This window comes from Duganella levis, assembly GCF_009857605.1.
Lineage (GTDB): Bacteria > Pseudomonadota > Gammaproteobacteria > Burkholderiales > Burkholderiaceae_D > Rugamonas > Rugamonas levis.
The window spans coordinates 1-115343 of sequence record NZ_WWCT01000020.1 but is presented as its reverse complement, the minus strand read 5'-3'; the positions used below and the strand labels follow the sequence as shown (position 1 = coordinate 115343).

Annotated in this window: 99 protein-coding genes, 1 tRNA gene and 1 pseudogene (1 of these 101 running past the window's edge); 70 read left to right on the top strand and 31 right to left on the bottom strand. The window is 60.8% G+C overall.

What is annotated here, in order from left to right; all coding sequences use genetic code 11:
* From GTP69_RS22090 to GTP69_RS22055, 8 genes are all read left to right on the top strand, one after another.
* A protein-coding gene (locus GTP69_RS22090) for a two-component regulator propeller domain-containing protein (protein WP_161056881.1) crosses the window boundary here: on the top strand, positions 1-3429 show its 3' portion. The gene continues 1506 nt to the left of window position 1, outside the view; 3429 of the gene's 4935 nt are visible here — the last part of the coding sequence; the start codon falls outside the window, past its left edge; its stop codon occupies positions 3427-3429.
* Positions 3430-3494: 65 nt separating this feature from the next.
* Positions 3495-4208, top strand: coding sequence for a response regulator (locus tag GTP69_RS22085; protein WP_161056880.1), 714 nt, complete (start codon positions 3495-3497; stop codon positions 4206-4208).
* An 87-nt stretch (positions 4209-4295) separates the two neighbouring features.
* Positions 4296-5918: an AMP-binding protein gene (locus GTP69_RS22080; protein ID WP_161056879.1), complete on the top strand. Its 1623-nt coding sequence runs from the start codon at positions 4296-4298 to the stop codon at positions 5916-5918.
* Complete coding sequence (locus GTP69_RS22075) at positions 5915-8209, top strand: bifunctional salicylyl-CoA 5-hydroxylase/oxidoreductase (RefSeq protein ID WP_161056878.1); 2295 nt, start codon at positions 5915-5917, stop codon at positions 8207-8209. Before GTP69_RS22080 ends, GTP69_RS22075 begins: the two co-directional genes overlap by 4 nt.
* Entirely contained in the window at positions 8199-8681 is a 483-nt protein-coding gene (locus GTP69_RS22070; protein ID WP_161056877.1) for a MarR family winged helix-turn-helix transcriptional regulator, read from the top strand. Before GTP69_RS22075 ends, GTP69_RS22070 begins: the two co-directional genes overlap by 11 nt.
* Positions 8678-9532 carry an enoyl-CoA hydratase family protein gene (locus tag GTP69_RS22065; RefSeq protein ID WP_161056876.1) on the top strand — a complete coding sequence of 285 codons (855 nt, stop codon included), beginning with the start codon at positions 8678-8680 and terminating at the stop codon, positions 9530-9532. The genes GTP69_RS22070 and GTP69_RS22065 overlap by 4 nt, the downstream gene beginning before the upstream one ends.
* Complete coding sequence (locus tag GTP69_RS22060) at positions 9532-10692, top strand: acyl-CoA dehydrogenase family protein (protein WP_161056875.1); 1161 nt, start codon at positions 9532-9534, stop codon at positions 10690-10692. Before GTP69_RS22065 ends, GTP69_RS22060 begins: the two co-directional genes overlap by 1 nt.
* Positions 10692-11084 (top strand): RidA family protein, encoded by a 393-nt coding sequence (locus GTP69_RS22055; protein WP_161056921.1) that lies wholly within the window; start codon positions 10692-10694, stop codon positions 11082-11084. Before GTP69_RS22060 ends, GTP69_RS22055 begins: the two co-directional genes overlap by 1 nt.
* Positions 11085-11113: 29 nt before the next feature.
* On the opposite strand, the gene GTP69_RS22050 is transcribed toward GTP69_RS22055, so the two are convergent.
* Complete coding sequence (locus GTP69_RS22050) at positions 11114-13027, bottom strand: acyltransferase family protein (RefSeq protein WP_161056874.1); 1914 nt, start codon at positions 13025-13027, stop codon at positions 11114-11116.
* Positions 13028-13317: 290 nt separating this feature from the next.
* The gene (locus GTP69_RS22045; RefSeq protein WP_161056873.1) at positions 13318-14241 is read right to left on the bottom strand and encodes a DUF6492 family protein; all 924 of its coding nucleotides are present in this window, start codon (positions 14239-14241) and stop codon (positions 13318-13320) included.
* Positions 14242-14467: 226 nt separating this feature from the next.
* On the opposite strand from GTP69_RS22045, the gene GTP69_RS22040 reads away from it, so the two are divergent.
* The 7 genes from GTP69_RS22040 to GTP69_RS22010 all read left to right on the top strand — a co-directional run bounded on the left by GTP69_RS22040 (position 14468) and on the right by GTP69_RS22010 (position 22383).
* On the top strand, positions 14468-15133 hold the full coding sequence (locus GTP69_RS22040; protein ID WP_161056872.1) for an acyltransferase: 666 nt from the start codon (positions 14468-14470) through the stop codon (positions 15131-15133).
* A gap of 108 nt (positions 15134-15241) precedes the next feature.
* Positions 15242-15955, top strand: coding sequence for a PEP-CTERM sorting domain-containing protein (locus GTP69_RS22035; RefSeq protein WP_161056871.1), 714 nt, complete (start codon positions 15242-15244; stop codon positions 15953-15955).
* Between the two features lie 243 nt (positions 15956-16198).
* Positions 16199-17137, top strand: coding sequence for a glycosyltransferase family 2 protein (locus tag GTP69_RS22030; RefSeq protein ID WP_161056870.1), 939 nt, complete (start codon positions 16199-16201; stop codon positions 17135-17137).
* 10 nt (positions 17138-17147) lie between these two features.
* The gene (locus tag GTP69_RS22025) at positions 17148-19061 is read left to right on the top strand and encodes an acyltransferase family protein (RefSeq protein WP_161056869.1); all 1914 of its coding nucleotides are present in this window, start codon (positions 17148-17150) and stop codon (positions 19059-19061) included.
* Between the two features lie 108 nt (positions 19062-19169).
* Entirely contained in the window at positions 19170-20114 is a 945-nt protein-coding gene (locus tag GTP69_RS22020) for a glycosyltransferase family 2 protein (RefSeq protein WP_161056868.1), read from the top strand.
* Complete coding sequence (locus GTP69_RS22015) at positions 20107-20511, top strand: GtrA family protein (RefSeq protein WP_161056867.1); 405 nt, start codon at positions 20107-20109, stop codon at positions 20509-20511. Before GTP69_RS22020 ends, GTP69_RS22015 begins: the two co-directional genes overlap by 8 nt.
* A 132-nt stretch (positions 20512-20643) precedes the next feature.
* Positions 20644-22383, top strand: a complete 1740-nt coding sequence (locus GTP69_RS22010; protein ID WP_161056866.1) for a putative glycosyltransferase family protein — start codon at positions 20644-20646, stop codon at positions 22381-22383.
* 303 nt (positions 22384-22686) lie between these two features.
* On the opposite strand, the gene GTP69_RS22005 is transcribed toward GTP69_RS22010, so the two are convergent.
* A tRNA-Arg gene (locus GTP69_RS22005) sits at positions 22687-22761 on the bottom strand.
* A gap of 145 nt (positions 22762-22906) precedes the next feature.
* Between GTP69_RS22005 and GTP69_RS22000 the strand changes: the two genes are divergently transcribed.
* From GTP69_RS22000 to GTP69_RS21955, 10 genes are all read left to right on the top strand, one after another.
* A complete protein-coding gene (locus GTP69_RS22000; protein WP_161056865.1) occupies positions 22907-24811 on the top strand; it encodes an ATP-binding cassette domain-containing protein in 1905 nt (634 codons plus the stop codon).
* A 256-nt stretch (positions 24812-25067) separates the two neighbouring features.
* The gene (epsL, locus tag GTP69_RS21995) at positions 25068-26309 is read left to right on the top strand and encodes an XrtB/PEP-CTERM-associated polysaccharide biosynthesis outer membrane protein EpsL (RefSeq protein WP_229261090.1); all 1242 of its coding nucleotides are present in this window, start codon (positions 25068-25070) and stop codon (positions 26307-26309) included.
* Positions 26310-26313: 4 nt separating this feature from the next.
* Positions 26314-27699, top strand: a complete 1386-nt coding sequence (locus GTP69_RS21990) for an undecaprenyl-phosphate glucose phosphotransferase (protein WP_161056864.1) — start codon at positions 26314-26316, stop codon at positions 27697-27699.
* A 181-nt stretch (positions 27700-27880) separates the two neighbouring features.
* The gene (locus tag GTP69_RS21985; protein WP_229261089.1) at positions 27881-28756 is read left to right on the top strand and encodes an EpsD family peptidyl-prolyl cis-trans isomerase; all 876 of its coding nucleotides are present in this window, start codon (positions 27881-27883) and stop codon (positions 28754-28756) included.
* A 46-nt stretch (positions 28757-28802) separates the two neighbouring features.
* Entirely contained in the window at positions 28803-29591 is a 789-nt protein-coding gene (gene epsE, locus GTP69_RS21980) for a polysaccharide export protein EpsE (RefSeq protein ID WP_161056862.1), read from the top strand.
* A gap of 34 nt (positions 29592-29625) precedes the next feature.
* Positions 29626-31026 carry a chain length determinant protein EpsF gene (gene epsF / locus GTP69_RS21975; RefSeq protein ID WP_161056861.1) on the top strand — a complete coding sequence of 467 codons (1401 nt, stop codon included), beginning with the start codon at positions 29626-29628 and terminating at the stop codon, positions 31024-31026.
* A gap of 13 nt (positions 31027-31039) precedes the next feature.
* Positions 31040-31924 carry a chain length determinant protein tyrosine kinase EpsG gene (gene epsG / locus GTP69_RS21970; RefSeq protein ID WP_229261088.1) on the top strand — a complete coding sequence of 295 codons (885 nt, stop codon included), beginning with the start codon at positions 31040-31042 and terminating at the stop codon, positions 31922-31924.
* Between the two features lie 46 nt (positions 31925-31970).
* The gene (xrtB, locus tag GTP69_RS31425) at positions 31971-32855 is read left to right on the top strand and encodes an exosortase B (RefSeq protein WP_371868060.1); all 885 of its coding nucleotides are present in this window, start codon (positions 31971-31973) and stop codon (positions 32853-32855) included.
* Complete coding sequence (epsI, locus tag GTP69_RS31420; RefSeq protein WP_161056858.1) at positions 32852-33550, top strand: exosortase-associated protein EpsI, B-type; 699 nt, start codon at positions 32852-32854, stop codon at positions 33548-33550. Before xrtB ends, epsI begins: the two co-directional genes overlap by 4 nt.
* A gap of 121 nt (positions 33551-33671) precedes the next feature.
* Positions 33672-34781, top strand: a complete 1110-nt coding sequence (locus tag GTP69_RS21955; RefSeq protein ID WP_161056857.1) for a glycosyltransferase family 4 protein — start codon at positions 33672-33674, stop codon at positions 34779-34781.
* A 66-nt stretch (positions 34782-34847) separates the two neighbouring features.
* Here GTP69_RS21955 and GTP69_RS21950 read toward each other — a convergent pair whose 3' ends face one another.
* Both GTP69_RS21950 and GTP69_RS21945 read right to left on the bottom strand, forming a co-directional pair.
* The gene (locus tag GTP69_RS21950) at positions 34848-36515 is read right to left on the bottom strand and encodes an ArnT family glycosyltransferase (protein WP_161056856.1); all 1668 of its coding nucleotides are present in this window, start codon (positions 36513-36515) and stop codon (positions 34848-34850) included.
* Positions 36515-37441, bottom strand: coding sequence for a glycosyltransferase family 2 protein (locus GTP69_RS21945; protein ID WP_161056855.1), 927 nt, complete (start codon positions 37439-37441; stop codon positions 36515-36517). Before GTP69_RS21945 ends, GTP69_RS21950 begins: the two co-directional genes overlap by 1 nt.
* A gap of 93 nt (positions 37442-37534) precedes the next feature.
* Between GTP69_RS21945 and GTP69_RS21940 the strand changes: the two genes are divergently transcribed.
* The 15 genes from GTP69_RS21940 to GTP69_RS21870 all read left to right on the top strand — a co-directional run bounded on the left by GTP69_RS21940 (position 37535) and on the right by GTP69_RS21870 (position 54365).
* Entirely contained in the window at positions 37535-37951 is a 417-nt protein-coding gene (locus GTP69_RS21940) for a GtrA family protein (RefSeq protein ID WP_161056854.1), read from the top strand.
* 638 nt (positions 37952-38589) lie between these two features.
* On the top strand, positions 38590-39627 hold the full coding sequence (locus GTP69_RS21935) for a glycoside hydrolase family 16 protein (RefSeq protein ID WP_161056853.1): 1038 nt from the start codon (positions 38590-38592) through the stop codon (positions 39625-39627).
* A gap of 166 nt (positions 39628-39793) precedes the next feature.
* Entirely contained in the window at positions 39794-40963 is a 1170-nt protein-coding gene (locus GTP69_RS21930) for an acyltransferase family protein (protein ID WP_161056852.1), read from the top strand.
* A 120-nt stretch (positions 40964-41083) separates the two neighbouring features.
* Entirely contained in the window at positions 41084-42136 is a 1053-nt protein-coding gene (locus GTP69_RS21925; RefSeq protein ID WP_161056851.1) for a glycosyltransferase family 2 protein, read from the top strand.
* A gap of 66 nt (positions 42137-42202) precedes the next feature.
* A complete protein-coding gene (locus GTP69_RS21920; protein WP_161056850.1) occupies positions 42203-43204 on the top strand; it encodes an NAD-dependent epimerase/dehydratase family protein in 1002 nt (333 codons plus the stop codon).
* A gap of 52 nt (positions 43205-43256) precedes the next feature.
* Positions 43257-44576, top strand: coding sequence for an O-antigen ligase family protein (locus GTP69_RS21915; RefSeq protein WP_161056849.1), 1320 nt, complete (start codon positions 43257-43259; stop codon positions 44574-44576).
* Positions 44577-44624: 48 nt separating this feature from the next.
* Positions 44625-45575 (top strand): glycosyltransferase family 2 protein, encoded by a 951-nt coding sequence (locus GTP69_RS21910; protein WP_161056848.1) that lies wholly within the window; start codon positions 44625-44627, stop codon positions 45573-45575.
* A 25-nt stretch (positions 45576-45600) separates the two neighbouring features.
* Positions 45601-46869 (top strand): lipopolysaccharide biosynthesis protein, encoded by a 1269-nt coding sequence (locus tag GTP69_RS21905; RefSeq protein ID WP_161056847.1) that lies wholly within the window; start codon positions 45601-45603, stop codon positions 46867-46869.
* A 33-nt stretch (positions 46870-46902) separates the two neighbouring features.
* Complete coding sequence (locus GTP69_RS21900) at positions 46903-48225, top strand: UDP-glucose dehydrogenase family protein (protein ID WP_161056846.1); 1323 nt, start codon at positions 46903-46905, stop codon at positions 48223-48225.
* Positions 48226-48256: 31 nt separating this feature from the next.
* Complete coding sequence (locus tag GTP69_RS21895) at positions 48257-49414, top strand: nucleotidyltransferase family protein (protein WP_161051184.1); 1158 nt, start codon at positions 48257-48259, stop codon at positions 49412-49414.
* Between the two features lie 18 nt (positions 49415-49432).
* Entirely contained in the window at positions 49433-50851 is a 1419-nt protein-coding gene (locus tag GTP69_RS21890) for a mannose-1-phosphate guanylyltransferase/mannose-6-phosphate isomerase (protein ID WP_161056845.1), read from the top strand.
* Positions 50852-50891: 40 nt separating this feature from the next.
* Complete coding sequence (locus GTP69_RS21885) at positions 50892-51536, top strand: hypothetical protein (RefSeq protein WP_161056844.1); 645 nt, start codon at positions 50892-50894, stop codon at positions 51534-51536.
* A 255-nt stretch (positions 51537-51791) separates the two neighbouring features.
* On the top strand, positions 51792-52310 hold the full coding sequence (locus GTP69_RS21880) for an FxDxF family PEP-CTERM protein (RefSeq protein WP_161056843.1): 519 nt from the start codon (positions 51792-51794) through the stop codon (positions 52308-52310).
* A 441-nt stretch (positions 52311-52751) separates the two neighbouring features.
* The gene (locus GTP69_RS21875; protein ID WP_161056842.1) at positions 52752-53258 is read left to right on the top strand and encodes an FxDxF family PEP-CTERM protein; all 507 of its coding nucleotides are present in this window, start codon (positions 52752-52754) and stop codon (positions 53256-53258) included.
* 90 nt (positions 53259-53348) lie between these two features.
* Positions 53349-54365, top strand: coding sequence for a TIGR03790 family protein (locus GTP69_RS21870; RefSeq protein WP_229261087.1), 1017 nt, complete (start codon positions 53349-53351; stop codon positions 54363-54365).
* 3 nt (positions 54366-54368) lie between these two features.
* On the opposite strand, the gene murJ is transcribed toward GTP69_RS21870, so the two are convergent.
* Complete coding sequence (gene murJ, locus GTP69_RS21865; protein WP_161056841.1) at positions 54369-55907, bottom strand: murein biosynthesis integral membrane protein MurJ; 1539 nt, start codon at positions 55905-55907, stop codon at positions 54369-54371.
* Positions 55908-56102: 195 nt separating this feature from the next.
* Here murJ and rpsT point away from each other — a divergent pair, with 195 nt between their 5' ends.
* A complete protein-coding gene (rpsT, locus tag GTP69_RS21860; RefSeq protein WP_110846758.1) occupies positions 56103-56369 on the top strand; it encodes a 30S ribosomal protein S20 in 267 nt (88 codons plus the stop codon).
* An 85-nt stretch (positions 56370-56454) separates the two neighbouring features.
* Here the strand turns inward: rpsT and GTP69_RS21855 are convergent, their stop codons facing one another.
* On the bottom strand, positions 56455-57015 hold the full coding sequence (locus tag GTP69_RS21855) for a pseudouridine synthase (RefSeq protein WP_161056840.1): 561 nt from the start codon (positions 57013-57015) through the stop codon (positions 56455-56457).
* 123 nt (positions 57016-57138) lie between these two features.
* Between GTP69_RS21855 and icd the strand changes: the two genes are divergently transcribed.
* Positions 57139-58395 carry an NADP-dependent isocitrate dehydrogenase gene (gene icd, locus GTP69_RS21850; protein WP_161056839.1) on the top strand — a complete coding sequence of 419 codons (1257 nt, stop codon included), beginning with the start codon at positions 57139-57141 and terminating at the stop codon, positions 58393-58395.
* A gap of 36 nt (positions 58396-58431) precedes the next feature.
* On the opposite strand, the gene rfbD is transcribed toward icd, so the two are convergent.
* From rfbD to cspE, 4 genes and pseudogenes are all read right to left on the bottom strand, one after another.
* Positions 58432-59289 (bottom strand): dTDP-4-dehydrorhamnose reductase, encoded by an 858-nt coding sequence (gene rfbD / locus GTP69_RS21845; protein ID WP_161056838.1) that lies wholly within the window; start codon positions 59287-59289, stop codon positions 58432-58434.
* Positions 59286-59834: a dTDP-4-dehydrorhamnose 3,5-epimerase gene (gene rfbC, locus GTP69_RS21840; protein ID WP_161056837.1), complete on the bottom strand. Its 549-nt coding sequence runs from the start codon at positions 59832-59834 to the stop codon at positions 59286-59288. Before rfbC ends, rfbD begins: the two co-directional genes overlap by 4 nt.
* Positions 59835-59847: 13 nt before the next feature.
* Positions 59848-59979: pseudogene (locus GTP69_RS21835) on the bottom strand (glucose-1-phosphate thymidylyltransferase RfbA); the annotation flags it as partial.
* A 123-nt stretch (positions 59980-60102) separates the two neighbouring features.
* Positions 60103-60306, bottom strand: a complete 204-nt coding sequence (gene cspE / locus GTP69_RS21830; protein WP_038495037.1) for a transcription antiterminator/RNA stability regulator CspE — start codon at positions 60304-60306, stop codon at positions 60103-60105.
* A gap of 325 nt (positions 60307-60631) precedes the next feature.
* On the opposite strand from cspE, the gene clpS reads away from it, so the two are divergent.
* The 7 genes from clpS (at position 60632) to GTP69_RS21795 (ending at position 73328) form a co-directional block, all read left to right on the top strand.
* Entirely contained in the window at positions 60632-60934 is a 303-nt protein-coding gene (gene clpS, locus GTP69_RS21825) for an ATP-dependent Clp protease adapter ClpS (protein WP_017876854.1), read from the top strand.
* Positions 60931-63237: an ATP-dependent Clp protease ATP-binding subunit ClpA gene (clpA, locus tag GTP69_RS21820; RefSeq protein WP_161056836.1), complete on the top strand. Its 2307-nt coding sequence runs from the start codon at positions 60931-60933 to the stop codon at positions 63235-63237. The genes clpS and clpA overlap by 4 nt, the downstream gene beginning before the upstream one ends.
* Positions 63238-63399: 162 nt before the next feature.
* Positions 63400-65124: a hypothetical protein gene (locus GTP69_RS21815; protein WP_161056835.1), complete on the top strand. Its 1725-nt coding sequence runs from the start codon at positions 63400-63402 to the stop codon at positions 65122-65124.
* 9 nt (positions 65125-65133) lie between these two features.
* A complete protein-coding gene (locus GTP69_RS21810) occupies positions 65134-66045 on the top strand; it encodes a hypothetical protein (RefSeq protein ID WP_161056834.1) in 912 nt (303 codons plus the stop codon).
* 65 nt (positions 66046-66110) lie between these two features.
* Positions 66111-69455 (top strand): S41 family peptidase, encoded by a 3345-nt coding sequence (locus GTP69_RS21805; RefSeq protein WP_229261086.1) that lies wholly within the window; start codon positions 66111-66113, stop codon positions 69453-69455.
* Positions 69456-69583: 128 nt separating this feature from the next.
* Positions 69584-72013 (top strand): FtsX-like permease family protein, encoded by a 2430-nt coding sequence (locus GTP69_RS21800; RefSeq protein ID WP_161056833.1) that lies wholly within the window; start codon positions 69584-69586, stop codon positions 72011-72013.
* A gap of 31 nt (positions 72014-72044) precedes the next feature.
* A complete protein-coding gene (locus tag GTP69_RS21795; RefSeq protein ID WP_161056832.1) occupies positions 72045-73328 on the top strand; it encodes an MFS transporter in 1284 nt (427 codons plus the stop codon).
* Here GTP69_RS21795 and GTP69_RS21790 read toward each other — a convergent pair.
* The 4 genes from GTP69_RS21790 to prpR form a co-directional block, all read right to left on the bottom strand.
* Positions 73323-74033 (bottom strand): LytR/AlgR family response regulator transcription factor, encoded by a 711-nt coding sequence (locus GTP69_RS21790; protein WP_161056831.1) that lies wholly within the window; start codon positions 74031-74033, stop codon positions 73323-73325. The two genes, GTP69_RS21795 and GTP69_RS21790, sit on opposite strands and share 6 nt — an antisense overlap.
* Positions 74033-75067, bottom strand: a complete 1035-nt coding sequence (locus tag GTP69_RS21785; protein WP_161056830.1) for a sensor histidine kinase — start codon at positions 75065-75067, stop codon at positions 74033-74035. The genes GTP69_RS21790 and GTP69_RS21785 overlap by 1 nt, the downstream gene beginning before the upstream one ends.
* A gap of 5 nt (positions 75068-75072) precedes the next feature.
* A complete protein-coding gene (locus tag GTP69_RS21780; protein ID WP_161056829.1) occupies positions 75073-75936 on the bottom strand; it encodes an alpha/beta fold hydrolase in 864 nt (287 codons plus the stop codon).
* 99 nt (positions 75937-76035) lie between these two features.
* A complete protein-coding gene (gene prpR / locus GTP69_RS21775; RefSeq protein WP_161056828.1) occupies positions 76036-77655 on the bottom strand; it encodes a propionate catabolism operon regulatory protein PrpR in 1620 nt (539 codons plus the stop codon).
* Between the two features lie 145 nt (positions 77656-77800).
* Between prpR and prpB the strand changes: the two genes are divergently transcribed.
* From prpB to GTP69_RS21735, 8 genes are all read left to right on the top strand, one after another.
* The gene (gene prpB / locus GTP69_RS21770; RefSeq protein ID WP_161056827.1) at positions 77801-78688 is read left to right on the top strand and encodes a methylisocitrate lyase; all 888 of its coding nucleotides are present in this window, start codon (positions 77801-77803) and stop codon (positions 78686-78688) included.
* Positions 78689-78702: 14 nt separating this feature from the next.
* Positions 78703-79851 carry a bifunctional 2-methylcitrate synthase/citrate synthase gene (prpC, locus tag GTP69_RS21765; protein WP_161056826.1) on the top strand — a complete coding sequence of 383 codons (1149 nt, stop codon included), beginning with the start codon at positions 78703-78705 and terminating at the stop codon, positions 79849-79851.
* Positions 79852-79853: 2 nt separating this feature from the next.
* Positions 79854-82451, top strand: coding sequence for a Fe/S-dependent 2-methylisocitrate dehydratase AcnD (acnD, locus tag GTP69_RS21760; RefSeq protein WP_161056825.1), 2598 nt, complete (start codon positions 79854-79856; stop codon positions 82449-82451).
* The gene (gene prpF, locus GTP69_RS21755) at positions 82451-83632 is read left to right on the top strand and encodes a 2-methylaconitate cis-trans isomerase PrpF (protein WP_161056917.1); all 1182 of its coding nucleotides are present in this window, start codon (positions 82451-82453) and stop codon (positions 83630-83632) included. The genes acnD and prpF overlap by 1 nt, the downstream gene beginning before the upstream one ends.
* A gap of 22 nt (positions 83633-83654) precedes the next feature.
* The gene (locus GTP69_RS21750; RefSeq protein ID WP_161056824.1) at positions 83655-85526 is read left to right on the top strand and encodes a propionate--CoA ligase; all 1872 of its coding nucleotides are present in this window, start codon (positions 83655-83657) and stop codon (positions 85524-85526) included.
* 72 nt (positions 85527-85598) lie between these two features.
* The gene (locus GTP69_RS21745) at positions 85599-85907 is read left to right on the top strand and encodes a DUF485 domain-containing protein (RefSeq protein ID WP_161047685.1); all 309 of its coding nucleotides are present in this window, start codon (positions 85599-85601) and stop codon (positions 85905-85907) included.
* Positions 85904-87565: a cation acetate symporter gene (locus GTP69_RS21740; RefSeq protein WP_161056823.1), complete on the top strand. Its 1662-nt coding sequence runs from the start codon at positions 85904-85906 to the stop codon at positions 87563-87565. Before GTP69_RS21745 ends, GTP69_RS21740 begins: the two co-directional genes overlap by 4 nt.
* A gap of 120 nt (positions 87566-87685) precedes the next feature.
* Positions 87686-90265, top strand: coding sequence for a bifunctional diguanylate cyclase/phosphodiesterase (locus tag GTP69_RS21735; protein ID WP_161056822.1), 2580 nt, complete (start codon positions 87686-87688; stop codon positions 90263-90265).
* A gap of 6 nt (positions 90266-90271) precedes the next feature.
* Here GTP69_RS21735 and xth read toward each other — a convergent pair whose 3' ends face one another.
* The gene (xth, locus tag GTP69_RS21730) at positions 90272-91036 is read right to left on the bottom strand and encodes an exodeoxyribonuclease III (RefSeq protein ID WP_161056821.1); all 765 of its coding nucleotides are present in this window, start codon (positions 91034-91036) and stop codon (positions 90272-90274) included.
* Positions 91037-91435: 399 nt separating this feature from the next.
* Between xth and GTP69_RS21725 the strand changes: the two genes are divergently transcribed.
* Entirely contained in the window at positions 91436-91846 is a 411-nt protein-coding gene (locus GTP69_RS21725) for a phiTE_015 family protein (protein ID WP_161056820.1), read from the top strand.
* A gap of 115 nt (positions 91847-91961) precedes the next feature.
* Entirely contained in the window at positions 91962-92402 is a 441-nt protein-coding gene (locus tag GTP69_RS21720; RefSeq protein WP_202424522.1) for a hypothetical protein, read from the top strand.
* Between the two features lies 1 nt (position 92403).
* Here GTP69_RS21720 and GTP69_RS21715 read toward each other — a convergent pair whose 3' ends face one another.
* Positions 92404-93897 carry a leucyl aminopeptidase gene (locus GTP69_RS21715; protein WP_161056819.1) on the bottom strand — a complete coding sequence of 498 codons (1494 nt, stop codon included), beginning with the start codon at positions 93895-93897 and terminating at the stop codon, positions 92404-92406.
* A gap of 85 nt (positions 93898-93982) precedes the next feature.
* Here GTP69_RS21715 and lptF point away from each other — a divergent pair, with 85 nt between their 5' ends.
* Genes lptF through GTP69_RS21700 form a run of 3 tightly spaced genes read left to right on the top strand, consistent with a single transcriptional unit; the run spans position 93983 to position 96650 of the window.
* Complete coding sequence (gene lptF, locus GTP69_RS21710) at positions 93983-95104, top strand: LPS export ABC transporter permease LptF (protein ID WP_161056818.1); 1122 nt, start codon at positions 93983-93985, stop codon at positions 95102-95104.
* A gap of 5 nt (positions 95105-95109) precedes the next feature.
* Entirely contained in the window at positions 95110-96279 is a 1170-nt protein-coding gene (gene lptG / locus GTP69_RS21705; RefSeq protein ID WP_161056817.1) for an LPS export ABC transporter permease LptG, read from the top strand.
* Complete coding sequence (locus GTP69_RS21700; protein ID WP_161056816.1) at positions 96279-96650, top strand: sirohydrochlorin chelatase; 372 nt, start codon at positions 96279-96281, stop codon at positions 96648-96650. Before lptG ends, GTP69_RS21700 begins: the two co-directional genes overlap by 1 nt.
* Here the strand turns inward: GTP69_RS21700 and GTP69_RS21695 are convergent.
* The gene (locus GTP69_RS21695; protein WP_161056815.1) at positions 96647-97138 is read right to left on the bottom strand and encodes a lipocalin-like domain-containing protein; all 492 of its coding nucleotides are present in this window, start codon (positions 97136-97138) and stop codon (positions 96647-96649) included. The genes GTP69_RS21700 and GTP69_RS21695 overlap by 4 nt on opposite strands.
* 91 nt (positions 97139-97229) lie before the next feature.
* Here GTP69_RS21695 and GTP69_RS21690 point away from each other — a divergent pair, with 91 nt between their 5' ends.
* On the top strand, positions 97230-98078 hold the full coding sequence (locus GTP69_RS21690) for a LysR family transcriptional regulator (RefSeq protein ID WP_161056814.1): 849 nt from the start codon (positions 97230-97232) through the stop codon (positions 98076-98078).
* Between the two features lie 16 nt (positions 98079-98094).
* Here the strand turns inward: GTP69_RS21690 and GTP69_RS21685 are convergent, their stop codons facing one another.
* Together GTP69_RS21685 and clpP are read right to left on the bottom strand one after the other, a co-directional pair.
* On the bottom strand, positions 98095-98496 hold the full coding sequence (locus GTP69_RS21685) for a VOC family protein (RefSeq protein ID WP_161056813.1): 402 nt from the start codon (positions 98494-98496) through the stop codon (positions 98095-98097).
* A gap of 42 nt (positions 98497-98538) precedes the next feature.
* On the bottom strand, positions 98539-99138 hold the full coding sequence (gene clpP / locus GTP69_RS21680; protein ID WP_161056812.1) for an ATP-dependent Clp endopeptidase proteolytic subunit ClpP: 600 nt from the start codon (positions 99136-99138) through the stop codon (positions 98539-98541).
* Between the two features lie 149 nt (positions 99139-99287).
* Here clpP and GTP69_RS21675 point away from each other — a divergent pair, with 149 nt between their 5' ends.
* The 3 genes from GTP69_RS21675 to GTP69_RS21665 all read left to right on the top strand — a co-directional run bounded on the left by GTP69_RS21675 (position 99288) and on the right by GTP69_RS21665 (position 101311).
* A complete protein-coding gene (locus tag GTP69_RS21675; RefSeq protein ID WP_161056811.1) occupies positions 99288-99947 on the top strand; it encodes a sigma-70 family RNA polymerase sigma factor in 660 nt (219 codons plus the stop codon).
* A gap of 88 nt (positions 99948-100035) precedes the next feature.
* A complete protein-coding gene (locus GTP69_RS21670; RefSeq protein ID WP_161056810.1) occupies positions 100036-100755 on the top strand; it encodes a motility-associated protein in 720 nt (239 codons plus the stop codon).
* Between the two features lie 82 nt (positions 100756-100837).
* Positions 100838-101311 (top strand): hypothetical protein, encoded by a 474-nt coding sequence (locus tag GTP69_RS21665; protein WP_161056809.1) that lies wholly within the window; start codon positions 100838-100840, stop codon positions 101309-101311.
* 10 nt (positions 101312-101321) lie between these two features.
* Here GTP69_RS21665 and GTP69_RS21660 read toward each other — a convergent pair whose 3' ends face one another.
* The 8 genes from GTP69_RS21660 to GTP69_RS21625 are packed head-to-tail and all read right to left on the bottom strand — an operon-like array spanning position 101322 to position 108869.
* Positions 101322-102092: a glutaminyl-peptide cyclotransferase gene (locus GTP69_RS21660; protein WP_161056808.1), complete on the bottom strand. Its 771-nt coding sequence runs from the start codon at positions 102090-102092 to the stop codon at positions 101322-101324.
* On the bottom strand, positions 102092-102814 hold the full coding sequence (locus GTP69_RS21655; RefSeq protein ID WP_161056807.1) for a hypothetical protein: 723 nt from the start codon (positions 102812-102814) through the stop codon (positions 102092-102094). The genes GTP69_RS21660 and GTP69_RS21655 overlap by 1 nt, the downstream gene beginning before the upstream one ends.
* Before the next feature lie 49 nt (positions 102815-102863).
* Positions 102864-103619 (bottom strand): uroporphyrinogen-III C-methyltransferase, encoded by a 756-nt coding sequence (gene cobA / locus GTP69_RS21650; protein WP_161056806.1) that lies wholly within the window; start codon positions 103617-103619, stop codon positions 102864-102866.
* Positions 103620-103624: 5 nt separating this feature from the next.
* Positions 103625-104917, bottom strand: a complete 1293-nt coding sequence (locus GTP69_RS21645) for a sulfate adenylyltransferase subunit 1 (protein WP_161056805.1) — start codon at positions 104915-104917, stop codon at positions 103625-103627.
* Positions 104917-105846 (bottom strand): sulfate adenylyltransferase subunit CysD, encoded by a 930-nt coding sequence (cysD, locus tag GTP69_RS21640; RefSeq protein WP_161056804.1) that lies wholly within the window; start codon positions 105844-105846, stop codon positions 104917-104919. Before cysD ends, GTP69_RS21645 begins: the two co-directional genes overlap by 1 nt.
* 20 nt (positions 105847-105866) lie before the next feature.
* On the bottom strand, positions 105867-106583 hold the full coding sequence (locus tag GTP69_RS21635) for a phosphoadenylyl-sulfate reductase (RefSeq protein WP_161056803.1): 717 nt from the start codon (positions 106581-106583) through the stop codon (positions 105867-105869).
* Between the two features lie 11 nt (positions 106584-106594).
* Positions 106595-107188 carry a DUF934 domain-containing protein gene (locus tag GTP69_RS21630; protein WP_371868057.1) on the bottom strand — a complete coding sequence of 198 codons (594 nt, stop codon included), beginning with the start codon at positions 107186-107188 and terminating at the stop codon, positions 106595-106597.
* A complete protein-coding gene (locus GTP69_RS21625) occupies positions 107175-108869 on the bottom strand; it encodes a nitrite/sulfite reductase (RefSeq protein ID WP_161056801.1) in 1695 nt (564 codons plus the stop codon). The genes GTP69_RS21630 and GTP69_RS21625 overlap by 14 nt, the downstream gene beginning before the upstream one ends.
* 153 nt (positions 108870-109022) lie before the next feature.
* On the opposite strand from GTP69_RS21625, the gene GTP69_RS21620 reads away from it, so the two are divergent.
* The 3 genes from GTP69_RS21620 to GTP69_RS21610 all read left to right on the top strand — a co-directional run bounded on the left by GTP69_RS21620 (position 109023) and on the right by GTP69_RS21610 (position 111884).
* Entirely contained in the window at positions 109023-109964 is a 942-nt protein-coding gene (locus GTP69_RS21620; RefSeq protein ID WP_161056800.1) for a CysB family HTH-type transcriptional regulator, read from the top strand.
* 13 nt (positions 109965-109977) lie between these two features.
* Positions 109978-110631, top strand: a complete 654-nt coding sequence (locus GTP69_RS21615) for a class I SAM-dependent methyltransferase (protein ID WP_161056799.1) — start codon at positions 109978-109980, stop codon at positions 110629-110631.
* 164 nt (positions 110632-110795) lie between these two features.
* A complete protein-coding gene (locus tag GTP69_RS21610) occupies positions 110796-111884 on the top strand; it encodes a porin (RefSeq protein ID WP_503826649.1) in 1089 nt (362 codons plus the stop codon).
* Here the strand turns inward: GTP69_RS21610 and GTP69_RS21605 are convergent.
* The 3 genes from GTP69_RS21605 to GTP69_RS21595 form a co-directional block, all read right to left on the bottom strand.
* Positions 111881-112684: a sensor histidine kinase gene (locus GTP69_RS21605; protein WP_308494450.1), complete on the bottom strand. Its 804-nt coding sequence runs from the start codon at positions 112682-112684 to the stop codon at positions 111881-111883. The two genes, GTP69_RS21610 and GTP69_RS21605, sit on opposite strands and share 4 nt — an antisense overlap.
* 69 nt (positions 112685-112753) lie before the next feature.
* Positions 112754-113536, bottom strand: coding sequence for a LytR/AlgR family response regulator transcription factor (locus GTP69_RS21600; RefSeq protein WP_161056798.1), 783 nt, complete (start codon positions 113534-113536; stop codon positions 112754-112756).
* Between the two features lie 57 nt (positions 113537-113593).
* On the bottom strand, positions 113594-114937 hold the full coding sequence (locus tag GTP69_RS21595) for a sensor histidine kinase (RefSeq protein WP_161056797.1): 1344 nt from the start codon (positions 114935-114937) through the stop codon (positions 113594-113596).
* A gap of 56 nt (positions 114938-114993) precedes the next feature.
* Between GTP69_RS21595 and GTP69_RS21590 the strand changes: the two genes are divergently transcribed.
* On the top strand, positions 114994-115218 hold the full coding sequence (locus tag GTP69_RS21590; RefSeq protein ID WP_161056796.1) for a hypothetical protein: 225 nt from the start codon (positions 114994-114996) through the stop codon (positions 115216-115218).
* Positions 115219-115343: the final 125 nt, after the last annotated feature.

Genomic DNA, 115343 nt, shown 5'->3' with positions numbered 1-115343 from the left:
GACAGCAGCAGCCTGTCGGACAATGTGGTGCGGCCTATCCTGGAGGACCGCAAGGGCCAGCTGTGGGTCGGCACCTTCAACGGCCTCGATCTGCTGGACCGCAAGAACGGCGTCTTCCGCCACTTCCGCCGCGACCCCGCCGATCCGTATAGCCTCAGTCACGACGAGGTGCACTTCCTGTATGAAGACCCGCGCGGCACCATCTGGGTCGGCACGGCGGCGGGCCTGAACCGGATGGAGGTGACGGCCGATGGCGGCATTCGATTCCGCCGCTACCTGCGGCAGGACGGCATCGCCGACGACGCCATCGCCTCGATCCTGCCGGATGAAGCGGGCAACCTGTGGATGAGTACTAACAGCGGCCTGTCGCGCCTCAATATCGAAACGGGACTGGTGCGCAATTACAGCGGCGCCGATGGCACCATCGAAGGCGCGTACTTCGACGGCGCTGCGCTGCGCACGCCGGACGGCACGCTGTACTTCGGCGGCTTTAATGGCATCACTGCGTTCTCGCCGACCGACGTGCGCGAGAACAGCGTGGCGCCGACGGTGGCGATTACCGATTTCCAGATCTTTAACAAGTCGATCAAGCCGGGGCAGGGCGATCACCCGGACGTGCTGAAGACCGCGATTGAACACACCAGCGCCGTCACGCTGCCGGAATCCGATTCCGTGTTCTCGCTGGAGTTCGCCGCGTTGCACTACGCGGCGCCGCAGCGCAACCGCTTCGCCTACCAACTGCGAGGCTTTGACGAAGACTGGGTAGTCACCGACTCCACCAAGCGCTTCGCCACCTACACCAACCTGGACCCCGGCAAGTACCTGTTCCGCGTCAAGGCGGCCAACAAGGACGGCATCTGGAACGACAACGCGGCCACGCTGGAGATCACCATCCGGCCGCCGTTCTGGAAGACCTGGTGGTTCCGCACGCTGCTGGTGTGGCTGGGACTCGGCGCGGCGTATGCCGCCTACCATGCGCGCGTGCGCAGCCTGCAGCATCAGCAATTGCGGCTGGAGCAGCTGGTAGGATCGCGCACGGCGGAGGTGGAGCACAAGAACCAGCAGCTGCAGCAGCAGAAGCACGAACTGGAACGGCGCCGGCTGGAGGCGGAAGCGCAGCGCGCCGAGGCCGAGCAGCGCCGGATCGATACCGAGCTTCAGAAGGAAGAAGTAGAGCAGGCTCACCGCAATATCTCGGTGCTGAGCGAACTGGGACGCGAGATGAGCGCCTCGCTCGACATGGAAACCACCATGCAGACGCTGTACCGCCACGTCAATCACCTGATGCATGCCCCGATCTTCGGCATCGGCTTTGTGCGCGAGGGCGACGGAGTGATCGACTTCCCGTTTGCGATCGAAGGCGGCGTGCGCACTTACCCGTACCAACGTCGGCTGGACCAGCCCAACCAGCTGGCGGTATGGTGCCTGACCCAGCGCAAGCCGATCCTGATCAACGACTTCCAGAACGAGTACCGCGACTACATGGACGAATCGGGCCTGGCGACGTTGACGCCATGCGTGCGCGAAGACGGCGAACCAGCCGCGCCGGCGCATTCGATGATGTACGCGCCGCTGATCGTCGGCGATAAGGTGGTCGGTCTGCTCAGCGTGCAAAGCACGGAGCGCAACAGCTATCACCGCGTCCACATGGACATGCTGCAAACGCTGGCGTCGCACGCCGCCGCCGGCCTGGAAAACGCGCGCGCCTACCAGCAACTGGAAGAAACGCTGCAAACGCTGCGCCACACGCGCGACCAACTGATGGCGCAGGAACGCCAGGTGCGGCTGCATACCGAGGAGCTGGCGCTGGCCAACCGCGCCTTGCAGGACAACGAGGAACGCCTGCGCTACGCCAAGCAGAAGGCGGAAGACGCCACCCGCCAGAAGTCCGAATTCCTGGCCAATATGAGCCACGAGATGCGCACGCCGCTGGCCGGCGTAATCGGCATGCTGGGCTTCGCGCTGCGCGACGCCAGCCTGGCCGCCGGCACCCGCGAGCAGATCCTGCGCGGCCAGGCCAATGCGCAGTCGCTGCTGTCCATCATCAACGACCTGCTGGATTTCTCCAAGATCGAGGCGGGCAAGCTGACCATCGAGAATATCGATTTTTCGTTGTCGTCGGCGGTGGAAAATGTGGTCAGCCTGTTTGAGGAACAGGCGGCTGCGCACAGCGTCGGTTTCCGCCTGACGTTTGGCGACGACCTGCCGCAGTTCGTTGTGGGCGATCCGACGCGCTTGCGGCAGGTGCTGGTCAACCTGGTTGGCAACGCCTTTAAATTCACGCAGCAAGGCATGGTGGCCATGCACGTGGAGCGGGTGCCGGACGATGGCACGGATAACCGTATCCGCTTCAGCGTCGCCGACACCGGCATCGGCATCGAAGCCGATGCGATACCGCGCCTGTTCCAGCAGTTCGAGCAGGCCGACGCTTCGACCACGCGCCGCTACGGCGGCACCGGCCTGGGACTGGCGATCTGCCGCCAACTGGTGGAGCTGATGGGCGGCAGCATCAACGCCGTCAGCACGCCGGGGCAGGGCAGCACCTTCATGTTTGAAGTGCCGCTGCCGAATGGCGTAGCGCCGCCGGTGGTGCCGCATGTGCCGCGCGAACCGCACAGCCATCAGCTGAAAGTGCTGTGCGCGGAAGACTTCCCGACCAACCAGATCATCATCCGCATGATGCTGGAAGACCTGGGCCACAAGGTGGACATCGCCGCCAACGGCGCGCTGGCGGTCAAGGCCTGTTCGCTGACGCGCTACGACCTGATTTTGATGGACGGCCGCATGCCGGAGATGGATGGCGCCAGCGCCACGCGCCTGATCCGTTCCGGCGGCCCGGACACCGCGCCGGTGCGCGACCAGGAACTGATGATCATCGCGCTGACCGCCAACGCCAGCGAGGAAGACCGCAGCCGCTATCTGGCCTCCGGCATGGACGACTTCCTCACCAAGCCGATTGACGAAGACAAGCTGCACTTCCAGTTAAGCCGGGCGATAGAACGCCAGTTACAGCGTGGCTTCCAGCTGCCGCGCATGCAACCGCGCCGTCCCTTGCATCCGGCCGCCGGCACGCCGGAGCTGGATGCGATGTTCGGCGTGGCGCCGGCTTCGCTGGAGACCTCGCGCGTTGCACAGCACAGCGGGGGGGCTAGCGATCTGAAAGCGCGGATGCGCAGCGCCTTCAACCAGGATGCGCCGCTGCGGCTGGCGGACCTGGAAGAGGCGCTGATGCAGCGCGACAGTGAAACCGCCAGTCGTCTGCTGCACGGCATGAAGGGCAGCGCCGGCTACCTGGAAGAGCAGGAGCTGCAAGCGCTGTGCGGTGATCTGGAACAGGAGGCGGACCATGGCAACTGGGAGCAGGTGGAGTCGGCCATGCCGCATCTGCGCCATTTGCTGGCGCAAGCGCGTGCGGCTGGCGCGCCATAGAGTGTATCTTCAAGCTTATTGACGATTATTGATGTAATATCATCACAAACGACCCGAGGAGCCACATGAAAGTTCTGGTAGTTGACGATGATGTCGTCTCACGCATGGTGCTGATGCACCTGATCGATAGCTGCGGCAGTTTCGATATCGTTGAAGCGGAGGACGGCGCCGACGCATGGCAGCAGCTGGAAGACGGCCTGCGTCCAGCCATCTGCTTCTGCGACCTGCGCATGCCTCGCCTGTCGGGTATCGAGTTGCTACAGCGGGTAAAGGGGCATGCTGAATTGAACAGCATGCCGTTCGTGCTGGTCACCTCGGCCAACGACAAGGAAACCGTGCTGGAAGCTACGCGCGCTGGCGCTGCCGGCTACATCGTCAAGCCGTTCCAGGCGGAGCAGGTACGCGTGCATCTGGCGGGTTTTCTCGACCAGGCGGCCAGCGGCTACGAACACCTGGCCGAGACGCCGGCCGACACCTTGCGCCGGCTGGGCATCAATGGCGAGCGCCTGATTGTGTATCTCACCGGTTTCCAGAACCAGTTGACGGCCGCCGCCACTGACCTCGAAGTGGCGCTGGCCAAGGGCGATCAGCAAGACGCAAAGGTGCGCCTCGACCGTTTGCACGCCGGCTGCGTCACGCTAGGCCTGCACGGCGCGGCGGCGTCGCTGAAGAGTTTTACGGCGGAGCGCCTGTCCAACGAAGAGGTACAGGCGGTGTTGTCGGACGTGGTGCGCGCCGTGATCCACCAGGCCGGTTTGGTGCGTCAGGAAGCCAGCTGACAATTTAATACTTGATGTTGAGATAGTTTAAGTTTAAAGTATCTGCGTTGCAGTGGATACCTGTCGACTTCCAACTTCAAGGCGATCATGAATCAACCTCCCGCAGCCAGCGCCTACACCGACCATTTTGCCCGCGACCATTTGCCGCCGCGCGAACTGTGGCCGGAATTACGTTTCGACCTCCCCGAGTTACAGTATCCTGCCCGCCTCAATTGCGTGGCGATGCTGTTGGATGAAGGTGCGCGCGCACATCCGGAACGCATTGCCATTCGCGGCGCGCAGGAGGCGTGGAGTTACGCCCAGTTGCAACAGCAGGTTGACCGCATCGCCCACGTGCTGCGCGACCCGATGCAGCTAGAGGCGGGCAACCGCGTGCTGCTGCGCGGCGCCAATTGTCCGTTGATGGCGGCCTGCCTGTTGGCGGTTCTGAAAGCGGGCCTGATCGCCGTGCCGACCATGCCGCTGTTGCGCGCGCGCGAACTGGGCGCCATCGCCAACAAGGCGGAAGTCAATGCCGTGCTGTGTGCCGACAGCTTGCGCGTGGAGTTGGAAGCGGCCGACTTGCCGGCCGAAGCGCGCGCGAAAACGCTGTGGTTCGGCAGCGCCGACAACGCCGCGCTGGAGGCGCTGATGGCAACCCAGCCGGCGCAGTTTGATGCGGTAGATACGGCGGCCGACGATGTCTGCCTGATCAGCTTCACCTCCGGCACCACCGGCATCCCCAAAGGTACGATGCACTTCCATCGCGACGTGATGGTGATTTGCGACTGCTTCCCGCGTTCGGTGCTGCACTCGCAGCGCAGCGACATCTTCGTCGGTACGCCGCCGCTGGCCTTTACCTTCGGCCTTGGCGGCCTGCTGCTGTTTCCGTTACGGGTTGGCGCCACGGCGGTGCTGCTGGAGAAGCTGACGCCGGAAACTCTGCTGAAAGCCATAGAGACGTATCGCGCAACCGTGTGTTTTACTGCTCCCACTTTTTACCGGCAGATGGCGGCGCTGGCGCAGCAATTCGATCTCGCCAGTTTGCAGAAAAGCGTATCGGCCGGCGAAGCACTGCCGCTGGCCACGCGCGAAAGCTGGCGCCAGGCCACGGGCTTGAATATGATCGACGGCATCGGCGCGACGGAGCTGCTGCACATCTTTATCTCCGCCTCGGGCGACCAGATACGGCCAGGCGCTACCGGCAAACCGGTGCCGGGCTATCAGGCGTGCATCCTGGACTTGCAGGGCAATCCGGTGGGGCCGGGCGTGATCGGCCGGCTGGCGGTGAAAGGCCCGACCGGCTGCCGCTACCTGGCCGACGAACGGCAGCGTGACTATGTGCTGAACGGTTGGAACCTGACCGGCGACGCCTACGAGATGGACGCCGATGGTTATTTCTACTACCGCTCCCGCACCGATGACATGATCATCTCGGCCGGCTACAACATCGCCGGGCCGGAAGTGGAGGAGATATTGTTGCGTCATCCTGCCGTGGCGGAGTGCTGCGTGATCGGCAAGGCCGACCAGGAACGCGGGCAGATCGTGGAAGCGCACGTGGTGCTGCGCGCCGGCCATGCGGAATCGCCGGCGCTGGCGGCGCAGTTACAGGAATTCGTGAAGGAGCAGATCGCGCCGTATAAATATCCGCGCTCGATCCAGTTCCTCAATTCCTTGCCGCGTACGGAAACCGGCAAGCTGCAACGCTTCAAACTGCGTGGAATCTCATGAACATATTGTGCATAGGCGGCGGCCCGGCAGGCCTGTATTTCGCGCTGCTGATGAAGAAGCAGAATCCCTCCCACCGGATCACGGTGGTGGAGCGCAATCGTCCCTACGATACATTCGGCTGGGGCGTGGTCTTTTCCGACCAGACGCTGGGCAATCTGGCCGAAGCGGATGCACCGACTGCGCAGGCCATTGAAGCATCGTTTAATCATTGGGATGATATCGATGTCTTCTTCAAGGGCGAGAAGGTGACGTCGGGCGGGCATGGCTTCTGCGGCATCGGCCGCAAGCATTTGCTGAATATTCTGCAGCATCGCTGCGAAGAGTTGGGCGTGTCGCTGGTGTTTGAAACCGAGGTGACGGATGAGCAGCAATACGATGCGGACCTGATCATCGCTTCCGATGGGTTGAACAGCCGGATTCGCACGCGGCATGTGGAGAGCTTCCAGCCGCAGATCGAACAGCGTCACTGCCGCTTTGTGTGGATGGGCACGCGCAAGAAGTTCGATGCTTTCACGTTTGCTTTCAGACAGACGGAGCATGGCTGGTTTCAGGCGCATATCTATCAGTACGACGCCGATACGTCGACCTTTATCATTGAAACGCCGGAGACGGTGTGGCGCGCTTCTGGCCTGGCGGAGATGAGCCAGGAAGAGTCCATCGCTTTCTGCGAGCGTCTGTTTGCCGACCAGCTGGATGGCCACAAGCTGATGACCAATGCGGCGCATTTGCGCGGCTCGGCGATGTGGATCACGTTCCCGCGCATCGTCTGCGGGCGTTGGGTGCATTGGAACGGCGCGGTGCCGGTGGTGTTGATGGGCGACGCTGCGCACACGGCGCATTATTCGATCGGCTCCGGCACCAAGCTGGCGCTGGAAGACGCGATCGAGCTTGCGCGCTGTTTCGCCTCGCAGCCGGACATGGCGTCTGCGCTGGCGGCGTATGAAAAACTGCGCGCGGTGGAGGTGCTCAAGCTGCAAAACGCGGCACGCAATTCGATGGAGTGGTTTGAGAACGTGGACCGCTACACGGCGATGGAAGCGCCACAGTTTGCGTACTCGATGCTGACGCGCAGCCAGCGCCTGTCGCATGAAAACCTGCGCCTGCGCGACGCCGCCTACGTAGCTGACTACGAACGCTGGTTCGCGCAACGCGCTGCCGCGCAAGCCGGGCAGGCCACGGCCATCGCAACCGGCACCGCACCTCCAATGTTCACACCCTACAAAGTCCGCGACCTCATACTGAAGAACCGCATCCTGGTCTCACCTATGGCGCAATACAGCGCGGTACACGGCATGGTCGGCGACTACCATCTCGCCCACCTCGGCGCGCGCGCGCTGGGCGGAGCGGCGCTGGTGTTTGCCGAAATGACCTGCGTCTCCGCCGACGCCCGCATCACGCCATACTGTCCCGGCCTGTACACGCAAGAACACACGCAAGCCTGGAAGCGCATCGTCGACTTCGTCCACCAGCACACCGACGCCGCGATTGCCGTGCAACTCGGTCACGCCGGCGCCAAAGGCTCCACGCGCGCCATGTGGGACGGCATCGACCAGCCGCTGGACAAGGATAACTGGCCGCTGGTATCCGCCTCGCCGCAGCAATACCTGCAAGGCATATCGCAAACCGCCCACGAAATGACGACGGAAGACATGGACCGCATCCAGGCCGACTTCGTGCGCGCCACGCTGGCCGCCGACGAAGCAGGCTTCGACTGGCTGGAATTGCACTGCGCGCATGGCTACCTGCTGTCCTCCTTCATCTCGCCACTGACTAACCAGCGCAGCGACGATTACGGCGGCAGTCTGGAAAACCGCTGCCGCTATCCGCTGCGCGTATTCGCCGCGATGCGCGCCGCATGGCCGCAGCATAAGCCGATGAGCGTGCGCATCTCCGCCCACGACTGGGTGGAAGGCGGCATCACGCCCGACGACGCAGTGCAGATCGCGCGCCTGTTCAAAGCAGCCGGCGCGGACATGATCGACTGCTCCTCCGGCCAAGTGAGCAAACAAGAAAAACCGGTATATGGCCGCATGTTCCAGACCCCGTTCGCGGACCGCATCCGCAACGAGGCCGGCATCGGCGCCATCGCCGTCGGATCGATATACGAAGCCGATCACGCCAACAGCATCATCGCCGCCGGCCGCGCCGACTTGTGCGCGGTGGGCCGTCCACACCTCGCCAATCCGGCATGGACGCTGACGGAAGCGGCGCGCATCGGCTATAAAACAATCGCATGGCCTAAGCAGTACCTGGCGGGCAAACAACAATTGGAAAGAAATCATGGAAGATGAAGAACAGCTGGACCTCGCCAGTCGATTGACGAGCGACCATCACCAGTCGCTCAAACTGTGGCTGCGCATGTTGTCGTGCACCGTCAAGATCGAGAACGAAATCCGCAGCCGCCTGCGCGCGACCTTCGGCATCACGCTGCCGCGCTTCGACCTGATGGCGCAGCTGGAGCGCTACCCGCAAGGCTTGCGCATGGGCGAACTGTCCAAGCGCATGATGGTCACCGGCGGTAACGTCACCGGCATCACCGACCAGCTGGAGCAGGAAAAGCTGGTGGTGCGCGTGCCCGATCCCAAGGACGGCCGCGCCTACAGCGTCAAGCTCACGCCGGCCGGCCGCAAGGCCTTCGCCACCATGGCGGCGGTGCATGAAGACTGGATCGCCGAACTGCTGCAAGACGTTTCCGGCGCCGACAAGACAACGCTGATCGACCTGCTGTCGGACATGAAGCAGAAGCTGAGGACCGAGCCATGAAATATCGCCCAGGCGAACCGCAACAGCTGCCCGGCAACCGCGCCGCGCTGGCCGGCTACCAGGCCAGCCACTTCCAGTTTGAAGTCAGCTGCGGCGTAGCCACGTTGACGCTGAATCGTCCCGAGCGCAAAAATCCGCTGACGTTTGAATCCTACGCCGAGCTGCGCGATCTGTTTCGCGCGCTGACCTATGCGGATGACGTCAAAGCTGTAGTGCTCACCGGCGCCGGCGACAACTTCTGCTCCGGCGGCGACGTGCATGACATCATCGGCCCGCTGACCAAGCTGGATATGCCCGGCATGCTGGCCTTCACGCGCATGACCGGCGATCTGGTAAAAGCCATGCGCCACTGCCCGCAGCCGATCATCGCCGCAGTGGACGGCATCTGCGCCGGCGCCGGCGCCATTCTCGCGCTGGCGTCGGACATCCGCCTCGGCACGGCGCGCAGCAAGACCGCTTTCCTGTTCACGCGCGTGGGCCTGGCCGGCGCCGACATGGGCGCGTGCTCACTGCTGCCGCGCGTGATCGGTCAAGGCCGAGCGGCGGAGCTGCTGTACACCGGCCGTTCGATGTCCGGCGCTGAGGCGGAACGCTGGGGCTTTTTCAACAGCGTGCAGGAGCCGGAAGCCTTGCTGGATGCGGCGCGCGCCTTCGCGCAAGGCCTGGCCGATGGTCCCACATTCGCGCATGGCATGACCAAGAAAATGCTGCATCAGGAATGGAATATGGGCGTGGACGAAGCGATCGAGGCGGAAGCGCAGGCGCAGGCCATCTGCATGGCCACCAACGATTTCCATCGCGCGTACCACGCGTTCGTGGCCAAGCAAAAACCGCAATTCGAGGGCGACTGATGAGCGACAAGAACTACCTGGCGTGGCCTTTCCTGGAACCGCGCCATGCGGCGCTGGAGCAGGCGCTGGACGCATGGGCCACGCGGCACATCGTCGGCGTACATGCGGAGGACGTCGATGAAGCCTGCCGTCATCTGGTGCGCCAGCTGGGCGAGGGCGGCTGGCTGCGTCACGCCATCGGCGGCACGGCACACGGCGGCGTCAGCGACAGCATCGACACGCGCGCCGTTTGCCTGATCCGCGAAACGCTGGCGCGCCATAACGGCCTGGCGGATTTTGCGTTTGCCATGCAGGGACTGGGCTCCGGCGCCATCAGCCTGTTTGGCAGCGAGGCCAATCGCGCTGACTACCTGCCGCGCGTGGCGCGAGGCGAAGCGATAGCGGCGTTTGCGTTGTCCGAACCGCAGGCCGGTTCCGACGTCGCCGCCATGCAGTGCACAGCGACGCTGAACGGTGACCACTATGTGCTCAACGGTGAGAAGACCTGGATCTCCAACGGCGGCATCGCCGATTTCTACGTGGTGTTTGCGCGCACCGGCGAACAGCCCGGCGCGCGCGGCATCAGCGCCTTCATCGTCGATGCCGATACACCGGGGCTGACGATCGCGGAGCGCATCAACGTGATCGCCCCGCATCCGCTGGCGCGCTTGCAGTTCAGCGATTGTTGCGTCCCTGCCGGCAAGCGGCTGGGCGAGGCAGGGCAGGGCTTCAAGGTGGCGATGGCCACGCTGGATGTATTCCGCACCTCGGTGGCCGCGGCGGCGTTGGGCTTTGCGCGCCGTGCGCTGGACGAGGCGCTGCAACGCGCCACGCAGCGGCAGATGTTCGGCCAGGTGCTGGCCGACTTCCAGCTGACGCAAGCCAAGCTGGCCGAGATGGCAACCGGTATCGACACCTCGGCCTTGCTGACCTACCGCGCGGCCTGGCAGCGTGACCAAGGCCAGAAAGTCACCAAGGAAGCGGCCATGGCCAAGCTGCACGCCACCGAAACCGCGCAGCAGGTGATCGACGCCGCGCTGCAAATGTTCGGCGGCCTCGGTGTGGTCAGCGGCCAGACGGTGGAAACCCTGTACCGCGAAATCCGCGCGCTGCGCATCTACGAAGGCGCGACCGAAGTGCAGCAACTGATCATCGCGCGCGAACTGCTGAAGGAGGCATGATGGAGATACTGCAACCGCCAGGCTGGGCGCGTCCGCGCGGCTATTCGAACGGCGTGGCCGCCAGCGGCCGCCTGGTGTGCGTCAGCGGCATGATCGGCTGGGATGCCGAGGGCGTGTTCCACACCGACGATTTCGCTGGCCAGGTCCGGCAGGCGCTGCTCAACATCGTCGCCGTGCTGAAGGAGGCCGGCGCCGGGCCAGAGCATATCGTGCGCATGACGTGGTACGTGGTAGACAAGGACGAATACGTGGCGGCCTACAAGGAGGTCGGCGCCGCCTACCGCGAGATTATCGGCGCCCACTACCCGGCCATGACGGCGGTGCAGGTCGCCGCGCTGGTCGAGGACCGGGCGCGGGTGGAGATTGAGGTGACGGCGGTGATTACAAATTGAGATAAACGTTGCAGAGGTTCGTGCGTGTCTTATTGACCATGCGCGAGCTTGGCCGGCATTGAAGGAATTCGCAATTGCGGCACAACAAAATTTTTCACGACATACAAGGAGCCGGCAGCGGATAGATGACCATAGTCCACCAGCAGAAGATCGCCGGAGGGCTGGACACGCGCTTCGCAAGCGTTACCCTTGCACAATGCGTCTATCAGCGAGATATAGGTTACGACGGCTCGCGCCGGGCTTTGTTTCATCAAGCTATTGGTCCGTATGATTTGCTGGTCCAGCGCGGCGTCAACGATAGACAATGAGCTCTCGTTCCAGTGACGGTTGGCAACTACCGCTGGCAGGGACGGCTGCCATTGCGGCACTGGACCGACCAGGACAATTTGGCTTACGCCAATACTCTTGAGCTTGATTGCCAAGGCTTCCCAGTCCTTTTTTTCATGCTCTTTTTGCTGTGCGAGGACCACTACCGCAGGATGGAGTGCGGCGATACTATCGATCGCCAGCCGGTTGGCGTGTTCGCATGCTGCCCCATAAGGGCCCTTGAGCGCAGTGTCGTTCAGGATGCTGGGCCGGCAGCCCGATGCCGTTACTTGATAGAAAGGCGTTCCCGCCGGTAAAGCTTGGCGAAGGCCATATGACAAGGCCTCTGCGTGCGAGTCGCCCCACAGGAAGACACCACCATCCCCGCTTTTGGTGACACAGCGTGGGTCAAGGTTCATGTTGCCACGATGGGTGAGCGCATCGGTGACATTGCATTTATCGATCCAGTGGGTGGTACGAAGGTTGTCTTTTTTTAGCGCGTACTCGGCGACGAACTGGGCGCGGTCCGAAATGCTGACGGCCCGCACCGGCGTGATTGCACCATGACTAGCCATGATGGCCAGGCCGAGGCCGCATAGTGTCGCGGCACCGCCAAACCACGCGCGCGACCAGTTCTTTTGTGTCTTTTTGCGGACGCGCTGCTCTATGAAACTATAGGATAACTGGGCGCATACCACCGAAGTGGCTATCCCCAGTAATTGGTAGCGAAGTTCCGACAGCATTCCGGAGTAAGCGAGCATTACCACGACCGGCCAATGCCAAAGATATAGGGAATACGATATGTTCCCGAACCACTGCATGAGCTTGTTGCTGGTGATCGCCGAAGTCTGGCGGTTGGCGCAGATAAGGAGTGTCGCTCCGGCGACTGGCAGCAGGCCCAGATAGCCCGGCCATAGCGCGCTTTCGGAGATCAGGGCATAGGTGGCGATGATCATCGTCACGCCCACCGCTTCCAGCACTCGGGCGCGCGGTGGCGTCAGCGTCAGCGGGAACAGCAGTGCCAGACCGCCCGCCATCATTTCCCAGGCGCGCGTCGGCAGCAAGAAGAAGGCAGCGTCTGGCGACCGGGACGATGCATAGCAGGCCAGGACGTAACCAAGCACAGTACCGGCTAACAGTATCCAGCGCAACGGCTTGAGCCCGAAGACGCGCTTTAGCAGCAGTAGGCACAACGGATACAGTAGATAGAACTGCCACTCGACCGACAACGACCAGGTGTGCAACAGCCATTTCTCATGTGCGCCAGCGGCAAAGTAGCCTGATTCCTTCCAGTACACCATATTTGAAACAAAGCCGACGCTGGCGGCGACATGCTTGCCCAGTGCGTCGTAGTCGGATGGGAGGAATACGAACCAACCTACTACCAGAAGCAGCGCACAGGGCGCCAGCAATGCGGGAATGATGCGACGGCCGCGGGCAAGGTAGAACTGCGGGACGCTGAAATTATTGTCAGCAAGTCCACGGTAGATGATTGAAGTCATCAAATAACCAGAGATGACAAAGAATACATCCACGCCGGCAAAACCACCCGGGAGCCAGGCGGGATTAAAGTGGAAGGCTATCACCGCCAAGACAGCGATTGCCCTTAATCCATTAATGTCCTGCCTGAAGTTCATGCGACCAGCCTTATTTGCATCGGAAACAACTGATTATGCCTTCAGGAAGCAAGTTTTGGCAATCAGATAGGTATATTTCTGTTAATAGCAGTTGAAAATTGATACGGTTTTACCCGGCATTTTAAGCGCCTGAACATCGCTGTGCAGGTGCGGCAGACGCTGTGAAATATTGTTGAGATAGGGGAGAGGGCGCGCGCGTTGGCCCGGACGGCGAGCGAAATGGGACGCGTTGGCGCCCTGCGTCAGACCGCTATGCCGGCGCTGGTGGCAAGCTCGCCGGCAGCGATATATCAGGCGGCAGGTTTGGGCGGTGCGCTGTCAGCCAGCGCGCTGATGAGGCGGCGGCGCTTTTCCATCGGCATCGGGATAGTGGACTGAATGTGCAAGGCGACATGGGTTGGCTTCAGGGACTTTGCCATTTCCGGCACGTTCAGGTCTTCTTCCGAGCTGGTCCAGTAGGAGCAGGTCAGCTCAGGTTCAACCAGCACATGATAGTTCGCTGCCTTGCCGACAGTTTCGCAGAATACGCCGTACAGGATGTATTCCGATACTGCTTTTTTCTTCGACAGCGTGGTGCGCCAGTCTTCGCCGGAGATTTTTTCGATCTGCTGCTGCAACGCCAGGATGGCGTCGCGCTTCCAGACAATGAAATGGCCGATGTAGTTGTATTTGGTATCGTCGAACTGCGCGACGCCTAGCAGAGACAAGGCGTTCCGGTGCCATAGCAGATGCTCGTGCATGTCAGGCGTCAGCGGCCGGCGGGCCAGCTTGATGCTGTCGCTGGAAACCAGGTCGGTCATCTTCATTGGACGGAACAGCACGTTATCGCTGTCGATGAACATATAATAGTCGCTGTCCGCCAGTTCCGGCGCCGACAGCTTCACCAGTTGCTGCACCAGCCAGCCAGTCACGCGGCCGACGCCGGGGCGGTACCACTGTTCGCGAGTGCGGATGTCGACCAGGCCGGGAATATAAATGCGCTTTGGGAAGGGGATTTTGTAGAAGCCGTGGCGGTGCAGCAACTCTTCCTTGGAGATCAGGATGCGATTCGCCGAGCGCAGTGGCGCAAATAATGCGATGTCCGACTTTGGCACGATTAAAAAATGCTTGAAGGGCACCTGCAGGAACTGGTCCATGCTACGGCAAAGATCGACCGCCAGATCGTAGTCGTTGCGGTAGGACGGTGTGATAACGGTCAACTGCGATTCTGCCATGTGAATATCACTTCCTTACAGTTATTGAGGCGCTTGGCTGATGGCCATAACTTGCATATCTTCTCATACAATGGTTGAATCATCAATGTTGAAGGCGGGTGGGGCCGCACCGGAGGACTTTATTGACCGGACGGTGCATTTTATATATTCTTTCCCGGCTTTTTTACCCGGCCGCTGCGGCGCGCCTTGACATCTGCCGTAACTGCGGCGCCTCACATTGGGTCCTATGAAGAATACGAAATTAAGAAAAATAGCGGCGCTGGCGATCTCCTTGCTGCCAGGGTCGGCATTGCGGGTCGGCGCCTACCGCTTGGTGTTAGGGTACAGTTTTGGTCCGGGCGTGCGCTTGGGCTGGGGCGTGATGATCGCAGTCGATAGCTTTCGCGCCGGCAGTCAGGTGACCGTGCGCCGCAATACAACCTTCATGGGGCCGATCCGTGTGGAGCTGGGGGACCGGACCTTCATCGGCCGCCTGAACAAGATTGAGTGCGGCGACAGTGCCGCCGATCCCAAGCAGGCGCATATGCAGTACGCGCGGGCGTTCATTACCGGTCAGGACAGCTTGGTCAACGAGGGCCATTTATTTGATGTGCTCGGGCGAATTCAAATCGGCGACGGCACTTGGGTGGCCGGTTTCGCCTCGCAGTTCCTGACCCATGGCGCGGGCACTATGGACCGCGACATCATTATCGGTTCCCATTCCTTCCTCGGCTCAGCAGTGCGGTTCGCGCCGGGCAGCGGCGTCGGCGACCGCGTGATGGTCGGCATGGGGGCGGTGGTTACCAAGCGCATCACCGAGAATGACGTGGTGGTGGCCGGTCTGCCAGCCAAGGTCATCAAGGAGCGCACAGAGGACGACGGCTACGTGTTCAATAAAGTGTGGGAATCTTGAGCGGAATCGTGCGTCAATACAGACCCAGGTGAAGGACAGCGAATAGTCTGACTTGCATAAAATACCATGTTTTGTTATTTTGTACAGATTGTTCAAACGGAGGCACAGATGTTCATTAAAAAACTCATTCCAGCATTGGGCTTGGCGGCCATGACGGCATTCGGCACCTCTGCGCAAGCGGCGGGCTCGGCCAGCGGCACGGTGTATTTCGATTGGTCCGCCCTGACTGCGACGTTGCAACACGATACCATCGGTTTTTCTGGTTGGACCTATGCGAGCGATGGCACCGCCTTGATGGGCGGCGGGAGTGACGTGCAAAATTCTTCCGCGCCCGATCTGCTGGCCAGCATCGGCAGCGCCAAGGCGAGCACCCAGTCGGGCAAGGTGTCGGTCGAGACCGGCGCTGGCGGTGCCAGTCAGGTTCGTCAGCAAATGACCGCCACCTTCCAACTGGCCGCTAACCAGCATTTGCTGTATTCAGTCGGCTATACGATGGTGTTGCAGAAGAATGTCGCGGGGGAGCGGGTGGACGTGGGCGCCGGCTTTATTGTCGACAGCGCCGTTGGCGGCTATACCATTTCGAAAACCAGCTCGACGCTAGACTGGAAGGTCCCGGTGGGTACCGGCAGTGAATCGAACGTCCTTGAGCTCGACCTGGAGAATACGTCCGACCGGCCCCTGAGCTTTACCGTCAGAGGATGGCTGGGTGCGGCGGACAGCAGTCCTGCCATCACCAGCTCGGTGCCCGAGCCGTCGTCTTACGCCCTGCTGCTGCTGGGACTGGCCGTGACCGGCATTGCTGTGCGCCGCCGCTCGGTCTGAATGTTCGCGTGGGGCGAGTTTTCATTCATCGGCATCCCTGTGCCGGCGCATGAACCTCACCATCACTACCGGTTCGCAATGAATAGAATCATGTTTGCGACATACTGCTGAGCTGTACTTTTAGGCTGGCTTAGTCGCAGGCTTGTGTCCGCCCGGAAGAGGCGTGTTGCATTGCAACACGCCTCTGATAAGTTGTGGTATTGTGTTTTGTGGTAAAAATATCCATTGATTTGATTGGGTGGCATGATGTTGAACGGCAAGTTTGAACTGGTAATCGGAATTCCCACCTTTCGTCGTCCGGCGCAGTTGCGCGCCTTGCTCGATAGTTTGCTTTCTGAGTTGCAAGAGCATCCGGCGCTAGTGATTGTCGCCGACAATGAATGCGGGAAAGACGCGCCGCAGGTGATCGAACAGTTCAAACTCAGCTGGCCTTCGGTGCGTTGCATTCCAGTGGCCGCCCGCGGGGTCACGCAGGTACGGAATACCCTGATTGCCCAGGCGGGGCAAGAGGCGCCGGGTTGGCGCTGGCTTATTATGCTCGATGACGACGGCTTGGCGACGCCTGGCTGGCTGGGGCGATTGCTCGCCACCGGGGAGCAATACCAGGCGCATCTCGTTGGTGGCCCGGTGCAGGGTGAACTGCCGAGCGGCTCCGGCTGGCTGGCCCGCAACAGTGTATTCGCCGCGCGCGGACGGTGGGCGACCGGCCTGGTCTCCACCTTGAACACCACCCAGAACCTGGCCATCTCGCGGCGCGTGCTGGCCCTGGTGCCCACCCCACTGTTTCGTAATGAATATGGCGCATCCGGCGGGGAGGACTACGATTTGTTCCGGCGGGTGGCGCACGCCGGCGGACGCTTCGCATGGTGTGACGAGGCGATCATTATGGAGCCGGCGCCGGCTGACCGGCTCACCGTCTCGGCGCTGCTCTATCGCTACCACTCAACCGGGATGTACATGGCGGTGATCGACCGTTCCTATGATGGCGCCAAGCAGGTTGGCTGGCTGGCAGTCAAAGGCCTGCTGGGTACCTGCGCCCGTCTTGCGTTCGCGGCCGTCACCTTGCGTACCAATGCCGCCGCGCATTTAATACTCATGACCGCCCACTACCTGGGGCGTTTTGCAGGCCTACTTGGGGTGCGCTCGTCGCGTTATGTAGCGCCGACCAATCCTGAAGCTTGAGCTTTTACACATGACTAACCTTTACTCGTCGCATCAAACCTATCGGCCCGACATTGACGGCCTGCGCGCGTTGGCCGTATTGCCCGTCGTCCTGTTTCACTTCGGTTTTCCGGGGTTTTTCGGCGGTTTTATCGGCGTCGATGTCTTTTTCGTTATTTCCGGTTACCTGATTACCGGCATCCTGGCGCGGGAACTGCGCCAAGGTAATTTTTCCATCGTGCGCTTTTATCGGCGCCGCGCTATCCGTATCTTCCCCGCGCTGTTTGTCATGCTGGCGGCGACCACAGTGCTGGCGTTGTTCAGCATGCTGCCGGAGGAGCTGAAGAGCTTCGGGCATTCGCTGTTGGCTACCTCGACCTTTTTATCGAATATTCTGTTCTACAACGAAAGCGGCTATTTCTCGGCCGATGCCCATACCAAGGTGCTGCTGCACACCTGGTCGCTGGCGGTGGAAGAGCAGTTCTACCTGTTCTGGCCGCTCGTGCTGGCGCTGCTGCATGCGCGCGCCAAATCCAGCGTGGGGTGGATCGCCGGCATTATCACCGTAGCCTCGCTGTTATTTTCGATATGGTGGCTTAGTGTCGATCCATCAGGCGCGTTCTATCTGATTCCTTCGCGTGCTTGGGAGTTGATGATAGGCGCCTTGTTGGCGGTGGCGCCGGCGCTCCCCGCGCGCCATCGGCTGCTGCGCGAGTTCCTTGCTGCCGCAGGCGTGCTGGCGATACTGATTGGTGTGAAGTTTTACAACGAGCGCGTACCGTTTCCAGGCGTTGCCGCGCTGTTGCCTTGCCTGGGCGCCGCCGCCATCATCGCGGCTGGCACGGCCGGCACCACGCTGGCGGGCCGGGTGTTATCGTGGCGGCCGGTCGTGTTTATCGGTCAGATATCATTCTCGCTCTACCTGTGGCACTGGCCGGTCGTGGTGTTCACCCAGATCGGCCTGATGCGCGAAATCACCTGGCCAATTCGCATTGCGCAAGTGCTGCTGTCGTTATTGCTGGCGGTCCTTTCGTGGCGCTACGTGGAGCAGCCTGTTCGTGTTGGCACCAACGGCTACAGTGACAAGAAAGTGTTTGGCGGTGCGTTTGCGGCCATGGCGGCGACGCTGATATTGGGCGTTACCTTCACTGTTAGCGGCGGGCTGCCCGCACGCTATAACGAGCAGCAGCTGGCGGTCGCCAAGTTTGAGAGTTACCACGGCGACCAGCTCTATCGCGGGGGCACGTGCTTTATTGTCGATGGCCAGGGGCGGTTCGATCCCCAGCTTTGCCTTGGGCAAAACCAGCAGCAGCTGAAGTCGCTGCTGGTGATTGGCGATAGCCATGCCGCTCAATTGTGGCCAGGGTTACATCAAGTCGCCACGGACTATAACGTGCTGCAGGCCACAAAAACCGGCTGCCGTCCATCGCTGAGTGGGAAAGCCATCGAACAGCAGTCTTCGTGCGAGCAATTTTTCCGGTCAATATTGACGTCATGGTTGCCTGCGCATCCCGTTCAGCTGTTGATACTTGCTGGGCGTTGGGCGCCAGAAGATTTACCCGACCTCACGGCAACGATTGCCCTGGCGAAGCGCTATGCGCAAACGGTCATGGTAGTCGGGCCAATTCCACAGTACGCCAGCAGCCTGCCGCGCGTGCTGGTGCGTAATGAAGGCCATCCTGACCGTATCGCCAGCAGCGTTGTTAATGGCCCCTTCATACTCGATCCGCAAATGCGGGGTCTGGTGACGGCGGCCGGAGCACATTATTTCTCGCTGATCGACAATCTTTGCCATGGTCGGGCATGCCGTACCTTGGCGGCGGCCGGCGTGCCGATGCAATTCGACTATGGCCACCTCACCGAGCAAGGGTCGGTGGTAGTGGCGTCCATGCTGCTCAATCCCGCTCAGTCGGTAGCCAAGTCCGCTGTAGTGGGCATGCGGTAGCTACTTCAAGATTGGTTGCCGTGGCCATGGCCGCGACCGTAATTGAGGCTTATTAGGAGACTGTCCAATAGGCAGCAGTAAAAGAAATCTCTATCGAAAGGATATCCCTTGCATTTATTGTCATTGACGGTTCCGTTTTATAACGAATCGGAAGCCATAGTGCACTTTTTCGCGAATGTAATTCCCGCACTGGAAGCAATTCCCAACATGCGGTTCGAAATCGTTTGCGTCAACGATGGCAGCCGCGACGACACGCTGCAGCAGCTGGTGGCGGTTTCCGAGCGTGATCCCCGCGTGCGCGTGATTGATTTGACGCGTAACTTTGGCAAAGAGGCGGCGTTATCCGCCGCGATTGATGAGGCCCGCGGTGATGTGATCGTGCCGTTCGACGCCGATTTGCAGGACCCGCCAGAGATGATTTCCCTTCTGGTCGATAAATGGCGCGAGGGTTACGACGTGGTGCTGGCGAAACGCGCCAATCGCGATTCTGATTCCGGCTTGAAGCGCTGGACCGCTGCCATGTTCTACCGCATGCATAACGCCGTGTCTGAAGTGAAAATTCCGCAAAACGTCGGCGATTTTCGCTTGATGTCGCGTGAAGTGGTTGACGCCCTCAAGCTACTGCCGGAAACCAGACGTTTCATGAAGGGGCTATTTGCCTGGGTCGGTTACCGCACCACCGTGGTGGAGTATGCACGGGTGGAGCGGGTGGCTGGCGAGACCAAGTTCTCGGGGTGGAAGTTATGGAACTTCGCATTGGAGGGGTTTACCAGTTTCAGTACCTTGCCACTGCGGGTCTGGACTTATCTGGGGTCTGCGGTCGCTGTGTTTGCCCTGCTGCGGGCGTTCTACCTGGTGGTTCGCACCTTGGTGGAGGGGGTTGACGTGCCGGGTTATGCGTCGTTGGCCACCGCCGTGTTGCTGCTGGGTGGAGTACAGCTGATTGGCATCGGGGTATTGGGCGAGTATGTCGGCCGTATTTATTTTGAATCGAAGAAGCGGCCGGTCTATCTGATTCGACGTCGGCATGAAGCAGGTCAGGAACATGCCTGATCGCCGCAGCGTCATCCGGTTTGTCACCTATGCGATGGTGGGCGCCGTGGGGACTTTGGCCCAGTATGTCGTTCTGGCGAGTTTCGTGTCACTGCATTGGGCCAAGCCGGTGACCGCATCGGTGATTGGTGCTTTGGTTGGCGCAGTCATCAATTACCTGTTAAATGCACGCTTCACATTCGGTAGCACAGCGCATTCTTCTGCGCTGCCCAAGTTCGCCGCGACCGCAATATTCGGAGCGGCCGTGAATGGACTGTTGATGAAAGTGCTCATCGACTTCGCCAACGTTAATTACCTGGTAGCGCAAGTGATTGCGAGTGCTGCCGTGCTGGCGATCACCTATTCCCTTAATTTGGTTTGGACGTTTCGCCGCAGTAATGTCGATGCGAAAGCCTGACGCGACAGAAACACGGCGAAACCAGACGCCGCTGCGTTCCCATTACCATAGCTTAAAGCCACACCGGGAGGCTGGCTCGATGTTTCAGAAGCTAATGCAGCAACATTATTACCTTCTTTTTGAAAGTGAAAAATGCTTTTTTTTAATTTGAACCAGTTCAAATTCAGGTATTTGTTTATATTTTGTTCTGCAATAATTATCATTGCATTTTTTCCATTGCTGGCTTTCGGTGTTCGAAGTGGGCATGATCTTCCCACACACCTTTCGTGGTTTCTTTCTGTAAGAGACATATTTTCGTCCGGTTTTTCCTATCCTCGTTGGCTGAGCGATCAAATGGACGGAATGGGGGCGCCGACATTTTATTTTTATCCTCCATTTTCTACTTTTTTTTCTGTTTTAGTGGACTTGCTTTTTTTGGGGAAATTACCTCCGGATCGGGTGATTGGAATTTCTGCATTTTTCATGTCGGTTTTATCTGCGGCGGCATTTTTTGTCTGGGCCAGAAATTATACTGATAAAAAAATCGCGATTTTAGTTTCAACTTTTTATGCAGTCGCCCCATACCATTTGCTTTGTAATTTTTATACGAGAGCAGCTATAGCAGAATATGCTGCGTATATTTGGATACCATTGATTTTTTGCGGAATTCTTAAAGTATTAACTTCAGATAAGAAAAAATGGGTGCTGATCTTGGCACTGTCAGTAGCCGGGATATTTCTTACCCATTTGCTTACCGCAATGCTAGTAGGGCCCATTGCCTTTGTGTATTCTCTACTGGTGGCGTTTAGTGAAAATAAAGTTTCAAAATTAGATCCTAAAAAAATATTCCTTCTGGTGTTTTCGTCGGCGATCGGCATAGGCATGTCAGCCCTGTATTTTGTGCCTGCGCTAAGCTTGTTTGATCAGATTGATTCATCGATGTTGTTTCAGGTCGCCATTGAGCAGACTGCTTTATTTTCTGAGTTTAGCTTGGCTAATTTTGCTAAATTCGAAATGGTGCTTTCATTAATCGTCATTATATACCTGTCATTTTCAATATATTGTTTAATCGAGTGCAAGATGAGCTCGGCTAGGATAACCAAAGCATCTGGCTACTTTGCCGTGTTTTGGCTGTTAGTCGCAGCGTTAGCTACTGCTGCCATGGCGGGGAAAATGATGTTCTTATTTCAAGAGCCATCTCCGCTGAGGAAAATTCAGTTTTTATGGCGTATCTTGAGTGTTGTTGAGTTTTCAGCGATCACACTATTTTTAGTTGTAATCAGCAATTTGCAATCCAGTGCCGCCAGAAGCCGGATAGTCCTTTTGGGAGTTTTGATATTTGCATCATTTTTCCTTTTGCAAAACTTCTCTTCTTACAAGTTCATAAAAAAAGAAAAAAACGATCGGACGGAATTGTTTGGAAAGGAGATGGTCAAGTATCGGCTCAGCCCGACTGAATACTTCCCAGCAGGCACAACACTTTCATCAGAGCCGGGGGCAATCGCACATCGCTTGGGAGCACACCTCGAGACTGCCTTTATCGGACAAGTGGAGTCGGGTGATGCAAAAATCATAACGGCAACAAGATCAGGCGCAAAATTCCTGATCAAAGTCGATGCGCGAGAAAAGTCAATTGTTTCGATTCACCAGTTTTATTTTCCAGGTTGGAATGCAGTAGACGAAAAAAATACTGTTCTTCCAGTGCTTCCTGTAACTGCTGACAAGCTGGTTGGATTTGAGGTTTTACCGGGAGTGCATCAAATTTCCATTGAAAGAACTACGACAAATGCAGAAGCAAAAGGGAACTGGATTAGCATCATAAGTTTCACTTTGTTCATTTTATTGGCGGTTTATTTTACTGTTCAATTTCAGAAAAAAAGGAAGATAGCTTAGTGGGCTGGCGGCCATGTCGCACCGCCACAACGCGTGATGCAACGGATCATGAAGGCCACATAGGGGCGGCGATTGGGGGAGGGCAATAGATGTTAGTTGCGCGCCGAACTGACCTGCTCGATTTGACTCTTTGCCATTCCGAGGCGAACGCTGCTACGGATATTAGGGCTCAGGCTGAGCCCGATTGACGGTGGAGATTGCAACTTTTTCGACGCTTAGCCGCTGGTCCAGCCTCATATGTAAAGAAAGTCTTGCTTCTTGCGTGCCTTTGAAGCAGGAAATAGTGGGGCGGCTGACGGCGGATGGTCCCCCCGACTGGAATCGAACCAGTATCCCACGCTTAGGAGGCATGTGCACTATCCATTGTGCTACGGGGAGACGCGGCGCAATTATAGCCGTGCGAGCCAAGAATTGGTAATGGATGGGCGTTCTATCGGTACAATACTGGCTTCATCCATCTAATCGTTGCCGTTTCGCCCTTTCGGCGCAGCGCGCGAGCACCCTGAGTTCATTAAGCTTATTTATGGCAGTCATTTCCCTCTCTTCCGCACAACTCGCCTTCGGCCACGTCGCGCTGCTCGATCATGCAGAATTTTCTCTTGAAACTGGCGAACGCGTCGGTCTGATCGGTCGTAACGGCACCGGCAAATCGTCGCTGCTGAAAATCATTTCCGGCCGCATCAAGCTGGACGACGGCCTGCTGGTCATGCAGCAAAACCTGAACATCGTCTATGTCGAGCAGGAGCCGGTGTTCGAGGCGGAGATGTCGGTGCATGACGCGGTGGCGTCTGGCTTGGGCGAGTTCCCGGCGCTGTTGAAGGAATATGAGGCGCTGACCGGCCAGTTCGGCCAGGGCGACGACGACGCCCTGATGGAGCGCATGCACGACATCCAGGTGCTACTGGATGCCGGCGACGCCTGGAACGTGAGCAACAAGGTCGAAACCGTGCTGGATAAGCTGAATCTGTCCGGCAACCTGCTGATGAAGCAGCTGTCGGGCGGGATGCAGAAGCGCGTGGCGCTGGCGCGCGCGCTGGTGTCGGCCCCCGACGTGTTGTTGCTCGATGAACCGACCAATCACCTGGACTTCAGCTCCATCATGTGGCTGGAAGGCCTGCTGCGCGACTTCAAGGGTAGCGTGCTGTTCATTACCCACGATCGCTCCTTCCTCGACAATGTCGCTACGCGTATCATCGAACTGGACCGTGGCCGCCTGCTGTCCTTCCCCGGTAACTTCACCACCTACCAGGCCCGCAAGGCCGAGCTGCTGGAAAACGAGGAAGTGGAAAACGCCAAGTTCGACAAGGTGCTGGCGCAGGAGGAGATCTGGATCCGCAAAGGCGTCAAGGCGCGCCGCGTGCGCGACGAGGGCCGGGTGCGCCGGCTGGAAGCGCTGCGCCTGCAACGCGCCGCGCGCCGCGAGCAGCAGGGCCAGGTCAAGCTGGAAGTGTCGTCCGCCGACCGCTCCGGCAAGATCGTCGCCGAGCTGGAGAACATCAGCAAGGTGTACGGCGACCGCACCATCGTGCGCAGCTTCACCGGCACCATCCTGCGTGGCGACAAGGTTGGCCTGATCGGCGCCAACGGCGCCGGCAAGACCACACTGCTGAAAATGATTCTGGGCGAACTGACACCGGACTCCGGCGTCGCCAAACTGGGCACCAAATTACAGGTCGCATACTTCGACCAGATGCGCGCCCAGCTCAACGATGAGGCCAGCCTGATGGACACCATCGCGCCGGGCAGCGACTGGGTCGAGATCAACGGCCAGCGCAAACATGTGATGAGCTATCTGAACGACTTCCTGTTTGCGCCGGAACGCGCCCGCTCGCCGGTCAAATCGCTGTCCGGTGGTGAGCGCAACCGCCTGCTGCTGGCGCGCCTGTTCGCCAAGCCGTCCAACTGTCTGGTGCTCGATGAACCAACCAATGACCTGGACATCGAAACGCTGGAACTGCTGGAAGAGCTGCTGGAAGATTACGCCGGCACCGTGTTCCTGGTCAGTCACGACCGTACCTTCCTGGACAACGTGGTGACCCAGGTGATCGTGGCCGAAGGCGATGGCAACTGGCGCGAGTTCGTCGGCGGCTACAGCGACTGGGAGCGGGTGCGCGATACCGTGGCGACGCCGGTAAAAGCTGCCGCCAAACCGGCGGCCAAGGCCGAGCCGGCGCCTGTGGCGGCACCGGCCGCCAAGGTCAGGAAGCTCAGCTTCAAGGAACAGCGCGAGCTCGACGAGTTGCCGAAATTGATCGCCGCGCTTGAAGATGAGCAGACCGCGCTGACGTTGCAGTTGTCCGACCCTGACTTCTACAAGAAAAACGCGGCCGAGGCCAAGCGCGTCAACCAGCGGGTCGAGGAAATTGAGGTCGAATTGCTGGCCGCGCTGGAGCGCTGGGAGTTGATTGAAGGCCGTAGCCAGGGCTGAGCCGAATGCGCTTTGGCAATTGTTGCATTGAATCTACAACCCCGCCCCCGGTGCCCGCGTTCTGTTGCACACCCAAGGCAATAGTTTGTTGTTTCAGTGCTATTATTGGCAATTGCGCATAGTTGTGCTGGAGGTCATTGTTGCGTGCGGAGCCTTCTGCGTGTATCGATGGTGATAATGTGTGCCAGAAGCGCGAGTTGCTGGTAAGATTGTAAAATATGGCTTGCTTGTCAACTCTTGATAACGAAAGAATAATTTGAGTTTCTTTCCTGCGATGCTGGTGATGCCAGTAAAAAAACGCGTGCGGACGCCGCGCCGAACCCATTCTGCGCTGACGCTGGCGATCAGCGTCATGTATGCTGCGCCTGCGGCGGCCGCCATCAGCGACACCATTCAACCGTATGTTTCGGTGGCGTTGATTCATGACGATAATTTGCTGCGTCTGGATGATGGTCAGAGCATCGATGGCCAACGCTCTGACAACTACCGGCAGAGCATCGCAGGTTTGCAATTTGATGTTCCCTATGGGTTGCAGGAATTTACCGGCGATGCGCACGTGACACGGGTCGCATTCAGTCACTTTAATGAGTATGACTACACCGGTAAGGATGCGCGCGGCGAATGGGCCTGGAAGCTGGGCACGCATTTGTTCGGGCACCTTGGGGGCGTGTACTCTGAATCGTTGACGCCGTTCTCCGAGCAGAGCAGCATCGACCGCAATATGCGCCTGCAGCGCAAGGAGTATGTCGACGGTACCTGGCTGTTTCATCCGAGCTGGCAGATGCGTGGAAGTTTCGTCCGCCAGCAATTTCGGTATGGACTGGCTTCGCAGCAATACAACAACCGCGATGAGGATACGGCCACATTGGGTGTGGACTATCTGGTTGCCACGGGCAGCCGTATCGGGGTGCAGCTGGGGCATCTTAAGGGTAGTTATCCGGACGGTACGCTGCTGGGTTTCCTGATCAGCGATGGCTACAAGCAGAACGACGCCAAGATTAATATTTTCTGGCAGTACAGCGCGATCACTCAGGTCCAGATATTGGCGGGGCGGGCGAAACGCACGCACGAGGTGTTTGGCGAACGCGATCAGAGCGGCGCCAATGGCCGCGTGAACGCCTATTGGACGCCGGTTGCCAAAGTCAAGCTGACGGGCAGCGCATGGCGCGAGTTTTCCGCAGTGGAGGGCAGTACCATCAATAGTTCACTGAACAAGGGAGTTAGCGCGGAGGCGACGTGGCAGGCCACCAGCAAGCTGGGCGTTAATGGCCTGTTGCGCCGCGAGAAACGCGATTTCGGCACCGTCAGCGGTGTCGCGGTGGTGTCCGCCCCCAACGATACCTTGCGCACGGCCAATCTGTCCGTGACTTACACTCCGCTGCCGAGTACCCAGATCGTCGCCGGTATCGCCCATAGTGCGCGGAGCGGCAACTTTGCTGTGGGTTCCGGCAATTACAAATCCAATAGCGTTTCTCTGAGCGCGCAAATCGCATTCTGATTCTATGACGGCTACTGATTTGCCCTTGTTGTCATTCTTCCAGCGTGTGCTGGACCCGCTGATCATCATGGGGATGCTGTATCTGAGCTCCATGTTGTTGGGCGAACCCTTTACCGGCTATGCGCTGGTGCTGACGGTGGTGGCCTTCTTTATTTCCTCCTCGGTCTACGAGCATATTGATCCGTATGGTGCCTGGCGCGGCGGCCGCCTGATGGCGTCGGCTTGGAACGTGGTGCTGGGCTGGGCGGTGACGGCGACCATCCTGATACTGCTGGCCTCGTTGTCCGGCTTCACCACCCATTATGCCAAGCAGGTGGTGCTGGTATGGTTTGTCTCGACTCCGGTGGTGCTGGTGGTCAGCCACCTGGTGGCGCGCCGCCTGCTGGCCGATCCCGAGCGCGACATCAACGAAGTGCGCTCAGCCGTCATCATCGGCGCCAACCAGGCCAGTCAGCGCTTTGCGGAAACGGTCGAAGACCACCGCCATCTGTTCATGCGCGTGCACGGTTATTTCGATGACCGCGCACAGGACCGTTGGCCGGCCGACCTGCGTCAGCCGATGCTGGGCAAGGTGCCGGATGTGTTTGACTATGTGCGCAAGCATCACATCCGCATGGTGTTCATCAGTCAGCCGATCTCGGCCGACCCGCGCGTGGTCAATCTGATCGATCAACTGCAGGACACCACGGCCTCGGTGTATTTTCTGCCTAACATCTATGTGTTCGATCTGATGCAGGCACGCTTCGACAATATTGGCGGCATGCCGGTGATCGCCATCTGCGAATCACCGTTTACCGGCTTTAACGCCTTTGTCAAGCGCGCCAGCGACATCGTGCTGGCGGCCAGCATCTCGCTGCTGCTGTTGCCGATCATGGCGGTGATCGGTCTGATGGTGAAGCTGAGTTCGCGTGGTCCGATGATCTTCCGCCAGCGCCGCTATGGCCTGCACGGCGAGGAAATCATTGTCTACAAATTCCGCTCGATGACGGTGGCGGAAGACGGCGAGCGGGTGGTGCAAGCCAAGAAAAACGACCAGCGCGTGACGCGTATCGGTGGTTTCTTGCGGCGTAGTTCGCTGGACGAATTGCCACAATTCATCAATGTGCTGCAGGGGCGGATGAGCATCGTCGGCCCGCGCCCGCATGCGGTGGCGCATAACGAGCAGTATCGCAAACTGATCAAAGGCTATATGCTGAGACACAAGGTCAAGCCCGGCATTACCGGCCTGGCCCAGGTCAACGGTTTGCGCGGAGAGACGGAGACGCTTGACAAAATGCAGGCGCGGGTGGAATGTGATCTCGATTACTTGCGCAACTGGTCGTTGTGGCTCGATATCTGGATTATCCTGCGGACCGTGGCCGTGGTGCTGAAGCGGGAAAATGCGCATTAAGTTCAACTTAAAATACTGGCGCACTGCTGCACTCATTGGGTAATATGCAATTTGTTGTGTCATAATGCTCACGATAATGATGCACTGCATCAGACCGCAGCGGTGCTGCTCTCAAGCTAAAGGATTTATGGTGACACCTATCAAAATGTTGAACGGGCAGGGCGTAAGAATCACCGTTGGCATGCTGCTCCTGTCGTTGCTGGCTGCCTGCGGTCCCAAGCAAAAGAGTGAGCCGGGCCAAGCGATGGCCAGTGTGAATGGCGAGGAAATTACCGCTATGCAACTGGCGGAGGAAATGCAACGCGCCAACGTGCCGGCCGCTCAACAGGCCGCCGCCAAAAAGCAATTGCTGGAGTCCTTGATCGACCGCCAGGTGTTGCAGAACGCCGCCGTAGCCGACAAGGCTGACCGCGATCCGAAAGTGGTGCAAGCGATCGAGCGTGCCAAGGCGCAGATCATCGCCCAGGCCTATCTGCAGAAAAAGGTGGGAACGCCGTCGCCGCCAACCAAGGCTGAGGTGGCCGATTACTATCATAAGCATCCGGAATTTTTCGCGCAGCGCAAGCAGATCGCCATGAACCAGCTGGTCTTTGCCAGCGCCGACATGAGCGACAAAGCCAAGGCTGTCATCGATAACGCCAAGTCGTTGGACGAGGTGGCCGCTTGGTTCAAGGACAACAACGTCAAGTTCGCCCCCGCGCAAATCACCCGCGCCACCACCGACCTGCCGCCCGATCTGAGCAGCCGCCTGCTGAGTATGAAAGCGGGCCAGCTGTTCCTGATCAAGGAAGGTGAGCGCAGTCTGCTGAACACGGTGGCTGACGTCAAGGATGCGCCGGTGACGCTGGAGACCGCAGGGCCACAGATCGAGCAGTACCTGATGAACAGCAAATCCAAGGAGGCGGCTACTGCGGAAATTGCCCGCCTGCGCGCCGCCGCCAAGATCGACTACCTGAACAAGGAAGTCGCCGGCGAACCGAAACCCGCGCCGGCGGCGGCCGCGCCGGCGGCGTCCAGCGACCAGTCTGTGGCCAAGGGTGTTGCCGGCTTGAAGTAAGCCGGCTGATACCGTATTTTTATATTAACAATAGGATGCAACCTTTATGAAACGACAGGTCTTTTGGCTACTGGCCGCGCTGATGATGTGGCTGTCCGCAGGCGCTCAGGCAGCAGAAATCCCCCTCGGTTCGGGCGACGTGGTAAAGATTTCGGTATTTGGCAATCCCGATCTGGCGGTGGAAACCCGCGTCAGCGAATCTGGCTTCATCACTTTCCCGCTGATCGGTCAGGTCCAGGTGGCCGGCCAGTCCGTGGCGTCCGCTGAAAAAAACATCGCCAGCAGCCTGGAAAAGGGTGGCTTCGTCAAATCGCCGCAGGTCAACCTGATCGTGACAGTGTTGTCTAGCCAGCAGGTGTCGGTGCTGGGGCAGGTCAACCGCCCAGGGCGCTTCCCGCTGGACGCCACACGCACCGTGCTGGATTTCCTGGCACTGGCCGGCGGCGTGACTGTTGACGGCAGCGACGAAGTGATCCTGATCCGCAAGCGCGATGGCCAGACCACCAAGGAAGTGATCGATGTGCCGGGGATGATGCGCAATGGCGACATGAACCGCGACTTCAGCCTGATCGGCGGCGACGTCATCTTCGTCGAGCGCGCGCCCAAGTTCTACATCTACGGCGAAGTGCAGCGGCCGGGCGCGTTCCGCCTGGAACGTGGCATGACGGTGCAGCAGGCCCTGTCGGCAGGCGGCGGCCTGTCGTTGCGCGGTACCGAGCGCGGCCTTACCATCAAACGCCGCGCGGCAGATGGCACGACGCAAACGCTCAAGCCGAAATCGGATGACGTGGTGCAAGCCGATGACGTGATCAATGTCAAAGAGAGCCTGTTCTAATCGCCACCGAGTTGGTCAACATGAAAGTACGACTATGAATTTTGCACAATTTTTTCTGATACTGCGTGCCCGCCAGCGCATTATTTGGATCACCTTGGTGACGGTGGTGGCGGTGACGGCGGTGGTCAGTCTGCTGATCCCAAAGACGTACAAGGCGACGGCTTCCGTTCTGCTCAATTACAAGGGCGTTGATCCCGTCACCGGACTGACGCTGCCCGGGCAGCTGTTGCCGGGGTATATGGCGACCCAGATCGATATCATCAGCAGCAAGAACGTGGCGCTGCGCGTGGTCGATGCGCTCAAGCTGGCGGACAATCCGGCCGTGGTACAACAATTCAACGACGCCAATGGCGGCGGCAATGTCCGTGACTGGCTGGCGTCGCTGCTGCTGCGCAAGCTGGAGATCGTGCCGTCCAAGGAGTCGAGTGTGGTAGAGATCAGCTTTGGCGGCGCCGATCCGCAATTTGTCTCGGCGGTCGCCAATGCCTTCGCCGATGAATACCAGAAGATCAGCGTACAACTGCGCGTCGAGCCAATGCGCAAGGCCTCGGCCTATTTCGACGGCCAGACCAAGCAGCTGCGTGATGCGCTGGAAGCGGCGCAGAGCCGTCTGTCCAAGTATCAACAGGAACACGGCATTGTCAGCATCGACAACCGCCTGGACGTTGAGTCGAATCGCCTGAATGACCTGTCGACCCAACTGGTGGTGGCGCAGGGCCTGGCCACCGAGGCCAAGTCGCGCCAAGAGATGGCACTGAGCCCGAATGGCGCGGCCTCGCCGGATGTGGCCTCCAATCCGCTGATTCAGAATCTCAAGTCTAGCCTGGGCGTGGCGGAAGCCAAGTTCGCCGATGTCTCGCAGCGGCTGTCGCAGAACCACCCGCAATACATCGCCGCCAAGGCCGAGCTGGACAAGCTGCGCGAAGACTTGCGTACCCAGCAGGCACTCATCGGTAGCAGCGTTGGCAACAATGCGCAGATCATGAAGCAACGCGAAGGCGCCATCCGCGCTGCCACCGCTGAGCAAAAAGCCAAGGTGCTGGAACTGAACCGCACCCGCGATGAAATGGGTGTGCTGATGAAGGATGTCGAGAGCGCCCAGCGGGCATTCGACGCCACCTCGCTCCGTTCGGCGCAGACCAAGATCGAAGGGCAGTCGGAGCAGAGCGATATCTCGGTGCTGAATCCAGCCACGCCGCCGACCGCGCCGTCGCAGCCGAAGCCGCTGCTGAACGTGCTGCTGTCGATATTCTTCGGCTCCCTGCTGGGGGTGGGGCTGGGCTTCTGCGCCGAACTGTTCGACCGCCGCGTGCGTTCCGAGCGCGACCTGGTGGAAGCGCTGCAAATTCCGGTACTGGGCGCGATTACCTGGAACCCGCCGAAACGCCGTCGTTTCGGCAAACTGAAACCGCTTGCCCGCCTGGGCACGAACTAAGATGGAAACCACTATGAATCCAACGGCACTCAGCGGCGCGACCGTACCGGCGACGCCGGCACGTGGCGGGCGTGACTCCAGTATCGGCGGCCTGCTGCTCGAATCGGGCAAGATTACGCCGGAAAATGCCGAGCGCGTGCTGCGCACCCAGAAGGAACTGGGCATCCGCTTCGGCGAGGCGGCGATCCGTCTCGGTCTGATCACTGAAGAGGACATCCAGCAAGTGCTGGCGCGCCAGTTCGACTATGCCTATCTGCAACGCGGTGCTGGCAGTTTCTCGGATAAGCTGATCGCGGCCTACCAGCCGTTCGGTCCGCAAGTCGAAACGCTGCGCGCCATCCGTAGTCAGCTGATGCTGCGCTGGTTCGCCCGCGGCCGCAAGTCGCTGGCGATCGTCAGCATCAACCCGGAAGATGGCGCCAGTCTGTTTGCCGCCAACTTGGCGGTGGTGTTCTCGCAGTTGGGCGAACAGACCCTGCTGGTGGACGCCAACCTGCGCGCGCCGCAACAGCAGGCCATGTTTGGCCTGCAAGGCCGCAAGGGCTTGTCCGATGCCTTGGCGGGCCGGGCCGGCTTTGACGCCATTGAGAAAATCGATTCGTTCATCGACCTGTCAGTGTTGAGCGCCGGCACTCTGCCGCCGAACCCGCAGGAGATGCTGAGCCGTACGTCGTTTGGCCAGCTCAGTGAACAACTGGCCGCATCTTACGATGTGGTGTTGTATGACGTGGCTGCCGCTGTGCATGGCGCGGACGCGATCGCTGTCGCTGCCCGTATCGGTGGCGTGGTGCTGGTGGCGCGCAACAACCAGACCGCCCTTGAAGATCTGGCGGCGTTCACTGAACAGCTGATCAGCCATGGCGTGGAAGTCTTGGGCACCGTGTTGAATGATCTCTGATATGGCGGCGAATCTCTCTCTGCAATGGGCGGAGCGGTGGCGGCGCGTGAGGCAGCATGACCGCCTGACGTTGCCGCTGCTGGTGATTTTCGCCGGCATTATTGCCATGTATGGCCCCACTACCGTGGAGTTATTCCATGGCGTATGGAGCACCGACCGCAACGCCCATGGCCCGATCGTGCTGGCAGTGGGATTGTGGTTTTTGTATTTCAAAGGCCGTTCCGCCCTGCAACAGCAGATGCCGGTGCAGCCGGCACCGTTGCTTGGCTGGCTGACCCTGTCGCTCGGCTTAGCGCTGTTCGTGCTGGGCCGCTCGCAGTCGTTCTATTTACTGGAAGTCGGCTCTTTCATTCCCGTGCTCCTGGGCACGGTACTGCTGCTATGCGGCAAAAACATCGCCCGCCACCTGTGGTTCGGTTTTGTGTTTCTGATTTTTATGGTGCCGCTGCCGACGACGATCGTTGACACACTGACCCAGCCACTGAAGATCGCGGTTTCCTACAGCGCTGAAAATCTGCTGTATTTCTTCGATTACCCGGTCGCGCGTGCCGGCGTCATCCTCACCATCGGCCAGTACCAGCTGCTAGTCGCAGATGCCTGCTCCGGCCTGAATTCGCTGTTTACGCTCGAAGCGCTGGGTCTGCTGTATCTGAACGTGATGCGTCATGAATCGGCGGTGCGCAATTGCGTGCTGGCATTACTGATCGTGCCGATCTCGTTCGCCTCCAATGTGACGCGGGTGATTGTGCTGTCGCTGATCACCTATCACCTCGGCGACGCGGCCGGCCAGGGCTTCCTGCACGGTTTCTCCGGCATGGTGTTGTTCCTGACGGCGTTGATGCTCATCATCAGCCTGGACACTTTTTTGCGCTGGATCACGGCGTCGTGGCCGCGCTGGCGCGGCCGTTCTGTTGTGGAGCAAACGCCATGAAACTCAGCAAGCCGCTTGGGCTCAGTATTGTCATCAGCCTCCTGATGGCCGGCAGCAACGTCACCGCGTGGGCGGTCAAGCCGCGCCAGACCATGGAGCAGACCACGTCGCTGGAGCAGCAGGTACCGCTGGCGTTTGGCGCATGGAAGGCGCTGCCCACGGGCTACCAGCAAATGGCGCTGGCAGTGTCCGCTGACGGCCAGCGCAGCGAAGAGCAGCCCTACGACCAGGTGGTGATGCGGACCTATCGCAACGACCAGGGCGAATTCGTCATGCTGGCGCTGGCTTATGCCAATCAGCAGCAGCAGGAGATCAAGATTCACCGGCCGGAAATCTGCTATCAGGCGCAGGGTTATCGCGCCGGTGATAAGCAGGAACTGGATTTGCCGCTGGTGGATGGCAAAGGCATCCCGGGCCAGCGTTTCTTCATGTCCAGCGGCAATCGCCAGGAGGCGGTCAGTTACTGGATACGGATCGGCAATGACTATCCCCAGAGTGGCATCGGCGCGCGCGTCAGCATTCTGGAGCACGGCCTGCATGGCAAGATTCCAGACGCCATCCTGGTGCGTGTGTCGAGTATTGTCCCTGCCCAGGCCGATGCCGCCGCTGCCTATCAGCGGCAGGAGCGCTTCCTCGCCGACCTGGTGCATGCTATGCCAGCCTCGGCAGCGCGTCTGTTGGTGGCTGCACCCTAGTGCGCCGATGCCCCGGCGGGTTCTGATTTCTAATTTAAGGGCAACGTAGATGAAAGTTTTATGGATCGCGCGGGAGATCCCGTTTCCGGCCGACAGTGGCGATCGGATATATACCGGGCAAATGGTTCGTGCCTTTGGTGACGCCAACGGCGAGGTCACGTTCGTCGGCATCGCCGATCAGCAAACCGGCCCCGCGCCGGTGGACGGCCCGGTACACTGGGACAGTGTGGCCTGCCAGCGCAACGGTCTGTTGCGCTCGCTGTTGAGCACCTGGCCCCTGGTGGCGGCGGTGCACGCCACCGCCGCCTATCGCGCCCGTCTCGACCAGTTGTTTACACAGAAGTGGGACGCGATCGTGTTTGACCACTACGCCTCCGGCTGGGCGTTGCAGCGCTTCCTGGCGACGCCGCAGGGCCGGTCGCCGCAACGCCCGGTGATCGCCTACCTGGCGCACAACCATGAGGAATTGGTGTTGCGCGCCATCGCCGCCGGCTCGGACGCCTCGCTGCTGCGCCGCCTCGGCTTCTGGCAAAACTACTACAAAGTACGGGCCATGGAGCGCTACATGGTCAACCACGTGGACCTGGTCACCGCCATCACCCAGGAAGACGCCGACAGTTTTTCGGCCCAGCGGCCCGGCTTGCGTACCATCGTGCTGACACCCGGCTACAACGGCGTGGTCAGCCCGGTGCGCGCCATCACTAGCCAGATTCCGCGCCACGTCATCATGGTCGGTTCCTTCCAGTGGGCCGCGAAACAGGAAAACCTGCGCCAGTTCCTGCGCATTGCCGACCCGGTGTTTGCCCGCAATGGCATTGTGTTCGACGTGGTCGGCAGCGTGCCGGAGGCGCTGCGCAACGAGTTGACGCCGCATCTGAAGGCGACCGTCCTGCACGGCTTTGTGCAAGATCCTGGTCCCTTGTTCGATGCTGCCCGCATCGCCCTGGTGCCGGAAGCGATCGGCGGTGGCTTCAAGCTGAAGTTCCTCGATTACCTGTTCCGCCGCATGCCGGTGGCGACGCTGGCGGACGCGGCGGCGGGCCTGCCTGCCGAACTGCGCGCCGCCATGATTCAGAGCGACACGCTGGCCGAACTGGCCGACACAGTAGTGGCGCAGATCGATGCCGTCGACCAGCTCGACGGCATGCAGCAGCGCGCCTTTGAGGTCGCTGGCAGCTTGTTCCAATGGCGCGACCGTGGCGAGGGCTTGCGCACCGCCATGTTCAACTGAGTTTCATGATCATTAATGAGGCTGGGGTCCTGCGGTGAGCACGCTCGCCGCAGGACCCCGGTTCCATCAGTCTTGCATAGGCTGCAGCTTTCCGGCGTGCTTTCCTGGCGCAGCTTTGTATTCCCAAATGGTTCGCTCCGGATAGGCGGCCTTCAGGACTGCCAACGGCGTTTCGCGACAATTTGCAAAGATGACGTCTTTCGCAGCGGCCTGTCGTGGCTCACCAATATCAACGCCGTTGCGAGCGATTCCATAAGCCGCCAGCTTGGCATAAACCCCACTGGATTCATCTACTTCTTTAGCGCATACGAGCGCATTGGTCATGCCACTGTTCTTGGCAAGCTCATAAATATCGAAGCGGCTCAATGTGATGGCCCGCATCTCAAACACCAAAAAGGCCGAGATGGTGGCAGCGTAGACGACGGAAACGGCGAGGGCGCCAGTGTAAAGATTGCGCCACAGCGCCGAGAAACGCGGCAATGCTGCGCCGATGGTGACCACTGCCAGCGGCCAAAAGTCAAAATAATAGCGCGGCCCCAGGCGGTGGCCAGGGTGCAAGGGGTAGAACACAAACAACAGCACGCCAATCGGCAGAATGATATCGGACGCGGCAAGGGTCTTGGTTCGCCACATTTTCCATATTGCCGAGATCCATAGCAGCAAGATCACGGGGCTGGTAAAGAGCGCGAGTTCCGGAAGGCTCAACAGTGTATGGCGCAATCCCTCCTTGATCGACGGCAAATCGAAATACAGGTGATCGACGGTGCGTCCGGCATACCAATAGACCGGCATGGTTGGGTGTCCGGTGATGGCGTATTGGTAGGCCAGCAAGCCAGCCAGGAATGGGATCCCGCCCAGGCCTATGCAAACGACGCGGGTAATCAGTTTTCCTGCGCGAACTTGATCGATGGCGACAGCGACGACGACAGCGACCGCCGCCACATTGCGCGTCAGCCCGAGCAAGCCGATGCACATGCCGAGCGCGATCAGCAGCCCAAGCCGCTGCGACTGCCTGGCGTGATAAGAGACCAGCATCGTTACCGCGCCCATAGCCGCCGCAGAGGTATGCGAGAACAGTGAGCCGCCGTTGAACAAGGTAAACGGCGTCAAGACGAAGAACAATACCGCTATCCAGGCGGCTTCACGATTGGCACGCACCTTGACGAGTTCGAACACTGCATACGCGGCGATGGCGGTACATACGCCATTCGCCAGGCGCCCGGTGGGCAACGAGCCGCCGAAGAGCGCCAGGATCAGCGGCCAACCAGGGGGGTATTGCGCCACCCACTTGGCGTCCTTGATCCAGATGTAGGTCGTGGTTTCAGCGGCCCCTAGCGGTGGCGGGGTATTCCAGAGCCGCAACGCCTTAAGTGTGTCGGCCTGAAACAGGTAGGCGTACTCGTCGCCCGACCATGCATAGCTAGCGAACGAAAACCAGCCGATGACTGCGCATATGGCTATGCTTAGCAATAACAGTGCAGGCACGGAGAACTTTCGTTCTTGCGGCAAGCGAGGGGGACCCGCAAGCAACAGCACCACGGCCAGGCCTATGCCTGACAGGCTAAGGGTCATGAAACTTTGGAAGCGAGGCCGTGTATTGCCGAAGAAAACGCTGGCGCCGTCCCAGACATGAAAGAATATGATACTGAGGATCGCAAAGGCGGCGATCGCTATGAGCGTATTCCGGTACGACGGATGTCGATCAAGACCTGAGGCGATCCGGTTGCGCATCATCAGTCCTGATGCGGAGCGCGGTGCGACAGGTAGGCAAGGCGGCGTACTTCTCTACGGCCATGCACTACCGTATCCAGAATCAATCCCGCAAAGACGCATAAGCCCGCGAGGATGGTCAAACCGGTAACGAGCACTGCGGTTGGCAAGCGTGGTACCAAGCCAGTTTCAAAATACGTGATGCCGAGAGGAATCGCCAGCACTATGCTCAAAATGAACAACAGGATCGCGAGCATGCCGAAGAACAGCATCGGCCGTTCAACACGGTAAAGCTTGATCATTGTCATCAGGATGCGCCATCCATCCCGATAGGTCGACAGCTTGGACACGGAACCTTCCGGACGCTCGCTGTATTTGGTTTCGTATTCGCTGACCGGCATTTTCAATTCCAGCGAATGCACACTCATCTCGGTTTCTATTTCAAAACCGGACGTCAGTGCAGGGAAGCTCTTGGCGTAACGACGCGAGAAAATCCGGTATCCCGACAGAATATCCTTGAAGGTATTGCCGAACATTTGCGCCAATAGTGTGGTCAGCATTTTATTGCCGAATTGATGGCCGCTGCGGTAGGCCAGATCCGAGGTATGCTTGCGTGAGCCGACGACCATGTCCAGCTCTTCGTTGACCAGCAACGCAATCATGTCGCGTGCAGCGGCTGCATCGTAAGTCGCGTCGCCATCGGTCAGGACGTAGACATCCGCATCCACATCCGCCAGCATGCGCCGGACAACGTTCCCCTTGCCCTGTTGGTGCTCGCTGCGTACGATGGCGCCAGCCGCGCGCGCTACTTCGATGGTGCGATCTTTGCTATTGTTGTCGTACACATAAATTTTTGCCTCTGGCAGCGCTGCGGCAAAGTCCTTGACGGTTTGCGCAATAGCAACTTCTTCGTTGTAGCACGGGATAATAACAGCGATCTTCAGCGGCATTTGTTTAGTTCTCCAAGTTTAACTGTGGACAGATTGTGAAGTAGAATATTACCGGCAGTGCAAAACCACCAACACTAAGGGAGTAGTTTAATCGTGAATTTTATAAAGATATTGGGAGCTCGTTATTCCAAGGTTATTCGCTTTGCGATAATCGGCGTACTTGCATTCTTTGTTGATTGGTTGGTGATGAAATTTTTCATAGATAGGCAAACTCATTTTCTGGTCGCCCGGCTGCTGAGTTTTCTAGTGGCAGTTTCATTTACATTTGTCTTAAATAAATACTGGACTTTTCGCAATGCTGAGCCAGCACCGATTCTGGTTCAGTTTTTCCAGTTTTTTGCCGCCAATTCTGTAGGTGGTTTAGTTAATTACACCGTCTCAACCAGTTCCTACTTTTTCCTTCTTAATTCCAATCCCCGTTTTATATGGCTCTCCCTGGTCTTTGGCAGCGCCGCTGGCTTTGTCTTTAACTTCGTCATGTCGAGCCGGTATGTTTTCCGCAACCGCTAGAGCCGCTGCTGAACCTCACGACCATTTCCACTTTGCAACTATATGTAAAACTTGACTAAGTTGGCAGTTTATCATCGCCAGTGCATAAGATCAATTGAAAGCAAGCACGATAAGTGCTGCGTGCACGACGCCCCCTCCTTGTGTGCGCCAGCTTGTGTGGTCGGACGGGCTGCGTAAAAGTTTCGATGGTGTGATTGGAATTGCATAGCCGATAGCCAGTTGACGACTACTTAAATTGCTGCTTTGAAAGCTCATAGTGGCTAAATACGTGCAAATTATTACCGCCGGATAAAACATTCTAAATTGCTACCAAGCCTAATGAGCCTTCTGGTTTTTTAAATCCACGTACCATTTTTCGCATTGCTGTGGCTGGACGTGGACATTTTCCTAATCGTAATGTGCTAAAGTAAAATTGCTCCAAAAGACGAGGCGTTGCTTGTGTTGTGATTACTCAACCATCCGGTCAGAAGATTATTGCTGAATGGAATCTTGGTGGTAGAATTGTTCTAGTCGGCAATATTTGGGCCAGCGGTGCAATTTTTATCACCGTCTCTGGCCCTGATTGTGTTTTTGCCCAGCTCTTGCGGCGCGGTACCGAATAGTATCAACTCCTCCCATCTCAGTCTAAAGGAAACACTATGAATCCCTCTTTGAAATTTCGTACCCGGCTGCTGGGTGGCATGATTGCCCAGGCGGCGGTTGTGACTGCGATGTTCACCACGCCGGTGTTCGCGGCCAGTTGGACCGCCAACTACAACATGTCGCTGGATGTGCCGACGGCAAAGGCCACCAGCACCTGTACGCTGGTTCCGGCCGGTGCCCCGGTCACCCAGGTGGCGCTATATCAGACGTTTATCGATTCCTTTAACACTCTTGATCTGAGCCTGCCCAACGGCTGGTCGCCGAATCACGACGGTGGCTACGACGAAGCCAGCAAGAAATTCCTCGGCTACGACTGGCCGGTCAAGCGTACTTTATCGGGAAATGCCGAGCAGGAAGTGTATGTCGATCCAGGCTACGCTGGTACTCTCGGCAAGCCGTTAGGACTGAATCCGTTCGCCCCGGTCAAGGGCGTGCTACACATTATCGCCCAGAAGACGCCGCCGGAGTTACTGCAGTATGTGGGGAATCTGCCGTACACCTCGGGCATGCTGAGCAGTCGCAAGATGCTGGTCCAACGCTATGGCTACTTTGAAATGAACGCCAAACTCCCAGTCGGGCAAGGTACATGGCCCGCCTTCTGGCTGCTCAACGCCGATCGCAAGTGGCCGCCTGAGATCGACATCATGGAGGCGCCGTCCAATCTGACAGCCACTGGCCAGGTCAGCGCCGGCGTGCACTGGGTGGATGCCACCGGCGCGGCGCGCTCCTCGGGTTGCCGCCCAACCACTAAGGTCAGCGATGACTTCCATCTGTATGGCGCGCTGTGGACGGCCGACCGCATTGTTTATTATATCGACCGCAAACCGGTCGGTCAGATTATTACTCCGTTGGGCGTGAATGGCTTCATGTACATGTTGGTAAATCTGGCCATCGGCGGTACCTGGCCAGGCAATGCTGACGCCACGACGCCGATCCCTGCCGATATGCAGGTGGATTGGGTGGCGGCATACACCGCTGGTTATACCGCTTGCACAGTATTGGCTAATGGTGTCAAGCAGTGTCCCGCGAAGTAATGCACTGAGCGACCGCTGAGGCGGACAGGAAAAAAATGACGGCCCGATCGTAAGCGCGATTGGGCCGTGTTTTTGTGCGGTGCGCGAAGGGAATGATGCATAATGCAAGTCTTTTGACGCCTAGTTGATTACTTGCGCCGCGACAGCGGCAGTACGAGACGGAACCATGCCTATTTCTTCCCTCAGCGCTGCGCGCGACCAACTGCCCCATGCTGACGGCCGTATTCACCAGCTTGATGGCCTCCGTGGCTTATTGGCGTTCTTCGTGGCACTGTTCCACCTGCTGGCGGCTCTGCCTGAGTTGTCGTCTTTCGTGCTTGGCGCGGCGCCGATTTTTCTTCAGGGTTGGTATGCCGTTGACGTGTTTTTTGTGATGAGTGGTTTCGTCATGCTGCATGTGTATGGCAGGACCTTTCGCGATGGCGTGACGCTGCCGTCTTTTCTAAGCTTTATGTGGGCGAGGGTTGCGCGTCTGTATCCAGTCCATTTGTTTGCCATGCTGGCGACGCTGGTGCTGATGGTGCCCATGCTGCGTCATAATCAGGGGGAGTTCCTTGCCTGGACGGGGCGCTACAGTTTGGGCACTTTTATCGGCTCGCTGTTGATGGTGCAGAGCCCATGGGTCGCTTACCGCAGCTGGAATTTTCCGGCTTGGTCGATCAGCGCCGAATGGCATGCTTATTTGTTGTTCCCGCTCTTGGTGTTGTTGTTGCGCAAATGCAGCATGCGATTATCCTGGGGATTGATCGGGATAGGAGCGGTGATTCCGCTGCTGTTGTACCTGTCGCCCTACGAAGTCGACCAATATCCTACCAATGGCGCGGTGGTGCTGATGAGAGTGTTGCCGTTGTTTGTCGTCGGCATGGCCTTGCATCTGGTGTGGTCGCATCTGCGGCACCTGCCTGCGGCGTTGGCGGCGGCTGTGGTGGTGGCAACGCTGGTTCTGTTGAGTATTCCGGCTGCCGCGCCATATGCTGTGCTGCTGGTGCCGTTGCTGGTGCTATCGGCGCTCTGCACGCCTTGGCTCCAGCGCTGGCTGTCCCGTGCGTCACTATTATGGCTCGGCAAAATATCTTACAGTCTGTATATGACCCATGCGCTGGTCGCCCTGTTGCTCAGCGTAGGGTTGAGGCATTTACACCGATGGCAGGGAGCGGATTTCTTGCTGGGTGTGGCGGCCTCACTGCTGATCTGGCTAATGGGGGCGCTGCTTTCACTTGGGGTGGGATGGGCGACCTGGAAATGGGTAGAGGTGCCGGGGCGGAGCTATTTGATGCGCTACCAAGGGATGTTTGCAAAACGATTCCCAGCGACGCCTCACGAGTCATCGCGTTGAACTGGATGTAAAAAAAAATTAAATTTCGTGCAGTGCACCATGTGATTTTGCAAGTCCTGGTGTAGAATTTATGGTATCAAAAATAATAATATTTATGCAATCAAACTTGGCAGCCTACCAATGACAGTAATTACAGCAGAAACCCAGGTCCTGATTGTTGTGCCGACGCTCAATGAAGAGGTCATGATCGAGCGCGTGCTGACGACGCTGATCGATGGCAGAGCCCCTTCGCCGCAGCGCACCTTCGTGGTGGCCGACGGTGGCAGCACCGATGCCACGCGCGCCATCGTTGGCCGCCTGGCGGCCGCGCGCGGCGACATCATCCTGATGGATAATCCCCAGCGTCGCCAGAGCGCCGGCATCAATCTGGCACTGGCCAGCCACGGCGGCCAGGCGGAGGTGCTGATCCGCTGCGATGCCCACGCCGAATACCCACCTCAATTTGTCGACAAACTGCTGTCCTCGCTGGTCACTAGCCAGGCCGAGGCGGTCGTAATTCCGATGGATTCCAGCGGTGACAATTGCACCCAGCGGGCAGTGGCGTGGGTCTCCGACACGCCGCTGGGCTCGGGCGGCTCGGCCCATCGCGGCGGCCGCGCCAGCGGCTTTGTCGACCACGGCCATCATGCGGCCTTTCTGGTGTCGAGCTTCCGTCGGGCGGGCGGCTACGATGAGAGTTTTTCCCACAACGAAGACGCCGAGCTGGATTGCCGCCAGCGCGCCTACGGTAGCCGGATTTTTCTGGATGCCGATATCCGCATCGGCTACGCGCCGCGCGACAGTTTGAGTGGCCTGTGGCGCCAGTATTTTAATTATGGCAAAGGCCGCTCGCGGACCATTCGCCGCCATCCAGGGTCGGTGCGAGCGCGCCAGTTCGCCGTGCCGGCGCATCTGGCCTTCTGCATGCTGGCGTTGCTGGTGAGCCCCTGGTTCCCGTATCTGCTGGCCTGGCCGGCGCTGTATCTGAGCATCCTCGCCGCTGGTTCGGTGGTGATCGCTAGCCGCCGTGGTTCCGTGTGCGGCCTGCTGGCCGGGCCGGCTGCGTTCGTCATGCATACATCGTGGGCGCTTGGCTTGTTCTGGGGGATGCTGACGGTCAACCAGCCGCGCTGGACGCCGCACGATGTGGCCGCAGCGGGCGGTACACCACCGCAGGACAGCCGCGCCGCGTGACGCCGGACGTTTGCGCCGATCACCTGTTTCGCTCACATGAGCTTTGATATATTGGGATTGAATGTAATGAAATACAAGACTTGCGTCATCTTTGGTGGAACCGGCTTCATTGGCAGCCATCTGGCCCTGCACTTGCTCGAGACCGGCCAGGCCGAGCGTATCGTGCTGGCCGACATTGCACCGCCGCGCGCTGACTTTTCGTTCGATGCCACGGCGGTGCAATACTTGGAAATTGATGTGCGCAAACCAATCCTGGCGGCCGTCATGCCTGCCGAGGTCGACCTGATCGTCAATCTGGCCGCGGTGCACCGGGAGCCTGGGCACGCGCCGCACGAATATTACGAAACCAACCTGCTGGGCGCGGAAAACGTCTGTGCCTGGGCCGAGCAGATCGGCTGCAACAACCTCATTTTCACCAGCAGCATCGCACCGTATGGCCCAACCGAGTCGGTCAAGACCGAGCAGTCGATCCCGGTGCCGATGAGCCCATACGGCGGCTCCAAGCTGGCTGCGGAAAAAATTCATTTGCGCTGGCAACATGGCGCGCCTGGCCGCCGGCTGGTGATCGTGCGTCCCGGCGTGGTCTTCGGCCCAGGCGAGCGCGGCAACGTCACGCGTCTGGTGCAGGCCACCATGCGCCGCTATTTCCTTTACATGGGCAACCGGGCTACGCGCAAGGCCGGTGGCTATGTCAAGGAGCTGGTGATCACCATGCTGTGGGCGCTGGAACGTCTGCCTGCCGATGGCGGTCACACGCTGTACAACTTCACCATGCAAAAGCCGCCGAGCATCGAAGAATACGTGCACACGGTGTGCGATGTCGCCGCTGTCAAACGGGTGGTGCCGTCGATTCCGTATCCGCTGCTGCTGGGCATTTCCTACGTGATCGAAGCGGTGGCGCGGCCACTGGGCATCAAGCAGCCGGTCAGTCCGGTACGTATTCGCAAGCTGGTTCGTTCGAACAATATCGAACCGGCGCTGCTGCTCAGCGAGCAGTACCCATACCGCTACACGCTGCAGTCGGCCATGTCGGACTGGCGGCATGACCGGCCGGACGAATGGCGTTAATCGGTGCGCTGGGAACCGGACGTATCGGTGTCATTAATTTGAGGGAGTGGCAATGCAGGCTAAGCTGATGGGAGCCAATAGGTATGGCTGGCAATTCTACATGGTGGTTTTGCTGGTGATCTGCCTGATTCAGTTCAGTGGGGTCTGGATTTATCCTGCCATCAAATTTGGTATGGCAGCCGGCATGACGGAAGACCGGCCAATTCACGTGATATATCAGCGCATGGTGTGGGTGCTGCTGATCTATGCGTTTATCCGGGTCGCCCAGCGTGGTTTGGGGGCGTTGGCAGTCTCCTTGCGCGCTTTCATGCCGTTTTTGCTGATGGGGCTGGTCGCCGCAGTTTTCGGTTACAGTCCGATCGACTCGATGCGTATGCTGATTATGTGGTGTCTGATGGCCGCCGCTGCGGGGATTCTCGGCGACAACCTGCCGCGGGAAAAGGCCGAACGGCTGTTGCTCTGGAGTGGCTCGGTTATTTTGGTCTTATGTATTGTGCTGGCGCTGGCAGTGCCTGATGTGGGGACCATGGCCTATGGTGGCGATCCGGTGTGGCGCGGCTTATTCACCAATAAAAACGAGTTTGGCTGGTTTGCGTCGCTGATGCTGCTGATGGCCGTGATGTTGCGCCGCCCCAGCGGCAACCGTCTGTCAACGGTGCTGGCCTTGCTGGCGCTGGTGTGCCTGCTGGGGTCCGACTCTAAAGGCGGGTTGGCGGCTGCGCTAGCCGCCTTGGCCTACATCTTTTTGTTGCGCTGGCTTATTCCGAAGGTGACGCCTGGTTTCGGCATTGCCTTGGTGCTGGTCGTGATGGTGGTCGGATTAGTGGTGTTTACGTTGGGCTACGTGCCTTTAGTGGAGTTGTTGGGACGGGACGCTACCCTGACTGGTCGTACCACGATCTGGCAAACATATTTTGCTTCGATGTCGGCCCACCCATGGCTGGGCTCAGGCCCGGGTGCATATACGGTTCAATCGCCGCTGACTGCCATGCTGGCCAGCCGGCTGGAGAGCTTTGGCGTGATCTATACGCCGCACAGCAGTTACCTCGGCGTGTTTGGTGACACCGGTTTATTCGGTCTGGTCATCTTTATCGGCATGCTCATCCACTTGGCCCTGGTTGAGCCGTTCTACCGGACGAACCGCATGTACTTGCTGAGCGGCAGCCTGTGTTTCCTGATTGCCGCCAGCGGCGTGGTGGAAACGCACAATACCTACACGCCGGGGCCGGGCTGGTTCCTGTTAATCCTGGTGCGCACGCTGGCCATCCGCGAGCGCGCCAACGCTGCCGGCGGCGAGCGGCGCGAGACGGCGGTGCCGTCGGGGCGCAGCACGGGCACCTATCGTTACGCACAACCGCTGCCGCGGCCCTAAGATAAAACAGGCCGCATTCGCGCCGTCGTCAAAGAAAGTTATAAGCCCATGTCTGAACCTGTTTTCAACGGCCTGAGTGTCGGCCTGTGCACCTACAAGCGGCGCGATTCGCTGGTGCGCTGTCTCGACCATATCGCCATCGCCGCGCGCGCCTTGCCGGCGCCGCCCAGCGTGATCGTGGTCGACAACGATGGCGACGACGCCAGCGTCGGCGCCGCCGTGCAGGCGTTCTCCGAGCGCTCCGGCTTGCCGGTGCACTACCGCATCGAAAAAACGCCGGGCATCTCGGCGGCGCGCAACGCCGTGTTCGATACCGCCAGCCAGCTCGGTGTGCGCTTCGTTGCCATGATCGACGACGACGAATGGCCATCGCCGGATTGGCTGCAGGAACTGCTCAAGGCTCAGCACGACAACAACGCGGTGGTGGTGGGGGCGCCGGTGCGTCCGGTATTCCCCGACAACGCCGCCCGCCTGAAAAAATATGCGCGCTACTGGTCGGTGGACAAGCAATTCCTGAACGGTAAGCCATTCGTGTTTTGCACCTGTAACTTCCTGATCGACATGCAGGCCTTGCGCAATGAGCCGCGTCCGCTGTTTGACGAGGAGTTCGGCCTGTCCGGCGGCGGCGACACAGTGTTCTTCCGCAAGCTGTTCTTCGGCGGCCATGACATGGCCTGGTCCGACGCTGCCTGGATCAACGAGGAAGTGCCGGCATCGCGCGCCTCGTTCAAATGGATGCGTCAGCGCCGCTACCGCGTCGGCAACCATGCGGTGCGATGGGAAAGTCTGGACGGCGGGGCGCTGAAATCGGTGGCCAAGAGTCTCGGGCTGACGCTGCGGCTGGCGATCTATCCGCTGTTCCGGCGGGAGCCGGAGTCGGCGTTGGTCGGCTGGCTGCTGGAATACGACAAGGTGCGCGGCCGCTGGGCGGCGCACTTCGGCGGCGTGTTCGTCGAATATGCGCGTCCGGCGCAGCCGGGCGAAAAGGTTTGCCGATGACGATGGTGGTGCGGAAGGGCGCAGCGTGAGCGCGGTAATGCGTGTGGTGCACCAGTTAGAGGCGCGTTTTCGGGTACTGACCTTCGCCCGCACCATGGTGCCGACGATGGGAGCGCTGGCGCTGCAATTTGTGACGTTTGCGATTACCGCGCGTGGCCTGGGCGTTGAGCAGTTCGGCCGCTACACGGCGTTGCTGGCCATCGTCGGCATAGGTGTCGAATTGACCGGCTTGGGCGGGGCTGACCTGCTGGTACGCGCGGTGTCGCGCGATCGCACGGCATTCCCCCGCTATTACGGCAACATGCTGCTGCTGGGGGCGTTGACGACGCCGATAGTGGTCGCGCTCGGCGTCGCGGTCGCGGTGGGCGCCATGCAGACCACGGTGGGCTGGCTGCCGCTGATCACCGCTCTGCTGGCGGAGATCGTCATCGCGCGCATGTCCGCGTCGCTGGAGCTGGTGATGGTCGCGCATGGCCATACCGTACGTGCCGGCTGGGTGCGGATGACCACCGTGGTGGTGCGCTTGCTGCTGGCTGTGGCATATTTCATGCTTTTCGGTTGGCATGAGCTGGATAGCTGGATTGCCGTGGTGTGCGCGCAGTCGCTGGTATTGACGGCGGTGTACGTAGGGATCGGCGCGCGCCTGTACGGCCGCCCGGTGTGGCAGTTGCTGCAGCATGAAATGGGCGGCGGCTTATCGTTTTGCATCACCCAGACGGCGCGTTCGGCGCAGAGTAATCTGGACCGGATGGTATTGAGCCGTTATGCCGACGACGCCACTCTCGGCCTGTATGGCGCGGCATCGCGCTTCATGCAGTTGGGGATGTTCCCGTTGCAGGTCGTGACGCGGATTATTTATCCGAATTACTTTGTGCACGGCAAAGAGGGAATCGCCGCCAGCCGTCGCTACGCGATCCGTATGACGCCGCTGCTGTTTGGCGTGGGCGTGTTGTCCGGTGGCGCGGTGGCCCTGGCCGCCTTGCTGGCGCCCTATGCGCTGGGCAAAGGCTATGAAGGCTCGACCGCAGTGACGCTGGGGCTGGCGTGCGCGCTGCCCTTCATGGCGCTCCAATATCCGGCTGCCGATGCGCTGACCGGCGCTGGGCGGCAGTCCTTGCGGGCGCTGATCTACAGCCTGTCTGCGGTCGGTTTCGGTTTTGTATTGTTGGGCGGCGCTTATCTGGGCGGCATCCGTGGTGTGGTGCTGGCATTCTTGCTGGGACATCTGCTACTGGCATTAATCTTTTGGGCCGTGGCGCTCTTGTGCCGCGATTCCCAGCCGGCGCAGCGCTGAGCCTGTGGTTTTGAAATTTATATTGGAGCTTTCATGAAAATTACCGTTATTGGCACTGGCTATGTGGGCCTGGTGACCGGCACCTGTCTGGCGGAAGTCGGCAATGAAGTATTGTGCCTGGACCTGGATGCCAGCAAGATCGCCATTCTCAATGGCGGCGGCATTCCGATCCATGAGCCGGGTCTGCTGGAGATGGTCAAGCGCAATGTCGCGGCCGGCCGTCTGAAATTCACCACCGACATTGAACAAAGCGTGGCCTTCGGCCAGGTGCAGTTCATCGCGGTCGGCACGCCGCCGGACGAAGACGGTTCGGCCGACCTGAAATATGTGCTGGCCGCCGCCCGCAACATCGGCAAGCACATGAACGAATACAAGGTGGTGGTCGACAAGTCGACCGTGCCGGTCGGCACCGCCGACAAGGTGGCCGCCGTGTTGCAGGAAGAACTGAGCGCGCGCGGCGTCGACACCACCTTTGCCGTGGTGTCCAATCCCGAGTTCCTGAAAGAGGGCGCGGCGGTGGAAGACTTCATGCGCCCGGACCGCATCGTGATCGGCACCGAAGATCCGAAAGCCGTGACCATCATGCGCGAACTGTATGCGCAGTTCAACCGCAATCACGACCGCATCGTGGTGATGGACCTGCGCTCGGCCGAGCTGACCAAGTACGCCGCCAACGCCATGCTGGCCACCCGCATCTCGTTCATGAACGAACTGGCGCTGCTGGCCGACAAAATGGGCGCCGACATCGAGCAGGTGCGGCTGGGCATCGGCTCCGATCCGCGCATCGGCTTCCACTTCCTGTATCCGGGCTGCGGCTACGGCGGCTCGTGCTTCCCCAAAGACGTGCAGGCGCTGATCAAGACCGCCGCCGAGAACGACATCAAGCTGAAGGTGCTGACTTCGGTCGAGGACGCCAATGAGGCGCAGAAGCAGGTGCTGCTGACCAAGATCAAGGCCCGCTTCGGCAGCGAACTGCAAGGCAAGAACTTCGCCGTGTGGGGCCTGGCCTTCAAGCCCAACACCGACGACATGCGCGCCGCCTCCAGCCGCACCTTGATCGAAGGCCTGTGGGAACTGGGCGCCACCGTCACCGCCTACGATCCGGTGGCGATGGACGAGAGCCGCCGCATTTACGGCGACGACGCGCGCCTGACTTATGCAGAAAACCACATGAGTACGCTGGACGGCGCCGATGCGCTGGTCATCGTCACCGAGTGGAAGGAGTTCCGCGTGCCGCAGTTCGAAGAGATCAAGGCCCGGCTGAAGTCGCCCGTGATCTTCGACGGCCGCAATTTATATGTGCCTGCGCAGGTGCGCAGCCACGGTCTGGAATATTTCGCCATCGGTCGCCGTTAAACCACCCACATTGAAAAACGAGGAAACCACGATGAAAGCAATGATACTGGCAGCAGGCAAGGGTACCCGCGTACGTCCACTGACCTACGATTTGCCGAAACCGATGATCCCCATCCTGGGCAAGCCGGTGATGGCTTACATCATCGAGCATCTGGAAAAATACGGCGTCAAGGAGATCATGGTCAACGTCTCCTACCTGCACGAGAAAATCGAGGAGTACTTTGGCGAAGGCCACCAGTACGATGTGCAGATCGGCTATTCGTTCGAGGGCTACACCACCGACAGCGGCGAAGTGGTGCCGCAGCCGATCGGCTCGGCTGGCGGCATGAAGAAGATCCAGGAATTCGGCGGCTTCTTCGACGACACCACCATCGTGCTGTGCGGTGACGCCGTGATCAACCTCGATATCAAGTCGGCGCTGTTCGAACACCGCCGCAAGGGCGCCAAGGCGTCGATCATCTGCCGCGAAGTACCGCGCGACAAGGTCTCCAGCTATGGCGTGGTGGTCAGCGACAAGGAAGGCCGCATCACTGCCTTCCAGGAAAAACCGAAAGTGGAAGATGCGCTGTCAAACTTCGTCAGCACCGGCATCTACATCTTCGAGCCGGAAATCCTCGACCTGATCCCGAGCGGCGAAGTGTTCGACATCGGCTCCGACCTGTTCCCGCTGCTGGTGGAAAAAGGCATTCCGTTCTATGCCCAGAACCGCAGCTTCAGCTGGATCGACATCGGCAGTGTCAAGGATTACTGGGAAGTGTCGCAAAGCGTGATGATGGGCGAAGTGGCCCACATGGACGTACCCGGCATTCAGCTGGCCGACGGCATCTGGTCGGGCCTCAACACCAGCATCGACTGGGAAGGCACCACCATCGAAGGCCCGGTGTATATTGGTTCCGGCTGCAAGATCGAGGCCGGCGTCACTATCATCGGCCCGACCTGGATCGGCCATGGCAGCCACATTTGCAAGGGCTCGACCGTGGTGCGCAGCGTACTGTTCGAGTACACACGCGTGTTACCTAATGTAAGTCTAGAGGAAATGATTGTTTTCAAAGATTACAGTGTCAACCGCGGCGGCGAGATGCGCCATATTTCCGAGTACGTAGAAGGGGAATGGGGCAATGCGCGTGACCGGCGCACCAAGCGTCGCCCGGCCGTTGAACAAGAACCTGCTGTTGTAAATGCAGCATAAAAATTAAAGGTAGTAAGCATGAAAATTTATCCAGTGATTCTGTCCGGCGGGGCCGGCACGCGTTTGTGGCCGCTGTCGCGCGCCGTGCTGCCGAAGCAGCTGTTGCCGCTGGTGTCGGAAAAAACCATGTTGCAGGAAACCGCATTGCGCGTGGCGGGCTGGCCTGGCATGCAGGCGCCGCTGGTGGTGTGCGGTAATGAGCACCGCTTCCTGGTGGCAGAACAACTGCGTGAAATCGGCCAGAAGCCGCTGGGCATCATGCTGGAATCGGTGGGCCGCAACACCGCGCCGGCAGTTGCCGCCGCCGCCCACTTCCTGGCCGCACTGGACCCGGAAGCCGTGATGCTGGTGCTGCCGGCCGATCACGTGATCAATGATGTCGCGGCGTTCCAGGTTGCCGTGCTGCGCGCGGTGGCGCAAGTCGGGCAGGGTGCGCTGGCCACGTTCGGCATCGTGCCGACCGCACCGGAAACCGGTTACGGCTACATCCGTCGCGGCAGTGCAGTGGCGGGGGCTGACGGCCTGTATCAGGTGGCCAGCTTCGTCGAGAAACCGGACGCCGTCAAGGCTGCCGAGTTCGTGGCATCGGGCGACTATTTCTGGAACAGCGGCATGTTCCTGTTCAGCGCCGCCAACTACCTGAAGGAATTGCAGGAATTCCAGCCAGCCATGGCCGGCGCGGTCAGCGCTGCGTTTACCAAGGCGTATCGCGACCTTGATTTCTGCCGCCTGAACGAAGAGGAATTCGCTGCCAGCCCATCGGATTCGATTGATTATGCAGTAATGGAACATACCAAGCAGGCCGTGGTGGTGCCGTCCGACATCGGCTGGAGCGACGTCGGCTCGTGGTCGGCGCTGCACGATGTGCTGCCGTCGGACGCCAACGGCAACGTCACCCGTGGCGACGTCTACCTGGACGGCGTACAGAACTCGCTGGTGCGCGCCGAAGGCCGTATCGTGGCGCTGGTTGGCGTCAAGGATCTGGTGGTGGTGGAAACCGCCGATGCCGTGCTGGTGGCGCACAAGGACCAGGTCCAGCGCGTCAAGCAGATCGTCGACCATCTGAAGGCCAGCGACCGCACCGAGCATATGTACCATACCCGCGTCTACCGTCCATGGGGCAGCTACGAGGGCATCGACCTCGGCGAGCGCTACCAGGTCAAGCGCATCACCGTCAATCCGGGGGGCAAGCTGTCGCTGCAAATGCATCATCACCGCGCCGAGCACTGGGTGGTGGTCAGCGGCACCGCCAGCGTCACCTGCGGCGACAAGGTGACTCTGCTGACCGAGAACGAATCGGTCTACATCCCGATCGGCACTACCCACCGCCTGGAAAATCCGGGCAAGCTGCCGCTGCACCTGATTGAAGTGCAGTCCGGTAGTTACCTGGGCGAGGACGACATCGTGCGTTTCGAGGATGTCTACTCGCGCGCATAAGCCGTACCGTGTCAGCCGGCAGCGCCAGCGCGGCGCTGCCTTGCTGGTGCTGCTGACCATGCTGCTGCTGAGCGTGGCGGCGGTGTTTGTCGGGAGTTTCCGCAGCAATGCCGTGGCCCGCGACGGGCAGGCGCTGCAAGTGATGGGCGAGGCGCGGGAAGCCTTGACCGGTTATGCGGTGCTGCATGGCCGGCTGCCGCGTCCGTCCGCCATGCCCACCTCCGGACTGGAAAATCCGACGCCCTGTGCCAGCGAACAGCAATGCACCGGCTATCTGCCGTGGGCCACGCTGGGTTTGCCACCAACGTACGCGCGTGGCAAACCGCTGCGTTACAGCGTCACTCCCGCGTTCGCCGCACCGACCACGGTGATGCGTCGCGCTATTCCGACCAAGACTATCTCCACCCGTCAGGGGGGACGTTTGCTGTATGTTGAGGGCAGTGCGCCATGTACGCTCGTGGTGCCATGCAGTCCGGCGGTCATTATTGCTGCTGGTAAATATCAAGGCGCTGGCGGTACTGATCAACAGTCTAATGATGTTGCGGTTGCACATTTCATCCAGCGGCCCGGCAGTGACCGTGAATTGGAGGCTGGCGGCGCCTTCGATGATCTGCTGGTCTGGTTGTCATACGACAGGTTGGTGCGGCGCGCAAGCAACACTGGGGCACTGGAGGGGAGTCGTTAATCTACCACAGTTTGGTGTAATTTTTGCATCATAATTATTTAAATTGCACTGTTTTCTACCCTGGAATAGTATTTTTTTGGCATAAAAGTGCACTTGAGAGGTGCAAATTTCATCAGGCGGAAAAACTTGCTAAGAGGAAAATGAATATTTCATTCTGACTAACAAAAATGAAAACATCGTGATATGATTTGTCTGTCTTAAGTTTTCCACCAATCTGTTTTGTGTGTAACCGCATTCCTACGTAAAAGGATTCATATGAAGATTAAATCTATTCTGGCTGCTGCTGCTCTGACTATCGTCGCAAGCTCCGCCTTCGCCACCAATACTGTTGTTACCCTGGTGCAAGATCCAGTTAATGCAGCGAAATACACCGGCGGCTTCAACATCAGCCACACTTCGGCATTCACCGACACCTTCACGTTCTCGCCTTCGTTTCAGAGCTCGACCGTTTCCACGGTGCTGACCTCGATCGGTTTCGACAAAGTCACCAACATCGACTTCACGTCGGTCAAGCTGAACGGCGTAGCGCTGAGCATCACTAACGGTGTGGTAGACGTTGCCCAAACGCTGACCCAGCTGAATCTGACTGGCCCACTGACCCTGGTTGTCAGCGGCAAGGCTGGTGTTGCAAACACCCCTAACTTCAACGCTAGCTACTCGGGCACCATCAACGTGACCGCTGTACCTGAGCCAGAAACCTTCGCCATGCTGGGCGCTGGCTTGGCGCTGGTGGGCTTCGCAGCTCGTCGTCGCAAGGCTGCCAATCAAGCATAATATCGCTGGTGCCGCTCTGCGGTGTTGCAAAAAATCGCGCCCTGAGGGCGCGATTTTTTTTTGTATGGGCTGCACTTGTGGTCTGCCCCGGCGCTAGCGCCGGGGAGAAGGATCACCGGTGCGTGGTGGTATATTGCCTTTCATGTCAACTTCTCGCGAGTTTGTCGCCACTTAGCGACAAACTCATCAGTCTTTTAAATTTGTAAAACATGCCGTTTGGAAATGTAAAATTAACACTTCCGTGCCCCACGGCGGAATGTTATAGCTGTGTTCTCAGCGCTAGCACATAACGCGAGGAAAATTTGTTAAATCGCCATTTTTTATGGGTCCGCACCGTTACAAAATATCTAAGCTATTTTCCATGCGCTTAGTTATTATTTTTATACGGGCAATCTATATCCCGGGCGTCGTGTCTTGGTGTTGACCTAGAAGAGGCAAATCATGAAAAAAATGTTACAGGCAGTAGCGGTTTCAGCGACGATGATGCTGACGGTGGCAGGTGCATCGGCAGCCACTACCGTGACCTTGACGGGAGCTGGTAGTTCGTATACCGGTGGTTTTAACGTCACCCACAGCAGTGCTGGCAGCTTTACAGACGAGTTTATTATCTCGCCTGAATTCCCCAGCACGACGGTGTCCGCAGTACTGAGTACTATCGGCTTCGAGCCTAGTCAGTACATTACGTTCAGCTCGGTAAAGCTCAATGGTATTGCATTAACGTTGAGCAACCTTAATCCCGGCGTGCTGGCTTACACACCATCTGAATTCGCGCTGAGTGGTCCAATCACGCTCACCGTGGTTGGTTCGTCGGGTGGCAACGCTTCTTACTCTGGCACGATCAACCTGACCGTGGTGCCTGAGCCGGAAGGCTATGCCCTGATGTTGGCGGGGCTGGGCGTAGTGGGTTATATCAGCCGCCGCAAACGGCATGCCAAGCTCGCTGCCTGACATGAGTTGCAGCATATCAATTGGGGCGCCGGTTAACCGGCGCTTTTTCATTTTATAATCAGGCCAATCACTATTCACTAAAGGCCTGCTTTGCGTTCATTCTCTAGTTTGTTGGCCATGGTCGCGCTGCTGGCTGCCAACACCGTCGGCGCTGCGGCGCTGGCGCCATCCCAGCTGGGTCTGGTCGTCAACGACGACGAACCGAACAGTGTTGCCATCGCCGAGTTGTATCGCGTGGCGCATCAGATTCCCGCTGCCAACATTGCCCACGTGCGCATTCCCAATCGCCCTCGCAAGATCAGTGCCGCGATGTTTGGAGATTTGAAGAAAGAGATCGACCGCCAACTGCCGGCCGACGTGCGCGCCACGCTGATGGTGTGGACCGCGCCGTACGCGGTGGAGTGCAACTCGATCACCTCGGCCTACACCAACGGCTTTGATGCCGAGCAGTGCGTCAAGACCTGCGGCCCCGGCAAGGAAAGCCCGTTTTTTGACAAGGCGCCGGCGGCGCCATTATCGCTGCCGACTAACGCCGGCCGCATCAGCATGCTGCTGCCGACAGATTCGGTCGAGCAGGCCAGGGCGCTGATCGCGCGTGGCACGGTGCGCTACATGACGCCGCCACCATCCACTGCTTATTACCTGGTGACCAGTGAAGTGGCGCGCAATTCGCGCGTGCAGTTCTTCCCGCCCAATGGCAAGGTGAGCGCCAAAAACCTGAACGTACGTCAGCTGAAGCAGGATGCGCTGGACGGCGCGCAGGACATCATCATCTACCAGACCGGCATGGCGCGCGTGGCCAAGCTTGATACCCTGCGTTTCATGCCCGGCGCGCTGGCGGACCACCTGACCTCGACCGGCGGCGACCTGCTGGGCGATTATCAGATGAGCAGCCTGCAATGGCTGACGGCGGGCGCCACCGCCAGCTACGGTACCGTCACCGAACCGTGCAACTACTGGCAGAAATTCCCCAATCCGGTGCTATTGCTGAAGAACTACATCAGCGGCATCACCGCCATCGAAGCCTACTGGAGCAGTGTGGCCTGGCCGGCGCAGGGCGTGTTCATCGGCGATCCGCTGGCAGCGCCGTACAAGCAGGGCGACTGACGCCTAGCGCGCGATGCGCTTGAAGTCGCGCAGGCGGAATCCCATCAGCAGCAGCGCGCCGAAGTACACCGCCGCGCAGACGCAGATCAGCAGCATCAGCGCGCCGAAGCGCAGCCAGGCGTGATGCTGCAAGCCCAGCCAGTCAATCTGCTGTGAGCCCAGCCAGGCGGCGCCGGCCATCAGTACACAGGCCACGGCCAGCTTGAAGCAGAAGGCAGGCCAGCCCGGCAGTGGGCGGTAAATATTGCGCCGGCGCAGACCGGCGTACAGGAAGCCGGCATTCAGGCAAGCGCCAAGGCCGATTGACAGTGCCAGCCCGGCCACTTGCAGGTAGGGCACAAACAGCCAGTTCATCAGCTGCGTGGCGATCAGCACGCCGATGGCGATGCGCACCGGCGTACGGATGTCTTGTTGCGCGTAAAACGCCGGCGCCAGGATCTTGACCAGGATGATGCCCAGCAGACCGGCGCAGTAGGCGATCAGCGGCCGTGCCGACTGCGTGGCCGCCTCGTCGGTAAAGGCGCCGTAATGGAACAGGGTGGCGATCATCGGCTCGGCCAGTACCGCCATGCCCACCGCCGCCGGCAGCGCCAGCAGGAAGGTCAGGCGCAGGCCCCAGTCCAGCAGTTCGGTATATTCGCGCGGGTCGTTGTCGGCCTGCGCCTTGGACAGGCTGGGCAGCAGGATCGTGCCCAGCGCCACGCCCAGCAGGGCGGTCGGGAATTCCATCAGCCGGTCGGCATATGACAGCCACGAAATGCTGCCCTCCACCAGGCGCGAGGCGATGCTGGTGTTGATCATCAGGCTGATCTGCGCGGCCGAGACGGCGAACACCGCCGGTCCCATCTTCTTCAGCACGCGGCGCACGCCGGGGTCGCCCATGCCTGCGAGCGGATTCCACGACAGCGTGGGCAGCATGCCGATCTTGACCAGCGCCGGAATCTGGATCGCCGCCTGCAGCACGCCGCCGACAAACACGGCAATGGCCATCGCATAGATCGGCTTTTCCAGATGTTGTTGCAGGAACAGCGACGCCAGGATCGAGGCAATATTCAGCAACACCGGCGTGAAGGCCGGGATCTTGAACTCGCGCCACGTGTTGAGTACGCCGCCGGCCAGCGCCACAAAGGCCATGAACGCGATGTAGGGGAACATCAGGCGCGTCATCCACACGGCGGCGTCGAACTCTTCCAGCCCGCTGGCAATCAGGTAGATGAATACCGGCGCGGCGATGATGCCAAGGATGGTGACGATCAGCGTGGCCCAGACCAGGGTGTTGCCGACATGGTCGACCAGCTGTTTGCTGGCCTGTTGCCCCTGCTTGTTCTTGTATTCCGATAGAATCGGCACGAAGGCTTGCGAGAACGCGCCCTCGGCAAACAGGCGGCGCAGCAGGTTGGGAATCCGGAAGGCGACGATGTAGGCATCGGTCATGCCGCCGGCGCCAAAGGCGCGGGCAATCAGGGTTTCACGCAGGAGGCCGGTAATCCGGGACAGCATTGTCATGCTGGAAATGGCGGAGAGGGTGCGGAGTAAGTTCATGGGACGTGATTATAGTTGCTCCTGCTGGTAAACATCGCTATAATCACAGGCTGTACAAAATTCTGTTGCGCAGACATTAATGTTTGGCAAGCAGTAGTTTGACTCACACGGTTCGCTCTGATGGCAACCTTGGACGCACCTGTTTGCCAAACATTAACGTTTGCAAACGCATCATTTACCTGTTTAGGAAATTTCATGGCAAATACCGCACAAGCGCGCAAACGCGCTCGTCAAGCAGTTAAGCAAAACGCTCACAACTCGTCGCAACGTTCGACCCTGCGCACCGCTATCAAAGCAGTGCGTAAAGCGATCCAAGCTGGCGACAAAGCAGCTGCAACGACCATCTTCCAATCGTCGGTTTCGACCATCGACAGCATCGCTGACAAGAAGATCATTCACAAAAACAAGGCAGCTCGCCATAAGAGCCGTCTGGCAGCTGCCCTGAAAGCACTGTCCGCTTAATTTCGTTCGCGAAGTTTAGCAACAGCCCGCTCCGGTTCGTCCGGCGCGGGCTTTGTCGTTTGTGCCCCGTCACACGGGGCTTGGATCAGCTGCGCAGATCCTGCGGCGCCACTGCCATCCACTCGCCCGGCATCAGTGGATGCGTGGCCAGCGAAATCCCGCCGATCGCCGTGCGCACCAGTCGCAGCGTCGGCAATCCCACTGCCGCCGTCATGCGCCGCACCTGGCGGTTCTTGCCCTCCTGTAGCGTAATCGCCAGCCAGCTGGTCGGCTGATCGGCGCGCTGTCGGATCGGCGGATTGCGCGGCCACAGCCACTCCGGTTCGGCAATGCGCACCGCCTTGCACGGCTGCGTCACAAAATCGCCCAGGTCGAGCGGCGCCTGCAGCTTCGCCAGCGCCGCCGCATCGGCCATGCCTTCCACCTGCACCAGATAAGTCTTGCCCTCCTTGTGATCCGGATGCGCAATCGCGTGCTGCAGCTTGCCGTCGTCGGTCAGCAGCATCAGGCCTTCGCTGTCGTAGTCGAGCCGGCCGGCGGGGTAGATGTTGGGAATGGTCAAATGGTCGGCCAGCGTGGCCTTGCCGTCCTGCGCCGAAAACTGGCACAGCACTTGAAAAGGTTTGTTAAATAGAATCAGGGGCATTATCGAAAACTGAAATTGGTGTAGGCTTGAAAACCATGGCGCCTCACTACGTACTGGGGCATAATGTAAAACAGGCGTCTTATATCTTATAGAAGACTAGTATTTCCCCTCGGAGAACCACGCATGTCCCAACATATCCAAGTACCGGCGGACGGCCAGAAAATTACCGTCAACGCGGATTTTTCCCTGAATGTACCAGATAACCCGATCATTCCCTATATCGTTGGCGACGGCACTGGCCGCGACGTCACGCCGGTGATGCTGAAGGTGGTCGATGCGGCAGTGGCCAAGTCCTACGGCGGCCGCCGCCAGATCAAGTGGATGGAGGTGTTCGCGGGCGAAAAGTCGACCCAGGTCTACGGTCCCGACGTCTGGCTGCCGGAAGAAACCGTGGCGGCCGTCAAGGACTACGTGGTCTCGATCAAGGGCCCGCTAACCACGCCGGTGGGCGGCGGCATCCGCTCGCTCAACGTGGCGCTGCGCCAGCAGCTGGACCTGTATGTCTGCCTGCGTCCGGTGCGTTATTTTACCGGCGTGCCGTCGCCACTGAAAGAGCCGGAAAAAACCAATATGGCGATCTTCCGCGAGAACTCGGAAGACATCTACGCCGGCATCGAATTCGAGCAGGGCTCGGAAGGCGCCAAGCGCCTGATCGATTTCCTGGTCAAGGAACTGGGCGTCAACAAGATCCGCTTCCCTGAGACCTCCGGCCTGGGCATCAAGCCGGTGTCGGTGGAGGGCACCGAGCGCCTGATGCGCAAGGCGATCCAGTACGCCATCGACCACGACAAGCCATCGGTGACGATTGTGCACAAGGGCAACATCATGAAGTACACCGAAGGCGGCTTCCGCGACTGGGCTTATGCGCTGGCGCAGAAGGAGTTCGGCGCCGAGCTGATCGACGGCGGCCCGTGGTGCAAGTTCAAGAATCCGAAGACCGGCCGCGACATCCTGATCAAGGATTCGATCGCCGACGCCTTCCTGCAGCAGATCCTGCTGCGTCCGGCCGAGTACAGCGTGATCGCCACCCTGAACCTGAACGGCGACTACATGTCGGACGCGCTGGCGGCGCAAGTGGGCGGCATCGGCATTGCGCCGGGCGCCAATATGTCGGACTCGGTGGCGATGTTTGAAGCCACCCACGGCACCTCGCCGAAATACGCCGGCAAGGATTATGTGAATCCTGGCTCGCTGATCCTGTCGGCGGAAATGATGCTGCGCCACATGGGCTGGACCGAAGCGGCCGACCTGATCATCAAGGCCATGGGCAAGGCCATCACCTCCAAGCACGTCACCTACGACTTCGCGCGTTTGATGGAAAACGCGGTGCAGGTCTCGTGTTCCGGCTTTGGCGATGTCGTGATCGAGCAGATGGAATAAAAAAAGCGGCCTCGGCCGCTTTTTCTTTTTGCGCGGTTAGCGCATGCAGAGTTGCAACGCCGTCTTCCAGTCCGGCAGATGGCAGAAGCGCGCCATCAGTCGCTCGGACGACATCACCGAGTACTGTGGCCGCTTGGCCGGAGTAGGGTAGTCGGCGGTGGTGATCGGCAGCACATTGCACGACAAGCCAGCCTCTTCGATGATGGCCTGGGTGAACTCATGCCAGGTGGTCTGGCCTTGCGCGCTCAGGTGGTAGATGCCGCTGTTCTGGTCCCACCACGCAGTGCCGCCGGCGTGCGCCTGCGACAGCACCTGCGCCGTGGTATCGGCGATGGTGCGGCTCCAGGTCGGCGCGCCGTGCTGATCGGCCACCACGCGCAGTTCGTCGCGTTCCTTGGCCAGGCGCAGCATGGTCAGCAGGAAGTTCTTGCCGCGCATGCCGTACACCCAACTGGTGCGGAAGATCAGGTGCGGAATGCCGGCTGCGGCAATCGCCTGCTCGCCGGCCAGCTTGCTGGCGCCGTAGACGTTCAGCGGGGCGACCGCATCGTCTTCCCCCCGCGCGGACGGCTGCGAACCGTCGAACACGTAGTCGGTCGAATAGTGCACCAGCGCCGCGCCGAGCTTCTTGGCTTCTTCCGCCATCACGCCGGGCGCTTCGGCGTTGATGCGGTAGGCCAGCTCCGGTTCGCTCTCGGCCTTGTCCACCGCCGTGTAGGCGGCCGGATTGACGATCAGCTGCGGCTTGACGCTGCGGATCACCTCGCGCACCTGGTCCAGGTTGGACAGGTCCATGACGTTGCGGTCCACCGCCACCACGTCGCCCACGCCCTGCAGGCTGCGCGCCAGCTCGTAACCGACCTGGCCGGTGCTGCCAGTCAGCAGCACTTTCATGCGAACACCTCGGCATTGGCAAGCAGCGAAGCCGCCTGGTCCTTGCCAGACAGCAGCGGCGCCGTTTCCAGCGCCGGCCATTCGATGCCGATCGCCGGGTCGTTCCACAGGATGGCGCGCTCATGCTCAGGCGCCCAGTAGTCGGTGGTCTTGTACAGGAACTCGGCGGCGTCGGAGGTCACCACGAAGCCGTGCGCGAAACCGGGCGGTATCCACACCTGGCGCTTGTTCTCGGCCGACAGTTCAATGCCGAACCACTGGCCGAAGGTCGGCGAGCTCTTGCGGATATCGACAACGACATCAAACACCGAACCGGCGGTGGCGCGCACCAGCTTGCCCTGGGCCTGCTGGATTTGATAGTGCAGGCCGCGCAGCACGCCTTTGGACGAGCGCGAGTGGTTGTCCTGCACGAATTCACCGGTATAGCCGGTCAGCTCGCCAAAGCGCCTGGCGTTGAAACTCTCAAAGAAAAAACCACGGTCATCGCCAAATACCTTCGGCTCCAGCACCAGCAAGCCTTCCAGCGGCGTCTTAATCACATTCATCGTTGTACCACCTTAGGTCATTACCGTAGTAGATATTATTGCCCAGGATCAGTGCCGATGGCGAGTCGCCGACGAACTCCATGTCGATGATGGAGGCCAGCGCCCGGCCATCCGGCGACGGCGGCGCGGCATAGTTGATGTTGACGCGTTTGTGGTCCAAAAAATACAGATCGCGGTCCGGTACGGCACAATGAACAACGGCCCGGACGAAATAAATCGACCGGGCCGTAGGGCTGTTCTCCGGAGTGCGGAGTGCAGGAGGCTGAAATTAGCCAGCCTGGATATTGGAAGCTTGCTTGCCTTTAGGGCCTTGCGTGACTTCGAACTGAACTTTTTGACCTTCTTTCAAGGTCTTAAAACCGTTCATGTTGATTGCGGAGAAGTGAGCGAACAAATCTTCACCGCCGTCATCTGGAGTGATGAAGCCAAAGCCTTTGGAATCATTGAACCACTTAACAGTACCAGTTGCCATAAAAAGAACTTTCTAAATTAAAACTAGATCACACGAGCCATAAAAGCAAGAAGCTTCCTGCCCCTCTCCTCACGCCCACTTCTTATCAACGTGTACATTTCTGCACGAAGCCGATAACGCATTGTTAGCGGACCAATTTTGAATGTCAAGCAGATTTGTATGCATTTTGCTACTTTTCCAACGATTGGTGGAAACGCAACTCTTGATTTTGCGGAATAGGACGCCATCTGCGTCAAGTTCAGAAAGCGCGTAAGATGGAAAACAATTGGATATGTGCAGCGAAATGCACATTGCATCAACCCCGAAAGCATTAGAATATAAGCGTATGGCAACCAAGCATGACACCGAAACCCTCTTGGAGCGGCAAACGCTGAAGCCGCCACCGTTGTACCAGGTGGCGCTGCTCAATGACGACTACACACCGATGGAGTTCGTGGTGGCCGTGATTCAGGAGTATTTCAATAAAGACCGTGAAACAGCCACGCAAATAATGCTCAGTGTTCACCGCTACGGCAAAGGAGTGTGCGGCGTGTTCTCTAAAGATATAGCCTGTACCAAAGTGGAGTTTGTTTTAACGCATGCGCGCAAGGCAGGCCACCCCCTGCAGTGCGTGATGGAGGAAGTATGATTGCGCAGGAATTGGAAGTAAGTTTGCATATGGCGTTTGTCGAAGCCCGACAGGCGCGCCACGAATTCATCACGGTGGAGCACTTGCTGCTGGCCTTGCTAGACAACCCTTCGGCTGCCGAAGTGTTGCGCGCATGCGCCGTCAACATTGAAGATCTGCGCAAAACGCTGACCAATTTTATTGGTGACAACACCCCGACCGTGCCCGGCACGGGCGAGGTCGATACCCAGCCGACGCTCGGTTTCCAGCGCGTAATCCAGCGCGCCATCATGCACGTCCAGTCGGCGTCGAATGGCAAGAAGGAAGTGACCGGCGCCAACGTGCTGGTCGCCATCTTCGGTGAAAAAGACTCGCACGCGGTGTACTACCTGCACCAGCAGGGCGTGACCCGCCTCGACGTGGTCAATTTCATCTCGCACGGCGTGCGCAAGGATCAGCAGTCCGACACCGCCAAGGCGTCGGAAGGCGTGGAAGAGGGCGCCCCGGCCGGCGAAGGCCAAAGCAAGGAAAGCCCGCTCGACCAGTTCACCCAGAACCTCAATAAATCGGCTGCCGATGGCAAGATCGATCCGCTGATCGGCCGCGAAGACGAAGTGGATCGCGTGATCCAGATCCTGTGCCGTCGCCGCAAGAACAATCCGTTGCTGGTGGGCGAAGCCGGGGTCGGCAAGACCGCCATCGCCGAGGGCCTGGCCTACCGCATCACCCAGGGCGACGTGCCGGAAATTCTGACGAATGCCGTGGTGTATTCGCTGGACATGGGCGCGCTGCTGGCCGGCACCAAGTACCGCGGTGACTTTGAACAGCGCCTGAAGTCGGTCCTCAAGCAATTGAAGGACAATCCGAACGGCATCCTGTTCATCGACGAAATCCACACCATCATCGGCGCCGGCTCGGCTTCGGGCGGCACGCTGGACGCGTCCAACCTGCTGAAACCGGCATTGGCCAACGGCCAGCTGAAGTGCATCGGCGCGACCACCTACACGGAATTCCGTGGCGTGTTCGAGAAGGATCACGCGCTGAGCCGCCGCTTCCAGAAGGTGGACGTCAATGAACCGACCGTCGAGCAGACCGTGCAGATCCTGCGCGGCCTGAAGTCGCGCTTCGAAGAGCACCATGGCGTGAAATATTCGTCGTCGGCGCTGTCGACTGCGGCGGAACTGGCGGCCCGCTTCATCAACGACCGTCACCTGCCAGACAAGGCCATCGACGTCATCGACGAAGCCGGTGCAGCACAACGCATCCTGCCGAAATCGAAGCAGAAGAAAACCATCGGCAAGACCGAGATCGAGGACATCATCTCCAAGATCGCCCGTATCCCGCCGCAGACCGTCAATCAGGACGACCGCAGCAAGCTGCAAACCATCGACCGCGATCTGCGCAACGTGGTGTTCGGCCAGGATCCGGCGATCGAGGCGTTGGCGTCGGCGATCAAGATGGCGCGCGCCGGCCTGGGCAAGACCGACAAGCCGATCGGTTCTTTCCTGTTCTCCGGTCCTACCGGCGTCGGCAAGACCGAGGTGGCGAAACAGCTGGCCTTCATCCTGGGCGTCGAGCTGGTGCGCTTCGACATGTCGGAGTACATGGAGCGTCATGCCGTGTCGCGCCTGATCGGTGCGCCGCCGGGTTACGTTGGTTTCGACCAGGGCGGCCTGCTGACCGAAGCCATCACCAAGAAACCGCACACGGTGCTGTTGCTGGATGAGATTGAAAAAGCCCATCCGGACATCTTCAACATCCTGCTGCAGGTGATGGACCATGGCACGCTGACCGACAACAACGGACGCAAGGCCGACTTCCGCAACGTGATCATCATCATGACCACCAATGCGGGCGCCGAGAGTTTGCAGAAGTCGTCGATCGGTTTCACCAACACCAAGCAGGCTGGCGACGAAATGGGCGACATCAAGCGCATGTTCACGCCGGAGTTCCGCAACCGTCTGGATGCGATCATCAGCTTCCGCGCGCTGGACGAGGAAATCATCCTGCGCGTGGTCGACAAGTTCCTGATGCAGCTGGAAGAGCAGCTGCACGAGAAGAAAGTTGAAGCGATCTTCACCGAGAAGCTGCGGACTTTCCTCGCGAAGAAAGGTTTCGACCCGCTGATGGGTGCGCGTCCGATGTCGCGCCTGATCCAGGACATGATCCGCAAGGCGCTGGCCGACGAACTGCTGTTCGGTCGCCTGGTCACTGGCGGCAAGGTGACCGTGGATCTGGACGAGAAGGACAACGTCAAGCTGGAGTTCCCGGAACCGCCGGATGCAGCGCCAGCGCCGCCACCGGAAACCGTCGAAGTTGAGTAAGCAAAAAGCCCGCTACCAAGCGGGCTTTTTTTCACCCCGCGCCGCAGCGCAGTGCGGGTTGCGCAGGTGCCGCATACGTCTGATCCAGATCAAAATCGCTGCACCCGCCAGGCGCAAGATAGCCGAAGTTGGAACGCTATCAATACGTCGGCGGAGGATGCCATGATCGATTATTTCGGCCATCTGGCCGTGCTGGACGGATTGCGCGCACAGCTCAAGGCCGCCACCTACAGCGCCGCCGCCGAGCAAAAAGCCCAAGCCCGAGCGCTTGACGCCCTCCACAACGACAGCGACCTGGCCATGCTGGGCGCGCTGACCGACCACCTGCTGGCCCATGCCTCCAGCGACGACAGCGAACTCACCATGCTGCAAGACGCCGCCGACCTGTGGCGCGACGGCCTCGCCATCTACAGCGACGTCAGCACCGCCCGCGCCGGCCTGGAATCCGCGCTGACCAACCCCGCCGCACCCGACGCGGTCGACAAATTCAACCAGGCCAACGCGCTGCTTAACGGCCTGGAACACCGCACCACGGAACTGATCACTGCCGCCATGGCCTTGCCGGCGCAAATGTCGCCGCCACGCTACGTGGCCCGCCACCCGCGCCAGGCAGACAGTAAAACACCGGACTGGAACTGGGGCGACCTGTTCCTCGCGCGCCGCACCGACGCCTTCGTCCGCAACCTGACCGCCGCCGCCGGCAAGGACAGCGGCGCACTGGCCTTCGCCTTTGGCGCGCTGGCCGGCTATGGCGGCAACGTCGCCGGCAGCGCCTGGCAGTCACGCACGGTGGGCGGTCCGCGCCGCGCCCATCCGTACCGCGACCGCCTGGCCAAGTACGCCGCCGGCGCCTGGCTGCGCGACACCCATGCCGGCCTGCCATCGCTGAAGAAGCTGGCACAGCAGCTGCGCTGGGGCGCGCCGTCCCTGCCGCCGCAACTGCCGCCAGCCATAGCCCAGCTGCTGACCGACACCTTGTCCGCCACCTACGACACGCGCATCACCGCGCCGCTGCCGGAGCTGCAAACCGGCTACCAGCGCCTGCTGCGCCATCTGGAACTGCTGGCGGTGTTCGAAATGCCGCCGCTGCCCGCGCCGCTCAGCGTGCAGCTGGAAATCCGCAAGGCCAGCAATCCGACAGCGTTTGCCGCGCTGGACACCGGCGTCAAACCCACCAACATCGGCGTGCCACCGGGCGGCGGCATCTCCAAGTCCGACAGCGAAGAGACCAAGAGCAAGACCTGCTGGGCGGGCTTGCTGGCGGTGTTGATCGTCATCGGCATCGTCATTTTGTGCATCATTACGTTGGGTCAGGCCTGCGGTGCCAGCGCCCCGAAAAAAGATCCCAGCTTCCCCGATCCGCAGCCCGGCACCAACGGCCAGGCGCTGACCGCGTTCTCCGCCACCGATCAGGCGGTCCACATCTGCGACGTGCTGGAGCAACTGCAACTCTACATGTGGCAAAGCTTTTCCGATGCGGCCGACTACCTCGCCGTGTTCGGCATCATCTACCCGAACCAGCTGCAACTGCGGCAACCGGTACACGCGCAGTTCACCAGCGCGCCGGCGGCGGCGCCGTTCCCGCACCGCGCCAGCGCCCAGCCCAACGCCGGCTACGAATCCGCACCCACCACGCCGATCGAACACGCCGCCGCCGGCGCGCCACCGTTTGTGCCGCCGGCTACGCCCGCTAACTACGTCACGGCCGCGGTCCGCTTCGCCTTGCCGCTGTGGACGCAGATGGCGCGCGGCGACGACGACAGTCCGAATCTCGACATGGATGCCGACCGCGACAATCACCACCCGTGCTGGGACATCGCCGCCGGTTCCATCAACGACGACCCGGTGCCGGAAGTATTGCTGGCGTATCCGCAAACCGTCGCCTGAGGAGCCGCCATGGACCATGACGACATCGACACCTCCCATCCCTGGCTGGTGATCCCGTATTTCAACGGCGACGAAGGCCGCAGTGCGCAGCGGCCGCTGAGCAAGGTCACGCCGCCGGTGACCAGCTGGCTGTGTCCATTCATCCAGGTGCAGGGCGTCAACTACAGCACGCCGCCGGGGACTTACTTGCCGGACGAACCACTGGAAATCACCATCAAGGTCGACAATCGCGGCGTGCCCAATGTGTCGGTCAAGCTGCAGGTGTACTGGGCCGATCCCGCCACCGGCTTCGTCAATCCGCAACTGATCTTCACCACCAGGTGGCCGGCGGCGGGGCGCGATGTCACCGGGCCCACGCTTTTTCCAAAGATGATCTGGACGCCGCAGCAGGCCATCATCCCGCCGCATTTCTGCCTGCTGGCGCACGTCAGTTGCACGCCGCCGGAACTTGATCCCGGTCCGCTGGCGCCGTCGCCGATGACCGACCGTCACTGGGCGCAATACAATCTGCAATCGGCCATGGTCAACACGGCGGGCAGTCACAGCTTCGTGTTCTGGGCCGGCAATCCGGCGCCGGAGGCGGGCGCCTACGCGGTCAATGCGCGGCCGCTGGCGGAAGACGCGTTGCGCCGGCTGGCCCGCGTGATGCGCGCCGAGCCGGTGCCGGCCAGGCCGCAGCAGCTGGCGCTGCACCGCGCCACAGAAGAAGGTAACCGGCAAGCGGCCAGCCTGGTGCTGGAACTGGAACGCGGCGAACGCAAGGCGCTGGTGCTCAGCGCGCGGGAGCTCAAGCTGGCGCCGCACCAGTTCACGGCGGTGGAAGTGGTGCAGACCCGCGTCGGCCACGAGCGCGAGGACGAAGCCACTGGCAGCCTCGGTGTGGTGCTGTTCGGCTATTCCGATGAAAGACGCTGCCGATAATCTTCCACGGCGAAACAAGCTGTGCCAGAATGGCCGATCCGTATCGACCACTCTGACACCGCGCCATGAACCTGTCTCGTCCACTTGCCCAGATGTTGTTGTCCGCCGGCCTGCTGTCCGCCGCCGCTGTTGCCACCGCCGCCGACGCCTACTACCGCTATCCCGCCATCCGTGGCGAGGCCGTCATCTTCACCGCCGAAGGCGACCTGTGGAAGACCTCGGCGCACGGCGGCCAGGCCCAGCGCCTGACCACGCACCCGTCGGCCGAGACCAACGCCGCCATCTCGCGTGACGGCCAGTGGGTGGCCTTCTCGGCCTCGTACGAAGGCGCACAGGAAGCCTATGTGATGCCGCTGGCGGGCGGCCTGCCCAAGCGCCTGACCTTTGAAAACGGCGCCGTCACGGTGCTGGGCTGGACCGCGCAAGGCGAAGTGCTGGTCAGCATGGCGGGCGGCACCGGGCCGAGCCGCAATTTCGTCATCGCCGCCGTCAAGCCGAACGACCTGGAGCGCCGCATTTTCCCGCTGGCCGACGCCAACGACGCCGTGCTGGCCGACGACGGCAAGACGCTGTACTTCACCCGCAACGGCCTGGCGCTCACCAACGACAACGTCAAGCTGTATCGCGGCGGCGCCTACGCGCAGCTGTGGCGCTACGACGTCAGCGGCAGCAGCGAAGCGGTGCAACTGCTGGCCTCGGACAGCGGCAACAACAAGCGCCCGATGTGGTGGCAGGGCCGGGTCTACTTCATCAGCGACCGTGGCGGCTCGGACAATCTGTGGAGCATGGCCGCCGACGGCAGCGATCCGCGTCCGCTGACCCAGCACACCGACTGGGACGTGCGCAACGCCGCCATGGGCGACGGCCGCATCGTCTACCAGCTGGGCGCCGACCTGCACGTGCTGGACCTGACCGCCAGCAAGGATGAAAAACTGGCGATCGACCTGGTGTCGGACTTCGACCAGCAGCGCACCCGCCAGATCCGCTCGCCGCTGGAAACCCTGACCAACGTGCAAATCGCCGGCAAGTTCGAACGCATCGTGCTGACCGCGCGCGGCCGCGTCAGCGTGGCCGGCACCGGCGCCCAGCGCCGCGTCGAGATCGCGATACCGGAAGGCGCGCGCGCCCGTGACGCCGTCTTCAGCCACGACGACAAAGCCGTCTACGCCATCGTCGACACCACCGGCGAAAACGAAATCTGGAAATTCGCCGCCGACGGTTCCGGCAAGGGGGAGCAGTTGACTCGCGACGGCACCAACCACCGCTGGAAGCTGTACCCGTCGCCGGACGGCCGCTGGCTGGGCCACACCGACAAGAAGGGCCGCTTCTGGGTGCTGGACCTGGCCACCAAGACCAACACCATCATCGACGATGCCGGCAAGACCGGCGCCGGCGATTACGAGGAAATCCTGTGGTCGCCGGACAGCAAGAATCTGGCGCTGGTGCGCGCCGGCAGCACCGAGCAGCGCGACCAGATCGGCCTGTACAACCTCGATGCGAAGACGCTGAATTTCGTCACCAGCGACCGCTACACCTCGCGTTCGCCGGTGTTCTCGCCGGATGGCAAATGGTTGTACTTCCTGTCGGCGCGCAACTTCACGCTGGCCAACGGCTCGCCGTGGGGCGATCGCAACATGGGGCCGGTGTTCGACAAGCGTACCGGCATCTACGCACTGGCGCTGCAACCGGACAACCGCTTCCCGTTCAAGCCGGACGATGAGCTGAGCAAGCCGGCCGACAAACCGGCCGAAGGCGCGACCGAGCAGGCGGCGGAGAAAGCCGCTGAAAAAGCCGCCGAAAAAGTCGTCGCCAAAACCGCTGTCGCCAAGCCGTCCGGCAAAGCGCTGCCGGCCATCGTCTACGCCGGCCTGGCCGAGCGCCTGTACGAAGTGCCGCTGGCAGCGGGCAATTATCGCGGCCTGCAAATCGACGACAAGCGCCTGTACTTCATCGACGCCGACGGCGCCGAAGGCAAGGCCGCGCTGAAAACGCTGGCCATCGCCAGCAACGAGCCGAAGCCGGAAGTGTTTGCGGCCGGCGTGCGCGAGTTCGACCTGTCGACCGACAAGAAGCACGTCTACTACCGCACGCTGGCCGCCACCGGTCCGGGCGACATGCTGGTGGTGGAGGCGGGCGCCAAGGCGCCGGCGGATGTCAGCAAGGCCAAGGTCAAGGTGGATGACTGGACCTTCGTCTCCAATCCGCGCCTGGAGTGGAAGCAGATGTTCAACGACGCCTGGCGCATGCATCGCGACTTCCTGTACGACGTCAAGATGCGCGGGGCAGACTGGCCTGCGGTACGCGCCAAGTACGCGCCGCTGGTGGACCGCGTGACCGACCGCGCGGAACTCAACGACGTGCTGGGCATGATGATCAGCGAAGTCGGCGCGCTGCACTCGCAGATCGCGCCGGGCGACATCCGCCGCTCGACGCCGGAAGGCACGCCGGCCGGCCTGGGCGCGCTGCTGACGCGCACAGCAGACGGCTACCGCGTCGACCATATCTACGCCAGCGAACCGGAACTGCCGACGCAACGCGGCCCGCTGGCGCAAGCCGGCGTCGATGTGAAGGAGGGCGACATCATCACCGCCGTCAACGGCAAGCCGGTGCTGGAAGCGCGCGACATCGCCGACCTGCTGCTCAACCAGGCCGACAAGCAGGTGCTGTTGCAGGTAAAGCGCAAGAACGACACGCGCCAGGTGATCGTGCTGCCGGTGAATATGACCAAGCAGTTCGCGCTGCGTTACAGCGACTGGGAACAATCGCGCGCGCGCCAGGTGGACGCTGACTCCAGGGGCCGCATCGGCTACCTGCATCTGCGCGCCATGGGAGCCAACGACATCGCCGCCTTCGCGCGCGACTTCTACGCCAACGTCAACCGCGAAGGCCTGATCATCGACGTCCGCCGCAACAACGGCGGCAATATCGATAGCTGGATCATCGAGAAGCTGCTGCGCAAGGCGTGGGCCTTCTGGGCGCCGCCGGGCGTGGCGCCGTCGCCGAATATGCAGAACACCTTCCGCGGCCACCTGGTGGTGCTGGTGGATGAATACACGTATTCGGACGGCGAGACCTTCGCGGCCGGTATCAAGGCGCTGGGACTGGGGCCGCTGGTCGGCAAGCGCACCGCCGGCGCCGGCGTCTGGCTGAGCGATAACAATCGCCTCAGCGACAACGGCATGGCGCGCGTGGCCGAGATGGGCCAGTTCAATTCGCAGGACGGCCAGTGGCTGATCGAAGGCGTGGGCGTGACGCCGGACGTGTTGGTGGACAATCCGCCGCACGCCACCTATCAGGGCCAGGACCGCCAGCTGGAAGTGGCGCTGCAACTGCTGGATAAAAAGCTGAAGGAGCAGCCGGTCAAGCCCTACAACCCGCAGGTGATACCGGGGCGGACTGTCCAGAAGTGAACACCGGCTTGGCCGCTGTGCCGGCGATAGCGTTCATTTCCGCACACCGCGCCCGCCGCCAGCGCATTAATTCATGTGGCACGGAGTTTGCAATCTGAATCCGCAAACTCACAATAAACGGGACACACATGGACTTTCGCATCGGCTGGCGCACATTGATACAGGAACCGGCATACACGCTGGCGGTCATGCTCGGATTGAGCGCGGGACTCGCGGCGTGCCTGCTGCTGCTTGGCTTCGTGCGCTACTCGCTGGAGTACGATGCCTTCGTGCCGGACGTCGACAACATCTACGTCGTTCGCCACCGCTTCAATGTCGATCCCACCGAACCGCTATACGACCTGGCGCCGATGTTCCTGCGGAACGCGGCGCTGAAGCTGCCCGGCGTGATCGACGCCACCAGCTACATTCCAGCGCGCGAGGAAGTGATGCCGATCGCCGTCCGCATCGACCGCAAGATGCTGCGCGTGCGCGCGCTGGTGGTGCTGCCGGGCTTTGAACGCATACTGGGCCTGCGCGCGTTGTACGGTGACTTGCCCGGTGCGCTGGAACGGCCAGACCGCATCGTGCTGACCGAGGCGACGGCGCTGCGCTACTTCGGCAGCGCCGACGTGGTTGGGCGCATCGTCCACATGGAAGGCAAGCCGCAGCAGGTGGGCGCCGTCGTCGCCACGCCGCCGTCGAATACCACCATTCCATTCGAGATGCTGTTCGGCGTGAACTCCACCTTCGCCGAAGAGGTTCGCCACGAGATGGTGACCGGAGAGCACGGATGGATCGGCAAGATACTGATTCGCGTCCGTCCTGGCACTTCCATCGCCGCGCTGACCGATAGCCTGCAACAGGTGGTGGATCACACGCCGAGCGTGCAAAGCTTCCCTGCCGAGGTGATGGCGCGCCTGGGCAAGCGCAAGACCATGGACATCTCGCTGTCGCCACTGCGGGGCGCCTATTTCACCCAGAACCTGCGCAGCACCATCGCGGTGGTGGGCGACCGTGGCGATCCGGTGGTGATTGCCGGACTGGCCGCCATCGCCGTGCTGATACTGGTGCTGGCGGCGATCAACTACGTCAACCTGGCCACGGTGCGGGTGCTGCGGCGCCAGCGCGAGGTGGCGATGCGCAAGGTGCTGGGCGCCGGCTTGCCGCAACTGCTGTTGCAGTTTATGCTGGAGTCGCTGCTGGTATCGATGCTGGCGACCATACTGGGACTGTTGCTGGCCTGGCTGGCGTTGCCGATGTTTTCAGAACTGGTCAACCGGCAGCTGGACAATATGTTCACGGCGTCGAACATCGTGGCGGCCTTCGGCATCGGCGCCTTGCTGGGCGTGGTGAGCGCGGTCTATCCTGCTGTGATTGCGCTGCGCGTGCATCCGACGCAGGTGCTGGCTGGCCGTCCCGGCACCGAGTCCGGCACCAGCATGCGCTTGCGGCGCGTGCTGACGGTGATACAGATTTCGGCGGCCATGGCCTTGGCCGGCGTCAGCATCGCCATCGCCTGGCAAACCCATTACGCATTGACTTCATCGCCGGGCTTCGATCCGGAGCCGCTGCTGGTGGTGGACATGCCGGAGCGCGTCAAGGATAGCGCGACGGCGCGCGGATTCTATACCGCACTGTCGGCGCAGGCCGGCGTGGACGGCGTCGTCATTTCGGATGATCCGGTCGGACGCCTGGACTGGAGCTGGTCGCGCGACCTGCAACGGCCTGGCGGCCAGGCTGCGACCATGGAGATGAAATCGGTCAGCACCAATTTCTTCGAGCAGTTGCACATCCAGCCTGTAGCGGGGCGCTTGTTCCAGCGTAGCGTGGATACCGATGACGACGTGGTGCCGGTGGTGATCAACGCCATCGCCGCGCGCGCACTCGGCTTCGCGTCGCCGCAGGCGGCAGTCGGAGAAACGGTCTTGTTCACGGGCTTCGACAACAAGACGATCCGCAAGACCATCGTCGGCATCGCACCTGAATTGCGTTTCCACTCGCTGCGCGAAGCACCACGTCCCACCGCCTACGAATTGCGCACCGCCGGTGCTTCGCTGACCGCGCGCGTGCATGGCCCGCTGGCCGACGTTGAACGCGCGGTGCGCGAACTGTGGCCACGCTACTTCCCCGAATCGCTATTGCGCATGCACCGCGCCGGCGAGGTGCTGGCCGTGAACTACGCCGAGGACGCGCGCATGGCCAAGCTGCTGGCCAGCGCCACCTGCCTGGCGCTGATCATCGCCGGCGTCGGCACCTATGTTTTGTCCGCGAACACGGTGCAGCGCCGCGCCAGGGAAATCGTCCTGCGCAAACTGCACGGCGCGCGGCGCGGCGACATCGGCTTGCTGGTGTTGCGCGAAATCGGCACGCTGATACTGATTGCTGCCGCAATCGGCCTGCCGCTGGCGGCGATTGCGATCCAGCGCTATCTGGCCGGCTATGTCGAACGTGCGCCGGTGGGCTACTGGACCTTGCTGTTCGCACTGGCGTTGACGCTGCTGATCGCGCTCAGCGCCATCAGCCGCCACGCCTGGCTCGCCATGCGCCTGTCGCCGGTGGAAGCGTTGCGCAGTTAGTGAATTTGGCGGTGTCGTACAATGGCGCCAAATGATAAATATAACGACAAGCTTACAACCATCTTCCCGTATCCGCCGCCGCCAGGCACTGGCCCTTGTATTGCTGGTGGTGTGCGGCGTCATCAACTACCTGGACCGCGCCACGCTGGCCGTGGCCAACGAATATATCCGCGCCGACCTGGGGCTGTCGCTGGGCCAAATGGGCTTGCTGCTGTCGGCCTTCTCGTGGAGCTACGCCTTGTGCCAGCTGCCGGTTGGCGCCCTGGTGGACCGGATCGGGCCGCGCTGGCTGCTCGGCATCGGGCTGGTGGTGTGGTCGGTGGCGCAGGCGGCCGGCGGGCTGGCATCCACCTTCGGCTGGTTCGTCATCGCCCGCATTGCGCTGGGCATCGGCGAGGCGCCGCAATTTCCGTCGGCGGCGCGGGTGGTCAGCAACTGGTTCCCGGTACGCGCGCGCGGCACGCCGACAGGCATCTTCAATTCCGCATCGCCGCTGGGCGTGGCGCTGGCGCCTTTGTGCCTGCCGCCGCTGATCGCCGCGACCAGCTGGCACTGGGCCTTCTTCGTGACCGGAGCGATGGGACTCATGGCGGCAGTGGTCTGGCTGACGTTGTACCGCGATCCCGTTCACCAGCAAATGAGCGCGGAGGAATGTGCTTATCTTGAAGTGGCCGCATCGCGCGACGCTGCTGCTAAACCCGTGGCTACTTCCTGGCTGGCGCTATTCCGCTATCGCACCACGTGGGGCATGATGCTCGGCTTCTTTGGTTCTGTATATCTGAATTGGGTTTATCTCACTTGGCTGCCGGGCTACCTGCGCGCGGAGCGGCATATGGCGTTTGCCCATGTCGGCATTGCCGCCGCCATTCCGTTCATGTGCGGCTTTGCCGGCGCGCTGATCGCCGGTTGGGCTTCTGATCGCGTGGCACAGCGCGCGGCATCGCCGCTGCTCGGCCGCCGCAACGCCGTGGTGGTGTCCACGCTGGGCATGGTGGCGTTCACGATTCCGGCGGCGCTGGTGGAGAGTAATGTGGTGGCGGTGGCGTGCATCTCCATCGTCATTTTCCTGGCCAATGCTTCATCGGCTTGCGCCTGGTCGCTGGCAACGGTGGCGGCGCCGCCGAGCCGCATTGCGTCGCTGTGCGCGTTGCAAAACTTCGGTGGCTTCCTCGGTGGCGCATTGGCTCCGGTGTTGACCGGCTATATCGCGCAGTCCTGGTCCTTTGTGCCGGCGTTGCTGACCGGCGCCGGCATCGCCTTCCTCGGCGCCATGTCGTACCGCTACCTGGTGGTGCGGCCAATTCCGGAACTATAGGCTAGTCAACGCCTTGAACTGCGCGGCGCGGCGGCGCGAGACTTCCACTTGCAACTGGTCGCGCAGCGTCAGATCCAGTCCGCCCGCTTCGTTAGGCTCGACCTGTTCAATGAAATCGAGGTTGACGATGTGGCGGCGGCTGGCGCGGAAAAAGCGCTCGGGATCGAGTTTTTCTTCCAGCTGATTGAGTGAGCGCAGCATCAGCGGCTGCTGGTGTTCGAAGTACACGCGGGTGTAGTTGCCGTCCGATTCAAACAGGCGGATGTCCTGCACCGGCACGAACCAGCATCGCTCGCCGTCCTTGATGAACAGCTTGCGCGCCGTCGATGGCGCCAGCGCGGCAGCGGTGATGCGTTGATGGCGCAGCGCGCAGCGCTGCAAGGCCGCCGCCATGCGCGTCGCCTGGATCGGTTTCTGCAGATAATCCAGCGCGTTCACCTCAAACGCCTGCAAGGCATACTGGTCGAAGGCGGTGGTGAAGATCACCTCCGGCGTTTCCTCCAGCGCCGCCAGCATGTCGAAGCCGGAGCCGCCAGGCATCTGCACGTCGAGGAAAATGAGGTCCGGCTTGAGCATGGCGATCTGCTGCAAGCCATCGGCGGCGTTGACCGCTTCGCCCACAATCTCCACATCGGGATGCGCCGCCAGCAGGCGTCGCAGTTCGGCGCGCGCAAGGCGCTCGTCGTCAATCAGCAATGCCCGCATCAGGCAGCCTCCGGTAAAGTCATGGTGGCGCGTACCCAGCCACTGTTTTCGGATAAATCCAGTTGCGCGTTGTCGCCCAATGCCAGCAACAGGCGCTTGCGCGTGTTGACCAGTCCCACTTTGGTGGAATTCGCAAACGGTACAATCGCGCCAAGGTTGGCGATTTCAATATGCACCGCGCCGTTGTCCATGCGCTGCGCGCGGATGCGGATCTCGCTGCCGGTGGGGCTGGCCTCGACGCCGTACTTGACCGCGTTCTCCACCAGCGTTTGCAGCGCCATCGGCGGAATGCGCACCTGATCCAGCCCGATGCCGATGTCCACGCTTACGCGCATGCGTTCTTCAAAGCGGATCTTCTCGATGGCCAGGTAAGCCTGCACCGCCTCCATCTCCGCCGCCAGCGGCACCGTTTCGTGATGGCCCGATTGCAGCGCGTAGCGCATCACGCTGGCCAACTGGTCGATCATCATGGCGGCGGCATCGGCGTCTTCGTAAATCAGCGCGCGCACGCTGTTCATGCTGTTGAAGAAGAAGTGCGGATTGACCTGCGCCTGCAAGGCGCGCAGCTCCGCATCCTTGGCGGCGACTTCCAGCCGCAGCGCCTCCGACTCCGCGCGGTTGGCGCGCCGCAGTGAGATCACCGCCATGTAGAAGATATTCCACACCAGGTAGATCGCCCACCATGACAGCAGGGCGGACGGCACCCAGCCAAAACCGCGCGCCACGACGTTGGACTGGAACACCAGGTAGCCGACGTACTGCACACAGGTGTGGATGGTGCCAAGCACCAGCACCGCGACCCCCACCCGTTTCCAGCTGGTGCGCTGGCCGTTGCGCATGCGCCGTTTCAGTAGGCGATGCCACAGATCGGTAATCAGCACGCCGCTGACCGCACCCCAGACCATGACCCACATCAGGCCCGGCATTCGCCACGCGCCGAACGTGAAGGACATCAGCGGCAGGAAGCCCCAGCCGGCCAGTTGGAAGATCCAATACCAGTTCAGGCGCGCGATCAGCGGACGTGTATCGTTCATGATGCTTAGTTCAGGAAGTTATCGATGCGATCATACATCCAAGCCGGATCGTCGTACATGATGAAGTGGCGGGCGTTATCCGCCATTTCCACGCGCACGCCGGGCAGCTTGGCGTATTGTGTCGTGTAGACCGCCGTGATGGCTTCCTTCGGCGCATAGTTTTTATAGGCGACCCAGGTGCCCATCACCAGCGTTGGCGCCTTGATGCGGCTGACGTCGTCGCGCAGATCGGCCGCCATCATTTCCGCCATGCTGTCGATGACGGTGTCCTTGTCCGACTGCTTGCTGGTGGCGAGCACGCGGTCGATGTCTTCCTGCTTGGTGATCATGCTTTGCAGCGTACGTAGTTGGCCGGCCTTGAAGGTTTCGGCGTCCTGCGTTTTCATATTGGCGCGCATGCCTTCCGCCTGCTGCTTAAGTTGTTCTCGGGTGATGGTTGGCACTTGCGTCGCTCCCAATGCCGGCAGCGAGTCGACGATGACCAGCCGGCCCACCTGGTCCGGATGATCGGCCGCCAGCTTCATGCCGACATAACCGCCCAGGCTATGGCCCATGACGACCGGGTGATCGAACTTGTTGTTGGCGATGTAGGCGCTCAATTGCTGTTCAACGGCCGGCAGCAGCGGCTCCTTGATGGCCGGCTGGCCTGCGAAACCGGCCAGCGTCAGCACGTGGCATTGGTGCTTGCCGTTGCCGCAGTAGTGCGCCACCGTGCCATCCCAAACGCTGCCGGGCGAACCCAGGCCTGGAATCAGGATGATGGGCGCGCCGGTACCGGTGACGTCTACTTTAAAGGCGGGATGGTCGGCGGCAGCGGCTTGGCCGAGGATCATGGTGGCGGCGACGGCGGCGATGGTCTTGAGCAGCATGGTGTTCTCCGTTGGTGAGTAAGTGAGAACCATGCTATCGCCCAGCCATTGCGGCGGCGACCACTACTTGATGAACGGTTTTTGCGGCATGATGAACGGTCACGCGCCGCCTTCAGCCTTCAGCTTGCGCCACAGCGTGGTGCGGCTGATGCCGAGATACTCCGCCGCTGCATCGCGCCGTCCGCCGAAGCGGGCCAGCACGGCGGTGACGCTGTCGGCTGACATCGCGGCCGGCAGCGATTGCGTTGTGGCGTGGCGCACCGCCAGCTCGGGAGCGACGCTAAAGATAAAGGAAGGCGTCAACGCCTGCAACGGCTCGGCGGCGAGGAACAGCGCCAGGCGCTCGGTCAGATTGCGCAACTCGCGCACATTGCCGGGCCAGTCGTAACGCTGCAACAGCGGCGCGCACGCTGTCATCTCCGCGTGCAGATTGGGATGCGGCCGCGCACCCAGCGACGCCAGCGCATTCTTCAGCGACCACTCGGCCAGCGACATCACATCCTCCGGCCGCGCGCGCAACGGCGGCAACGTCAGGCGCAGCACCGCCAGCCGGTAGAACAGGTCGGCGCGGAAGCGGCCTTCGCGCACGCGCTGCTCAAGGTCGCAATGGGTGGCGCTGATGATGCGCACATTGACAGGTATCGGCCGCGTGCCACCCACGCGCACGACCTCGCGCTCCTCCAGCACGCGCAGCAAACGCGTTTGCAGCGTCAACGGCATCTCGCCGATCTCGTCGAGGAACAGTGTGCCGCGATTGGCCGCTTCAAACAAGCCCGCATGGCCACCGCGCCGCGCGCCGGTGAACGCGCCTTCCTCGTGGCCGAACAGCTCCGACTCCAGCAGCGATTCCGCAATTGCGCCGCAGTTGACCGCCACGAACGGCCGGTTCTGCCCCAGCGTGCGCGGCGCCTCGCGGTGCATGGCCTGCGCCACCAGTTCCTTGCCGCAGCCGGTTTCGCCCTGTATCAGCACCGTGGCCGGCGACTTCGCATACAGCACCACCGACTGCCGCACCGTCTCCATCGCCGCAGAATCGCCGCGCAGATCGTTGATGCCATGCCTGGCGCGCAGCGTGTCCGTCACCACGGCGCTGCGCGCGCGGTTGCGGTTGGACTCCAGCTGCGTCAGCCGCGCCATCTCCAACGCATCGTCGAAGGCGTGACGAATCGAGGCGGCGGAGTAGACGAAGACGCCGGTCAGTCCCGCTTCCTCGGCCAGGTCGGTGATGCGTCCCGCGCCGACAATCGCCTTGATGCCGGCCGCCTTGAGGTCATTGACCTGCGCGCGCGCGTCTTCCTCGGTCACGTAGGTGCGTTGCGCCACGTCGAAACCGAAGGTAGTGGAAAACTCGGCCAGCTCCGCCAACCGCTCCTGATAGGTGATGATGCCGATGCTGTCCGATACACGCCGTGCCCGCGCCAGCGCTTGCATTACATCGAAGCCGCTGAATTTGGCGATCACCACCGGCACCGACAGCCGGCCTTTCAGATACGCCGCGTTGGAGCCGGCCGAGATGATGGCGTCGCAGCGCTCCGTCGCCAGCCGTTCGCGGATATGTTTGGCCGCTTCCTCGAAGCCCAGGTTGATCGGCTCAATGGTCGCCAGGTTGTCGTATTCCAGCGTGATGTCGCGGAACAGGTCAGACAGGCGCGATACGGAAACCGTCCAGATAACCGGCTTGTCGTTGACGTCGAAGGGCAGGGGCGTGGAATGTCGCATGTTTCAATTATAGTTCAAACTTGTTTCGTTGTTTCATTTTGAAACATGGCGTTGTGCGTAAGTGATTGATTTATATAAGTTGACGCTCTGGCACACCCCTTGCAATAGAGAGCGGAACTTCAACGCAATATCGAAAGGTCACAACATGAGTCACTACTCCGCAGGCGCCGCGTTCCGCCAAGCCGTCAAGGAAGAATCCCCATTGCAGGTGGTCGGCGCCATCAACGCCAACCATGCATTGCTGGCCAAGCGCGCCGGCTTCAAGGCGATTTACCTGTCCGGCGGCGGCGTGGCTGCGGGTTCGCTCGGCCTGCCGGACCTGGGCATCTCGAATCTGGACGACGTGCTGACCGACGTGCGCCGCATCACCGACGTCTGCGACCTGCCGCTGCTGGTCGATTCGGACACCGGCTTCGGCGCCTCCGCCTTCAATGTCGCCCGCACCGTCAAATCGCTGATCAAGTTCGGCGCCGCCGGCACCCACATCGAAGACCAGGTTGGCGCCAAGCGCTGCGGCCATCGTCCGGGCAAGGAAATCGTCAGCAAGGATGAGATGGTCGACCGCATCAAGGCCGCCGTCGACGCCCGCACCGACGACCAATTCGTCATCATGGCGCGCACCGATGCGCTGGCGGTGGAAGGCCTGGACGCCGCCATCGAACGCGCGGTCGCCTGCGTGGAAGCAGGCGCCGACATGATCTTCCCTGAAGCGATGATTTCGCTCGATATGTACAAGCAGTTTGCGGCCGCCGTCAAAGTGCCGGTGCTGGCCAACATCACGGAATTCGGTTCGACGCCGCTGTTCACCGTCGATGAATTGCGCAGCGCCGACGTGGGCTTGGTGCTGTATCCGCTGTCCGCCTTCCGCGCCATGAACAAGGCAGCGGAAAACGTCTACGGCGCGATCCGCCGCGACGGCACGCAGCAGAACGTATTGGACACCATGCAGACCCGCGCCGAACTGTATGACCGCATCAACTATCATGAATTCGAACAGAAGCTGGACGCGCTGTTCGCCGCACAGAAGAAATAAGAGGAGACACGAAAATGACCGAAGCCACCACCTTCAAACCAAAAAAATCCGTCGCCCTGTCGGGTGTCGCCGCCGGTAATACCGCGCTGTGCTCCGTCGGCAAAACCGGCAATGACCTGCACTATCGCGGCTACGACATCCTGGACGTCGCCACCACCTGCGAGTTTGAAGAAATCGCCTACCTGCTGGTGCATGGCAAGCTGCCGGCCGAGTCAGAACTGCGCGGTTACAAGGCCAAACTGCGCTCGTTGCGCGGCCTGCCGCAAGCGGTGAAGTCGGCGCTGGAAGCCCTGCCGGCATCGGCGCATCCGATGGACGTGATGCGCACCGGTGTCTCGGTGCTGGGCTGCACGCTGCCGGAAAAAGATGACCATAACGTGCCCGGCGCGCGCGATATCGCCGACCGCCTGATGGCGTCCTTCGGTTCCATGCTGCTGTACTGGTACCACTACAGCCATAACGGCAAGCGCATCGAAGTGGAAACCGACGACGACTCCATCGGCGGCCATTTCCTGCACCTGCTGCACGGCCACAAGCCGCAGGAGTCGTGGGTGCGCGCAATGCACACTTCGCTGATCCTGTATGCGGAACATGAATTCAACGCCTCCACCTTCACCAGCCGCGTGATCGCCGGCACGGGTTCGGACATCCATTCGGCCATTACCGGCGCCATCGGTGCGCTGCGCGGTCCGAAGCACGGCGGCGCCAACGAAGTGGCCTTCGAAATCCAGAAGCGCTATGAAAATCCGGATGAAGCGGAAGCCGACATCCGCAACCGCGTCGCCAACAAGGAAGTGGTGATCGGCTTCGGCCACCCGGTGTACACAGTCTCCGATCCGCGCAATGTGGTGATCAAGGACGTGGCGCGCCAGTTGTCCGAGGAAGCCGGCTCCACCAAAATGTACGACATCGCCGAGCGCCTTGAATCGGTGATGTGGGAAATCAAAAAGATGTTCCCGAACCTGGACTGGTTCTCGGCCGTGTCGTACCACATGATGGGCGTGCCGACCGCGATGTTCACGCCGCTGTTCGTCATCTCGCGCACCTCCGGCTGGTCGGCGCATATCATCGAGCAGCGCATCGACAACAAGATCATCCGCCCAAGCGCCAACTACGTTGGCCCTGAAGACCTGAAATTCGTCCCGATCAAGGACCGCAAATAATCATGAATACCGCATTCCGCAAGCCCTTGCCGGGCACCCAGCTAGACTACTTCGACGCGCGCGCCGCAGTCGATGCGATCCAGCCAGGCGCCTGGGCCAAACTGCCATACACCTCGCGCGTACTGGCGGAAAATCTGGTGCGCCGCTGTGATCCGGCCACGCTCAACGCTTCGCTGTCGCAGCTGATCGAACGCAAGCGCGACCTCGACTTCCCATGGTTCCCGGCCCGTGTGGTGTGCCACGACATTCTGGGCCAGACCGCGCTGGTCGACCTGGCTGGCCTGCGCGACGCGATTGCGCTGCAAGGCGGCGATCCGGCCTTGGTCAATCCAGTGGTGCCGACGCAGCTGGTGGTCGATCACTCGCTGGCGGTGGAGTGTGGCGGTTTCGATCCAGATGCGTTCAACAAGAACCGCGCCATTGAAGACCGCCGCAACGAAGACCGCTTCGATTTCATCAACTGGACCAAGAAGGCGTTCAAGAACGTTGACGTGATCCCGCCGGGGAACGGCATCCTGCACCAGATTAATCTGGAGCGCATGTCGCCGGTGATTCAGTCGGTGGATGGCGTGGCCTTCCCGGATACGCTGGTCGGCACTGACTCGCACACGCCGATGGTCGATGCGCTGGGCGTGATCGCCATCGGCGTCGGCGGCCTGGAAGCGGAAAGCGTGATGCTGGGCCGTGCCTCGTGGATGCGTCTTCCGGACATCATCGGCGTTGAACTGAGCGGCAAGCCGCAGCCGGGCATCACCGCCACCGACATCGTGCTGGCGCTGACGGAATTCCTGCGCAAGCAAAAGGTGGTGTCGTCGTATCTGGAGTTCTACGGCGAAGGCGCTGCGCACCTGACGCTGGGCGACCGCGCCACCATCTCCAACATGGCGCCGGAATACGGCTCGACCGCAGCGATGTTCTACATCGACGAGCAAACCATCAAGTACCTCAAGCTGACCGGCCGCGAAGACGAAACGGTCAAGCTGGTGGAGACCTACGCCAAAGAGACCGGCCTGTGGGGCGATGCTCTGGTGGGCGCAGAATATGAACGCGTGCTGAAGTTCGATCTGTCCAGCGTAGTGCGCAATATCGCCGGCCCGTCGAATCCGCACAGCCGCGTGCCCACGTCCGAGCTGGCCGCGCGCGGCATCAGCGGCGTGGTGGAAAATGAACCGGGCTTGATGCCGGACGGCGCCTGCATTATCGCCGCCATCACCAGCTGCACCAACACCAATAACCCGCGCAATATGATCGCCGCCGGTCTGCTGGCGCGCAACGCCAACGCGCGCGGCCTGACGCGCAAGCCGTGGGTGAAATCCTCGCTGGCGCCGGGTTCCAAGACCGTTACGCTGTACCTCGAAGAAGCCGGCCTGCTGCCGGAGCTGGAACAGCTGGGCTTTGGCGTGGTGGCGTATGCCTGCACCTCGTGCAACGGCATGTCCGGCGCACTCGATCCAGTGATCCAGAAAGAGGTAGTGGAGCGCGACCTGTACGCCACTGCCGTCCTGTCGGGCAACCGCAATTTCGACGGCCGCATCCACCCGTATGCGAAGCAGGCTTTCCTGGCTTCGCCACCGCTGGTGGTTGCTTACGCCATCGCCGGCACCATCCGCTTCGACATCGAAAAGGATGTGCTGGGCCATGACGCCAACGGCCAGCCGGTCACGCTGAAAGACATCTGGCCGTCGGACGAAGAGATCGATGCCATCGTCGCCAGCGCGGTCAAGCCGGAGCAGTTCCGCAAGGTCTACATTCCGATGTTCGCCAAACAGGCGGATGACGGCATTTCGGTCAGCCCGCTGTACGACTGGCGTCCGCAGACCACCTACATCCGCCGCCCGCCATACTGGGAAGGCGCGCTGGCGGGTGAGCGCTCGCTGAGCGGCATGCGTCCGTTGGCGGTCCTCGGCGATAACATCACTACCGACCACCTGTCGCCGTCCAACGCGATCATGATGGATTCGGCTGCCGGGGAATACCTGCACAAAATGGGCTTGCCGGAAGAGGACTTCAACTCCTACGCCACCCACCGCGGCGATCACCTGACCGCGCAACGCGCCACCTTCGCCAACCCAACGCTGAAGAACGAGATGGTGCGCGATGCCGACGGCAAGGTCAAAGCCGGTTCACTGGCGCGCGTGGAACCGGATGGCCAGGTGCTGCGCATGTGGGAAGCGATTGAGACCTATATGGAGCGCAAGCAGCCGCTGATTATCATCGCCGGCGCTGACTACGGCCAGGGCTCGTCGCGCGACTGGGCGGCCAAGGGCGTGCGTCTGGCTGGCGTGGAAGCGATTGTTGCCGAAGGCTTCGAGCGCATTCACCGCACCAATCTTGTCGGCATGGGTGTGCTGCCGCTGGAGTTCCAGCATGGCGTGAACCGCATCACACTGGGCCTCGACGGCACAGAGACCTTTGACGTGATCGGCGAACGCAAGCCACGCGCCACGTTGACGCTGGTGATCCATCGCCTTAACGGTGCGCGCATGGACGTGCCGGTGACCTGCCGTCTCGACACGGCGGAAGAAGTGTCCATCTACGAAGCCGGCGGCGTGCTGCAACGCTTTGCGCAGGACTTCCTGGAATCCGCAAAGGCTGCATGATGACGCACAAACCTCAAATCAAAATCGCCGCCACCTATATGCGTGGCGGCACCAGCAAGGGCGTGTTCTTCCGCTTGCAGGATCTGCCGGAAGCGGCGCAGCAGCCGGGCACCGCGCGCGACCAGCTGCTGCTGCGCGTGATCGGTAGCCCGGACCCATACGGCAAGCAAATTGACGGCATGGGCGGCGCCACTTCCAGCACCAGCAAAACCGTGATCCTGTCGAAGAGCGCGCGGCCCGAGCATGATGTCGACTATCTGTTCGGTCAGGTCTCCATCGACAAGGCCTTTGTGGACTGGAGCGGCAATTGCGGCAACCTGTCGGCGGCGGTCGGCGCGTTCGCCATCAGCGGCGGGCTGGTTGATCCGGCCCGCGTGCCGCGCGATGGCGTGGCTGTAGTGCGCGTATGGCAGGCCAACATCGGCAAGACCATCATCGCCCACATCCCAGTGACCAATGGCGAGGTGCAGGAAACCGGCGACTTCGAACTGGATGGCGTGACATTCCCTGCCGCCGAAGTGCAGCTGGAGTTCATGGACCCGGCGGCGGAAGAAGAGGGCGCTGGCGGTTCGATGTTCCCGACCGGCCAGCTGGTGGACGATCTGGACGTCCCCGGCGTCGGCACGCTGAAAGCGACCATGATCAACGCCGGCATCCCGACCATCTTCATCAACGCCGATGCCGTGGGCTACACCGGTACCGAACTGCAGGACGCCATTAACGGCGATGCGAAAGCGCTGGCGATGTTCGAAACCATCCGCGCATACGGCGCGCTGCGCATGGGGCTCATCAAAGACCTGAGCGAAGCGGCCACGCGCCAGCACACGCCGAAGGTGGCGTTTGTGGCGCCGCCTGCCGCCTACGTTTCCTCCAGCGGCAAACCGGTGGCGGCGGACGATATCGACCTGCTGGTGCGCGCGCTCTCGATGGGCAAGCTGCATCACGCCATGATGGGCACCGCAGCGGTGGCGATCGGCACGGCGGCGGCGATTCCCGGCACGCTGGTCAACCTGGCGGCTGGCGGCGGCGAACGCAAGGCGGTGCGCTTCGGCCATCCATCCGGCACCTTGCGTGTCGGCGCGGAGGCCGTACAGCAGAACGGAGAATGGAGCGTGAAAAAAGCGGTAATGAGCCGCAGCGCGCGCGTACTGATGGAAGGCTGGGTACGCGTACCCGCTTGAACAGTCACACCTTGGAGGAGACATGAAGTACGCTGATTTTTATCAGCGCTCTATCGCCACGCCTGAAGCGTTCTGGCATGACGAAGCTGCGCTCATCGACTGGAACACGCCGTTTTCGCAAGTGCTGGATTATTCGCAACCACCGTTCGCCCGCTGGTTCGTCGGCGGCAAGACCAACCTGTGTTACAACGCGGTGGACCGTTGGTGCTTGCCGGGCGGGCAGGGCGACAAGCCTGCATTGATCGCTATCTCCACCGAAACCAATACGGAGCGCAGCTACTCCTTCAATCAACTGCACGTGGAAGTCCAGCGCTGGGCGGCGATGATGCAATCGCTCGGCGTGCGCAAGGGCGACCGCGTGTTGATCTACATGCCGATGATCGCCGAAGCGGCGTTTGCGATGCTGGCCTGCGCCCGCATCGGCGCGGTGCACTCGGTGGTGTTCGGCGGCTTTGCCGCCAACAGCCTGGCCAGCCGCATCGATGACGCCCGGCCGGTGCTGATCGTCTCCGCCGATGCCGGCTCGCGCAACGGCAAACCGATTCCCTACAAACCGCTGCTGGACGAAGCGATTGCGCTGTCGACCGCCAAGCCTGCGCGCGTGCTGCTGGTGGATCGTGGCCTGGCGACGATGCAGCGGGTGGAAGGCCGCGATGTCGATTACGCCGCGCTGTGCGCTTCGCATTTGTCCGCGCAGGTGCCGGTGACGTGGCTGGAGTCGAACGAGCCTTCATACATCCTGTACACCTCCGGCACCACCGGCAAGCCGAAAGGCGTGCAGCGCGACGTCGGCGGCTACGCGGTGGCGCTGGCGGCGTCGATGAAGCACAACTTCTGCGGCAAGGCCGGCGAAACCTTCTTCGCCACTTCGGATATCGGCTGGGTGGTGGGCCACTCGTACATCGTCTACGGGCCGCTGATCGCCGGTATGGCGACCATCATGTACGAAGGGCTGCCGGTCTGTCCCGATCCCGGAATCTGGTGGAGCATCGTCGAGAAGTACAAGGTCACGCGCATGTTCTCCGCACCGACGGCGGTGCGGGTACTGCGCAAGCAGCCGCCCGAATTCATGCGCAAGCACGACCTGTCGTCGCTGAAAGCGCTGTACCTGGCCGGCGAGCCGCTGGATGAAACCACCTCCAGCTGGATCGCTACCGAACTCGGTGTACCGATCATCGACAACTACTGGCAGACCGAAACCGGCTGGCCGATCCTGTCGATCGCCAAAGGGATAGAGGACTCGCCGACGCGCCTGGGTAGTCCGGGTGTCGCCATGTACGGTTATCAGGTCCGCTTGGTCAACGAGACCACCGGCACCGAATGCAGCGCCGGCGAAAAAGGCGTGGTGATGATCGAAGGCCCGCTGCCGCCGGGCTGCATGCAGACCGTGTACGGCGACGACCAGCGCTTTGTCGATACCTACTGGTCCGAGGTTAATGGCCGCATGATGTATTCCACCTTCGACTGGGGGCTGCGCGATGCGGACGGCTACTACTTCATCCTGGGCCGCACCGATGACGTGATCAACGTCGCCGGCCATCGCCTCGGCACGCGCGAAATCGAGGAATCGATCAGCAGCCATCCGAATGTATCCGAAGTGGCGGTGGTCGGTGTGGCGGATAAGATAAAAGGGCAGGTGGCCGTCGCCTTCGCGATTTTGAAAGACGCAAGTGCAGCAACCACCGAGCAGGATGTGATGTCGGTGGTGGACCGCCAGCTTGGCGCAGTGGCGCGGCCGGCGCATGTTTACTTCGTTACGCAACTGCCCAAGACCCGCTCGGGCAAATTGCTGCGCCGCTCCATACAAGCCATTTGCGAAGGACGCAATCCCGGCGACCTGACTTCGATCGAAGATCCATCGTCACTTCAGCAGATTCAACGCGCGTTGTTGTAAGCACCCGGTAAGGCTGCTCTTCTATTCTGTGTATAAGCTCGAATAGAAGAGCATCAATAACGGAGACACACAATGCAAGACGATTTGGTTCAACAGCTTAAACGCGACCCCAATTATCACGAGTTGGTCAAGACGCGTTCCCGCTTCGGCTGGTGGCTTACCGCCGCCATGATGGTGGTCTACTACGGCTACATCCTGCTGATCGCGTTCGACAAAGAATTCCTGGCAGCGAAAACCGGCGATGGCGTCATGACCTGGGGCATGCCGATTGGCCTGTTCGTCATCGTCTTCACGGTACTGATCACCGGCGTCTACGTCCGCCGTGCCAACAACAAATACGACCAACTGACCCAAGCCATCCACGCAAAGGTGAAAGCATGAGCACCTTGAAACGTTTGATGGCGCCAGCGCTGCTGGCAACCTGCGGCATCGCCTTGGCCGCTGGCGGAGACCTGGGCCAGGCCGAGCGCCAGCCTACCAACTGGACCGCGATCATCATGTTCGCCGGCTTCGTGCTGTTTACGCTGTTCATCACCAAGTGGGCCGCGAAGAAAACCCGCTCGGCGTCCGACTTCTACACCGCCGGCGGCGGCATCACCGGTTTCCAGAACGGTCTGGCGATCGCTGGCGATTTTATGTCGGCGGCGTCCTTCCTCGGCATTTCCGCATCGGTGTTCCTGAACGGTTACGATGGCCTGATCTACGCCATCGGCTTCCTGGTCGGCTGGCCGGTCATCACCTTCCTGATGGCGGAGCGCCTGCGTAACCTGGGCCGCTTCACCTTCGCCGACGTCGCCGCCTACCGCTTCAAGCAGGCGCCGATCCGCATCTTCTCGGCTTCCGGCACGCTGGTGGTGGTGGCCTTCTACCTGATCGCGCAGATGGTCGGCGCCGGCCAACTGATTAAACTGCTGTTCGGTCTCGAATACTGGATCGCCGTGGTGCTGGTTGGTACGTTGATGATGATTTACGTGCTGTTCGGCGGCATGACCGCCACCACCTGGGTGCAGATCATCAAAGCGGTGATGCTGCTGGGCGGCGCCAGCTTCATGGCGTTTGCCGTGCTGGCGCAGTTCCATTTCAGCCCAGAGGCGCTGTTCGCCAAAGCGGTGGAAGTGCACTCCAAGAAGGACGCCATCATGGGTCCGGGCACCTTCATCAAGGACCCTGTCTCGGCGATCTCGTTCGGCATGGCGCTGATGTTCGGCACCGCCGGTCTGCCGCACATTCTGATGCGCTTCTTCACTGTGCCTAGCGCGAAGGAAGCACGCAAGTCGGTATTCTGGGCTACCACCTGGATCGCTTACTTCTACATCCTGACCTTCATCATCGGTTTCGGCGCCATCGTTTTGGTCAGCACCAACCCGGAATTCAAGGATGCAGCGGGCAAGCTCCTGGGCGGTAACAACATGGCTGCGGTGCACCTGGCCAAAGCAGTAGGCGGCAACGTCTTCCTGGGCTTCATCTCGGCAGTGGCCTTCGCCACCATCCTGGCTGTGGTAGCAGGCCTGACGCTGTCCGGCGCATCGGCTGTGTCGCATGACCTGTACGCTACCGTCATCAAAAAGGGCCAGGCCAGCGGCGCCAGCGAACTGAAAGTGTCGAAGATCACCACCATCGCACTGGGCATCATCGCCGTGGTGCTGGGTATCGCGTTCGAAAAGCAGAACATCGCCTTCATGGTATCGCTGGCGTTTGCGATTGCGGCATCGGCCAACTTCCCGGTGCTGTTCATGTCCGTGCTGTGGAAGAACTGCACCACGCGCGGCGCCACCATCGGCGGCTTTATCGGCCTGACGCTGGCGCTGGTGATGACCGTGCTGTCCAAGTCCGTGTGGGTCGATGTGCTGGGCAACGCGCATGAACTGTTCCCATATGCGTCGCCGGCCATCTTCTCGATGCCGGCCGGCTTCCTCGGCATCTGGCTGTTCTCGGTGCTGGACAAGAGCGACCGCGCGCGCATCGACCGCGCCGGCTACGAAGCGCAGCAGATGCGCTCCGAAACCGGTATCGGCGCTGCCGGAGCCGCCGCGCATTGATATAAGCATCACTTTGCAGTAAAGATAACGCCCGGTCCGACCGGGCGTTGTCGTTTTTAGAGGCACAGCACAAGTACATTCATAGCGATAGCCAGTAATGTGGTTTATTATCTGCCGACGATGCTTTCTGACGCCACCGATGCCACCGATGACCAGCGCGTCCTGCGCGAAGAACAACTGCGCCGCATGCTGCTGGAGCAGAAGGCCATATTTGATAACGCATCGGTAGGTATCCTGTTCAGCAAATCGCAGGTCATGATGCGCTGTAACGCGCGCATGGCCGAGATGTTTGGCTACGCGCCGGGCGAGATGGAGGGGCAGCACTCGTCCATCGTGTTCCCATCCCCGGAGGCCTACGAGACCTTCGGCCGCGAAGCGACGCCGTTGCTGAGCAGCGGCCAGCCATTCGAGAAATCCGCCTGGCAGTTCAAACGCAAGGATGGCAGCCTGTTCTGGTGCCGCGTGCGCGCCAACGCGGTCGACTTTGAACATCGCGGCAGCGGCACCATCTGGATCCTGGAAGACGTAACGAACTCGCTGCAAACGCAGCTGGAGGTCGAGGCCATCATGACCAACGCCTCGATGAGCATCCTGTTCACCAAGAACCGCATCATCACCCGCTACAACCGCGGCTTTGCCGAGATGTTCGGCTACGACGAGCACTCGGGCCTGACGCTGCCGGGCCGCGCCCTGTATCCCTCGCAGGAGGCCTACGACAAGCTGGGCGCCGAAGCCTATCCCTTCCTCTCCATCGGCAAGCCGTTCCAGACCGAGATCGAAATGCGCCGCGCCGATGGCAGCAACCTGTGGGCACAGCTGATCGGCTACGTGGTCAATCCTGACGATCCGTCGCAAGGCACGATCTGGGTGATCGAAGACCGCACCGAGCAAAAGCGCGCCGAGGAAGCGCTGCGCAACGCGCTGCTGGAAAACCAGGCCATCCTGGACAGCGCGGTGCTGGGCATCTCGGTGGTGGAGGGCGGCTTCAATCTGCGCTGCAACCGCAAGATGGAAGAACTGTTCGGCTACGGGCCGGGCGAGATGAATCATCTGAGCGTGCAGGCCTTCTACGCCGACAAGGACGCGTGGGAGCAGGCGCGCGCGGCGACGGTACGCGACTTCCGCAGCGGCCAGGTCAACGTCTCCGAGTATGAGCTGGTGCGCAAGGATGGCAGCACGTTCTGGGCGCGCCTGTCCGGCCGTCCGTTCGACCTGGCGGAGAACAGTGGGCGCTCGGTGTGGCTGGTGGACGATATCACCGCGCGGCGCGAGGCGGCGGAAGCGGTGGCCCGCGCGCGCGACGAGCTGGAACTGCGGGTGCAGGAACGGACCGCCGAACTGGCCGGCGCCAACGCGCAATTGCAGGGCGAGATCATCGAACGCCGCCAGGCCGAGGCGCGCGTGCACCACATGGCGTATCACGACAGCCTGACCGGCCTGCCGAATCGCGCCTTGCTGTCGGACCGGCTGGACCGCGCCATGCTGGCGGCACAGCGCTTCGACCGCAAGCTGGCGGTGATGTTCATCGATCTCGACCGCTTCAAGACCATCAATGATTCGCTCGGCCATATGACCGGGGACCAGCTGCTGAAGGAAGTGGCCAGCCGCTTGTGCCGCGCAGTGCGCGCCAGCGATACCGTGGCGCGGCTGGGCGGCGATGAATTCGTGGTGCTGGTGCCGGGTATCCGCACCTCGGAGGAAGCAGGGCAGGTGGCCGAGAAGATTATCGAGGCGCTGGCCGAGAGCTTCCCGCTGGAGGGCCGCAACCTGCACATCACGCCGTCGATCGGCATCAGCGTGTATCCGGACGACGGCGGCGATGTGGAGACGCTGATGCGCAGCGCCGACGGCGCCATGTACCACGCCAAGGCCAGCGGCCGTAACAACTACCAGTTCTTCAAAGAGGCGATGAACCTGACGGCGGCGCGCCACTTCGAGCTGGAGACCAGTCTGCGCGGCGCCCTGGCGGCCGACGAATTCGAGTTGTACTTCCAGCCCATCATGGACATCGGCACGCGCCGCCTGCATGCGATGGAAGTGCTGCTGCGCTGGCGGCGCGGCGGCAAGGATGGCGAGCTGGTTATGCCGGACCAGTTCATTCCCATCATCGAGGAAAACGGCATGATCGTGCCGATCGGCGAGTGGGTGATACGCCAGGCCTGCAAGCAAAGCATGCTGTGGCAAAGCCAGGGCATGACGCCGGTGCCGCTGGCGGTCAACCTGTCAGCGCGCCAGTTCATGCATCGCGGCCTGGTGGAGTCGATCCGCGCCATCCTCGACGACACCGGCATCGACCCGGCGTTGATCGAGTTTGAAATCACCGAAACGGCGCTGATGCAGCATGGCGAGCAGACGCTGGAAATCCTCGGCCACATCAACGCCATGGGCATCCGCCTGTCGATCGACGACTTCGGCACTGGCTATTCGTCGCTGGCTTACCTGAAGCGCTTCCCGGTCAAGAAGATCAAGATCGACCGCGCCTTCATCAAGGACCTGGAGCAGAGCGCGGAAGACCGCGCCATCGTGGCGGCGATCATCGCGCTGTCGAACAGCTTGCAGCTGTCGGTGGTGGCGGAGGGCGTGGAGACGGAAGGGCAGTATGCGCTATTGCAGCGCCACGGCTGCCAGTTCGCCCAGGGCTATTTGTTCTCGCAGCCGGTGCCGCACGTTACGGCCCAGTTGCTGCTGCCGCGCTGCTAGCCAGAATCAGGCGAAGGTGGCGATCACCGGCGTGTGATCCGACGGCTGGTCCCATTTGCGTGGTACGCGATCGATCACGCAGGCGGTGCAGCGCTGCTTCAATGCGTCCGACAGCAGCAGGTGGTCGATGCGCAGGCCTTTGTTCAGGCGGAAGCCGAGGCCACGATAGTCCCACCAGCTGTACGACTTATCCGCTTGCTCGAACATGCGGAAGGCGTCGGTCAGGCCGAGGTCCAGCAGGCGCTTGAGCTGCGCGCGCTCTTCCGGCGACACATGCACCATGCCTTCCCACGCGGCCGGGTCGTGGACGTCGCGGTCTTCTGGCGCGATGTTGTAGTCGCCCAGCACCGCCAGTTGCGGATGCTGTGCGGATTCTTCCTTGATCCAGTCGTGGAAGGCGTTCAGCCAGGCCATTTTGTATTCGAACTTGTCCGAGCCGACCGCCTGGCCGTTGGGCACGTAGGCGCAGACCACGCGCACGCCGTCGATGGTGCCGGCGATGATGCGCTGCTGTGGATCGTCGAATTTCGGATTGTTCTTGACGATGTCGTGGATCGGCAATTTGGAGATGATGGCCACGCCGTTATAGGTTTTTTGGCCGGTATAGGCCACGTGGTAGCCGGCCGCCTCGATTGCCGCCAGCGGAAACTTGTCGTCCGTCAATTTTGTTTCCTGGATAGCTAGCACATCCGTAGGATTTTCCTCTAGCCATTTCATAACGTGCGGCAGTCTTACGTTCAAAGAGTTAACATTCCAAGTAGCTAATTTCATGTAGTTGTACTTTCTAGCAAGTTCATGTGGCTTGCATCTTACAGCATCGAGATTTAACAGAACGATTATCACTTTGCAAACTTGTATGAAAAAACATGAAAAACCCTTCCTTTAATGGTGTGGCAGGGCCTAAAATGTTGCAAAATATGTGAAATCAAAAAAAAATTGCCAAGACTGTCTCGTCGTTGTCAAAATAGAACTGGAAACCAAGACAAAATAAGCAAAATAGAAATATACTAGTACAAATTGAGTGGAAAACTTGTGTTTCCCGTTAGCAACTAAAACAGCGTAATTTATGTATTTTCTGTGTTGTGGTGACGCAAGAAATGATACTATACGGAAATTACTTGTGGTTTTTATAGTGAATGGCGCGTGGCGCATTTACAAAGGAATGAAAAAATGCGAACTGCATTTGAGGCATGGGCACAGCGCGATGGCCATATTGTACGCCGTCGGGAAGACAAGCCAGATGAGTATCTGGTCTTTGAAACACAGCGCCGCTGGGTAATCTGGCAAGCGGCGCTGGAACATGGCAAACCGCCAGGCGGCCGCAAGACCGCTGCGCAGAAGGAAGCTGCCGCCGCTGAAAAGCGTGCTGCGGTTGCCGTGCAACGTCCAGCGGAAATCAACCCTGACGAAGCGGCCGTGCGCAATCAGGTGCTGAACGAGGTGCTGGATGCCTTCTCGACGCTGGGCGGCGAGCGCGGCATGGACGACATCCTGAAAGTGGTGCAGGGTCTGAAGAAGAAGCAGCAGGAACAGGCCGATGCGCCGGTGGCGTCCAAGGTAATGGATCGCCACAACGCCTGAAGTAAAGGCCAGAGCTGGAAGGCGTAAAGTGCAAGGCTTTACGCCGTTTGATCAAGCGACTGAAACCGCCGGCGGGCTGCTACACTGGTCTATATCGATATTCCAGAGACAGACCATGTATCTCCGCCCCGCTGCAGCGGTCGCATTGTTCGCCTCATTGGCGGGCTGCGCTTCCCTGACCGAATCCACCGACCAAAACGTGCTGGTGCAAACCGTGCTCGATCACCGCGAGATCGCGGGTGTCGGCTGCGTGCTGTACAACGACGTGGGCAAATGGTTTGTCACCACGCCGGCGCGCGTGACGCTGCGCAAAAGCGCCGGACCGCTGCGCATCGACTGCGAGAAGACGGGCAAGGGCTGGGCCTACGAGAAGGTGGATTCCAAGGCCGACGCCAATATCTGGGGCAACCTGGTGCTGACGGCCGGTGTGGGCCTGTATGTGGACCGTAATACGGGCGCAGGCTACGACTATCCGTCGATACTGACGGTGGTCATGCGCCCGGCCCAGGACAAGGAAGACGGGCCAGCGCCGGCAGCCGGCGTGACCCTGTTCTAACTTAAACTCGATTGATCAGGAAGTTCGACAGCAGCGGCACTGGCCGGCCGGTTGCGCCTTTCGCGCCGCCCGATTTCCATGCGGTGCCGGCGATGTCCAGATGCGCCCAGGTGTACTTGCGGGTGAAGTTCTCCAGGAACGCCGCCGCAGTGCACGACGCGCCGCCCGGCGTGCCGATGTTGGCCAGGTCGGCGAAGTTGGACTTCAGCTGCTCGTTGTACTCTTCGCCGATCGGCAGGCGCCATGCGGTGTCGCCGGCGTTTTTACCGGCGGCCATGATCTCGTCGGCCAGCTTGTTGTGGACCTCGTCGTCACGCGTGAACAGGCCGCTCTTATGGTGGCCCAGGGCGACGATGCAGGCGCCGGTCAGCGTGGCGATGTCGATCACGGCGGCCGGGTTGAAGCGCTCGGCGTAGGTCAGCGCGTCGCACAGCACCAGGCGGCCTTCGGCGTCGGTGTTCAGGATTTCGATGGTCAGACCGTTCATCGAGGTGACGATGTCGCCCGGCTTGGTGGCGCGGCCCGACGGCATGTTCTCGCACGACGCGATCACACCGATCACGTTCAGCTTCAGGTTCATTTCACCGATGGCGCGGAAGGTGCCCAGCACCGAAGCGGCGCCGCCCATGTCGTATTTCATCTCGTCCATGCCAGGACCGGCCTTCAGCGAAATGCCGCCGGTGTCGAAGGTGATGCCTTTACCGACCAGCACCACTGGCGCATCCTTGGCCTTGCCGCCCATGTGCTTGAGGATGATGAACTTCGGCGGCTGCTCGCTGCCGTTGGTCACCGACAGGAAGCTGTTCATCTTCAGCGCTTCCAGCTGTTTGCGGTCCAGCACTTCCACGTCGAACTTGTAGTCCTTGCCCAGTTTCTTGGCGGTGTTGGCCAGGTAGGTCGGGGTGCAGACGTTGGCCGACAGGTTGCCCAGTTCCTTGGTCAGGTCCATGCCGTTGGCGATGGCCACGGCCTGCGCGAGCGCGATCTTGGTATCGGCGTTGCTCGGCACGGCCAAAGCGATTTTCTTGACGCCGGCCGGCGCCGGATCTTTCTTGCTCTTCTGGCCATCGGTGCGGAAGATCGACTCGTGGGCGCTCTGCACCACGCAGCGGATCGCCCAATTGACGTCACGCTCTTTCACTTCAGTGGCTGGCAGTGCGATAATAGCGTCGCTCGTGCCCAGGGTGGAGAATACCTTCAGTGCCGCAACCACGCCGCCGGCAAAGCTTTTTTCGCTGACGGTTTCGTCGCTGCCCAGGCCCACCAGCAGCACGCGTTCGGCGCTGGCGCCTTTAACGCCGCGCAGCAGCAGGGTGGTGCCGGCTTTGCCGGTAATGTCGCCGGACTTGAGCGCGGCCGTGATTTCACCGGCGCCGTCCAGCGCCTTGGCAGCTTGCGACAGCTTTTTGTTCTCGAAGACCGCGACAGCGATCACGCCGGCTTTGGCCGTAGCGATGGTGTTTTTTGTGTCGAATGCTTTTATGCTAAAGTCCATTTGATTCTCCGTGTCGTGTACGTACTTAAAACTTGTGGTCCCGTATAGCGTATATATGGGCCAAACTACCGAATTATAATCTTCAATGATCTTTCAACGCGCCCTACGACGAGAAATGGCCAGTGCTGCCGGGGCCACCTTCACAGTGCTGTTCAGTATCAGCGTCACCTGGACCCTGATCGGGGTGCTCGGCAAAGCCGCTGGCGGCAAGGCCGCATCGGGTGACGTCATCGCGTTGATCGCTTTCGCCGTGCTGAATTATCTGCCAACTCTCGTTATCCTCACCAGCTTTATTTCAGTGCTGATGGTGGTCACGCGGACCTACCGCGATTCCGAAATGGTGGTGTGGTTTGCCTCGGGTATGAGCCTGCTGCGCTGGATACGGCCGGTGCTCACTTTCGGCCTGCCACTGGTGCTGATCACCGCCGGCCTGAGTTTCGTCGCCACCCCGTGGGCCAAGCAGAAAAGCCTGGAGTACGTGGAGCGCTTTGAAAAGCGCGAAGATCTGCAAAAAGTCTCGCCGGGCCAGTTCAAGGAATCGGCCGCCGCCAACCGCATCTTCTTCGTGGAAGGCGTGGCCGGCAAATCGGCCGTGGTGCAAAACGTGTTCGTCAACACCACCGACGCCCGTGGCGATGCGGTCATCGTCGCGCGCGAAGGCGTGATCAACACCGGGCCGAAAGGCGAGCGCTATCTGGTGCTGAAGAACGGCCGCCGTTATCAGGGCACGCCGGGCAAGGCCGACTTCCAGACCATGGAGTTCGACAGCTACAGCATGCGCGTGACGCAGCAGACGCAGGACCTGGAATCCGATCACGAAGCAGTCGCCCTGCCGACCATGGACCTGCTGAAGCAAACCGGCAGCGTGGCGCGCGCGGAGCTGTTGTGGCGCATCGCCCAGCCGCTCACCTGCCTGGTGCTGATTCTGCTGGCGGTGCCGCTGGGTTTCGTCAATCCGCGCGCGGGCAGCTCGGCCAATCTGATTATCGCGCTGCTGGTGTTCTTCAGCTATAGCAACTTCGTCAAACTGGTGGAGGCCAGCGTCAAGCAGGGCAAGGGCAGCTTCGGGATGTCATGGTGGCCGCTGCACCTGGCGGCGGTGCTGGTCGTGTGCGGCCTGTTCGCCTGGCGACTGAACCTGAACCACCGCTACCATCCGCTGGCGCTGTTGGCCGCGTACAAGCGTTCGCGTAACAAGAAAGACTGATTCGCATGAAAATCCTGCAACGCTATTTCGCGGTCTCGATACTGCAAGCGGTGGCCTTTGTGCTGGTGGCGTTTTTGGCGCTGCAAGCGTTCATGGACCTGACCGGCGAACTGCCTTCGGTGGGCAAGAACGGCTATGCGATCCAGTACGCCTTCCTGTATGTGCTGGCGCAGCTGCCCAGCCATGTGTATGAAGTGATGCCGCTGGCGGCGCTGATCGGCACCATCTACACCATGGCGCAGTTTGCGGCCACGTCGGAATTCACCATCATGCGCGCGTCCAGCATGTCGACCGGTATGGTGGCGTGGATGCTGGTCAAGATCGGCCTGGTGCTGGTGATTATCACCTTCATTTTCGGCGAGTTGATTACGCCGCGCACCGCGCCGATCGCCGAGAAGATTCGCCTGAGTGCGCGCGGCGCCGCCATCTCGACCGAATTCCGCTCCGGCTTGTGGACCAAGGATATCGTCAAGGCCGAGGGCATGACCGGCGAGGTCACTGGCTCGCGCTTCTTCAACGTGCGCCAGGTGAAGCCGGACGGCACGCTGATCGGCGTCAAGCTGTACGAATTCGACACCAACTTCCGCCTGCGCTCCATCACACTGGCGAATACCGGCACCTTCCAGGGCAATAACAAGTGGCTGCTGAGCGGTGTCACGGAAAACCTGTTCACCAATCCGCAACTGCTCAAGCCGGGCGCGGAGGCCAACCTGGAGAACAACTTCGCGCAGGAGTCGGGCATGATCGAGACCCGCCACAGCGCGACCAAGGATCTGCTGTCGGAGATCACCCCGAGGATTCTGGCGGTGGCCGGCTCCGATCCGGACCGCATGTCGGCCTCCGAGCTGGCGGTGTACACCCGCCACCTGCAGGAGAACAAGCAGGAGACCGAGCGCTTCAAGATCGCGTTCTGGAAAAAGCTGTTCGACCCGCTGACCATCTTCGTGCTGATGGCGCTGGCCCTGCCGTTCGGCTACCTGCACACGCGTAGCGGTGGCGTGAGCCTGAAAATCTTCGTCGGGATTATGATCGGCGTCAGCTTCCAGCTGGTGAATGCGCTGTTCTCGCACCTGGGTGTGCTGAGCACCTGGCCGGCGATTGTGACGGCGATTGCGCCGAGTATCTTGTTTCTGCTGCTGGCGCTGGGCGCCTTGTGGTGGGTGGAGCGGCACTGATGACCCAACGCGCACTGATTTTATTTGCCCATGGCGCCCGCGCCGAATCGTGGGCGGCGCCGTTCGAACGCTTGCGCGACCTGACGCAGGCGCGCGAGCCGGGTGTTCGCGTGCAGCTGGCGTATCTGGAACTGATGTCGCCGCGCTTGCCGGATGTGGCGGCGGCGCTGATTGCCGACGGCATTGTCGACATCACCGTGGTGCCGGTATTCCTGGGCCAGGGCGGCCATGTGCTGCGCGACCTGCCGCTGATGATCGACGAGCTGCGCATCGCCTATCCGCAAGCCGCCATCAAGGTGGTGGAGGCGGCTGGCGAGAATGCGGCGGTGCTCAACGCGCTGTCGGATTACTGCGTCGGCGCGCTGTCCTAATTTACGCGTCGCCAGACTGACAGCGGAATCTGCCCGTCCGGCCGCGCCGGGACGCGGTAGCTCAGTTCATCCCCTTTCAATTCGTAGCGGCGTTCCTGCCGCGTACCTTCCCAATTTGAAAACGCCGCGCTCTCGATGATGAAGGTCAGCGTGCGCGAAGGCTCGTCGATCGCCATGCGACCGAAGTGCGTGCTCGATCCTTCGACGGCGGCGCGGAACTCCTGTTCGGTGCCGCTCTTTTTGTCGCCGCTGGCGAAGCGCGGGCGGCCCTGCTGGTAGATCTGCACCGTGTAGCGGCCTTCGCTATCGATCATCATTAAGCCGCTCGGGGCCTCGCCGTAATCGTGCAAGCGGGCGCCGTCGGGCAGCAGGCGGTCAGCGGCCACCAGCGCCCAGGTGCCGGCCAGCGGGAACGGCTGGGCGGCCATCGCGGCTTGGTGCGCGGGTACCCACATCATCAGGCAAAACAGGCGGTTCAAGATTTTCATCGCATCTTCCTTTCAAATAAAGACACGATAGCCGTGAAGGCGGCTGCGCAAAATTAGCAAAAGCCGTGCGCAATATGTGCATAATTGCACAATGAACCAACCTAACTGGGACGACCTGCGCTTCTTCCTTGCCCTTCACGATGCCGGCACGCTGTCCGGCGCTGCGCGGGCGGCGGGCGTGGAGCACACTACCGTGGCCCGGCGCATCGACGCGCTGGAGGCGGCGCTTGCCGTCAAACTGTTCGACCGCTTCCCCAAGGGCTGGTCGCTGACGGCGGCCGGCAAGGCGCTGGTGCCGCATGCGCGCAATATGGAAGACGGCTTGCATGGCTTGCTGCGCGTGGCCGGCGGCACGGCGGAATTGAGCGGCAAGGTACGGGTCTCGGCGCCGCCGGCGGTGACGGCGTGGGTGCTGGCGCCGGGACTGCAACAGGCTTTACATCGCTTGCCGGGCATTGAACTGGATCTGCGCGCCGAGTTGAAGGTGACGGATCTGATGCGGCGCGAGTCGGATATCGCCATCCGCTACAACCGCCCGACCTCGCCGGGGCTGGCGGTGCGCAGCCTGGCTACGGTGACCTATCGCTTATGCGCCAGCGAGGCTTATCTGGCGGAGCGCGCGCCGGAGCAGTGGGAGTTCCTCGGCTACGATGAGCTGTTGCAGCACACGCCGCAGCACCAGTGGCTGGAGAAGGTGCGCGGCACGCGGCGCTACTGCATGCGCTCCAATGACCTGGGCACGTTGTACCAGGCCACGCTGGCAGGTGGCGGCGTGGCGGTGCTGCCGGATTATTTTCCCTTGTCGCCGCTGGTGCAGATCGAAGCGCCGACGTGCGCGGTCAAGCGCAAGCTGTGGATCGTCATGCACGAAGACGTGCGCCGCGCAGCGCCAGTGCGCGCCGTCGCCGACGAGATCATCGCGCTGCTGTCTACGCGTTGAAGGTGGCTGCGTTAAGTCAGGTGCCGCAGTTGATTTTCCACGGTACGCCAAAGCGGTCGGTGACGATAGCGTAGCAGGGCGACCAGAATGTTTTCTGTGGCGCGAGGATGACATGGCCGCCTGTTTGCAGGGCGTTGAAACAGGCGTGGACCTTGTCTTCCGCATTTACGCCAAGCAGCACATAAAAGCCGCTCGGCCGTTCATACCTGCTGGCATCGACATCCGCCCCAGCCAGCTCCACGCCATCGATGCTGATATTTGCGTGGACAATTTTGTCGGCATGCGACGCCGACACCGCCGGTACAGGCGAGTCCTTCACCTTAAGCATGGTCCCGATTTTGCCGCCAAGGTGCTCCGCATAAAAAGCAAACGCTTCCTCGCATTGGCCATTGAAATCGATATGAAATGACAGGCTCATAGCTGGTGGCATTGTTAACTGGTTACGGGAATTTAGCACACCCTATCCGGCAGCGCAAACGGCGCGGGTGGTGAGGACGTGGTCGATCAGGCCGTACTCCCTGGCTTGGGCGGCCGACATGTAGTTGTCGCGGTCGGAGTCTTTCTCGACTTGCGCCAGCGTTTGGCCGCTGCGCTCGGCCAGCAGGGTGTTGAGACGGTGGCGTTGGTAGGTCACTTCGCGGGCCTGGATTTCGATGTCGGAGGCGACGCCTTGCGAGCCGCCGTGCGGCTGGTGGATCATGATGCGGGCGTTGGGCAGCGCGTAGCGTTTGCCGATGGCGCCAGCCGCCAGCAGGAACGATCCCATGCTGGCTGCAAAGCCCGTGCACAGCGTCGACACCTCCGGCTGGATGAACTGCATGGTGTCGTAAATCGCCATGCCGGCATACACCGAGCCGCCGGGGGAGTTGATGTACAGTGAGATGTCCTTTTCGGGATTGTCGGATTCGAGAAACAGCAGCTGCGCGACGATCAGGTTGGCCGATTGCTCGGTCACTTCGCCCACCAGGAAGATCACGCGTTCTTTCAGCAGGCAGGAGTAGATGTCGAAGGCGCGTTCGCCACGACTGGTGTGCTCGATTACGGTTGGGATGAGTGTCATGATGATCCTTTCGCGGTAAAGTGGAGTTGATGTCCGCTTGACGCTTGAGGAAGTGGCCGGCGTGATGGCAAAAATAAATATCGCTGGCCTGTCACAGTTGGCCGTCGTCCAGCGTCAAGCGGCATACTCACTGCAAAAGGAGAACCACCATGATGGACAGCGACGGCGCCATGTTCGAGCAACTGCGTCCACGCCTGAAGGCAATCAGCGCGCGCATTGTCGGCAGCGAGGCGGAGGCCGAGGATGTGGTGCAGGATTGTTTTCTGAAGTGGCATGGCGCGCAGCAGGGTGCTGTGGTGACGCCGGCCGCTTGGCTGACCACCGTGGTGCAGCATCAGTCGATTGACCGTCTGCGCAAGCGTCTTCGCGATGCCATGGCGGCGCATACGGCGCTGGAGCTGACGCCCGAGACGCAGCCAGCGTCGCCGGAAGACGTCTTGCTGCGCCGCGCGGAACTGGGCGAGGCGCTGGCGCGTCTGCTGTCACGCTTGTCGCCACAGGAGCGCCTGTCGCTGGTGCTGCACGAAGTCTTTGAATGCGATCACGCCGACATCGCATCGGCCTTGGGTACCAAGGCGGTGAATACGCGCCAATACCTGGCCCGTGCGCGCAAGCGTCTGCGCGCGGAGAACGAGGAGCCGACGCCGGAAGAGAAATTGAGCAAGGAGCTAGTCAGGCGTTTTCAGCTCGCCATCAACGGCATGGATGCGCCGCTGGTGGTGACACTGCTCACGGACATGCAGCCCGAAGCTCGCCGCCTGGGCGCCTGCGCCAATGACGCCTGCTACAGCCTTGCACTGGCCGCCTAGCCATCAGCGCAACACAGCGATGTACTAGTAGCAACACCCGAGTTGCTTGTGGTAAAGTCAAAATCTTGCAATAAACTCGGGGTGACGCATGGCCGTTTTATTGGGAGTCGCAATTGTGCTGGCCGGTATCTTCGGCGGCTTCGTGCTGGAAGGCGGCCATCTCGGCCCGCTGTATCAGCCGTATGAATTGCTGATGATTGCCGGCGGCGCGCTGGGGGCGTTCGTCATCTCCAACGACGCCAAGGCGATGCGCGCCACCGTCGCCGCCATTCCCACTTTGTTCCAGGGCCCGAAGCAGACCAACGCGCTGTACCTCGACCTGCTGTCCCTGTTGTACGACATTCTCGGCAAAATCCGCAAGGAAGGGCTGATGTCGGTGGAGTCGGATATCGACAATCCGGAACAGAGCGCGCTGTTCGTCAAATTCCCTTCCATCCTGGCTGATCACCACCTCACCGAGTTCATTACCGATTACCTGCGGCTGATGGTGTCCGGGAATATGGACCCGTTCCAGATCGAGAACCTGATGGACAACGAAATCGAAGTCCATCACCAGGACGGCGAAATCCCGATCCACGCGATTACCAAGCTGGCGTATGGCGTCTTCGGCCCGATCGCCAGTCTGCTGGAACGCAAGCTGCAGGAGTCGACCAAGATTTATCAGTGCGTGAAGGTGACGCTGATCGCAAGCCTGAACGGCTACGCGCCGACGCTGGCGGTGGAGTTTGGCCGCAAACTCATCTCCGCCGTGCAGCGGCCTTCGTTCGCCGAAATGGAGAGCCATTTCAAGCAGCAGAAATCCAGGTAGCGCCACGCTATATGCTTTACCTAACAGAGGGAATGCGAAATAGCTCCTAGACTGTAATTTCACAGACATAGGAGCTCGCCAGATGACTATTCGCAGCCTTCTTTCCTCCGCCCTGATCGGCGCCGTCGCCAGTGCGCGCTCCATGACGCCGATGGCGACCCTCGCAGCGGCGCGTCTCGCGCACCGCAAGACCAGCGGTGAACTGTTCCTGCTGGATCGTCCGCTGTTCAAATACGGCGCGCTGGCGATGGGCGCCGGCGAACTGTTTGGCGACAAAATGAAGACCGCGCCGGATCGCACGGTGTTCCTCGGCCTGACGGCGCGCGTGGCGAGTGCCGGCATTGCCGGTTCCGCGCTGGCGCCGAAGGGCAAGGAGGCGGCTGGCGCTGCGGTGGCAGTGGCAACCGCTGTGCCGCTGGCTTACCTGACGCTAGCCGCCCGCAAGCGCGCCATGGCCAGTATCGGCCAGACCCGCAGCGGCTTGATTGAGGATGCGTTGATTGTGGCGGCAGGCATTGCAGTCGTCGCGTGGGCGACGCGTTCAAAGTCCAACTGACGTTGCGCGCTTATTTGCGCGGGACGATTTTGACTTCGTAAATTTTTGGCCACAGTTTGCCGGTGACGAACAGGCGCTTTTTGTCGGCATCGTAGGCGATGCCGTTCATGACGTTTTCGGCGTTCGGGCCTTTGCCGGCATCGGGATACAGTTTGCTGAAGTCGATCCAGCCGGTGATCTTGCCGGTGTTCTGGTCGATGCGGGCGATGGTGTTGGTGTGCCAGATGTTGGCGAAGATTTCGCCGTCCACCACTTCCAGTTCGTTCAGCTGGTTGACGGCGATGCCGTCCGCCGTCACCTTGACGCGCCGCACTTCGAGGAAGGTCTTGGGATCGAGGAAGCGCAGCGTGGCGCTGCCGTCGCTCATCACCAGTTCCTTGCCGTTCTGCGCCAGACCCCAGCCTTCGCCGGGATAGGCGAACTGGCTCTTCAGTTCAAACGTCTTCAGGTCGAACACGAAGCCGGTCTGCGTCTGCCAGGTCAGGCCGACCAGCGTATCGCCCCATACCGTCAGGCCCTCACCGAAATACTGCGGCGGGATGTCCTTGCTCTGCAAGACCTTGCCGCTGGCCAGGTCCACTTTGCGGATCGACGATTTGCCGTTCAGGCCCGTGCTCTCGTACAGGAAGCCGTCGCGATACAGCAGGCCTTCGGTGAAGGCTTGCGTATCGTGCGGATAGCTGCGCACCACCTTGAAATCGTAGGTGGGCAGCGCCGCATAGGACGCGGCGGCAGGCAGCAGGGAGGCGAGAAGGAGGGCTTGAGCGTAAATCTTTTTCACTATGCAGTCACCGAATTTTGTAGTTCAACCATGGCGTCCAGCGTGGTGCCGGGAGCATCCAGCTCCGCTTGCACGCAGGCGCGCGCTTCGGGCGCGTGCACCAGGTTGACAGCCTGCTGGCGCGCGCGCTCCGCCGCAGCAGTATCGCCGCAGCCGGTCAGCAAGTCCAGTACCAAGGCTACTTCGGTGATGTAGTTGAAAACGTCGGCCAGCAGCTCGGCCATGCCTTCGTGCGTCAGCACGTTGATATGGCTCTTTTGCTCATTCAGATGGGTAGCGGCCGCCGCCAGGTGCTGCTCCGGGTCCGGCAGGTAGCGGCGCGCCAGCGTGTAGTCGCCGCACACCATCAGCGCCGGCAGCGCAATGTGGGCGGTTTGCTGCGCCAGCGCGTCCGGCAGTTGCTGGAACAGGTGATAGGTGTTTTGCAAGTCGCCCAGCTTGTCGTTGATGACGCTGATGTCGTTGAAGGTGCCAACGTCGGTGGGGGCGGCTAGCAATTGGGCAGTGAGGCGGTCGCGTTCCGCTACCAGCGCCTGGCGCGCGGGCAGGTATTCTTCTGCAAGCCTGGCCCACGCGGCCAGCACGTACGACAGTCGCAGCGAGGTGGTTTCCGCATCGTTGGCGGTGGCGTCGAACAGCCAGGTGTAGTCCTGCAGAGCGGCTTCAAATTGGCCGGTGTCGTGGGCGTTCCAGGCGCGTTCCAGTCGTTGAACAATGTCCATTACTACCTCTTGTGGTGTGAGTGGACATTTTAATACCGAACGCGGGAAGTCAGGCGCGGAGTTGGGCGGCTATTGGGCCGCTACTCTCTGTATTAAGCCGCTGGTGCGGGCGAGGGCGCATCGCTTCGCCGATCATCACCAGCACCGGGCCGTGCGGCGTGCCGAGACCTTGCGTCAGCTGGGCGATGTCGATGCGGTGAATCTGCTGGTCGGCACGGCTGACGTTTTCGATTACCACCACCGGCTTGTCCGGCGCGTGGCCGTGGGCCAGCAGGCGCTCGGCGGTGGCGATGGCTTCGCGGCCGCCCATGTACTGCACCAGCGTGTCGGTTTCCGGAATGGCGTCGTGGTCCGCGTGTTCTGGCGCGGTGGATGAGGTGAAAAAGGCCACGCTGCGCGCCACACCGCGTTTGGTCAGCGGCTGCCGGGTGGCTGCTGCTGCGGCCAGCGCGGTGGTGATGCCGGGGACGATGTCGGCTTCGATGCCGGCTTCCTCCAGCGCGCGCAGCTCTTCGTCGGCGCGGCCGAACAGCATCGGGTCGCCGCCTTTGAGGCGCACCACCAGCCCGGCGCGCTGCGCGGCATCCACCAGTTGCTGGTTGATGACCTGCTGCGCCACCGAGCGTTGGCCGCTGCGTTTGCCGACCGGGATCTTCTCCGCTTGCGGGCACAGTTCCAGCATCTCGGGCGTCACCAGCGCGTCGTGCAGCACGATGTCGGCTTGCGCCAGCAGGCGCGCGCCGCGCACGGTGATGAGATCCTGGGCGCCGGGCCCCGCGCCGATGAGATAGACCTTGCCGGGCATGGTGCTTACAGGCGGATCATGCCGGCGGCGACGGTCTGGTGCGTCACTTCATCGATCAGGATGAAGGCGCCGGTGGCGCGGATGTCGCTGTAGGCGTCGGCCGCCAACGGCTGCTGCACCGCCAGTTCGATGGTGGCGATGTCGTTCAGCTTCAGGCCTTCGGCGGGATGGCGCTGCTGGGTGTTGATGTCCAGCAGCGATTCAATCGCCTTGACCTTGGCCGACGTCTGCTTGGTGCCGTGCTTGATCCAGTACTTGCGGCGCGCGTCCAGCGGTTCGTCGGACATCCAGCATACATCTGCCTTCAACTGTTTCAGCTGCGTGGCCGGACGATCGGCGCTGGCCAGCAGGTCGCCGCGCGAAATGTCCAGGTATTCGTCCAGCAGCAGCGTGACCGACTGGCCCACCACCGCCGATTGGTGCGAACCTTCCAGCGTGACGATGTCCTTGACGGTCGCGCTCTGGCCGGACGGCTGCACCACCAGCTTGTCGCCCACCGATACCTTGCCGGCTTCGATGCGGCCCATGTAGCCGCGGAAGTCGTTGGCTTCGTGGCCGTTGTGGCGCGCCACCAGCTGCACCGGGAAGCGGAACGGCGCATCGTGCGATTCGTCGTACACCGACAGCGATTCCAGCAGCTCGATCAAGGTCGGGCCTTGATACCAGTCCAGCTTCTCGGTGCGGTCAACCACGTTTTCGCCGCTCAGCGCAGACAGCGGAATCGGCGTGATGTCCTTCAGGCCCAGCGACGCGGCAAACTCGCCGTACGCCTTGACGATGCGGTTGTAGATGTCCTGGTCGTAGTTCACCAGGTCCATCTTGTTGACGGCGACGATCACGTGCTCGATTTGCAGCAGGTGCGCAATGGTCGAGTGGCGCTTGGTCTGGATCAGCAGATCGACGCCGCCATCTTCGCGCAGCTTCACTTTGGAGACGTCCACCAGGATGATCACGGCATCGGCGGTCGAAGCGCCGGTCACCATGTTGCGGGTGTACTGCTCGTGGCCCGGCGTGTCGGCGATGATGAATTTGCGCTTCGGCGTGGCGAAGTAGCGGTAGGCCACGTCGATGGTGATGCCTTGTTCGCGTTCGGCTTCCAGGCCGTCGGTCAGCAGCGACAGGTCGACGGCGTCGCCGACGGTGCGTTTGTGCTTGGAGCGCGACATGGCGTCCAGCTGGTCGGCGAAGATGCCTTTGCTGTCGAACAGCAGGCGGCCGATCAGCGTGGATTTACCGTCATCGACGGAACCGGCGGTGATAAAACGCAGCAGGCTTTGTTCGTTGGTATTGGTGGTCATTAGAAGTATCCTGCTTTTTTACGGATTTCCATCGAAGCTTCGGACGTCTGGTCGTCCATGCGGGTGGCGCCGCGTTCGGTCACTTGCGTGATCGCGGTTTCAGCGATGATCTGCTCCAGCGTCACCGCGTCCGAGGACACAGGGCAGGTGCAGGAGATATCGCCGACGGTACGGAAACGCACCACTTGTTTTTCGACGGTCTCGCCTTCGCGTGGCGGCGTCAGGTCGGTCAGCGGCACCAGCAGGCCGTTGCGCGGAATGACTTCACGCTCGTGGGCGAAGTAGATCGGCGGCAGTTCCAGTTTTTCGCGGGCGATGTACTGCCACACATCCAGCTCGGTCCAATTCGAGATCGGGAACACGCGCATGTTTTCGCCTGGATGGACGCGGGTGTTATACAGGTCCCACAGTTCCGGGCGTTGCGACTTTGGATCCCACTGGCCGAATTCGTCGCGGAAGGAGAAGATGCGTTCCTTGGCGCGGGCCTTCTCTTCGTCGCGGCGGGCGCCGCCGATGCAGGCGTCGAAGCCATGTTCGGCGATGGTTTCTAGCAGCGTCACGGCTTGCGCGGCGTTGCGCGAATCGGTTTGCGGATTACGCAGACGCACGGTGCCCTTGCGGATCGATTCTTCGACCGAACCGACGATCAGGCGTTCGCCCAGTTCAGCCACGCGCTTGTCGCGGAAGGTGATCACTTCCGGGAAGTTATGGCCGGTGTCGACGTGCACCAGCGGGAACGGGAATTTGCCAGGGCGGAAAGCCTTTTCGGCGATACGCAGCAGGACCACCGAGTCTTTACCGCCCGAGAACAGCAGGGCAGGGTTGCTGCATTCGGCCGCGACTTCGCGCATGATGTGGATCGCTTCGGATTCCAAAGCATCGAGGTGGCGCGCATTCACGTGCACATTGTTTTCTACTAAAGCGTTCATTGGATCTCTTTCAAAGCATCTTATGCTGCGACAGATTTAATGCGTATCAGTTTGCCGTCAACGACGTGCAGGCCGCATTCTTTCGATTCCGGGTTTTCCCACCACCAGCGGCCGGCGCGGACATCTTCGCCCGGCTGGATGGCGCGGGTACACGGTTCGCAGCCGATCGACGGGTAGCCCTGGTCGTGCAGCGCGTTGTACGGCACGCCGTTGTCGCGGATGTACTGCCAGACGTCTTCCTCGGACCAATCGGCCAGCGGATTAAACTTGGTCATGAAGTGGCCCGGATCATCCTCTTCCACCATCAGCGAACCGCGCGTGGCGGCTTGGGCGCGGCGCTGGCCGGTAACCCAGGCTTTCTTGCCCAGCAGCGCGCGGCCCAGCGGCTCGACCTTGCGGATGCGGCAGCACTCCTTGCGCATCTCGACGCTGTCGTAGAAGGCGTTCAGGCCATTCTGCGCGACGTAGGCGTCGACCGCTTCGGTTTGCGGCTTGTACACCGCGATCTCGTAGCCGTAGTGTTCTTTCACCTTGTCCAGCATGGCCAGCGTTTCCTTGTGCAGGCGGCCGGTTTCCAGCGAGAAGATGCCGATGTCGTACTGGCCCTTCAGGATCAAATCGGTCAACACCATGTCTTCGGCCGCCAGCGACGAGGCGAAAACGGCCGGGGAAAAATCGCTGGCGATGCGGGACAGCGTGGAGCGCGTGTCCGCAATCAGCTTGCTCAGGTCACTCATTTTAATTCCAATCAAATACCGGCGCCGTCGTTGTTGGCTGCCGCCGCGACATTCGGCACAGGGCGTGCGTGGCGGCGGAACAGCGGCACCTTCTGGTCTACCGAAGCCTGATAGGTTTCGGAGAAGTCGGACAGGCCTTTCAGCGCATCGTGGACGTCGCGGTCCGAGCGCACCGAGTAGGCGTCAAAGCCGACCCGCTGCATCGAGAACAGCTGGTCGCGCAGCACGTCGCCGACGGCGCGCAGTTCGCCGGTCCAGCCCAGGCGGGTGCGCAGGTTGTAGGCGATTGAGTAGCCGCGGCCATCGGTGAATTTCGGGAAGTCGACGGCGATCAGCGGGAACTGGTCCAGCAGGTCTTTCAGCGTTTCCGCACGTTCGTCGGAGGCGATCCAGACGGCGATCTCGCCGGCGGCGGTACGCGCCGCCAGCACTTCGCGCTGCACCAGCCACAGGCTCAGTGGCACGATGAATTTGCCGGCCGGGACGCTGACCGTGGCCGGATCGTGCACTGGCGCGCCGTCCACCGGTTCGGCCAGGCGCAGCACCTGCCAGTCGTCTTCGACCACTTCGCGGCCCTTGATAATCAAATTCTTAGACATATTCATCCTCTCCTACCAGGCGGCCGCCTTTTTCAGCGATCGGCGTGGCGTACACAAATTCCTTGAACGGCGCCACGCCCAGGCGCTGCGCACAGTCGGCAAACGATTCATCTTCAAAGCGCTCGCGCAGATATACCTTCAGCAGGCGGTCGATCACTTCCGGCATTTGCAGCGCGGAGAACGACGGGCCGATGATCTTGCCAATGGCGGCGTTGTTGCCTTGCGCGCCGCCGATCGACACTTGATACCATTCGCTGCCGTCTTTATCCACGCCCAGCACGCCGATGCTGCCGACGTGGTGGTGGCCGCAGGCGTTGATGCAGCCGGAGATATTCAGTTCGATCTCGCCAATATCGTGCTGGAAGTCGAGGTTCTCGAAGCGCTCAGAAATGGCGGCGGCGATCGGCAGCGACTTGGCGTTGGCCAGCGAGCAGAAGTCGCCTCCCGGGCAGCAGATCATGTCGGTCAGCAGGCCGATATTCGGCGTCGCCAGGCCGTGCGCCTTGGCTTCCTGCCACAGCGCGAACAACTGCGACTGCTCGACGTCGGCCAGCACCACGTTCTGTTCGTGGGTGACGCGCAGTTCGGCAAAGCTGTAACGGTCCGCCAGGTCGGCCATGAAGTCCATCTGTTCGGCGGTGGCGTCGCCCGGCGGCACGCCGGTTTTCTTCAGCGACAGCACCACGGCGGCGTAACCCGGCTGCTTGTGCGGTTTGACGTTGCGGTTGACCCAGTTGGCGAAGGCCTTGTTGCCGGCTTGCGCGGCCACCACGTCGGAATCGTCCAGCTGCTTGTAGGCCGGCGGCTGGAAGTAGTCGATCACGCGCTGCATCTCTTCGATGGTCAGCGTTTCCGGGCCGTCCTTTAGGTCTACCCATTCTGCTTCCACCTGGCGGGTGAATTCTTCCACGCCCAGTGCTTTCAGCAGGATCTTGATACGCGCCTTGTACTTGTTGTCGCGGCGGCCGTGCTGGTTATACACGCGCATCACGGCTTCGGTGTAGGTCAGCAGGTGCTGCCATGGCAGGAAGTCGCGGATCACGCTGCCGATGATCGGCGTGCGGCCCATGCCGCCACCGGCCATGAACTTGAAGCCGATCTCGCCGGCCTCGTTGCGCACCACGGTCAGGCCGATGTCGTGGATGGCGATCGCGGCGCGGTCTTCGACGGCGCCGTTGATCGCGACCTTGAATTTACGCGGCAGGGCGATGAATTCCGGGTGGAAGGTCGACCACTGGCGCAGCACTTCGGCGTACGGACGCGGATCGATGATCTCGTCAGCGGCAACGCCGGCATACGGATCGGAGGTGGTGTTGCGGATGCAGTTGCCCGAGGTCTGGATGGCGTGCATCTCCACCGAGGCCAGGTCGGTCAGGATATCCGGGGTCTGTTCCAGCTCCACCCAGTTGAACTGGATGTTCTGGCGGGTGGTGAAGTGACCGTAGCCGCGGTCGTACTTGCGGGCGATGTGGGCAAACATGCGCATTTGCTTCGATGCCAGCAGGCCGTAGGGCACGGCAATCCGCAGCATGTAGGCGTGGCGCTGCATGTACAGGCCGTTTTGCAGGCGCAGCGGCACGAATTCTGCCTCGGTCAGCTCATCGGCCAGGCGACGGCGTACCTGGTCGCGATACTGGGCGATGCGCTCTCGGACGATGAGATGGTCGTATTGGTCGTATTGATACATGAATATTCTTCCTGGATAGTCGCTGATTCCCCAAACTAGCGCTAATAGTAATAAACTTCGTCTTTATTCCATACGACTTAGTCTTTATTTGCTTATATAAGGATTGGGCATAAGCATGGACGCTAATAATTTTAAGATGGGCCAGGACCTGCAATGAACCTTCATCAATTGCGCTTTGTGCGCGAAGCAGTACGCCAGAACTACAATTTGACCGATGCCGCCAAGGCGCTGTTCACCTCGCAACCGGGTGTCTCCAAAGCGATCATCGAGCTGGAAGAGGAGTTGGGGGTCGACATCTTTACCCGTCACGGCAAGCGGATCCGCGGCCTGACCGAGCCGGGCCGGCTGGTATTACAGTCGGTGGAACTGATTATGCAGGAAATCGATAGCCTGAAGCGCATCGGCAAGGAATACGCGGCGCAGGACAGCGGCAGCTTCACCATCGCCACCACCCACACCCAGGCGCGCTACATTTTGCCGAAGGTGGTGCAGGCCTTCATGGTCAAGTTTCCCAAGGTGCGATTGTCTTTATTGCAAGGCAATCCGCAGCAGATCGCCGAGATGGTGCAGCGCGACCAGGCCGACCTGTGCATCGCCACCGAATCGATCGCCGGCGTGACCGGACTGGTAACCTTGCCATGTTATCAATGGGAGCACGTGGTGGTGGTGTCGCCCGACCATCCGCTGCTGCGCATCAAGCAGCCGACGCTGGAAGAGATCGCGGCTTTCCCGATCATCACGTATGATGGCGCCTTTGCCGGCCGCAGCAAGATCGACCACGCGTTTTCCCTGCGCGGCCTGAAGCTGGACGTGCTGCTGGAAGCCATCGACGCCGACGTCATCAAGACTTATGTGGAGTTGGGCATGGGGATTGGTATCATAGCGGGTATGGCGTTTGACGCCGAGCGCGACAAGAACCTGCGCGCGATCCCGGTCGGCCACCTGTTCGGCATGAACGTGTCGCGGGTGGCGGTCAAGCAGGGCGCCTACCTGCGCAGCTATATTTACACCTTTATTGAACTGCTGGCGCCTACGCTCAACCGCAAGTTGATCGAACAGGCCATGAGCGGTGAAAAAGAGAACTACGAACTATAAAGAAAGCATCAACATGATTACCAACCAGTTGACACAATATTACGCCGTCAACGCGGACAACTACGATCAGGTCTACGCGCAGGAAGAGCGCTTTGACGACCTGGATGATCTGCAAGAGATGGTGGCCGAGCTGTTCACCGGCCACAAGGTGCTGGAACTGGCCTGCGGCACCGCGTACTGGACCGACCTGATCGCGGAAACCGCTGAGTCGGTCTACGCCACCGATATTTCGCAGGAAATGCTGGACCTGGCGGAAACCCGCGGCCTGGACGAGGATGTCGTTACCTTCGGCCAGATGGACGCCTTCGACCTGCCGGACGGCCTGGAAGGCCAGTACACCGCCGTGTTCGCCGCCGGCCTGTGGGCCCATCTGCCGCGTGAAGACTACGATAAATTCCTGAAGATGCTGCGCGCCAAGCTGGGCAAGGACGTGCTGCTGGTGCTGCTGGACGAATCGTATGTCGATGGCAATTCGATGGTGATCGCCCGCACCGATGCGGAAGGCAACACCTACCAGATCCTGACCGCCGACGACGGCCAGCGCTACGAGATCCTGAAGAACTACCTGACCGACAGCACGCTGCGCAAACGCTTCACCAACCATGCGAAGCAGTTCCGCATCGAGCGCTTGCAATATTACTATTTGTTGAGCTGCCGCCTGAAGTAAGCTCAGGAATAAATTAAAGCCGCCTTAAGCGGCTTTTTTTTCGTCTACTGATGTTGGAATACAACAAATTAGCGTTGTCACATTGTTGAAGTAATTGATAGGCATGATTGCCGCCGTGGAATCAATAACGCAGTTTTTCTTCAACCTCAAGTAGAGAACATCAAGTGAAAAAACTTACTCTGGCAGCAATGATCATCGGCGGCTTCGCAGCGCAAGCCCAAGCTCAATCGAACGTGACGATCTACGGCCTGGTGGACGCCGGTATCGTGAGCGAGCGCGGTGGCGCAGCTGGCAACGTGACCAAAGTTACCAGCGGCATCGGCGGCCAATCCCGTCTGGGCTTCCGCGGTACCGAAGACCTGGGCAACGGCCTGTCGGCTATCTTCCAACTGGAAACCGGCTTCAAAGCCGATGATGGCACCCTGGACAGCACCAACACCATCTTCAACCGTCAAGCCTTCGTTGGCCTGAAAAGCAAAGAAGCCGGCCAACTGACCATCGGTCGTCAGTACACCCCACTGTACCTGGCACAAAGCCAGGTCGCTGACCCATTCGGCGCAGGCTATGCCGGCACCATCAAAAACCTGTTCCCATCGGCCGGCGCCAACACCCGCGTCAGCAACGCGCTGGTGTACTCGACCCCAACCACCGGCGGCTTCAGCGCCGACGCACTGTACTCGCTGGGCGAGCAACAAGGCAGCGCCACCGCCGGCCGTCAGTTCGGCTTTGGCCTGAACTACGCCCAAGGCCCGCTGAACGCGCGCCTGGTGTACAACAACAAGAACAACGATACCGCCGCCACCCTGACCACCGCAGCCAAGCTGCAGGACACCGGCCGCAACACGATGTTCGCCGCCAACTACGACTTCCAGGTTGTCAAGGCCTTCTTCGCCTACGGCGCCGACAAAGGCGTCAACAGCGCCGTGCTGCCAAACAGCGCCAATCCGTACAACTACACCGTGGCGCCGAAGAACAGCACCGACAGCAACGAATTCCTGATCGGCGCGCAGATCCCAGTGGGTTCGGGCAGCATCATGGCTTCGTACATCCGCAAGAACGACAAGACCACGGCTAACCAGGATGCTGATCAGTGGGCCCTGGGTTACCTGTACAACCTGTCGAAGCGTACCGGCGTGTACCTGGCTTATGCCAAGATCAAGAACAAAAACGGCGCTGGCTACACCGTGGGTAACAACAACGAAGCTGGTAGCGGCGACAAAGCCTTCAACGCCGGCATCCGTCACGCGTTCTAAGCTGGTGTAGGCAGTTCCGGCGGCGGCAGCGGCAGGCGGATCATGATCCGCGTGCCGCCGTCGCTGGCGATGGCGATATCGCCATGCAGTGCCCAGACGCGTTCGCGCATCCCGATCAGGCCGAAGGACGTTGCTTTGTCCATGTCCTTTTCGGCGATGCCGCGGCCGTCATCATGAATCATCACATGCAGCGTCCCATCGTTGCGATACAGTGACAGTATCACCTCGCCGGCCTCGGCGTGACGGGCGATATTGGTCAGCGCTTCCTGCACGATGCGGAAGATAGCCGTACTGTAGGCATCATCGAGTATCAAATCCTCTTCCGAAGCGTCCAGCGTGCAGGCAATGTTATTGCGCTCGACGAATTCCTGGCGCAGGCTTTCCAGCGCAAAATACAACCCTCCCTCATCCAGCGCGCGCGGCCGCAGATTGCTGGCGATGCGGCGCAATGACGCGATTGCCGACATCAATAGCTCATCCATGCCGGCCTGTAGTTTGCGGGCGTTGGGATTATGGCTGCTGTGTTTTTGCAGCAGCGCCAGGTCGCCGCGCAGCGTCGCCAGTAGCTGGCCGAGATCGTCATGCAGCTCGCGCGCGATGTGCTTGCGTTCTTCTTCACGGATGGTTTGGAGCGCGGCCGATAGCTCGCGCAACTGCGAATAGGATTGCTCCAGCTGCTGCTGGACTTGGCCGCGTGCGGCCTGCAGTGGGGTTTCAGCGGTCTGGCCGAGGCGCCAGCTCAAGCGCGCGCCGAGAACCAGCGCGGACAGGATCAACAGGGAAGAAGCGGCTCGGCACATGGATGACTCCCTGCGGCCAAAGGACCGCGTGGAGTCACGCTAAAGCATAAACCGATGAGGGGATTTGATTTACATCTGTTTGAACAGATGCAGGAAGCTGCGGCTGACTTCCAGCTTGTCGGAACGACCCTTGATCATCACCAGGTGGCGGCCGCGGATGTCGCGCGTGACGCCTTCGATGGCGTTGACGTTGACCAGCGTGGCGCGGTGGATTTGCCAGAACAGCGCCGGGTCCAGCTCGTCGGCGAGGTCGCGCACCGGCTTGCGGATCAGCGCTTCGTATTTCTCGGTCTGCACGCAGGTGTATTTCTCGTCCGAGCGGAAGAACAGGATTTCCTCGACCGGAATCATGCGCAGGTCCTGGCCGATGCTGGCCTGGATCCATTGCAGGTGGGCCGGCTTGGGCGAGGCGATCTTCTCGGTCAGCTGGGCCAGCATGGCGGTGACGCTGGCGTTGATGTCGGCGCCGGCGACCGCGCCCGTCGCCACCTGTTTGCTCAGGCGGCCCTTGAGGCGGTCGACCGTCACTTGCAGGCGCTCTGGCTCAGGCGGTTTCAGCACGTAATCGATGGCGCCGCGCTCGAAGGCTTCGACGGCATAGGCATCGTAGGCGGTAACGAAGACGATGTTGCTCTTGTTGCCGATTGCGGCAGCCGCTTCCATGCCGGTCTTGCCCGGCATGCGGATATCGAGGAAGGTGAAGTCCGGCTTGAGCTGGTCGACCAGTTCGATCGCCTCGTCACCGTTCTTGGCCTCGCCAATAATGTCGAGCTCAGGCCAAACCTGGCCCAGGCGCATGCGCAATTGGTCGCGCATTAAACGTTCGTCATCTGCAATGATTGCTGTAGGCATGGTGCGGGTGTGGGTTGTTAGTTAAATTATTATTCAACGAATTGCGTTAATAAGCAATCATGGTGTTTTTTTAGCCAACTGGTATGGCACTTCGATGGTGACGATCACGCCGCTGGGGCTGTTGGCGGCGATCAGCAGTTGGCCTTGTTCGCCGTGCAGCAGTTTCAGGCGTTCGCGGATATTTGACAGGCCAAGGCCGGTGCCATCGCTGGGCTTGGCGCCAAAGCCGAGGCCGTTGTCGGCGACGATCACGCGCAGCTTGTTGTGGGCGACGTCGGCGCGCACCTTCAGCGTGCCGCCTTCCGGCTTGCCTTCCAGGCCGTGCTTGATGGCGTTTTCCACCATCGACTGCAACATCATTGGCGGGAAGGCGGCGGTGCGCAGGCCGTCGGGGATGTCGAAATCGACCGTCAGGCGCTCTTCCATTCGCATTTTCAGCAGATTGAGGTAAGCCTCGACCATGTCGGCTTCGCGGCCCAGGTTGGTGATCAGTGCGCTGTCGCGGATTTGCGGCAGCACCGCGCGCAGGTATTTGATCAGGCTGCGCTGCATGGCCGAGGCGCGTGGCGGGTCGGTCTCGATGAGGTACTCGACCGAGGCCAGTGTATTAAACAGGAAGTGCGGCTCGACCTGGGCTTGCATCATTTGCATCTTTGCTTCGCTCAGCTGGCGCTGCATGGATTCGCGCTCGGCGGCGGCATTGGCCGACTGGCTTTCCTGTTCGGCGCGCTTTTTGCTGCCCATCAGCGCCTTGGTACCGAACAGGGCCAGCACCAGCAGCGTAATAAAGCTCTTGAACCAGGTGGAGGCCTGGCCGTGATAGCGGGCCACTTTCTGCTCGGCGGCGTCGTCCACGGCTACTTCAATAGCGTTGGACAATTCCTCGCCAATTTGCGGCGGAAGCTCGATGTGGACTTCCTCGCCCGGCAGCGACGGCAGGGCAGGGACGGAGGCAGCGCCGTTCTTGTTGCCTTTGGATGGTTTGGCTGGTGCTTCGGGCGCGGCTGGTGCTTCGGGCGTCTCGGCCGTTTCCGGTGTGGCTGGGGTTTCCGGGGTTTCCGGTGTCTCTGGCGTGGCGACTGGCGTGTGTTCGCCGTTGTCATCGGTATTCTTGTTGCGGATCTTGCCGCGTGGGTTGAAGTGAATGCCGTTGTCGTCGATCAGGATATTGGTATCGCTGCCTTTGCGCTTGGCGCTGCGGGAATGCTCTTCTTCCTGAATCGGGTTCGACGAAAACAGTTCGTCCTGCAGGATGGAGCCGGCAATCAGCATCAGGATGGCAAACACCAGGAACTTCCACCACGACAGCTGGGTCACCCAGGTGGCGGTGGCGTCGAAGCCGCGGTGCAGCCAGGTGCCGGCGGTCTTCAGGGTGTCTTGCACTTTAGGCGTAGGAAACATGAACGGCTTTCGCTCTTAACATGATGCAAGTGTAACCAGCCATGCCCGGACACGCCATGCGATTGCGACAGTCTGCAAAAAATGGCGACTGGACGGTATTTGCAGAGCAGGCACTTGCCAAAGTGAATTCGGCTTGCTATAGTTCTCCTCCTCGCAAAACGGCGCATGTAAATGCAGCGTGTAGCGAGAAAAGAAGAGAAAAAGTAGAGCTTGACGAAATATTCGAAACGCTTCATAATCTTGCCTCTTCGCTGATGAACAAAACGCTTCTTCAGCTGTAACACAGAATGATCTTTAAAAATTTACAGTCGATAAATGTGGGCGTTTGATGCTGCAACAAAAAGCATTAAATGCTCAACAAAGAAATATTCAGTAGAAATACTGTCAGTATTTTTGAGAAGAGCGA

Excerpts from the sequence above, each read along its gene's own strand:
- GTP69_RS21645 (WP_161056805.1), bottom strand. The coding sequence starts at position 104,917 with ATGACCACCAATACCAACGAACAAAGCCTGCTGCGTTTTATCACCGCC.
- GTP69_RS21890 (WP_161056845.1), top strand. The coding sequence starts at position 49,433 with ATGAAAATTTATCCAGTGATTCTGTCCGGCGGGGCCGGCACGCGTTTG.
- GTP69_RS21780 (WP_161056829.1), bottom strand. The coding sequence starts at position 75,936 with ATGCTGCTCAAGACCATCGCCGCCGTCGCCGCCACCATGATCCTCGGC.
- GTP69_RS21955 (WP_161056857.1), top strand. The coding sequence starts at position 33,672 with ATGGTTCGTGCCTTTGGTGACGCCAACGGCGAGGTCACGTTCGTCGGC.
- GTP69_RS22000 (WP_161056865.1), top strand. The coding sequence starts at position 22,907 with ATGGCAGTCATTTCCCTCTCTTCCGCACAACTCGCCTTCGGCCACGTC.
- epsE (WP_161056862.1), top strand. The coding sequence starts at position 28,803 with ATGAAACGACAGGTCTTTTGGCTACTGGCCGCGCTGATGATGTGGCTG.
- GTP69_RS22070 (WP_161056877.1), top strand. The coding sequence starts at position 8,199 with ATGGAAGATGAAGAACAGCTGGACCTCGCCAGTCGATTGACGAGCGAC.
- lptF (WP_161056818.1), top strand. The coding sequence starts at position 93,983 with ATGATCTTTCAACGCGCCCTACGACGAGAAATGGCCAGTGCTGCCGGG.
- GTP69_RS21985 (WP_229261089.1), top strand. The coding sequence starts at position 27,881 with ATGCTGCTCCTGTCGTTGCTGGCTGCCTGCGGTCCCAAGCAAAAGAGT.
- GTP69_RS22085 (WP_161056880.1), top strand. The coding sequence starts at position 3,495 with ATGAAAGTTCTGGTAGTTGACGATGATGTCGTCTCACGCATGGTGCTG.
- clpA (WP_161056836.1), top strand. The coding sequence starts at position 60,931 with ATGATTGCGCAGGAATTGGAAGTAAGTTTGCATATGGCGTTTGTCGAA.
- GTP69_RS22080 (WP_161056879.1), top strand. The coding sequence starts at position 4,296 with ATGAATCAACCTCCCGCAGCCAGCGCCTACACCGACCATTTTGCCCGC.
- GTP69_RS21675 (WP_161056811.1), top strand. The coding sequence starts at position 99,288 with ATGATGGACAGCGACGGCGCCATGTTCGAGCAACTGCGTCCACGCCTG.
- GTP69_RS22010 (WP_161056866.1), top strand. The coding sequence starts at position 20,644 with ATGCTTTTTTTTAATTTGAACCAGTTCAAATTCAGGTATTTGTTTATA.
- GTP69_RS21895 (WP_161051184.1), top strand. The coding sequence starts at position 48,257 with ATGAAAGCAATGATACTGGCAGCAGGCAAGGGTACCCGCGTACGTCCA.
- GTP69_RS21740 (WP_161056823.1), top strand. The coding sequence starts at position 85,904 with ATGAGCACCTTGAAACGTTTGATGGCGCCAGCGCTGCTGGCAACCTGC.
- GTP69_RS21875 (WP_161056842.1), top strand. The coding sequence starts at position 52,752 with ATGAAAAAAATGTTACAGGCAGTAGCGGTTTCAGCGACGATGATGCTG.
- rfbD (WP_161056838.1), bottom strand. The coding sequence starts at position 59,289 with ATGAAAGTGCTGCTGACTGGCAGCACCGGCCAGGTCGGTTACGAGCTG.
- GTP69_RS21670 (WP_161056810.1), top strand. The coding sequence starts at position 100,036 with ATGGCCGTTTTATTGGGAGTCGCAATTGTGCTGGCCGGTATCTTCGGC.
- GTP69_RS22025 (WP_161056869.1), top strand. The coding sequence starts at position 17,148 with ATGACTAACCTTTACTCGTCGCATCAAACCTATCGGCCCGACATTGAC.
- prpF (WP_161056917.1), top strand. The coding sequence starts at position 82,451 with ATGACGCACAAACCTCAAATCAAAATCGCCGCCACCTATATGCGTGGC.
- GTP69_RS21590 (WP_161056796.1), top strand. The coding sequence starts at position 114,994 with ATGCGATTGCGACAGTCTGCAAAAAATGGCGACTGGACGGTATTTGCA.
- cobA (WP_161056806.1), bottom strand. The coding sequence starts at position 103,619 with ATGCCCGGCAAGGTCTATCTCATCGGCGCGGGGCCCGGCGCCCAGGAT.
- GTP69_RS21925 (WP_161056851.1), top strand. The coding sequence starts at position 41,084 with ATGACAGTAATTACAGCAGAAACCCAGGTCCTGATTGTTGTGCCGACG.
- GTP69_RS21665 (WP_161056809.1), top strand. The coding sequence starts at position 100,838 with ATGACTATTCGCAGCCTTCTTTCCTCCGCCCTGATCGGCGCCGTCGCC.
- GTP69_RS21620 (WP_161056800.1), top strand. The coding sequence starts at position 109,023 with ATGAACCTTCATCAATTGCGCTTTGTGCGCGAAGCAGTACGCCAGAAC.
- GTP69_RS21685 (WP_161056813.1), bottom strand. The coding sequence starts at position 98,496 with ATGAGCCTGTCATTTCATATCGATTTCAATGGCCAATGCGAGGAAGCG.
- clpS (WP_017876854.1), top strand. The coding sequence starts at position 60,632 with ATGGCAACCAAGCATGACACCGAAACCCTCTTGGAGCGGCAAACGCTG.
- GTP69_RS21695 (WP_161056815.1), bottom strand. The coding sequence starts at position 97,138 with ATGAAAATCTTGAACCGCCTGTTTTGCCTGATGATGTGGGTACCCGCG.
- murJ (WP_161056841.1), bottom strand. The coding sequence starts at position 55,907 with ATGAACTTACTCCGCACCCTCTCCGCCATTTCCAGCATGACAATGCTG.
- GTP69_RS21790 (WP_161056831.1), bottom strand. The coding sequence starts at position 74,033 with ATGCGGGCATTGCTGATTGACGACGAGCGCCTTGCGCGCGCCGAACTG.
- prpR (WP_161056828.1), bottom strand. The coding sequence starts at position 77,655 with ATGCGACATTCCACGCCCCTGCCCTTCGACGTCAACGACAAGCCGGTT.
- GTP69_RS21920 (WP_161056850.1), top strand. The coding sequence starts at position 42,203 with ATGAAATACAAGACTTGCGTCATCTTTGGTGGAACCGGCTTCATTGGC.
- cspE (WP_038495037.1), bottom strand. The coding sequence starts at position 60,306 with ATGGCAACTGGTACTGTTAAGTGGTTCAATGATTCCAAAGGCTTTGGC.
- GTP69_RS21910 (WP_161056848.1), top strand. The coding sequence starts at position 44,625 with ATGTCTGAACCTGTTTTCAACGGCCTGAGTGTCGGCCTGTGCACCTAC.
- GTP69_RS21625 (WP_161056801.1), bottom strand. The coding sequence starts at position 108,869 with ATGTATCAATACGACCAATACGACCATCTCATCGTCCGAGAGCGCATC.
- GTP69_RS21600 (WP_161056798.1), bottom strand. The coding sequence starts at position 113,536 with ATGCCTACAGCAATCATTGCAGATGACGAACGTTTAATGCGCGACCAA.
- xth (WP_161056821.1), bottom strand. The coding sequence starts at position 91,036 with ATGAAATTAGCTACTTGGAATGTTAACTCTTTGAACGTAAGACTGCCG.
- GTP69_RS22015 (WP_161056867.1), top strand. The coding sequence starts at position 20,107 with ATGCCTGATCGCCGCAGCGTCATCCGGTTTGTCACCTATGCGATGGTG.
- prpC (WP_161056826.1), top strand. The coding sequence starts at position 78,703 with ATGACCGAAGCCACCACCTTCAAACCAAAAAAATCCGTCGCCCTGTCG.
- GTP69_RS22055 (WP_161056921.1), top strand. The coding sequence starts at position 10,692 with ATGGAGATACTGCAACCGCCAGGCTGGGCGCGTCCGCGCGGCTATTCG.
- GTP69_RS21805 (WP_229261086.1), top strand. The coding sequence starts at position 66,111 with ATGAACCTGTCTCGTCCACTTGCCCAGATGTTGTTGTCCGCCGGCCTG.
- GTP69_RS21785 (WP_161056830.1), bottom strand. The coding sequence starts at position 75,067 with ATGAACGATACACGTCCGCTGATCGCGCGCCTGAACTGGTATTGGATC.
- GTP69_RS21990 (WP_161056864.1), top strand. The coding sequence starts at position 26,314 with ATGACGGCTACTGATTTGCCCTTGTTGTCATTCTTCCAGCGTGTGCTG.
- GTP69_RS21735 (WP_161056822.1), top strand. The coding sequence starts at position 87,686 with ATGCTTTCTGACGCCACCGATGCCACCGATGACCAGCGCGTCCTGCGC.
- icd (WP_161056839.1), top strand. The coding sequence starts at position 57,139 with ATGTCCCAACATATCCAAGTACCGGCGGACGGCCAGAAAATTACCGTC.
- GTP69_RS22060 (WP_161056875.1), top strand. The coding sequence starts at position 9,532 with ATGAGCGACAAGAACTACCTGGCGTGGCCTTTCCTGGAACCGCGCCAT.
- lptG (WP_161056817.1), top strand. The coding sequence starts at position 95,110 with ATGAAAATCCTGCAACGCTATTTCGCGGTCTCGATACTGCAAGCGGTG.
- GTP69_RS21800 (WP_161056833.1), top strand. The coding sequence starts at position 69,584 with ATGGACTTTCGCATCGGCTGGCGCACATTGATACAGGAACCGGCATAC.
- GTP69_RS21795 (WP_161056832.1), top strand. The coding sequence starts at position 72,045 with ATGATAAATATAACGACAAGCTTACAACCATCTTCCCGTATCCGCCGC.
- clpP (WP_161056812.1), bottom strand. The coding sequence starts at position 99,138 with ATGACACTCATCCCAACCGTAATCGAGCACACCAGTCGTGGCGAACGC.
- GTP69_RS21635 (WP_161056803.1), bottom strand. The coding sequence starts at position 106,583 with ATGAGTGACCTGAGCAAGCTGATTGCGGACACGCGCTCCACGCTGTCC.
- GTP69_RS21720 (WP_202424522.1), top strand. The coding sequence starts at position 91,962 with ATGTATCTCCGCCCCGCTGCAGCGGTCGCATTGTTCGCCTCATTGGCG.
- GTP69_RS22075 (WP_161056878.1), top strand. The coding sequence starts at position 5,915 with ATGAACATATTGTGCATAGGCGGCGGCCCGGCAGGCCTGTATTTCGCG.
- GTP69_RS21700 (WP_161056816.1), top strand. The coding sequence starts at position 96,279 with ATGACCCAACGCGCACTGATTTTATTTGCCCATGGCGCCCGCGCCGAA.
- cysD (WP_161056804.1), bottom strand. The coding sequence starts at position 105,846 with ATGAACGCTTTAGTAGAAAACAATGTGCACGTGAATGCGCGCCACCTC.
- GTP69_RS21630 (WP_371868057.1), bottom strand. The coding sequence starts at position 107,188 with ATGAATATGTCTAAGAATTTGATTATCAAGGGCCGCGAAGTGGTCGAA.
- rfbC (WP_161056837.1), bottom strand. The coding sequence starts at position 59,834 with ATGAATGTGATTAAGACGCCGCTGGAAGGCTTGCTGGTGCTGGAGCCG.
- GTP69_RS21915 (WP_161056849.1), top strand. The coding sequence starts at position 43,257 with ATGCAGGCTAAGCTGATGGGAGCCAATAGGTATGGCTGGCAATTCTAC.
- GTP69_RS21595 (WP_161056797.1), bottom strand. The coding sequence starts at position 114,937 with ATGTTTCCTACGCCTAAAGTGCAAGACACCCTGAAGACCGCCGGCACC.
- GTP69_RS22030 (WP_161056870.1), top strand. The coding sequence starts at position 16,199 with ATGATGTTGAACGGCAAGTTTGAACTGGTAATCGGAATTCCCACCTTT.
- GTP69_RS21930 (WP_161056852.1), top strand. The coding sequence starts at position 39,794 with ATGCCTATTTCTTCCCTCAGCGCTGCGCGCGACCAACTGCCCCATGCT.
- GTP69_RS21945 (WP_161056855.1), bottom strand. The coding sequence starts at position 37,441 with ATGCCGCTGAAGATCGCTGTTATTATCCCGTGCTACAACGAAGAAGTT.
- GTP69_RS21690 (WP_161056814.1), top strand. The coding sequence starts at position 97,230 with ATGAACCAACCTAACTGGGACGACCTGCGCTTCTTCCTTGCCCTTCAC.
- GTP69_RS21900 (WP_161056846.1), top strand. The coding sequence starts at position 46,903 with ATGAAAATTACCGTTATTGGCACTGGCTATGTGGGCCTGGTGACCGGC.
- GTP69_RS21880 (WP_161056843.1), top strand. The coding sequence starts at position 51,792 with ATGAAGATTAAATCTATTCTGGCTGCTGCTGCTCTGACTATCGTCGCA.
- GTP69_RS21715 (WP_161056819.1), bottom strand. The coding sequence starts at position 93,897 with ATGGACTTTAGCATAAAAGCATTCGACACAAAAAACACCATCGCTACG.
- GTP69_RS21655 (WP_161056807.1), bottom strand. The coding sequence starts at position 102,814 with ATGGACATTGTTCAACGACTGGAACGCGCCTGGAACGCCCACGACACC.
- GTP69_RS21750 (WP_161056824.1), top strand. The coding sequence starts at position 83,655 with ATGAAGTACGCTGATTTTTATCAGCGCTCTATCGCCACGCCTGAAGCG.
- GTP69_RS21725 (WP_161056820.1), top strand. The coding sequence starts at position 91,436 with ATGCGAACTGCATTTGAGGCATGGGCACAGCGCGATGGCCATATTGTA.
- epsI (WP_161056858.1), top strand. The coding sequence starts at position 32,852 with ATGAAACTCAGCAAGCCGCTTGGGCTCAGTATTGTCATCAGCCTCCTG.
- GTP69_RS21935 (WP_161056853.1), top strand. The coding sequence starts at position 38,590 with ATGAATCCCTCTTTGAAATTTCGTACCCGGCTGCTGGGTGGCATGATT.
- GTP69_RS22040 (WP_161056872.1), top strand. The coding sequence starts at position 14,468 with ATGAAGAATACGAAATTAAGAAAAATAGCGGCGCTGGCGATCTCCTTG.
- GTP69_RS21855 (WP_161056840.1), bottom strand. The coding sequence starts at position 57,015 with ATGCCCCTGATTCTATTTAACAAACCTTTTCAAGTGCTGTGCCAGTTT.
- GTP69_RS22045 (WP_161056873.1), bottom strand. The coding sequence starts at position 14,241 with ATGGCAGAATCGCAGTTGACCGTTATCACACCGTCCTACCGCAACGAC.
- GTP69_RS21950 (WP_161056856.1), bottom strand. The coding sequence starts at position 36,515 with ATGATGCGCAACCGGATCGCCTCAGGTCTTGATCGACATCCGTCGTAC.
- GTP69_RS21745 (WP_161047685.1), top strand. The coding sequence starts at position 85,599 with ATGCAAGACGATTTGGTTCAACAGCTTAAACGCGACCCCAATTATCAC.
- GTP69_RS22065 (WP_161056876.1), top strand. The coding sequence starts at position 8,678 with ATGAAATATCGCCCAGGCGAACCGCAACAGCTGCCCGGCAACCGCGCC.
- prpB (WP_161056827.1), top strand. The coding sequence starts at position 77,801 with ATGAGTCACTACTCCGCAGGCGCCGCGTTCCGCCAAGCCGTCAAGGAA.
- rpsT (WP_110846758.1), top strand. The coding sequence starts at position 56,103 with ATGGCAAATACCGCACAAGCGCGCAAACGCGCTCGTCAAGCAGTTAAG.
- GTP69_RS21615 (WP_161056799.1), top strand. The coding sequence starts at position 109,978 with ATGATTACCAACCAGTTGACACAATATTACGCCGTCAACGCGGACAAC.
- epsG (WP_229261088.1), top strand. The coding sequence starts at position 31,040 with ATGAATCCAACGGCACTCAGCGGCGCGACCGTACCGGCGACGCCGGCA.
- epsF (WP_161056861.1), top strand. The coding sequence starts at position 29,626 with ATGAATTTTGCACAATTTTTTCTGATACTGCGTGCCCGCCAGCGCATT.
- acnD (WP_161056825.1), top strand. The coding sequence starts at position 79,854 with ATGAATACCGCATTCCGCAAGCCCTTGCCGGGCACCCAGCTAGACTAC.
- GTP69_RS21815 (WP_161056835.1), top strand. The coding sequence starts at position 63,400 with ATGATCGATTATTTCGGCCATCTGGCCGTGCTGGACGGATTGCGCGCA.
- GTP69_RS22035 (WP_161056871.1), top strand. The coding sequence starts at position 15,242 with ATGTTCATTAAAAAACTCATTCCAGCATTGGGCTTGGCGGCCATGACG.
- GTP69_RS22050 (WP_161056874.1), bottom strand. The coding sequence starts at position 13,027 with ATGAACTTCAGGCAGGACATTAATGGATTAAGGGCAATCGCTGTCTTG.
- GTP69_RS21810 (WP_161056834.1), top strand. The coding sequence starts at position 65,134 with ATGGACCATGACGACATCGACACCTCCCATCCCTGGCTGGTGATCCCG.
- GTP69_RS21605 (WP_308494450.1), bottom strand. The coding sequence starts at position 112,684 with ATGTGCCGAGCCGCTTCTTCCCTGTTGATCCTGTCCGCGCTGGTTCTC.